This window comes from Vibrio sp. L3-7, from assembly GCF_963898195.1.
Taxonomy (GTDB): Bacteria; Pseudomonadota; Gammaproteobacteria; order Enterobacterales; family Vibrionaceae; genus Vibrio; species Vibrio echinoideorum.
The window spans coordinates 101,636-216,978 of sequence record NZ_CAWQUW010000002.1 but is presented as its reverse complement, the minus strand read 5'-3'; the positions used below and the strand labels follow the sequence as shown (position 1 = coordinate 216,978).

General features: G+C 44.3%; 90 protein-coding genes and 3 tRNA genes (1 of these 93 cut by a window edge). 37 read left to right on the top strand and 56 right to left on the bottom strand.

The annotated features are described in order from the left end of the window. The 16 genes from AACW75_RS03300 to rlmE form a co-directional block, all read right to left on the bottom strand. Positions 1–18: the 5' end (the start) of a MarR family winged helix-turn-helix transcriptional regulator gene (locus tag AACW75_RS03300; protein WP_145572327.1), read on the bottom strand. The gene continues 390 nt to the left of window position 1, outside the view; only the first 18 of its 408 coding nucleotides appear in the window; its start codon is at positions 16–18; its stop codon lies beyond the left edge, outside the window. Positions 19–189: 171 nt separating this feature from the next. Then, positions 190–1,128, bottom strand: coding sequence for a lipoprotein NlpI (gene nlpI / locus AACW75_RS03295; RefSeq protein WP_017072767.1), 939 nt, complete (start codon positions 1,126–1,128; stop codon positions 190–192). A gap of 124 nt (positions 1,129–1,252) precedes the next feature. Further along, positions 1,253–3,373 (bottom strand): polyribonucleotide nucleotidyltransferase, encoded by a 2,121-nt coding sequence (pnp, locus tag AACW75_RS03290; RefSeq protein WP_017072768.1) that lies wholly within the window; start codon positions 3,371–3,373, stop codon positions 1,253–1,255. A 379-nt stretch (positions 3,374–3,752) separates the two neighbouring features. Continuing rightward, a complete protein-coding gene (gene rpsO, locus AACW75_RS03285) occupies positions 3,753–4,022 on the bottom strand; it encodes a 30S ribosomal protein S15 (RefSeq protein WP_004734493.1) in 270 nt (89 codons plus the stop codon). Positions 4,023–4,239: 217 nt separating this feature from the next. After that, complete coding sequence (gene truB, locus AACW75_RS03280; RefSeq protein WP_145564039.1) at positions 4,240–5,193, bottom strand: tRNA pseudouridine(55) synthase TruB; 954 nt, start codon at positions 5,191–5,193, stop codon at positions 4,240–4,242. Continuing rightward, a complete protein-coding gene (gene rbfA, locus AACW75_RS03275; protein ID WP_017072770.1) occupies positions 5,193–5,606 on the bottom strand; it encodes a 30S ribosome-binding factor RbfA in 414 nt (137 codons plus the stop codon). Before rbfA ends, truB begins: the two co-directional genes overlap by 1 nt. Before the next feature lie 134 nt (positions 5,607–5,740). Beyond that, entirely contained in the window at positions 5,741–8,431 is a 2,691-nt protein-coding gene (infB, locus tag AACW75_RS03270; RefSeq protein ID WP_017072771.1) for a translation initiation factor IF-2, read from the bottom strand. 22 nt (positions 8,432–8,453) lie between these two features. Then, positions 8,454–9,941 carry a transcription termination factor NusA gene (gene nusA, locus AACW75_RS03265; RefSeq protein ID WP_017072772.1) on the bottom strand — a complete coding sequence of 496 codons (1,488 nt, stop codon included), beginning with the start codon at positions 9,939–9,941 and terminating at the stop codon, positions 8,454–8,456. 35 nt (positions 9,942–9,976) lie between these two features. Next, a complete protein-coding gene (rimP, locus tag AACW75_RS03260) occupies positions 9,977–10,432 on the bottom strand; it encodes a ribosome maturation factor RimP (protein ID WP_017072773.1) in 456 nt (151 codons plus the stop codon). Positions 10,433–10,666: 234 nt separating this feature from the next. Then, positions 10,667–10,743, bottom strand: a tRNA-Met gene (locus AACW75_RS03255). A 53-nt stretch (positions 10,744–10,796) separates the two neighbouring features. Further along, positions 10,797–10,881, bottom strand: a tRNA-Leu gene (locus tag AACW75_RS03250). A gap of 16 nt (positions 10,882–10,897) precedes the next feature. Further along, positions 10,898–11,230 (bottom strand): preprotein translocase subunit SecG, encoded by a 333-nt coding sequence (secG, locus tag AACW75_RS03245; RefSeq protein ID WP_029224780.1) that lies wholly within the window; start codon positions 11,228–11,230, stop codon positions 10,898–10,900. Between the two features lie 278 nt (positions 11,231–11,508). Beyond that, positions 11,509–12,849 carry a phosphoglucosamine mutase gene (gene glmM / locus AACW75_RS03240; RefSeq protein WP_145570513.1) on the bottom strand — a complete coding sequence of 447 codons (1,341 nt, stop codon included), beginning with the start codon at positions 12,847–12,849 and terminating at the stop codon, positions 11,509–11,511. Between the two features lie 21 nt (positions 12,850–12,870). After that, a complete protein-coding gene (gene folP, locus AACW75_RS03235) occupies positions 12,871–13,701 on the bottom strand; it encodes a dihydropteroate synthase (protein ID WP_145570511.1) in 831 nt (276 codons plus the stop codon). Between the two features lie 93 nt (positions 13,702–13,794). Beyond that, positions 13,795–15,771 (bottom strand): ATP-dependent zinc metalloprotease FtsH, encoded by a 1,977-nt coding sequence (ftsH, locus tag AACW75_RS03230; RefSeq protein WP_029224781.1) that lies wholly within the window; start codon positions 15,769–15,771, stop codon positions 13,795–13,797. A 107-nt stretch (positions 15,772–15,878) separates the two neighbouring features. Then, complete coding sequence (gene rlmE, locus AACW75_RS03225) at positions 15,879–16,508, bottom strand: 23S rRNA (uridine(2552)-2'-O)-methyltransferase RlmE (protein WP_145570509.1); 630 nt, start codon at positions 16,506–16,508, stop codon at positions 15,879–15,881. Between the two features lie 114 nt (positions 16,509–16,622). Between rlmE and yhbY the strand changes: the two genes are divergently transcribed. After that, on the top strand, positions 16,623–16,919 hold the full coding sequence (gene yhbY / locus AACW75_RS03220; protein WP_004734509.1) for a ribosome assembly RNA-binding protein YhbY: 297 nt from the start codon (positions 16,623–16,625) through the stop codon (positions 16,917–16,919). Positions 16,920–17,044: 125 nt separating this feature from the next. On the opposite strand, the gene greA is transcribed toward yhbY, so the two are convergent. Next, positions 17,045–17,518, bottom strand: a complete 474-nt coding sequence (gene greA / locus AACW75_RS03215) for a transcription elongation factor GreA (RefSeq protein WP_017073082.1) — start codon at positions 17,516–17,518, stop codon at positions 17,045–17,047. Between the two features lie 513 nt (positions 17,519–18,031). Between greA and AACW75_RS03210 the strand changes: the two genes are divergently transcribed. Together AACW75_RS03210 and dacB are read left to right on the top strand one after the other, a co-directional pair. Then, complete coding sequence (locus AACW75_RS03210) at positions 18,032–19,060, top strand: porin (RefSeq protein WP_017073083.1); 1,029 nt, start codon at positions 18,032–18,034, stop codon at positions 19,058–19,060. A gap of 112 nt (positions 19,061–19,172) precedes the next feature. Further along, on the top strand, positions 19,173–20,606 hold the full coding sequence (dacB, locus tag AACW75_RS03205) for a serine-type D-Ala-D-Ala carboxypeptidase (protein WP_145570507.1): 1,434 nt from the start codon (positions 19,173–19,175) through the stop codon (positions 20,604–20,606). A gap of 136 nt (positions 20,607–20,742) precedes the next feature. Here the strand turns inward: dacB and AACW75_RS03200 are convergent, their stop codons facing one another. Both AACW75_RS03200 and tyrS read right to left on the bottom strand, forming a co-directional pair. Then, entirely contained in the window at positions 20,743–21,588 is an 846-nt protein-coding gene (locus AACW75_RS03200) for a magnesium transporter (RefSeq protein WP_145570505.1), read from the bottom strand. Positions 21,589–21,972: 384 nt separating this feature from the next. Continuing rightward, positions 21,973–23,160 carry a tyrosine--tRNA ligase gene (tyrS, locus tag AACW75_RS03195; RefSeq protein ID WP_004734518.1) on the bottom strand — a complete coding sequence of 396 codons (1,188 nt, stop codon included), beginning with the start codon at positions 23,158–23,160 and terminating at the stop codon, positions 21,973–21,975. Positions 23,161–23,289: 129 nt separating this feature from the next. Between tyrS and AACW75_RS03190 the strand changes: the two genes are divergently transcribed. Continuing rightward, positions 23,290–24,579, top strand: a complete 1,290-nt coding sequence (locus tag AACW75_RS03190) for a peptidoglycan DD-metalloendopeptidase family protein (RefSeq protein WP_145570503.1) — start codon at positions 23,290–23,292, stop codon at positions 24,577–24,579. Between the two features lie 90 nt (positions 24,580–24,669). On the opposite strand, the gene AACW75_RS03185 is transcribed toward AACW75_RS03190, so the two are convergent. The 3 genes from AACW75_RS03185 to erpA all read right to left on the bottom strand — a co-directional run bounded on the left by AACW75_RS03185 (position 24,670) and on the right by erpA (position 29,598). Then, positions 24,670–27,783: an efflux RND transporter permease subunit gene (locus AACW75_RS03185; RefSeq protein WP_145570501.1), complete on the bottom strand. Its 3,114-nt coding sequence runs from the start codon at positions 27,781–27,783 to the stop codon at positions 24,670–24,672. Positions 27,784–27,793: 10 nt separating this feature from the next. Further along, positions 27,794–28,918: an efflux RND transporter periplasmic adaptor subunit gene (locus AACW75_RS03180; protein WP_145570499.1), complete on the bottom strand. Its 1,125-nt coding sequence runs from the start codon at positions 28,916–28,918 to the stop codon at positions 27,794–27,796. 338 nt (positions 28,919–29,256) lie between these two features. Then, positions 29,257–29,598 carry an iron-sulfur cluster insertion protein ErpA gene (gene erpA / locus AACW75_RS03175; RefSeq protein ID WP_029224783.1) on the bottom strand — a complete coding sequence of 114 codons (342 nt, stop codon included), beginning with the start codon at positions 29,596–29,598 and terminating at the stop codon, positions 29,257–29,259. 296 nt (positions 29,599–29,894) lie between these two features. On the opposite strand from erpA, the gene hemL reads away from it, so the two are divergent. The 14 genes from hemL (at position 29,895) to AACW75_RS03105 (ending at position 52,700) form a co-directional block, all read left to right on the top strand. Then, positions 29,895–31,190, top strand: a complete 1,296-nt coding sequence (gene hemL, locus AACW75_RS03170) for a glutamate-1-semialdehyde 2,1-aminomutase (protein ID WP_017073091.1) — start codon at positions 29,895–29,897, stop codon at positions 31,188–31,190. 331 nt (positions 31,191–31,521) lie between these two features. Next, a complete protein-coding gene (locus tag AACW75_RS03165; RefSeq protein WP_017073093.1) occupies positions 31,522–32,607 on the top strand; it encodes an AI-2E family transporter in 1,086 nt (361 codons plus the stop codon). 110 nt (positions 32,608–32,717) lie between these two features. Next, complete coding sequence (rsmC, locus tag AACW75_RS03160) at positions 32,718–33,740, top strand: 16S rRNA (guanine(1207)-N(2))-methyltransferase RsmC (protein WP_145570498.1); 1,023 nt, start codon at positions 32,718–32,720, stop codon at positions 33,738–33,740. Positions 33,741–33,956: 216 nt separating this feature from the next. Next, positions 33,957–37,346, top strand: coding sequence for a response regulator (locus AACW75_RS03155; RefSeq protein WP_145570496.1), 3,390 nt, complete (start codon positions 33,957–33,959; stop codon positions 37,344–37,346). A 708-nt stretch (positions 37,347–38,054) separates the two neighbouring features. Further along, a complete protein-coding gene (locus tag AACW75_RS03150; protein ID WP_017073096.1) occupies positions 38,055–39,737 on the top strand; it encodes an ABC transporter substrate-binding protein in 1,683 nt (560 codons plus the stop codon). A gap of 169 nt (positions 39,738–39,906) precedes the next feature. Beyond that, positions 39,907–40,893, top strand: a complete 987-nt coding sequence (locus AACW75_RS03145) for an ABC transporter permease (protein WP_017073097.1) — start codon at positions 39,907–39,909, stop codon at positions 40,891–40,893. Between the two features lie 2 nt (positions 40,894–40,895). Beyond that, positions 40,896–41,921 carry an ABC transporter permease gene (locus AACW75_RS03140; RefSeq protein ID WP_145570494.1) on the top strand — a complete coding sequence of 342 codons (1,026 nt, stop codon included), beginning with the start codon at positions 40,896–40,898 and terminating at the stop codon, positions 41,919–41,921. A gap of 2 nt (positions 41,922–41,923) precedes the next feature. Further along, the gene (locus AACW75_RS03135) at positions 41,924–42,907 is read left to right on the top strand and encodes an ABC transporter ATP-binding protein (RefSeq protein ID WP_017073099.1); all 984 of its coding nucleotides are present in this window, start codon (positions 41,924–41,926) and stop codon (positions 42,905–42,907) included. A gap of 87 nt (positions 42,908–42,994) precedes the next feature. Continuing rightward, entirely contained in the window at positions 42,995–43,990 is a 996-nt protein-coding gene (locus AACW75_RS03130) for an ABC transporter ATP-binding protein (protein WP_017073100.1), read from the top strand. A 97-nt stretch (positions 43,991–44,087) separates the two neighbouring features. Further along, positions 44,088–45,809, top strand: coding sequence for a glycoside hydrolase family 9 protein (locus AACW75_RS03125; RefSeq protein ID WP_145570492.1), 1,722 nt, complete (start codon positions 44,088–44,090; stop codon positions 45,807–45,809). A 2-nt stretch (positions 45,810–45,811) separates the two neighbouring features. After that, positions 45,812–46,693 carry an N-acetylglucosamine kinase gene (locus tag AACW75_RS03120; RefSeq protein ID WP_145570490.1) on the top strand — a complete coding sequence of 294 codons (882 nt, stop codon included), beginning with the start codon at positions 45,812–45,814 and terminating at the stop codon, positions 46,691–46,693. Between the two features lie 12 nt (positions 46,694–46,705). Beyond that, positions 46,706–48,664: a beta-N-acetylhexosaminidase gene (locus tag AACW75_RS03115; protein WP_145570488.1), complete on the top strand. Its 1,959-nt coding sequence runs from the start codon at positions 46,706–46,708 to the stop codon at positions 48,662–48,664. Between the two features lie 145 nt (positions 48,665–48,809). Continuing rightward, entirely contained in the window at positions 48,810–51,215 is a 2,406-nt protein-coding gene (locus AACW75_RS03110; RefSeq protein WP_135457130.1) for a GH36-type glycosyl hydrolase domain-containing protein, read from the top strand. Positions 51,216–51,287: 72 nt separating this feature from the next. Further along, on the top strand, positions 51,288–52,700 hold the full coding sequence (locus tag AACW75_RS03105) for a phosphoglucomutase/phosphomannomutase family protein (protein WP_135457132.1): 1,413 nt from the start codon (positions 51,288–51,290) through the stop codon (positions 52,698–52,700). A gap of 155 nt (positions 52,701–52,855) precedes the next feature. Here the strand turns inward: AACW75_RS03105 and AACW75_RS03100 are convergent, their stop codons facing one another. The 10 genes from AACW75_RS03100 to hrpB form a co-directional block, all read right to left on the bottom strand. Then, on the bottom strand, positions 52,856–53,884 hold the full coding sequence (locus AACW75_RS03100; protein WP_017073106.1) for an ABC transporter ATP-binding protein: 1,029 nt from the start codon (positions 53,882–53,884) through the stop codon (positions 52,856–52,858). After that, positions 53,884–55,509: an ABC transporter permease gene (locus AACW75_RS03095; RefSeq protein WP_017073107.1), complete on the bottom strand. Its 1,626-nt coding sequence runs from the start codon at positions 55,507–55,509 to the stop codon at positions 53,884–53,886. Before AACW75_RS03095 ends, AACW75_RS03100 begins: the two co-directional genes overlap by 1 nt. A gap of 246 nt (positions 55,510–55,755) precedes the next feature. After that, positions 55,756–56,769 carry a Fe(3+) ABC transporter substrate-binding protein gene (locus AACW75_RS03090; RefSeq protein ID WP_135457136.1) on the bottom strand — a complete coding sequence of 338 codons (1,014 nt, stop codon included), beginning with the start codon at positions 56,767–56,769 and terminating at the stop codon, positions 55,756–55,758. Positions 56,770–57,064: 295 nt separating this feature from the next. Beyond that, positions 57,065–58,294, bottom strand: coding sequence for an ammonium transporter (locus AACW75_RS03085; protein ID WP_017073110.1), 1,230 nt, complete (start codon positions 58,292–58,294; stop codon positions 57,065–57,067). A 27-nt stretch (positions 58,295–58,321) separates the two neighbouring features. After that, the gene (glnK, locus tag AACW75_RS03080) at positions 58,322–58,660 is read right to left on the bottom strand and encodes a P-II family nitrogen regulator (RefSeq protein ID WP_004738200.1); all 339 of its coding nucleotides are present in this window, start codon (positions 58,658–58,660) and stop codon (positions 58,322–58,324) included. A gap of 259 nt (positions 58,661–58,919) precedes the next feature. Then, positions 58,920–59,288, bottom strand: coding sequence for a YacL family protein (locus AACW75_RS03075; RefSeq protein ID WP_017073111.1), 369 nt, complete (start codon positions 59,286–59,288; stop codon positions 58,920–58,922). Positions 59,289–59,542: 254 nt separating this feature from the next. Next, positions 59,543–62,131 carry a bifunctional aconitate hydratase 2/2-methylisocitrate dehydratase gene (gene acnB, locus AACW75_RS03070; RefSeq protein ID WP_029224784.1) on the bottom strand — a complete coding sequence of 863 codons (2,589 nt, stop codon included), beginning with the start codon at positions 62,129–62,131 and terminating at the stop codon, positions 59,543–59,545. 272 nt (positions 62,132–62,403) lie between these two features. Next, positions 62,404–64,737 (bottom strand): patatin-like phospholipase family protein, encoded by a 2,334-nt coding sequence (locus AACW75_RS03065; protein ID WP_237297596.1) that lies wholly within the window; start codon positions 64,735–64,737, stop codon positions 62,404–62,406. Positions 64,738–64,774: 37 nt separating this feature from the next. Continuing rightward, positions 64,775–67,174 (bottom strand): penicillin-binding protein 1B, encoded by a 2,400-nt coding sequence (gene mrcB, locus AACW75_RS03060; RefSeq protein WP_237297595.1) that lies wholly within the window; start codon positions 67,172–67,174, stop codon positions 64,775–64,777. After that, complete coding sequence (hrpB, locus tag AACW75_RS03055) at positions 67,171–69,669, bottom strand: ATP-dependent helicase HrpB (RefSeq protein ID WP_145570480.1); 2,499 nt, start codon at positions 69,667–69,669, stop codon at positions 67,171–67,173. Before hrpB ends, mrcB begins: the two co-directional genes overlap by 4 nt. A gap of 34 nt (positions 69,670–69,703) precedes the next feature. On the opposite strand from hrpB, the gene sfsA reads away from it, so the two are divergent. From sfsA to panC, 7 genes are all read left to right on the top strand, one after another. Further along, entirely contained in the window at positions 69,704–70,447 is a 744-nt protein-coding gene (gene sfsA, locus AACW75_RS03050; protein WP_145570478.1) for a DNA/RNA nuclease SfsA, read from the top strand. A gap of 135 nt (positions 70,448–70,582) precedes the next feature. Then, the gene (gene dksA, locus AACW75_RS03045; RefSeq protein ID WP_017073117.1) at positions 70,583–71,029 is read left to right on the top strand and encodes an RNA polymerase-binding protein DksA; all 447 of its coding nucleotides are present in this window, start codon (positions 70,583–70,585) and stop codon (positions 71,027–71,029) included. A 169-nt stretch (positions 71,030–71,198) separates the two neighbouring features. Beyond that, positions 71,199–72,074, top strand: a complete 876-nt coding sequence (gluQRS, locus tag AACW75_RS03040; RefSeq protein ID WP_145570475.1) for a tRNA glutamyl-Q(34) synthetase GluQRS — start codon at positions 71,199–71,201, stop codon at positions 72,072–72,074. A gap of 183 nt (positions 72,075–72,257) precedes the next feature. Further along, positions 72,258–73,613: a polynucleotide adenylyltransferase PcnB gene (gene pcnB, locus AACW75_RS03035; RefSeq protein WP_017073118.1), complete on the top strand. Its 1,356-nt coding sequence runs from the start codon at positions 72,258–72,260 to the stop codon at positions 73,611–73,613. After that, entirely contained in the window at positions 73,610–74,095 is a 486-nt protein-coding gene (gene folK, locus AACW75_RS03030; RefSeq protein ID WP_017073119.1) for a 2-amino-4-hydroxy-6-hydroxymethyldihydropteridine diphosphokinase, read from the top strand. Before pcnB ends, folK begins: the two co-directional genes overlap by 4 nt. 22 nt (positions 74,096–74,117) lie before the next feature. Further along, positions 74,118–74,912, top strand: coding sequence for a 3-methyl-2-oxobutanoate hydroxymethyltransferase (panB, locus tag AACW75_RS03025; RefSeq protein ID WP_145564000.1), 795 nt, complete (start codon positions 74,118–74,120; stop codon positions 74,910–74,912). An 8-nt stretch (positions 74,913–74,920) separates the two neighbouring features. Continuing rightward, entirely contained in the window at positions 74,921–75,811 is an 891-nt protein-coding gene (panC, locus tag AACW75_RS03020; protein ID WP_102552091.1) for a pantoate--beta-alanine ligase, read from the top strand. A 92-nt stretch (positions 75,812–75,903) separates the two neighbouring features. Here panC and AACW75_RS03015 read toward each other — a convergent pair whose 3' ends face one another. The 3 genes from AACW75_RS03015 to AACW75_RS03005 all read right to left on the bottom strand — a co-directional run bounded on the left by AACW75_RS03015 (position 75,904) and on the right by AACW75_RS03005 (position 79,555). After that, entirely contained in the window at positions 75,904–76,674 is a 771-nt protein-coding gene (locus AACW75_RS03015; protein WP_029224787.1) for an ABC transporter permease, read from the bottom strand. Between the two features lies 1 nt (position 76,675). Next, the gene (locus AACW75_RS03010) at positions 76,676–77,593 is read right to left on the bottom strand and encodes an ABC transporter ATP-binding protein (RefSeq protein WP_017073123.1); all 918 of its coding nucleotides are present in this window, start codon (positions 77,591–77,593) and stop codon (positions 76,676–76,678) included. Positions 77,594–77,923: 330 nt separating this feature from the next. After that, positions 77,924–79,555 carry a SulP family inorganic anion transporter gene (locus AACW75_RS03005; protein ID WP_237297599.1) on the bottom strand — a complete coding sequence of 544 codons (1,632 nt, stop codon included), beginning with the start codon at positions 79,553–79,555 and terminating at the stop codon, positions 77,924–77,926. Positions 79,556–79,841: 286 nt separating this feature from the next. Between AACW75_RS03005 and can the strand changes: the two genes are divergently transcribed. Beyond that, on the top strand, positions 79,842–80,501 hold the full coding sequence (gene can / locus AACW75_RS03000; protein ID WP_017073125.1) for a carbonate dehydratase: 660 nt from the start codon (positions 79,842–79,844) through the stop codon (positions 80,499–80,501). 108 nt (positions 80,502–80,609) lie between these two features. On the opposite strand, the gene hpt is transcribed toward can, so the two are convergent. Continuing rightward, complete coding sequence (hpt, locus tag AACW75_RS02995; RefSeq protein WP_017073126.1) at positions 80,610–81,140, bottom strand: hypoxanthine phosphoribosyltransferase; 531 nt, start codon at positions 81,138–81,140, stop codon at positions 80,610–80,612. Between the two features lie 336 nt (positions 81,141–81,476). On the opposite strand from hpt, the gene AACW75_RS02990 reads away from it, so the two are divergent. Continuing rightward, positions 81,477–82,082 (top strand): LuxR/HapR/OpaR family quorum-sensing transcriptional regulator, encoded by a 606-nt coding sequence (locus AACW75_RS02990; RefSeq protein ID WP_017073127.1) that lies wholly within the window; start codon positions 81,477–81,479, stop codon positions 82,080–82,082. Positions 82,083–82,282: 200 nt separating this feature from the next. Here AACW75_RS02990 and lpdA read toward each other — a convergent pair whose 3' ends face one another. The 5 genes from lpdA to ampD form a co-directional block, all read right to left on the bottom strand. Next, positions 82,283–83,710 (bottom strand): dihydrolipoyl dehydrogenase, encoded by a 1,428-nt coding sequence (gene lpdA / locus AACW75_RS02985; RefSeq protein ID WP_004735450.1) that lies wholly within the window; start codon positions 83,708–83,710, stop codon positions 82,283–82,285. Between the two features lie 242 nt (positions 83,711–83,952). Next, on the bottom strand, positions 83,953–85,866 hold the full coding sequence (aceF, locus tag AACW75_RS02980; RefSeq protein WP_145570473.1) for a pyruvate dehydrogenase complex dihydrolipoyllysine-residue acetyltransferase: 1,914 nt from the start codon (positions 85,864–85,866) through the stop codon (positions 83,953–83,955). 26 nt (positions 85,867–85,892) lie between these two features. Then, a complete protein-coding gene (gene aceE, locus AACW75_RS02975) occupies positions 85,893–88,556 on the bottom strand; it encodes a pyruvate dehydrogenase (acetyl-transferring), homodimeric type (RefSeq protein WP_102552097.1) in 2,664 nt (887 codons plus the stop codon). 62 nt (positions 88,557–88,618) lie between these two features. Further along, a complete protein-coding gene (gene pdhR, locus AACW75_RS02970; RefSeq protein WP_017629813.1) occupies positions 88,619–89,380 on the bottom strand; it encodes a pyruvate dehydrogenase complex transcriptional repressor PdhR in 762 nt (253 codons plus the stop codon). A gap of 482 nt (positions 89,381–89,862) precedes the next feature. Beyond that, positions 89,863–90,411: a 1,6-anhydro-N-acetylmuramyl-L-alanine amidase AmpD gene (gene ampD / locus AACW75_RS02965; RefSeq protein WP_145570471.1), complete on the bottom strand. Its 549-nt coding sequence runs from the start codon at positions 90,409–90,411 to the stop codon at positions 89,863–89,865. A gap of 134 nt (positions 90,412–90,545) precedes the next feature. On the opposite strand from ampD, the gene nadC reads away from it, so the two are divergent. The 8 genes from nadC (at position 90,546) to yacG (ending at position 97,823) form a co-directional block, all read left to right on the top strand. Beyond that, on the top strand, positions 90,546–91,436 hold the full coding sequence (nadC, locus tag AACW75_RS02960) for a carboxylating nicotinate-nucleotide diphosphorylase (RefSeq protein WP_145563990.1): 891 nt from the start codon (positions 90,546–90,548) through the stop codon (positions 91,434–91,436). Positions 91,437–91,691: 255 nt separating this feature from the next. After that, on the top strand, positions 91,692–92,132 hold the full coding sequence (locus tag AACW75_RS02955; RefSeq protein ID WP_108108572.1) for a pilin: 441 nt from the start codon (positions 91,692–91,694) through the stop codon (positions 92,130–92,132). Further along, positions 92,133–93,818, top strand: coding sequence for a type IV-A pilus assembly ATPase PilB (gene pilB, locus AACW75_RS02950; protein WP_145570468.1), 1,686 nt, complete (start codon positions 92,133–92,135; stop codon positions 93,816–93,818). It begins immediately after the preceding gene. Positions 93,819–93,832: 14 nt separating this feature from the next. Beyond that, complete coding sequence (locus AACW75_RS02945; protein WP_145570466.1) at positions 93,833–95,062, top strand: type II secretion system F family protein; 1,230 nt, start codon at positions 93,833–93,835, stop codon at positions 95,060–95,062. A 67-nt stretch (positions 95,063–95,129) separates the two neighbouring features. Further along, positions 95,130–95,999: a prepilin peptidase gene (locus AACW75_RS02940; RefSeq protein WP_017073294.1), complete on the top strand. Its 870-nt coding sequence runs from the start codon at positions 95,130–95,132 to the stop codon at positions 95,997–95,999. A 2-nt stretch (positions 96,000–96,001) separates the two neighbouring features. Further along, entirely contained in the window at positions 96,002–96,616 is a 615-nt protein-coding gene (gene coaE / locus AACW75_RS02935; RefSeq protein WP_017073295.1) for a dephospho-CoA kinase, read from the top strand. Between the two features lie 26 nt (positions 96,617–96,642). Then, a complete protein-coding gene (gene zapD, locus AACW75_RS02930; protein ID WP_017073296.1) occupies positions 96,643–97,383 on the top strand; it encodes a cell division protein ZapD in 741 nt (246 codons plus the stop codon). 242 nt (positions 97,384–97,625) lie between these two features. Next, on the top strand, positions 97,626–97,823 hold the full coding sequence (gene yacG / locus AACW75_RS02925; RefSeq protein ID WP_017056605.1) for a DNA gyrase inhibitor YacG: 198 nt from the start codon (positions 97,626–97,628) through the stop codon (positions 97,821–97,823). 251 nt (positions 97,824–98,074) lie between these two features. On the opposite strand, the gene rplS is transcribed toward yacG, so the two are convergent. The 5 genes from rplS to ffh all read right to left on the bottom strand — a co-directional run bounded on the left by rplS (position 98,075) and on the right by ffh (position 101,688). Continuing rightward, positions 98,075–98,428 (bottom strand): 50S ribosomal protein L19, encoded by a 354-nt coding sequence (gene rplS, locus AACW75_RS02920; protein ID WP_017072548.1) that lies wholly within the window; start codon positions 98,426–98,428, stop codon positions 98,075–98,077. A 59-nt stretch (positions 98,429–98,487) separates the two neighbouring features. Continuing rightward, the gene (gene trmD, locus AACW75_RS02915) at positions 98,488–99,228 is read right to left on the bottom strand and encodes a tRNA (guanosine(37)-N1)-methyltransferase TrmD (RefSeq protein ID WP_017072549.1); all 741 of its coding nucleotides are present in this window, start codon (positions 99,226–99,228) and stop codon (positions 98,488–98,490) included. A gap of 26 nt (positions 99,229–99,254) precedes the next feature. After that, entirely contained in the window at positions 99,255–99,809 is a 555-nt protein-coding gene (gene rimM, locus AACW75_RS02910; RefSeq protein WP_017072550.1) for a ribosome maturation factor RimM, read from the bottom strand. 24 nt (positions 99,810–99,833) lie between these two features. Further along, positions 99,834–100,082: a 30S ribosomal protein S16 gene (rpsP, locus tag AACW75_RS02905; protein WP_004735508.1), complete on the bottom strand. Its 249-nt coding sequence runs from the start codon at positions 100,080–100,082 to the stop codon at positions 99,834–99,836. A 211-nt stretch (positions 100,083–100,293) separates the two neighbouring features. Continuing rightward, positions 100,294–101,688, bottom strand: a complete 1,395-nt coding sequence (gene ffh / locus AACW75_RS02900) for a signal recognition particle protein (RefSeq protein ID WP_029224697.1) — start codon at positions 101,686–101,688, stop codon at positions 100,294–100,296. 200 nt (positions 101,689–101,888) lie between these two features. Here ffh and AACW75_RS02895 point away from each other — a divergent pair, with 200 nt between their 5' ends. Beyond that, the gene (locus AACW75_RS02895; RefSeq protein ID WP_017072552.1) at positions 101,889–102,683 is read left to right on the top strand and encodes a cytochrome C assembly family protein; all 795 of its coding nucleotides are present in this window, start codon (positions 101,889–101,891) and stop codon (positions 102,681–102,683) included. A 127-nt stretch (positions 102,684–102,810) separates the two neighbouring features. Then, the gene (locus AACW75_RS02890) at positions 102,811–104,082 is read left to right on the top strand and encodes an HlyC/CorC family transporter (RefSeq protein ID WP_017072553.1); all 1,272 of its coding nucleotides are present in this window, start codon (positions 102,811–102,813) and stop codon (positions 104,080–104,082) included. A 168-nt stretch (positions 104,083–104,250) separates the two neighbouring features. Here the strand turns inward: AACW75_RS02890 and luxS are convergent, their stop codons facing one another. From luxS to AACW75_RS02840, 10 genes are all read right to left on the bottom strand, one after another. Continuing rightward, positions 104,251–104,769 (bottom strand): S-ribosylhomocysteine lyase, encoded by a 519-nt coding sequence (gene luxS, locus AACW75_RS02885; RefSeq protein WP_017072554.1) that lies wholly within the window; start codon positions 104,767–104,769, stop codon positions 104,251–104,253. A 24-nt stretch (positions 104,770–104,793) separates the two neighbouring features. Beyond that, positions 104,794–105,444 carry a transglycosylase SLT domain-containing protein gene (locus AACW75_RS02880; RefSeq protein ID WP_029224698.1) on the bottom strand — a complete coding sequence of 217 codons (651 nt, stop codon included), beginning with the start codon at positions 105,442–105,444 and terminating at the stop codon, positions 104,794–104,796. Positions 105,445–105,454: 10 nt separating this feature from the next. After that, on the bottom strand, positions 105,455–107,023 hold the full coding sequence (gene gshA / locus AACW75_RS02875; protein ID WP_145570464.1) for a glutamate--cysteine ligase: 1,569 nt from the start codon (positions 107,021–107,023) through the stop codon (positions 105,455–105,457). A 99-nt stretch (positions 107,024–107,122) separates the two neighbouring features. After that, positions 107,123–109,981, bottom strand: coding sequence for a M16 family metallopeptidase (locus AACW75_RS02870; protein WP_145570462.1), 2,859 nt, complete (start codon positions 109,979–109,981; stop codon positions 107,123–107,125). 9 nt (positions 109,982–109,990) lie between these two features. Further along, positions 109,991–110,452: a YqaA family protein gene (locus AACW75_RS02865; protein ID WP_004735497.1), complete on the bottom strand. Its 462-nt coding sequence runs from the start codon at positions 110,450–110,452 to the stop codon at positions 109,991–109,993. Positions 110,453–110,458: 6 nt separating this feature from the next. Continuing rightward, complete coding sequence (locus AACW75_RS02860) at positions 110,459–111,412, bottom strand: NADP-dependent oxidoreductase (protein ID WP_145570460.1); 954 nt, start codon at positions 111,410–111,412, stop codon at positions 110,459–110,461. A gap of 228 nt (positions 111,413–111,640) precedes the next feature. Next, positions 111,641–112,771 carry a sodium ion-translocating decarboxylase subunit beta gene (locus tag AACW75_RS02855; protein WP_017072559.1) on the bottom strand — a complete coding sequence of 377 codons (1,131 nt, stop codon included), beginning with the start codon at positions 112,769–112,771 and terminating at the stop codon, positions 111,641–111,643. A gap of 9 nt (positions 112,772–112,780) precedes the next feature. Continuing rightward, complete coding sequence (oadA, locus tag AACW75_RS02850) at positions 112,781–114,553, bottom strand: sodium-extruding oxaloacetate decarboxylase subunit alpha (protein ID WP_145570458.1); 1,773 nt, start codon at positions 114,551–114,553, stop codon at positions 112,781–112,783. A gap of 31 nt (positions 114,554–114,584) precedes the next feature. Continuing rightward, a complete protein-coding gene (locus tag AACW75_RS02845) occupies positions 114,585–114,842 on the bottom strand; it encodes an oxaloacetate decarboxylase subunit gamma (RefSeq protein ID WP_004741884.1) in 258 nt (85 codons plus the stop codon). A 375-nt stretch (positions 114,843–115,217) separates the two neighbouring features. Next, positions 115,218–115,294: transfer RNA gene (locus AACW75_RS02840), tRNA-Arg, on the bottom strand. Between the last annotated feature and the right edge of the window lie 49 nt (positions 115,295–115,343).

The following is a 115,343-nucleotide window of genomic DNA, read 5'->3' as shown; positions in this document are numbered from 1 at the left end:
TAGATTTTGGTCCAGCATAGATTTCCAACCACAGAATTTACATTTAGTTAGCAAGGCTAACTATTTTAGTGTTGTTTAAATAAAAAGCAATCAAAAACGAGCTCCCCGTTTATAAAAAAGGAGCATAAAAAAGGGCCATAAAAAAAACCGCTGACAGGCAGCGGCTTTTCGGAATCAAAATGTATCGCTTTACTTAGCGTTAGCTTCTTCTTCAGCTTCTGCCAATTTAGCGGCCGCTAATTTAGATTGCGCCAAATGTTCGGCTTTAAGCGTAGTGAAGATACGGCTTAACTCTAAGAAAGAGTAACGGTGTTCTACGTATTCATACACGTTAAAAGAAACCGCTAACTTGTACAAAGAGATAGCATTCGCGTAATCACCATTCATGTGGTGACGCTTAGCAAGGTAGAAGTACGTTTCCGTCAGACGTTGAGCAAGAAGCGTGTTATCACGAGTACCGGTTAGGATAGCTTTGAAAGCCTGTTCTTCAGTAATGTCGTCAAGCATGATTGCAACTAACACCCAACCCCATTGCTCATCACGACTCTCATAACGGGTTTGCAAATCAATCTTAGCTTGTTCAGGCGTGAGTTCATGCTGGATGATGTAAAGCCAAAGCGCACGAAATGGATCACTTGGATCATCGGCGTAATGTTTCATCATCTCTTCGTTAGCTAAGTCGTAACGCTCACCATAATAGAGTGCGATAGAGCGATTTCTTTCTGCGTACGAGTTTGCAGGATCAAGCTCTAACGTAGAATCAAAAGATTCATAAGCGGCATCAAACTCCCCTACTTGCGTAAAGTAAACACCCAAAAGGTTGAAGATATTAGGTTGAGCGGGGTTCAATGAAAGAGACTGATTGAAATCAAGACGCGCTAAATCACGTAGGCCAACGCTGTCGTAATAGTTACCGCGCTCGAACAACATTTTAGCTCTAACTTCATCGTTCAAATCTGGACGCTGCAGTAACTGACTAAGGCGTGCAATTTGAACTTCTTGTTGAACGCTTGGTTGCAGTGGCACAGCCATTGGTGGATACACCCAACGTGAGGTGTTATCTGATGTTGTCGCACAACCAGTTAGTACAAGCAGTAAACACATACTCGCGGTTTGAAACCATTTCACAAATAATTACTCCTGTTATGACCGCAATAAAAAAGGGGAGCGATATGCTCCCCTTTATAACATGCTTTTTTACCAATGGGTTAGAAATCACTAAAAAGCGATATTCCCATTAATACACTAAGAATTACTCAGCAGCAGGTGCTTCGCCTTCAACAGGCGTTTCAACTGCTTCTTTCATGCTTAGACGTACACGGCCTTGACGGTCAATTTCAAGAACCTTAACAGGAACTTCTTGACCTTCAGTTAGGTAGTCAGACACTTTCTCAACACGCTTGTCAGCGATTTGAGAGATGTGTACTAGACCATCTTTACCTGGAAGGATAGTAACGAATGCACCGAAGTCAGCTAGACGAGCAACTTTACCTTGGTAGATGCGGCCAACTTCAACTTCAGCTGTGATCTCTTCGATACGACGGATAGCTTCTTTAGCAGCTGCGCCTTCAGTAGCAGCAATCTTGATTGTGCCATCGTCTTCGATTTCAATCGTAGTACCCGTTTCTTCACAAAGAGCACGGATAACTGCGCCGCCTTTACCGATAACATCTTTGATCTTATCAGAGCTGATTTTCATTGTGTGGATACGTGGAGCGAATTCAGAGATATCGTCACGAGCACCAGAGATAGCTTCATCCATTACAGAAAGGATGTGCTTACGTGCACCTTGCGCTTGGTTAAGAGCAATTTGCATGATCTCTTTAGTGATACCTTCGATCTTAATGTCCATTTGAAGTGCAGTGATACCAGCGTTAGTACCTGCTACTTTAAAGTCCATGTCACCTAGGTGATCTTCATCGCCAAGGATGTCAGAAAGAACAACGAAGTCGTCGCCTTCTTTAACAAGACCCATTGCGATACCCGCAACAGAAGCTTTGATTGGAACACCAGCATCCATAAGCGCTAGAGATGTACCACATACAGAAGCCATTGAAGAAGAACCGTTAGATTCAGTGATTTCCGATACAACACGAACTGTGTATGGGAATTCATCAACAGAAGGCATTACTGCTTGGATACCACGTTTAGCAAGCTTACCGTGACCAATTTCACGACGCTTAGGAGAACCAACGAAACCAGTCTCACCTACACAGTATGGAGGGAAGTTGTAGTGTAGAAGGAAGTTGTCTTTCTTCTCACCCATTAGGCTATCGATGATTTGTGCATCACGTTGTGTACCAAGCGTTGCAGTAACAAGTGCTTGAGTTTCACCACGAGTAAATAGAGAAGAACCGTGTGTACGAGGAAGAACACCAGTACGTACGTCTAGCGCACGAATCATGTCTTTTTCACGGCCATCGATACGTGGGTTGCCAGCAATGATGCGGCTACGTACTACGTTTTTCTCTAGAGAACCAAGCATGCCGCGGATTTCGCGCTCATCTAGGTTTTCATCTTGTGCAATTAGAGTTTCAACAACGTCGCTCTTGATTGCGCCAACTTGCTCGTAACGAGCCATTTTCTCAGTGATCTGGTACGCGTCAGATAGACGAGTTTCAGCTTGCTCAGCAACTTTAGCTTTAAGCTCAGTGTTAACTGCAGGTGCTTCCCAGTTCCAAGATGGTGTTGCAACTTCAGCTGCAAACTCGTTGATCGCTTTGATTACAACTTGTTGTTGGTCGTGACCGTAAACAACAGCTGCAAGCATTTCTTCTTCAGATAGGTTATCTGCTTCAGATTCAACCATTAGTACTGCGCCTTCTGTACCAGACACAACTAGGTCTAGTTTAGAACTTTCAAGCTCAGTATTTGATGGGTTAAGAACAAGTTCGCCGTCGATGTGACCAACACGTGCAGCACCGATAGGACCATTGAATGGAGCACCAGAGATAGCAAGAGCAGCAGACGTTGCGATCATAGTGATCATGTCTGGGTTTACGTCAGGGTTGATAGAAACAACCGTAGCGATAACTTGAACTTCGTTTTTAAACGCACTTGGGAAAAGTGGACGAATTGGACGGTCAATCAGACGAGCTGTTAGCGTTTCGCCTTCAGAAGGACGACCTTCACGCTTGAAGAAACCACCTGGGATTTTACCCGCAGCGTATGTACGCTCTTGGTAGTTAACTGTTAGAGGGAAGAAATCTTGACCCGCAACAGCTTCTTTCTTAGCAACAACAGAAACGAATACTGATGTATCGTCCATAGTTGCCATTACAGCAGCAGTAGCTTGACGTGCCATTACGCCCGTTTCTAGAGTAACGGTGTGGTTACCGTACTGGAACGATTTTACAACTGGTTTTTCAAACATTGTATATCCTTAGCTCTAAAGTCATGACTTTAGATTAAGTGAATAATGACTCAAGATATTACCAATCGCGACTAGTAAAAAGGGACTCGGGAATGATGCTTCTTTGTATGAGTTCATACGCCGAATTAAGACCAAATCCGCCTTTGAATAGTCGCGACCTATTGGCCGACATCTGTGACTGTAACGTCTTGAGAGGTTGATTGCCCAGCGTTGAAAACGCATAGGCGGGCGTAGTATAAACTATTTTTATTAGGAGAGATATTTCCTATCAGAAAAAGCCAGATGATATTCTGAGCATCCGGCCAAACATTTTCTTACAGGCACAAAAAAAGGAGCATAAATGCTCCTTTTCTTCAAACTGTCTTTGCAGACATCGCTATTAGCGACGTAGGCCTAGACGCTTGATTAGGTCTTGGTAACGAGTAAGGTTTTTGCCTTTCAAGTAATCAAGAAGCTTACGACGGCTAGAAACCATGCGTAATAGACCACGACGGCTGTGGTGATCGTGTTTGTGTGCTTTGAAGTGACCTTGTAGGTGGTTGATAGAAGCAGTAAGTAGTGCTACTTGTACTTCTGGTGAACCTGTGTCGCCTTCAGATTGTGCGTATTCTGCAACGATTGCTGCTTTAGTTTCTGCATTCAGAGACATAAATCTCTCCTGATAAGAGTAAGTTTATATTTGTAGCAGCCAATCTCTGATTCAGCCGCTACGCGAGCCGAGGATTATAGGGAAGTTTATGAATTGGTGCAATAACAATCGAACACCTTAAAAACTAAAAAAGCGAGCCACTTAATTTAAGAGCCCGCTTTCTGAATTATTTGATCGCTTTCAACACGAACAGCTACTATCTGATTCGACTTAAGCGCTAAGCTTGTGGTTCTTCATCTCTGAAAACAACCAAACGCTTAGGTGCGACACGGCCATCATCAGCGATATGAGCAACACCAACAAACAGCTTTTCTTCACCACTTGTCATGCGAACCGTACCTTCAGTTGGAGCACCAGAAACCTGAACTGGCATACCGTGCTGAACTAGGTCAGTCAGTTCCGCATTCAGATTAACTTCCGGTAGATCTTCCACTGCGGTATCCATTGCCATAAGCAGAGGATCAAGCAACTCTTTAGGCGCAATTTCTTGCTCCTGTGCTTGTTCTAAGATCGCATTTAGTTGCTCTAAAGTGACCATACGCTCGTATGGATACTTTGCAACGCCAGTACGACGAAGCATGGTAACGTGAGCACCACAGCCAAGCATTTCACCAAGATCGTCAGTGATTGTGCGAATGTAGGTACCTTTAGAACAATGTACTTCCATCTCAACTTCATCACCTTCAAAGCGAAGTAGCTCAATAGAATACACGGTGATCTTGCGAGACTCACGAGGAACCTCGATACCTGCACGTGCATATTCATACAAAGGTTTACCTTGATACTTCAATGCAGAGAACATTGATGGAATCTGATCCGTTTCACCTTTGAAGCTTGCAATGCAGCGTTCAAGTTGTTCTTGAGTCACATTAATATCACGCGTTTCAACCACTTCACCATCAGAGTCAGAGGTGTTGGTACGCTCACCAAGCTTCGCGATCACAACGTAGCGCTTATCAGAATCCAATAGAAACTGAGAAAACTTCGTTGCTTCACCAAGACAAATTGGCAGCATGCCAGTCGCAAGAGGATCCAGAGCACCGGTGTGCCCAGCCTTCTCTGCAAAGTAAATACGTTTTACTTTTTGCAGTGCATCATTAGATGAAATGCCCGTAGGCTTATCTAATAAAATTACCCCATTTATAGGGCGACCTTTACGACGGCGAGCCATTACTCTTCGTCCTTAGACTGAGTTTCGTCAGTACGGCCTGCTTCTTCTTGCTTACGCTTGTCGTCGCTTAGTACTTCGCTTACTAGGTTAGACATACGCATGCCTTCTACCAAAGTGTTGTCATAAGTAAAACGAACCTCAGGCGTTAGGCGGTGACGAATACGCTTACCAAGAGCCATACGAACTGGCACTTCATGCTCTTTAAGAGCAGCAAGGCATGATTCAGGCGTTTGCTCACCAATACATAGAAAAGTCACGAACACTTTTGCGTATGCAAGATCACGAGACACTTCTACGTCTGAGATAGTTACCATACCAATACGTGAATCACGAACTTCACGTTGTAGGATGAAAGCAAGCTCTTTTTGAAGCTGCTGAGACACACGTTGTGTGCGGCTAAATTCTTTTGACATTTTCTTTTCTCACTTAGAAAGATGGGGGGCTTGGTAATTACCAGCCCCCCATGGTGTATTCAACAACCGATTACTTATTACCTTTACTAGTAATGTTAGTAACCTTAGTCAATATGTCGAGTCGTACAGACTGGTTAGTCTAGAGTACGTTTGATCTCAACGATTTCGAATACTTCGATCTGGTCACCAACGCGAACGTCGTTGTAGTTCTTAACGCCGATACCACACTCGTAACCATTTTTAACTTCTTGAACGTCATCTTTAAAGCGACGAAGTGACTCTAGTTCACCTTCGTAGATAACAACGTTTTCGCGAAGAACGCGGATTGGGTTGCTACGCTTGATGATACCTTCAGTAACCATACAACCAGCGATTGCGCCAATCTTAGGTGACTTGAACACGTCACGAACTTGAGCAAGACCAATGATCTCTTGACGGAATTCAGGAGCAAGCATACCGCCCATCGCCTGTTTAACTTCGTCAATCAGTTGGTAAATGATTGAGTAGTAACGTAGATCTAGGTTTTCGTTTTGAACCGTGTTACGCGCAGTTGCGTCAGCACGAACGTTGAAACCAAGGATGATAGCGTTAGAAGCAGCTGCAAGTGTTGCATCAGTTTCAGTAATACCACCAACACCAGAACCTACGATGTTCACTTTAACTTCGTCAGTTGACAGTTTCAGTAGAGAGTCAGCAATAGCTTCTACAGAACCTTGAACGTCAGCTTTAAGTACAACGTTAAGCTCAGCAACTTCGCCAGCCGTCATGTTCGCGAACATGTTCTCTAGCTTCGCTTTTTGTTGACGAGCTAGTTTAACATCACGGAATTTACCTTGACGGTAGTTCGCAACTTCACGAGCTTTACGCTCATCACGTACAACCGTTGCTTCGTCACCTGAAGCAGGAACGCCAGAAAGACCTAGAATTTCTACAGGAATAGATGGACCTGCAGTTTCAATGTCTTGACCATTTTCATCGCGCATTGCACGAACACGGCCGTACTCTTGACCACAAAGAACGATATCGCCTTTGTTTAGAGTACCAGACTGTACTAGTACTGTTGCAACTGGACCGCGACCTTTATCAAGACGAGATTCAACAACAACACCAGATGCCATGCCTTCTTTAATCGCTGTAAGCTCAAGAACTTCAGACTGAAGAAGGATAGCTTCTAGAAGACCATCGATGTTTGTACCCTGTTTTGCAGAGATGTGAACGAAGATGTTCTCACCGCCCCATTCTTCAGGGATAACGTCGTATTGAGCTAGCTCATTCTTAACGTTGTCTGGGTTTGCACCCTCTTTATCGATCTTGTTCACAGCAACAATCAGAGGAACACCTGCCGCTTTCGCGTGCTGGATTGCTTCGATTGTTTGTGGCATTACGCCATCGTCTGCTGCAACTACAAGTACAACGATATCTGTCGCTTGAGCACCACGAGCACGCATAGCGGTAAACGCCGCGTGTCCAGGAGTATCAAGGAAAGTGATCATACCGTTGTCAGTATCTACGTGGTAAGCACCAATGTGCTGCGTGATACCGCCAGCTTCGCCAGAAGCAACGTGTGCTTTACGAATGTAGTCAAGTGTTGAAGTTTTACCGTGGTCAACGTGACCCATGATAGTAACAACAGGAGCACGACCTTCAGCAACTGCATCGTTATCACGGTCAGCTAGTACTGCTTCTTCAAGTTCGTTTTCTTTACGTAGGATTACCTTGTGACCCATTTCTTCAGCAACAAGTTGTGCTGTTTCTTGGTCAATCACTTGGTTGATAGTCGCCATAGCGCCCATCTTCATCATTACTTTGATAACTTCAGTTGCTTTAACTGACATTTTGTTAGCCAGTTCAGAAACAACAATAGTCTCACCGATAGCAACGTCAGATTTAGCAACAGTCGCTGACTTATCAAAGCCTTGCTGCATTGAAGTTGGTTTAGCAAGCTTACCTTTACCGCCACGACCACGTTGGTTACGACCACCACGGTTATTGCCAGGTTGAGTTGCTGGAGCAGGTTTCTTCTTGCGACGACGAGGAGCTTTCTCATCTTTTTTATCAGCCGCATCTTCTGCTTCACGAGCGTAAGTAGAAGTAGTCACATGGTAATCCGCAGATTTCTCTTGCTCTTTCTTCTTCTTCTCTTCTTCAGACCAACGTTCTTGGTTCTCTTCTGCTAACTTACGAGCCTCTTCAACAAGCTTAGCTGCTTCAGCTTCTGCTTTACGAGTTGCTTCTTGCTCTTGACGAGCTTTTAGTTCATCCGCTTCTTTTTTCGCTTGTGCGTTAGCGTCTGCATTTTTTGAATTCATGTCTTTTTTAGCCTTTTCAGCTTGTGCGCGTTGAGTCTTCTCTTCAGCATCACGTTTTGCATCCGCTTCACGTGTTACTTTTTCTTCGACTTCGCGCTGTGCTTTCTCTGCAGCATCACGTTTCGCTTGCTCTTCAGCATCGCGTTGTGCATTCTCTTCCGCTTCACGATTAGCTACTTCCTCAGCTTCACGTTTCGCTTCATCTTCAATAGTGCTGCGCTTCACGTACGTACGCTTTTTACGTACCTCTACTTGAACATCCTTACTCTTACCGCCTCCTGCAGCAACACTTAACGTGCTGCGGGTTTTGCGCTGAAGAGTTAAACGAGTCGGTTCTGCTTCACCAGAAGTATCGCCATGCTCCTTTTTAAGGTGCGTTAGCAATGATTGCTTCTCTGAATCAGTAACTTGATCCGAATCTGTTTTCTTCATGCCTGCATCAGCAAGTTGTTCAATTAAGCGGTCAACTGGCGTACCAATCTCTTCACTCAGTGCTTTAACTGTTAATTGTGTCATACCGCTCTCTCTCCTTGCTGAGTTATTCTTCGTCGCCGAACCAACAGATGTTACGCGCAGCCATAATTAGCTCGCCCGCACGCTCTGTAGTTAGGTCTTCAATGCCTTCTAGTTCATCAACGCCTTGGTCAGCTAGGTCTTCCAATGTTGCCACGCCTTTTGCCGCTAGTTTGTAAGCCATTTCACGCTCTAGGCCTTCAAGTGCTAGCAAATCTTCAGCAGGTTCAACACCGTCGAAAGCTTCTTCTTTCGCTAGCGCGAGAGTAGTTAGTGCATCTTTTGCACGGCCACGTAATTCTTCAACGATACCTTCATCTAGACCATCTACTTCAAGTAGTTCGTTTACTGGTACGTAAGCGACTTCTTCTAGCGTAGAGAAACCTTCTTCAACAAGCAGTTGAGCAAAGTCTTCTTCGATGTCTAGGTGCTTCATGAAGTTTTCAATAGAAGCAACTGCTTCTTCTTGGTGTTTCTTCTGAAGGTCAGCAACCGTCATTACGTTTAGTTCCCAACCAGTAAGTTGAGATGCTAGACGTACGTTTTGACCACTACGGCCGATCGCTTGTGCTAGGTTGTCCGCTTCAACAGCGATATCCATAGAGTGTGCGTCTTCATCAACGATGATAGAAGCAACATCAGCAGGAGCCATTGCGTTGATTACGAACTGAGCCGGGTTATCGTCCCAAAGAACGATATCAATACGCTCACCGCCAAGATCGTTAGAAACCGCTTGTACACGTGCACCACGCATACCAACACACGCACCAACTGGGTCAATACGTCTGTCGTTTGTTTTAACAGCGATTTTAGCACGAGAACCCGCGTCACGTGCAGCACCTTTAAGTTCGATTAGCTCTTCGCCAATTTCAGGTACTTCAACACGGAATAGCTCAGCTAGCATTTCAGGCTTAGAACGAGTAACGAAAAGCTGGAAACCACGAGCTTCTGGTTTAACTGCGTATAGAAGGCCACGAACACGGTCACCTGGACGGAAGTTTTCACGAGGAAGTTGATCATCACGAAGGATTACTGCTTCAGCGTTGTTACCTAGGTCTAGAATAACGGTATCACGGTTAACTTTCTTAACTGCGCCAGTGACTAACTCGCCTTCGTTATCAATAAACTGTTCAACGATTTGAGCGCGTTCAGCTTCACGTACTTTTTGTACGATAACTTGCTTAGCCGTTTGAGTCGTAATACGGTCAAACGTTACTGATTCGATATCATCTTCGATGAAACCGCCAAGTTCGATCTCTGGATCATCGTACTTTGCAGCTTCAATAGAGATTTCTTTTGTTGGGAATTCAACTTCCTCAACAGCTTCCCAACGGCGGAAAGTTTCGAAATTACCCGTTTTACGGTCAATCTCAACACGAACTTCAATTTCTAGTTCGCTTTTCTTTTTTGTTGCCGTTGCAAGCGCGATTTCAAGCGCTTCAAAAATACGCTCACGAGGAACTGCTTTCTCATTAGAAACAGCTTCTACTACCGCCAAAATTTCTTTGTTCATTAATCTAGCCTCTTAAGCTCATCTCTCTAGGAGAACTAAAATTTAGGGATCAGGTTAGCTTTCGCAATATTGCTAAGGACGAATTCTTCTTCTTGTCCTTCAACCAATACTTTTACTGTCTCGCCTTCAATAGATTGGATATCACCTTTCCATTTACGACGGTTGCCGACAGCCATTTTCAAAACGATGCTTACCTCGTGACCAATAAATTGTTGGTAATGCTCTGCTTTGAACAGTGGTCTCTCTAAACCTGGTGAAGACACTTCAAGGTGATAAGCCACTGAAATTGGATCTTCAACGTCCATTACGGCACTTACTTGGTGACTAACTTCAGAGCAATCATCTACATTGATACCATTTGGTGAATCGATGTAAATACGTAGCGTTGAGTGCTCACCAGCACGAATAAATTCTAATCCAACTAACTCATAACCTGATGCTGCTACTGGAGCGTCAAGCATTTCAGTAAGTTGTCTTTCTAAACCAGTCATTTAACCACTCCAGAAACAAAAAAAGGGCTCAAAGCCCAATTTAAATTCCAAGCAAACATTATCTAAACGCATTTACAAATGCTTAGATAACAAAAAACCCCGTATAAACCGGGGTTTTTGTTGCTGGACCCTTATATGTTAAGTGCCATCACATTGGATATCACACTTAACTCACAGTGAGGTTCACACTGTGCAAACTTGCTACCAATACAAGCTATATAATAGCATTGAAATTGGTTGCGGGAGCCGGATTTGAACCGACGACCTTCGGGTTATGAGCCCGACGAGCTACCAAACTGCTCCATCCCGCGTCCGACTTGCGAGCATTATACGCCCAACAAGATGTTTTACAAGTTTGTAAACATGGTGCCGAGAGAGGGACTCGAACCCTCACACCCTAAGGCACTAGCACCTCATGCTAGCGTGTCTACCAATTTCACCATCTCGGCATCAAATCTTTACAGATTATTGTGGAATTTCGTCGCCTTGCGCCGGAACTTCACTCACTGCATCATCAGCTTGCTGAATTACCTGACCTTGAGTCGGGTCAATCCATTGTGACTCAGTTTTATGTGTAGACATATTACCAAGCACTAAGCTAAGAATAAAAAATGTAGTTGCAAAAACTGCAGTCATTCGGGTAAGGAAATTTCCTGAGCCACCAGCACCAAACACAGTGTTTGAAGCGCCAGCACCGAAAGAGGCTCCCATATCTGCGCCTTTACCTTGTTGAATCAACACTAGGCCAATTACACCAAGCGCTGCCAACAGGTAAATCACAAGTAGAACTGTAAACATTTTTCCACCTATGTTCCTAATTGTTGAGCCAGCGCCGTTCAAAAAACTATTTTTAAGAACAAGGCTAGCGACCTCCTAACTGAAGGCCGAGCAATACTAGCGAATGAGGCGAAGGCTGACAAGGAGAATTTGCTAAAAAATAAGCCTTCACCAAGTGAATGGTCAAAAAAAGGTCAAAAGCGACACAAAACTCATTTGGGCCTCTTTTAACCTTCATATAACTCAACCACTTCTGATAACAGACGCAATTCATTGTGTCCGTTAAAGTTAAGGCTAAATTAACAGTTCGCTTTTACCGCATCTGCAATCTTAAGTGCCGACGCTTGAACAAGTTCTGCATCTTCACCTTCTACCATCACACGCAGTAATGGCTCAGTGCCAGACTTACGTAATAGCACACGGCCTTTATCACCAAGATCAGCTTCTACTTCAACAACGGCAGCTTTAACTGCTTCTGCTTCTAGTGGGTTTGAATCACCACTGAAGCGAACGTTTTCTAGAACTTGAGGGTATAAAGTCATACCTTGAGAAAGTTCGTTTAGTGTCATTTCACTATCAACGACTGAAGCCAACACTTGAAGCGCAGCAACAATTGCATCGCCCGTCGTTACTTTGTCCAATAGAATAACGTGACCAGAGTTTTCAGCACCTATCTTCCAACCTTTAGCCTGCAGTTGTTCCATAACATAACGGTCACCAACAGCGGCACGAACAAATGGAATACCCAATTGCTTAAGCCCGTTTTCCATACCAAGGTTCGTCATTAATGTACCAACAACACCGCCTTTCAACTCACCTCGACGTAATGCATCACGAGCAATGATATAAGCGATTTGGTCGCCATCAACCTTGTTACCTAACTCGTCAACCATGATGATGCGGTCACCGTCACCATCAAAGCCAAGACCTAATGCTGCTTTTTCTTCAACGACTTTCACTTGCAGAGCACGTACATCTGTCGCGCCTACTTCGTGGTTAATGTTAGTACCATTAGGTTCAACGCCCATGGCAATAACTTCTGCACCCAACTCTTTAAATACAGCAGGAGCAATGTGGTAAGTTGCGCCATGTGCACAATCGACAACAATCTTCATTCCCGCTAACGTCATTTTGTGTGGGAATGTGCTTTTACAAAATTCAATATAACGGCCTGCTGCATCATTTAAGCGTACAGCTTTACCCAATGCAGAAGATTCCACGCACTCAATATCTTTGTCTAATTCAGCTTCGATAGCCAACTCAATTTCATCTGACAATTTAGTTCCTTCAGAAGAGAAGAACTTAATGCCGTTGTCATAGAAAGGGTTATGCGATGCTGAGATAACGATCCCGGCTTCCGCACGGAATGTTTGCGTTAGGTAAGCAACAGCAGGTGTTGGCATCGGGCCCGTAAAAGTCGCCTGAAGACCAGCAGCAGCAAGACCGGCTTCTAACGCAGATTCCAGCATGTAGCCTGAGATACGAGTATCCTTGCCAATAATCACTTTCTTCGTGCCTTGTTTCGCAAGAACACGGCCCGCAGCCCAGCCAAGCTTCAGAACAAAATCAGGTGTAATCGGGTACTGGCCTACTTTGCCACGCACACCATCTGTGCCGAAGTAACGTCTTTTATCAGACATATTGATTTTCCTTAATTATTATTAGTGATTGTTATTCATCACTTCGATTATTTTCATCGCTTCCAACGTATCTTCAACATCGTGGACGCGAATAATTTGGGCACCTTTCATTGCGGCGATCGTGGCGCAAGTGACACTTGCTACCATGCAGTCAGTCGGTGCTTTGTCCAACAGCTTAAAGATCATCGATTTTCTCGACATCCCAGCTAAAATTGGCAACCCAAGCTTATGAAATTTATCAAGTTGTGCTAATAGGTGGTAATTGTGTTCAATGGTTTTACCAAAACCAAAACCGGGGTCAAGAATCAGTTGCTCTTTAGAGATACCTACAGTTTCACAAGCTTCAACTCTTTCTTTCAAAAAGCCTTCCACATCTGTTAGCACATCATCGTAACTTGGGTTAGCTTGCATGGTTCTTGGTTGGCCTTTCATGTGCATCAGGCAAACAGGAACATCAGCATTTGCGGCAGCTTCTAAGGCTCCGGGCTCTTGTAAAGCGCGCACATCATTGATCAGATCTGCGCCGACCTCAACAGCTTGGCGCATCACTTCCGCTTTACTGGTATCAATAGAGATCCAGACATCAGACTTAGCACGAATTGCTTTAATCGCAGGAATCACTCGGGATAGCTCTTCTTCTAAGGTAACTTCCGGAGCACCAGGACGGGTCGATTCGCCACCAATGTCAATAATGCTAACGCCAGCTTGAATCATTCGTTCAGCTCGCAGTAAGGCATTATCTAATGAACTGAATTCCCCACCATCAGAAAAAGAATCAGGGGTGACATTGAGGATACCCATTACATGTGGGCGGTCTAAAACGAGCGTTTTATTGTTTGCTTTTAATATCATGAAAGGCAGGTCTTAAAGAGTAAAAAAAAACACCTTGAGCTATAAACAGAAAAACCCTGAGCGTACTCAGGGTTTTAATTTATAGCTTAGCGATTAAGAATCTTTGTTTTGAGTATCATCTGATTCAGATTTAACGTCTTCAACTTTCGACTCTTCAGCTTCTGGTTCGGCTTTAGCTTGTTCTTCAGATTTAACGTCAGCTTCAGGCTTGGCTTCTTCCTTTGCAGGTTCTGCTTTTACTTGTTCACCCCAACCAGCAGGCTCACGGATCTCGGTTTTACGATCCATCAAATCATCAATTTGCCCCGCATCAATCGTTTCATACTTCATTAATGCATCTTTCATTGAGTGCATTAAATCCATATTGTCTTCGAGTATTTGTTTCGCTCGAGCGTAATTACGATCAATTAGGATACGAATCTCTTCATCGATAAGTCGAGTGGTTTCATCCGATACGTGTTTAGCTTTGCTCATTCCTCGACCTAAGAAAACTTCACCTTCTTCTTCTGCATAAAGAAGAGGGCCTAGTTTTTCAGAGAAGCCCCATTGAGTCACCATCTTACGAGCAATATCAGTGGCACGTTCAATATCGTTTGATGCACCTGTCGATACCTTGTCTGAACCGTAAATCAATTCCTCAGCAAGACGACCACCGTATAGGCTAGAAATCATCGATTCTAGGTGTTGACGGTTCATACTTACACGATCTTGTTCTGGTAAATACATAGTAACACCAAGCGCTCGACCACGAGGGATGATAGATACTTTGTACACTGGATCGTGCTCAGGCACTAAACGACCAACAATTGCATGACCAGCTTCATGGTAAGCCGTCGATTCTTTCGTTTCTTCAGTTAGAACCATTGAACGGCGCTCAGCACCCATCATGATTTTGTCTTTCGCTAATTCAAACTCAACCATAGAAACATTGCGCTTGTTACCGCGAGCAGCGAATAGAGCGGCTTCGTTCACAAGGTTCGCAAGGTCTGCACCAGAGAAACCTGGTGTACCACGAGCAATCAGAGATGGTTCAACATCACCTGATAGTGGAACCTTACGCATGTGTACTTTAAGAATCTGTTCACGACCACGTACATCCGGTAGACCAACCACTACTTGACGGTCAAAACGGCCTGGACGAAGCAATGCTGGGTCAAGTACGTCTGGACGGTTAGTCGCAGCGATAACGATAATACCTTCGTTACCTTCGAAACCATCCATCTCAACCAGCATTTGGTTTAGTGTTTGTTCACGCTCATCGTGACCACCACCAACACCAGCGCCACGCTGACGACCAACAGCATCGATTTCATCGATAAAGATAATACAAGGTGCTGCTTTCTTCGCTTGTTCGAACATGTCACGCACACGAGATGCACCGACACCAACAAACATTTCAACAAAGTCAGAACCTGAGATAGTAAAGAACGGTACTTTCGCTTCACCGGCAATCGCTTTTGCAAGCAATGTTTTACCAGTACCAGGAGGACCAACCAACAGGATACCTGTCGGGATCTTACCACCTAGCTTTTGGAAACGACTTGGGTCACGAAGATAATCAACAAGCTCTTTAACGTCTTCTTTTGCTTCGTCACAACCAGCAACATCAGCAAACATCGTTTTGATTTGTTCTTCGCTCATCATTCGAGCTTTACTCTTACCGAAAGACATCGCGCCTTTACCGCCGCCGCCGCCTTGCATTTGACGCATGAAGAAAATCCACACACCAATCAGTAAGATCATTGGGAACCAAGAGATGAAGATAGTGCCAAGCAGGCTCTGCTCTTCAGGTGGTGTACCCTGAACTTTTACGTTTTGATTAATTAAGTCATCAAGTAGCTTTTGATCATAAACAGGCATGTAAGTTACATACTTAGAACCACCGCCACGACGTGTGAAAGTAATTTCGCTGTTATTGAACTGTGCGTCTTGAATCTGGCCTTGGCCAACTTCCTGTACAAACGTGGTGTAATCTACTGCTCTGCCGTTACTTTCCCCAGGGCCAAAGCTCTGGAATACCGACATCAACACAACCGCGATAACAAGCCACAGAATTAAATTTTTTGCCATGTCACTCAAGGTGTAAGCCTCTCGATAACTAATTGTAATTAAAGGTAGGGTACTACAGTTTGTAACCTGTAGCCATGTTGTTAACTCTCACTCTTGGAAGAGAATCGTTAACCTTTGTAACCAGTTGCTACGATAAACACTTCACGAGATCGAGCTCGAGAAGAGTCGGGTTTTCTCACTTTGACTGTTTTAAACATCTCACGGACGTCCTTAACATATTGGTCAAACCCTTCGCCTTGGAATACTTTTACAACAAAACTACCATTGGTAGCTAGAACTTGTCGACACATATCCAAAGCTAATTCAACTAAATACATAGCTCTTGGCTGATCCACAGAATTATTGCCTGCTATATTAGGCGCCATATCAGACATCACTACATCAACCATGTTTGGTTGTATACGTTCCAATAAAGCTTCTAGCACAGCATCTTCACGGAAATCGCCTTGCAGAAAGCTCACTCCTGCAATCGGGTCCATTGGCAACAAATCACAAGCAATGATTTGTCCGTTGTCTCCAATAATCTTAGCAGCATATTGAGACCAACCGCCAGGCGCTGCCCCTAAATCCACAATGGTCATTCCAGGAGTCAGCAATTTATCTTTAGTTTGAATCTCTTCCATTTTGAAATAAGCACGCGAACGATAACCTTTTTTTCTAGCTTCGTTTGCATACTTGTCGTCGAAGTGTTCCTTCAACCAACGGCCTGAACTGGCCGAGTGTTTCTGTTTACTCATTGGATACCTAAATTGGAGGAAAGTACTAATTGCTGAATAAATTATAGTCTTCAGCTTTAGATGGCGTTAAAATAGGTTTTTTCAACCCTAATACTAAATAAAATTGGCCGCGTAATGAACCTAAGTACCAAACAAAAGCAGCATCTAAAGGGCCTAGCTCACAGTTTAAAACCTGTCGTGCTAATGGGCGCAAATGGACTTACTGAAGCTGTTCTAGCGGAAATCGAATTGGCTCTAGACCACCATGAACTGATCAAGATTAAAGTTGCATCAGAAGACCGTGAGACTAAGCAACTGATTATCGATGCAATTGTACGTGAATCTAAAGCTGAGAAAGTACAGACTATCGGTAAAGTTCTAGTACTGTTCCGTCAATCAGAAGCACGTAAAATCGAGATTCCACGCAAATAAGCGAGCTTAATAATAAGCTAACTTCACTTAGAGAAAACCATAGCGTTTATCTTTTAGTGTAGCGTGAGAAACGAAAAAGGTCGCATTAGCGACCTTTTTACTTATCAGAAACAAAGCAAATTCAATTAGATGTATTCAACTTTGTCAATTTCGAAATCTTTATCACCGCCAGGGGTAGAGATGTGAACTTCGTCGCCTTCCATCTTACCGATAAGACCGCGAGCAATGGGTGATTTCACAGAAATACGACCCGTTTTAATCTCGGCTTCATCTTCAGAAACGATTTGGTAACGGAATTCTTCGTCCGTATCCACATCAACCAAAGTCACTGTCGTACCAAAGATAATCTTACCCGTGTTGTCCATCTGGGTTACATCGATGATCTGAGCCAGTGATAGCTTATATTCGATATCTCGAATTTGAGCTTCACAGATACCCTGCTCTTCACGAGCTGCGTGGTATTCAGCATTCTCTTTCAAGTCACCTAGTTCACGTGCTTCACCGATAGCTGCTGAGATAACAGGGCGTAGCTTAAGTAGGCGATCTAATTCGTCACGTAGCTTTTGAGCGCCACGTACTGTCATTGGAACCTTTTCCATTTTTTACCTCTATGCCAAAGCTTTCTTTGGCCAACATAAATCCACCCAACATAGTTATTGGGTGATAGAAACAAAACGATTTGGCTTAGTGTAAACAAACTTTATGGCTAAATCACCTTTATTCCACTTTGCGTTATAAAAGCTTTATCTAGGTCTAAATTACAGACATCACAAAAATGAATAATAACCTCCTCATCAATAAGCTGAGAAATAAATACCTAAAAAAACAAAAAACAAACAAAATAAACACAGATCACACTTTTATAAAAAACATTTAAAAACATACACTTGAGAAACAATAAATATAATAAAACAGTGTTCATTTTTTAGTTTTATATCATTTTACTAACTAACAATGGAACTTTAGAGGTAAAAAGTAACCCATGGATTGCACTGGCATTTTTCAGACTTCTGTTCTAATCATGATTATGAAGCCTGATTAATACAGGCAATACACAAAAGGGTTCAAATCCTTGATAAAACCTCTATGGACAGTAATTAGGAATTAATAACATGAACAAGACTATGATCGCGCTTGCTGTATCGGCTGCAGCTCTTGCTACTAACGCAGTGGCAGCGGACGGCAAACAAGCTGGTGGTATTGACGGTACTTCTGTATACAGCTCAAACGGCACTTCTCTAGAAATCGGTGGTCGTGCGGAAGCTCGTCTATCTCTAAAAGATGGTAAAGCACAAGACAACACACGTGTACGTCTTAACTTCCTAGGTAAAGTTGAAATCCAAGACAGCCTATACGGTGTTGGTTTCTACGAAGCAGAATACAACGCAAACGACTACGAAGGCGACGCTGATTCTATCGATCATCGTTACACTTACGCTGGTATCGGCGGTACATTCGGTGAAGTAACTTACGGTAAAAACGACGGTGCGCTAGGCGTAATCACTGACTTTACCGATATCATGTCTTACCACGGTAACTCAGCAGCATACAAGATTGCAGCGGCAGACCGTACAGACAACATGCTTTCATACAAAGGTGAATTCCAAGACCTAGCAGTTAAAGCAAGCTACCGTTTTGCTGACCGTTCAGAAAACCTAGCTGGTGATTTCGTTGATAACAACGAAGACGGCTACTCTCTATCTGGTATCTACGCAATCGGCGACTCTGGCTTTAAGCTAGGTGCAGGTTACGCTGACCAAGACGAGCAAAACGAATACATGCTAGCAGCATCTTTCCGCACTGAAGCTCTTTACTTTGCTGGTGTATTCACTGATGGTGAACTATCGAAAGACAACGGTGATTACACTGGTTACGAATTCGCAACTGCATACACGCTAGATAAAGCTGCATTCACTCTAACGTACAACAACGCAGAAACAGATGGTGATACATCAGCTGACAACGTTGCTGTAGATGCGACTTACTACTTCAAGCCTAACTTCCGTTCGTACATCTCGTACAACTTCAACCTAATCAGTGAAGGCGACAAGTTCGGTACAGCTGATACTTTAGTAAACCGTGGTGCAACTAAAGCACAAGCTGAAGACGAACTAGCTATCGGTCTACGTTACGACTTCTAATTCTGGTTATCTAATTGATTAATTAGTTAATTGAGAATCAAAACGCCCGCTATCTAGCGGGCGTTTTTTATATCTGTATACTAAAAACATCAGCCATCCAAGAAAATCTTCTATGCGCCTTCTACCCACCCTACTTGTATGTAGTTTTTCGATTAGCCTTTTCTCAATTAACGCTTTCGCATATGCCCCTCTTGATAAACTGCCCGATGGTAGTAGTACAACCTTAATACTGCAGTCATTAAGTGGAGGTTCAAATAAAATGAATACCGACACTGATGGCTTTTATCCACCAGCCAGCACTTTAAAACTGGTTACGGCTTTGGCAGCCAAGTTGGAATTGGGGGATGACTTTCACTACACGACCAACATAGCTCGTTCTAATGAAGATGTTGTGATCTCATTCAGCGGTGACCCAACGCTACAACGAGAACATCTAAAAAGCCTTTTGGCTCAATACGCTAAGTCGCAATCTAAAACCATCAAAGGCAACTTATACCTCGATAACTCGGCTTATACGGGCTATCAACGAGCGGTGGGTTGGCCTTGGGACATTCTAGGCGTTTGTTACAGCGCGCCTTCTAGCGCGATGACCTTAGACAATAACTGTGCACAAGCCTCTATTTATACAAAAGATAACGGCAGCACTCGTGTCTATATTCCCGCTCACTATCCGATAGACGTGACAACCACCGCAGCCACCGTAACTCGCTCAGGGCAGAAAGCCACGCAATGCGACTTAGAGCTAATTACTACTCCAGACAACGCTTACAAGCTGTCAGGTTGCTTAGTAGAGCGTAAGAAGCCACTGCCGCTCAAGTTCGCGATTCAAAACCCAGAGCTTTATACCTATCAAGTCGTGACATCGCTTCTTGAAGAGCTGAAAATCCAAGTTAAAGGCGATGTAATTGTTGGAAAAAAAGCTAAAGCAAACAAAACCACGTTAGTCGCGAGCCATCATTCTGAAAAGCTTCCCGAACTGCTCGATACCATGCTGAAGAAATCAGACAATCTAATAGCAGACAACCTAACCAAAACACTGGGTGCAACGTTTTATGTCCAACCGGGCAGCTTCAATAACGGCACAGAAGCAATAAAGCAGATACTGCTGACGAAGGCCAATATCGACCTCAGCAAAGCACAGCTAGTCGATGGTTCAGGGCTCTCGAGGAATAACCGAATGAAATCGCAAACCATGGCTCAGGTTCTCCGTTATATCTGGGATAACGATCAACAGCTCAACCTGATTGAGGCTATGCCTACATCTGGCACTGATGGAACGCTCAAATACCGTCAAAGCATGAGAAAAGCACCAATCCAAGGTAATATTATTGCGAAAAGTGGGTCTTTGTATGGTAGCTACAATATGGCAGGTTTTGGTTTAGATAAAGCGGGAAAACCAAACTCTCTGTTTGTGCAGTTTGTGCGTGATTACTTCCCCGACAAGCCAGATCCAGACAAACCAGTCGAAGCACCTATCACCCAATTTGAACGTGCTTTCTACACAGATGTAGTTAAATTCAGCCAAACACATAGCAAATCCAGATAACTGCTTACTTGTAAGAGGCTGTTAATTAAACAATAAAAAATGGCGCTGAAGATCTTAAATCTTCAGCGCCATTTTTGTTTCTAAGGTGTTTTTCTTCGGAAGTGCTTTTTGTTTCCAAAGTCTTTATTTGACGGCGTTAAGCGATACCCAAAAATAAATTCACTACCGTGAAGTAAATCCACATCCCCGAAATGTCGACTACTGAAGCCAAAACAGGGCTCACCAGCACCGCCGGATCTAACTTGAATAACCGAGCAACAATCGGTAGCCCAGCACCTAGCACAGTTGATATTGTCACTTGAATAAACAGAGCGACAGCAATCGCATAAGCAATCATATTAATGTCGTAACCGCCTGTAGATTGATTGTCACTGAATAATAAAATACGGCCTATCATCACCAAGGCAATAGCAAGTGCTAAGCAGATAGCGACTCTAAACTCTTTCCAAAGAACCTTAGCCCATTGGCGCTTCTTCAACTCGCCTGTGGCTAAGGCCCTGATGACCAGAGTCGCAGCTTGTGTTCCGGTGTTACCACCAGCAGCAGCAATTACAGGCATGTAAATTGCCAAAAGTACCAACTGACTGAGAATGTCTTCATACTGAGCAATGATAAGCCCAGAGACAATACCCAGCAGTGCTAATGCAATAATCCAACCGATACGCTGCCTAACATGACTAAGCACTCCAGTTGAAAGGTAACCCTGTTGAGGTTCAACCTCTGAGTAGATCAGCCCTAGTTGGTGAGCTAGATGTCGAGAGCGCTTCTCAAAACCCTGCACCTCTAACTCACTAAGTAAAGTCTGAATCGTACTAAGAGAACATTGCCCAAGTACTAGCACCGCATCTTCAAGTGGCATTCGGTTTAAAAGGTTAATTTGTTGCTCACGCCCATACTGTTGAAATGCATTAGATACAGCTTGGATGTCTTGCTCTGTGTACAAAGCTTCGATAGATAAAAAAGTGTTGTTCATTACCGTCATGGCGAATCTCCCGATTGGCAAAGGTAACGACCATCAAAACAAATAGCATAAGTTTATAGATTTATAGATTTATAGATTTATGCGCACCAAGAGCTGAAAGCTACTGGTGTGTCTACTTGTTAGAATCTAGTGTGTGGAAAAGAATGAGGGGGAAAAACAAAGATACCCTACCCGAACGGCAGGACAATAGATCAATACCGAGACGGGTTATTCTTCTCCATTCAAACTAGGAGGATGGTCGGTATTGTTCATAAAAATCTCCAGAATTACTGTCAATATGACAGCGCGCATAGTATAGCAACAGGCGTTTAAATACTTCGTCAACTTTGTGTCAATAAAAAAGGCATCCGTGGATGCCTTTTGTTCAATTATTGATGTGCGTTATTACTTAATAGTAATACGAGCAAACTTACGCTTACCTACTTGGTAAACTGCAGTACCTGCTTCAGGTACGAATTTGCTGTCTTCAATCTTCTCGCCTTCAAGCTTAGCCGCGCCTTGCTTGATCATACGCATCGCATCAGAAGTAGAGTTTACAAGACCCGCTTCTTTTAGAACGTTAGCAATCGGTAAACCTGCTTCGAATTCGAATTCAGGCATTTCGTCTGGTACTTGATTCTTAGCAAAACGGTTAACGAACTCTTGCTCAGCCGCTTCAGCATCCGCTTCACTGTGGAAACGAGCAATGATCTCTTTCGCTAGAAGTACTTTAACGTCACGAGGGTTTTTGCCCGCCTCAACGCCAGCTTTCAGTTCCGCAACTTCTTCAAGTGGACGGAAAGACAGTAGCTCGTAGTAGCTCCACATTAGATCGTCAGAGATAGACATGATCTTACCAAACATCTCGCTTGGTGCTTCGCTAATACCGATGTAGTTGTGCGCAGACTTAGACATCTTCTTAACGCCGTCTAGACCTACAAGTAATGGCATCATCAGTACCGCTTGTGGTTTTTGACCTGCTGCTTTTTGCAGTTCACGACCCATTAGAAGGTTAAACTTCTGGTCAGTACCACCAAGCTCAACATCACTCTCTAGTGCAACAGAGTCGTGACCTTGTAGAAGTGGGTACATGAATTCATGGATTGCGATCGGTTGACCACCAGCGTAACGCTTTTTAAAGTCATCACGCTCAAGCATACGAGCAACAGTTTGGTTAGAAGCAAGACGAATCATGCCTTCAGCGCCAAGCTCAGATAGCCACTCAGAGTTGAAACGAATTTGTGTTTTCGCAGGGTCTAAAATTTTGAATACTTGCTCTTTGTAAGTTTCAGCATTCTTCAATACGTCTTCACGGCTTAGCGGCGGGCGTGTTGAGTTCTTACCTGATGGATCACCAACCATTGCAGTGAAATCACCAATAAGGAATGTCACTTCATGACCAAGCTCTTGGAAAGCACGAAGCTTGTTAAAGATAACCGTATGGCCTAGGTGGATATCTGGAGCAGTTGGATCGGCACCCAGCTTAATGCGTAAAGGACGACCTTCTTTTAATTTAGCAATCAGTTCGTCTTCTGGAATCAGTTCTTCTACGCCACGTTTGATCTCGGCTAGTGCAGCTTCAATACTCGCCATTCTTGTTCACTCCCACAGATTTGGCAAAAATATAATAATTAGACATCTTACTTGAATAGCGATGTATTTTGAAACCAGTTACACTATTCCGTCGTCGATTTTCATAATATTTACAGAACGAACCGGAACATGTTGTCTATTTTTGCACGCCTTCCTATTTTGCACCGGGCTTTTATCGCATTTTTTAGTGCCGTAATTTTCGTCGCGATCTTCTTACTCCCCGATGTCAGCAGTTTACGTGACGATACGGGCGCTTTAGTGGTGGGGAAACATTACCCACTGACTATCAATGCATCTGCACTTGTTAGCTCGAGTGACGCGCCGCCGACGGCTGTGCTTAATTGGGAGAAATACACCGTTCGTTCTGGCGAAAGCACCTCTGTCTTATTTGAACGTATTGGCCTCTCATACCGCTTGCTGATCACGCTACTCAATACCAATAATGATATTAAGAAGCAGCTGTCTAACCTAAGACCTGGCGATGTATTGCAGTTTGGTTTTGATGAAAACAATGACCTTATTCAGTTAAAACGACAACTTAGTGCGTTTGAAAGCTTCAAGATCACTAAGTCTGGCGATTCTTTCTCATCAAGTTTCGACAAAAAAGAAGTGGCTTACCAGTACAACTATGCCGAAGCCAACATCACTTCTAACTTCTGGAATGCAGGCGTCAATGCAGGCCTAACTGCAAACCAAATCATGGAACTGGCGGGTATATTCGGTTGGGATATCGACTTTGCGTTAGATATTCGCAACAACGACAGCTTCAAAATCTTGTACCAAGAGAAAGTGGTTGAAGGCGAAGTTGTTGGTCGCGGTAAGATTATGGCGGCCGTATTCAAAAACCAAGGTGATTCATTTACCGCGGTATTGGATGATAAGAGTGGCAACTATTTCGATGAGAACGGTCGCGCAATGAAGAAAGCCTTCCTGCGCTCACCGATTGATTTCCGTCGTGTGACATCGAACTTTAACCCTAACAGAAAACACCCAGTAACAGGCAAGGTTCGAGCTCACCGAGGCACCGACTATGCAGCTCCTGTTGGCACGCCGATATGGGCAGCCGGTGACGGTATTGTCCAGAAGTCGGGTTACAACCAATTCAACGGTAACTATGTGTTCATCCGACACAGCAACACCTACATCACCAAATACCTGCACATGAAGCGACGTATGGTGAAAACAGGCCAGCGTGTAAAACAAGGCCAAACCATTGGTACTTTGGGTGGCACAGGTCGTGTTACTGGTCCGCACTTACACTATGAATTCTTGGTCAATGGCGTACATAAGAATGCGCGTACCGTGAAATTACCGCAATCTAAGTCGTTAACGGGTAAAGCAAAAGCAACATTTATTGCGAACTCAGAAATTCGATTGAGTAACCTTGAGCGATACGGCCAGTTAATAGCAACTAATTAGGCTACTAGTGACTAATTAGATTAATAGCCATATAAACCAACGAAAAGAGCGCCCATCAAGGCGCTCTTTTTATTTCCATCGAACCAGGAATTATCTTTCACTATCGTTGCTTGGGAACACATCGGGCTTCTTATTTCGACCTAGCATTAATAGACAAGGAGTAAGCACCAAGGTCAATACTGTCGCAAAAGCCAAACCTCCCGCAATTGCCGTAGCGAGTTGCGACCACCATTGCGTGCTCGGTGCGCCAAACTCAATCTTTTGATTAATCAAATCGATGTTCATCTCTAACACCATCGGCATCAAGCCTAAAATGGTGGTAACCGTAGTGAGCATTACTGGTCTTAAACGCTGAACACCTGTCCTGAGAATCGCATCTCGCTTGTCCAAGCCGCGTTTTATCAGTTGGTTATAGGTATCAATCAGCACAATATTGTTGTTTACCACAATTCCTGCCAGCGCTATCACTCCAATACCGGACATCACAATGCCAAACGGACGCTGGAAGATAAGCAAACCAACAAACACACCAACCGTTGAGAACAGCACCGCACTAAGAATCAAAAACGCTTGATAGAAGCTATTGAACTGAGTAATCAGAATCAGCGCCATCACCGCCAGTGCAACCAAAAACGCACTTTGCAAAAAAGCTGACGAGTTCTCTTGCTCTTCATTTTGACCTCGGATACGGAACTCCACGCTACTTGGTAAGCCCAACTCACTTAACGCTTGCTCAATCTTTGGCAGTTCGAGCGCAAGGTTATAGCCCTCTTCCATATCTGCCATTATGTTCACCACACGCTTGCCATCAAGGCGCTTAATCGTGTCTTGCTTATGGTCAGGAACAATCTGCGCAAAGTTGGTAATCGGCACTAAGCCAGCCGGTGTTTTGACTCTTAACTGGTCAAAGCGGCCAATGTCTCTCTTATCATTCGGGTAACGCACTAAGATATCGACCTCTTCTGATGAGTCATCAGGGAGGTAGTCACCAATCTTTAACCCGTTAGTCACGAATTGGACGGTATTACCCACCAAAGTCGCGTCTGCTGCAAAACGCGCGGCATCGTCTCGGCGAATATCCACCTTCCAATCAATACCATCTTTGCTCGCAGTATCGCTGATGTTAGTCAGTGCCTGATTACCATCCGCCCAGTTTCTGACGATCTTGGCCGCTTGACTAAGTTGCTCTGGCGTTCTTGCTGACAGTTCAATAACTAGGTCATTCTCAACCGGAGGCCCTGCATCTGGAAACTTATATTCAATCTCAACCCCAGCATATTGATCGGTTTGCACCTTTAACTCTTCAATGATCGCCTTAACACTGCGGCGATATTGCCAATCAACGGGAGTAATTGATATCAAACCAATTTGGTCGTCACCACCTGTTCGCGTGTAAACCGTATCGAACTCATCATGATTGAGCATCGTTAGTTCAATATCACGCATGATCAGGTCTTTTTCTTGGATAGATAAATCACCATGAGAGCGAACTTTGACATTGAAAAATGGAGGATCAACCTCAGGGAAGAACTCTGCACCGAGCCCTGCCTTTGAGTAGGTAAAACCAACTGCGATAGACAATACAATCGCACTGATCAGAATTTTAAATGGATGCTTAATCGCAATCGACAGTGTCTGGTAATACGCTTTCGTTAAACCTGTTGCTTGTGAGAAGTCACCATTGTGCAGTGCCACCATTCGAGCTTGGTTTTTAGGCGAAACGTATTGAGGTTTACCGATCAAGCCACCCAAAACTGGAACAAACAGCAACGCCATGATCAATGAAGCAGTTAACGTGGCAATCAGTGTTAATGGCAGGAATTTCATGAACTCCCCTGTCACATCAGGCCAAAACAGTAACGGAGCAAACGCAGCTAATGTCGTTGCCGTTGATGCCGTTATCGGCCATGCCATACGCTTGGCGGCATCTCGGTAAGCGGCTTTTCGATTTTCCCCTTCTTGCATTCTCCGGTCGGCAAATTCGGTCACCACAATCGCACCATCGACCAACATACCCACAGCCATGATCAAAGAGAACAAGACCACGATGTTGACGGTTAAGCCAAATACCGACAGCACCAGCAGCCCTGTCAGGAATGAGCCGGGAATTGAAATGCCCACCAACAAGGCGGTGCGAACACCAAGAATCGCGATGATAACAATCACCACCAAAATAATGGCTGATAAGATATTGTTTTGCAGATCATTGAGCATGATCTTCACATCTTTAGATTCATCCCAAGTATATTTGACCAAGAGATTGTTTGGCCACTCGGCTTGCTGCTGAGCACCAGCCATTACCGCTTTGACTAGCTCAACGGTTTCAATGATGTTTTCACCTGCACGTTTCTTGATATCCAAGACAACCGCGGATTTGCCATCTAAACGGGCAAAGCTTTCAGGATCTCGAAACGCTCGGCGAACCGTAGCCACATCGCCAAAGGTTACTACCTGTTTACCATCCACTTTGATTGGCAACTCAAGTACGTCTTTTAAGGAGTTAAACACAGAAGGGACTTTGACAGAAAAACGCCCGTAGCCTGTATCAACAAAGCCTGCGGCCACCACTCGGTTATTCAAAGCAATCAGATTATAGATGTCCGCTTGATCTAGGCTGTAACTCTCCATCAATAATGGGTCAACGATGATTTCCACGATGTCATCGCGATCGCCTGCAATATCGACCTCTAAAATTTGGCGATAACTTTCTAGTTCATCGCCAAGATCCCGTGCAATCTGCACAATGGTACGTTCAGGGACAGTTCCGAATAAAACCACCGAAAGTACCGGTTGTTCCGATGCTAGAGTCACCTCATTTACAGTCGGCTCATCGCTGTCTTCTGGCAACTTGGGCTTAGCCAGATCAACGGCATCGCGAACATCAGCCATTGCTTTGGTGAGGTCAACACCGACATTAAATTCCAACACAACAGAGGCATGGCCTTCTGCTGCCGTTGCCGTCATTTCTTTTACGCCTTCAATAGACCTAAGCTCTTGTTCTATTGGTCGAACTAATAAACGTTCGGCATCAGTAGGAGAGATACCTTGATGCCCTACAGAAACATAGATAATAGGAATCGTGATGTCAGGGCTCGACTCCTTAGGGATCGTAATATAAGTCACAGCACCCGCGACAAGGATCAACGCTAGAAGGGAAAGCATTGTTCGAGCGCGAGACAAGGCTGCATCAATAATTGAATACATCGGCTATCTCCTACTCTGCTTTCGCTTTAGAAAGTTCAGTATTTTGCTCAACAGCAATCACCGCATCACCATCTCGTACAAAACCTTGCCCGACGGTGATGATATCGACTTGTTGACCTAATCCAGTAAGCCATACTCCGTCTTGCTCAGCTTTGACTAATTGAATACCGACAAACTTCACGATTGGAGAGTCATCAATAGATATTAAGGTTTTGACCCCAAGATTACCGGCCTCATCTAATGCCAGCATTGCAGGTGTAATCTTGATTGCATCGCTTGTTTCTAGGTTGAGTGTTACTTCTGCACTGACCCCCGCAGGTAAGAAACCTTCGGAGTTATCAATTTCAATCTCTATTGGGAAGGTGTTCGTAGAAGTAGAAGAAATTCGAGATACATAACGCAAACGACCTTGAGCTTCTTCTCTCCCTAGCAGGCGAACCGACGCAGATTGATCAACTAATAAATGTTGAATATGGCGCTCGCTAACATCGGCTTCGATGACTAAAGGATCGAGATCGATAACTCCCGCAACTGGGTCTCCAACGCCAACAAAATCTCCGAGTTCAACCATCAAGTCTTGAACCACACCAGAAAAAGGCGATGTAATAACTGTATTTTTTAAGGCCAGTTCAGCATTGCGCTTCATGGCTTTGGCTTCGGTTAGTGAAGCCTCTGCGGTGGTATAAGCGATTTCTCCTTGAAGCCCTCTTTTCTTCAATGATTGCGCAGCCTTAAATTCTTTTTGTTTTAATCGATATAAAGCAGAGGCTCGTTCCAGTTGAATCTCTAAGTCGCCTTTGTCGATTTGAGCAATGGCCTGTCCTGCTTTGACCATATCGCCTTTAACCACGTTTAATTTGACCACTTTACCAGCCACTTCAGCCCCCAAACGAGCATGCCTATCTGGCGCCGTTCGTCCGTAGAGATCAATCGTTTTAAAGGTCGGTGAAGACGTGAATGCTTGAAAGGAGACTTTTGCCATCGGGATTTCTGTCGACTTTTTTACAGGCGACTCTTCAGCTTGCCCTACACCTAAGCCAAGCCAGATCGACAATAAAATGACGAGAACGAGTGAAACTAACCAAGGCTGCTTAAATTTCTGAGAAAGCGATGAGCCAGAAAATTGAGTAGGCATAACAAATCCTTTTGTGCAGTGTGGTTGAAGCGTGCGATTTTATTGCACAACGTAATGTACAACATCCTGATGCACAAAGAGTTACCTTAACAGAGCAACACCGATCGAAGTTGGACGCTCTCGACAATTTAAAAAATATGGCGTCTACTATAATTAAAGTAAATAAAACAAACGCAATACATCACAATTCAACATAACCCATAAGATACGCGAATAGAAGAAATGAACTTACCCTTTGTTTTATATGATGTATTCATTAAAAAAAAACGCCGAACATAAGTTCGGCGTTTACAGTATTTCTAAGATAGCTTTCAACTCAAGCTATCTTTCGGTCCAAGCTATACGCTAAATGATGCGCCACAACCACATGTTGTCGTTGCATTCGGGTTATTTACAAAGAAACGTGCGCCTTCTAGGCCTTCTGTGTAATCAACCATGCCGCCCATTAAGTATTGCAGGCTCATTGGGTCAACAACCAGCGTTACGCCGCTGTTGATAATAGTAGTGTCGCCATCATTTACTTTTTCATCAAATGTGAAGCCGTATTGGAAACCACTACAACCACCACCTGTAATGTATACACGTAGTTTTAGTTCTGGATTTTCTTCTTCTGCAATCAACGTTTTTACACGGATGGCAGCAGCATCAGAAAATGACAATGGGATATTTACTTCGCTCACAACAACCTCTCTTACCTGTGTCAAAAACAACATGATACAAACCTAATTCGAGACCATAGTTGTTGAGTATTTTCTTATATTCTGATGATTATCTAATACCTGACTGAAACGTTCAAGTATTCACCACAGGATCATTACTTTTACTGCCGTAAACTCGTCAATATCTGATCATTAAAACGTGTAACCACACAAAACAACCAGATTCGGGGGATTATATCAGCGAAAGCATTCCTAGTTGGATTGTGGATAGGTACAATGCGTGCCAATTGGTCCGACAGTCAAAAGAGGATATATCAATGACCAAATCAGCAGAACTGTATCAAAAGGCACAGCAAACTATTCCGGGTGGCGTTAACTCTCCAGTGCGCGCTTTTAACGGTGTAGGTGGCTCTCCAATCTTCGTTGAGCGAGCTGACGGCCCACTTATTTTTGATGCTGATGGTAAAGCATATATCGATTACGTTGGCTCTTGGGGCCCAATGATCCTAGGTCATAACCACGGAGTTATCCGTGAGGCTGTGATTGATGCAGCACAACGTGGCCTAAGTTTCGGTGCACCAACAGAAACTGAAATCAAAATGGCTGAACTTGTCTCTGAAATGGTTCCTTCTATGGAACAACTTCGTATGGTGAGCTCAGGTACAGAAGCGACAATGAGTGCAATTCGCTTAGCTCGTGGCTTCACTGGTCGTGACAAAATTCTTAAGTTTGAAGGTTGTTACCATGGCCACGCAGACAGCCTACTAGTAAAAGCAGGTTCTGGTGCATTGACTCTAGGTCAACCAAGCTCTCCAGGTGTTCCTGCTGATTTTGCTAAGCTGACGCTAACAGCAACGTTCAACAATCTAGACTCAGTACGTGAAATCTTCGCTGCAAACAAAGGTGAAATCGCATGTATCATCGTTGAGCCAGTAGCAGGCAACATGAACTGTATCCCACCAGTAGAAGGCTTCCACGAAGGCCTACGTGAAATCTGTGACCAAGAAGGTGCATTGCTAATCTTTGATGAAGTAATGACCGGCTTCCGCGTTGCAGAAGGTTGCGCTCAGGCTTATTACAACATCAAACCCGATCTAACGTGTCTTGGTAAAGTTATCGGTGGTGGTATGCCAGTGGGTGCTTTTGGTGGCCGTAAAGACGTGATGCAATACATCGCACCAACAGGTCCAGTTTATCAAGCAGGTACGCTTTCAGGTAACCCGGTAGCAATGGCTGCAGGTTACGCGTGTCTGAGCCTTTTAAGAGAAGAAGGCAACGAGAAGCGTCTTGCTGCGAAAACCAAACAGCTCGCAAGCGGTTTCAAATACCTAGCTGAAAAGCACGGCATCCCGATGCTTGTACACCAAGTTGGTGGCATGTTCGGTTTCTTCTTTACTGATCAAGAGTCAGTAACGTGCTACGAAGATGTAACTAAGTGTGATGTAGAACGCTTCAAGCGCTTCTTCCACCTAATGCTTAAGCATGGTGTTTACCTTGCACCATCAGCATTCGAAGCAAGCTTTACTTCTCTTGCTCATGGTTCAAAAGAAATTGATGCAACATTAGAAGCCGCTGACCGTTGTTTCGCTATCATTGCTTCTGAAAGCAACTAATCAAACCACGAGCATTTAAGCTAAGCGTTTGAATTTAGGGCTGCATTACTGCAGCCCTTTTTAATACATCGCACTCATCAATCACGCATATTGTCGCTTGGGTTCTCCTGCCTTTCGACTCAGAAACGCTTAACGTTCCCAAAAAAGAAAAACCAACAACATGATTGTACCGAGGAACATTCTGAACCAAGGGATCTCTTTTTTTGTTTGCTGTTCTTCGTCTTGGCATTTCTTATCTTTATTACAGCATCCCATAATCAAAACTCCTCATTGCTAACTCTCTGTTTTGCAGCCATTATAAACTCAGAATGCCAATATAGAGACCATTACCGTGTCAGAAAAACTTAAAATTAATTCCAGTCACTGGGTGATCATCATTGCCCTGCTCGCGGCGGCTTATGCTTGTTATTTACTTATCGAGCCGTACGTTAACTCAATCGTGATGGCATTTATCATTTCACTATTGATGTTCCCGATCCATGAGTGGCTTGAAAAAAAACTCCCTAATAAAGAAAACATCGTCTCCCTACTATCGTGTGTGATCCTGACCTTTATTATTGTTATTCCTTTATTAGCCGTATTTGCAGCCATTGTTCAACAAGGGTCTCTATTCTCTCAAAACACCTATCAATGGGTGACACATGGCGGTATTCAAACTCTATTTGCGCATCCTCTGGTTGTTAAAGCCCTGTCGTTTGTAAATAACTACCTACCTTTTGACAACATTGAACCACAAGCTATCGCACAGAAAGTGGGCGAGTTCGCGACGAGCTTCGGTTCGAAACTTGTCGGTATCAGTGCAAAAATTCTTGGTGATGCGACCAATTTCTTAATGGACTTCTTCTTGATGTTGTTTGTTCTGTTCTTCTTATTAAGAGATCACGACAAAATCATCAGCGCAGCTCGTCACATTCTTCCACTATCTCGAAGCCAAGAAGACAAGCTTCTAACTGAAATTGAGCAGGTATCGAAGTCAGCCGTAATGGGGTCATTCTTAACGGCAATCGCGCAAGGTTTTGCTGGCGGTTTAGGTATGTGGATAGCAGGCTTCCCTGGTCTATTCTGGGGCACAATGATGGGCTTCGCCTCTTTCATTCCTGTAGTGGGTACCGCATTAATCTGGATTCCAGCGGCAACGTACTTGTTCCTAACAGGTGATACAACGTGGGCGATTTTCCTAACGGTTTACTGTGTAGCGATTGTAGGTTCAATTGACAACCTTCTACGTCCACTGCTGATGCAAGGCAGCGCTGGCATGAATACCCTAATGATTTTCTTCTCGCTATTAGGTGGTATTCAACTGTTTGGCTTAATTGGTCTTATCTACGGTCCATTGATTTTTGCTATTACCATTGTCCTATTCAACATCTACGATGAAGAGTTTAAGGACTTTTTGAACCAGCAAGACAAGAGTTAAGCAACTCTTCAGCAACTTGGTTGCCGAACGAGTATTAAACACTTCAAGCTTTGGGCGGATTGTGCGAAAATCCGCCCTCATTTTTTGCTAACGATTCAATAGAGTGTCCTATGTCAGCTTATATTGCACCAAGCCAGATTGCTCAACGTCAACTCGCCTACTTTGAAGGCAAACATGTTTTAGTTGCTGGTGAGGCAGAAGACTTATTCCCTGTTGAATTAGCGAAACATTGTGAATCAGTCACAGTGTTTACTTCTAATTACAGCTACTACCGTCAATTAGAAGGCTGCAACACAATTCAACGTTTTTATGGTGCTGAATTTACAGACGAAACGAAAGCAGACCTAGTGATGCTTTACTGGCCAAAAGCAAAAGCTGAAGCTGAGTTTCTGTTGGCGATGTTATTTGCCAAGCTAGGCAAGGATATAGAGATCGTCGTTGTTGGTGAGAACCGTTCAGGTGTGAAAAGCATCGAAAAGATGTTCGCTCCTTACGGCAAAGTCGTGAAATACGATTCGGCGCGTCGTTGTTCTTTCTACTGGGGTCAATGTTTCGAACAACCAGAAGCTTTCAACCTGCAAGACTGGTTTAAAACCTACACGGTTAATATTGATGAGCAATCACTTACCGTGAAAAGCCTTCCTGGCGTGTTCAGCCATGGCGCATTCGATGTGGGTAGCCAACTTCTGCTTGATACTTTACCGAAACTAAAAGGTAAGGTGCTGGACTTTGGTTGTGGAGCCGGTGTTTTAGGTGCTGTTATGGCGTCTCGCAACCCTGATATCGACCTGGAGATGTGTGATATTAGTGCCTTCGCAGTAGCGTCAAGCCAAGCCACTTTAGAAGCGAACGGTTTGACAGGTAATGTGTTCGCCTCTGACGTCTATTCTGACACCTCAAAAGACTATCAGTTTATCATTAGCAACCCACCATTCCACTCAGGGTTAGATACCAGCTATAGCGCCACTGAGACCTTGCTTACACAAGCGCCTAAGCATTTAAAGCGAGCGGGTGAGATGATTATTGTCGCAAACAGTTTCTTAAAATACGTTCCAATTATTGAACAAGCTTTTGGAAAATGCGCGACTCTAAATAAGACCACTAAATTCGCGATATACCACACAAGTAAATAGCCTATCTAGCACAGCGCAGGGTCATTATCTGCGCTGTCTGTTCATATTTTTATCAAAAGCCTATAAAAGTGAGCTTTTGCACACGCTTTAAATACCACTTACTTGTCAAAGTAAAAAAACTCGTTAATTTCGTTAAATTGGAACCCGTTAATTCTATTCTCTGTACTTGTTTTCGCCCCTTTTATCAGTACATCAAAGGAAAGTAGTACCCAATTTATGTTTAGATTCTATCGTAAGCAGAAGTTTAAGCGCCTTCAAAATACCCTAATGCTGGCATTTCTTGTCCTCAGTATTACCCCAGTGACACTTATCGCGATATTTTTCCTCCAATCGCACAGTCAGGACCTTCAGGAACAAAGTACCTCACACCTTGTTTCCGTTCGTGATACTAAGCAACAGCAAATTGTCGATTATCTACAAGCTCAAGAGTCTCAAGTGATGGGCTTTGTGCGTTCAGAACTCGCCAATGCCAGTGGTGGGCGATTTTACGGCTTAATCAATGCCTTCCAACGACTTGGTTTAGATATTGACGAAGCACGCAATAATGCGCAGCAGCGCTACATTCAAGGTTCTGGCGATCAAATAAAAACATCGATTCTTCCAGAGTCCACCAGTTTTATTGGCAGCGAGCGTTATCGTCTACTGCACAAGCGCTACCATAATGCCTACTTAGAGCTGCTTAAACGCTCCGATTTTGACGATATTTTATTAGTCGATATCAATGGCAATATCGCTTACTCAGTCTTTAAGCATGATGACTACGGCACCAACTTATTAACCGGCAAATACAAAGATTCAAACCTAGGCCTGACGTTTCAACGACTAGCAAAAGACGTGACCGATAGACGTAGATCTAACGAAGATTACACGCCCGTTATTGTCTCTGACTTCAAAGACGAAGACGGAAAACAAACCGCATGGCTTGGTGCGCCAATCGTACAACAAGGTTACTTACACAGTTATGCGATGTTTAGACTTCCGATTAACGGCATTACTAAGCTGATTGCCGACGTAAATAAGCGTTCAAACATTCAGACGTTATTGGTCGGTGACGATCACTTGCCCCGTAGCCTCGCGCATTCACAAGAGTCGATCAATTTAAGCTTAGATGTTGTTAATAAAGCACTTGCAGGTGAAACAGCCGTTGGGACGTTCAACAACACTCAAGATCAAGCGATCATCGCGGCATACACTCCTATTGAACTAAAATATGCGACATGGGCTTTGGTCGTGGAGCTTCCAGAGAAAGAAGCTTTTGCTCGTATTCATCAGCTAGAAAAGATCTTCGTGATCGTAATGCTAACAGCGATCATTCTTGTGTTTGTCGCATCACATTATCTGTCCAATTTCATCACTTCCCCTCTCCTCAAGCTCACGTGGGCTGCCGAGAAAGTCTCTGCAGGTGATCTTGACGAAACCATGATTAATACCGAACGCAAAGACGAAATAGGCCGCTTAGCCGTCAGCTTTGAACGGATGCAGCGTTCGATTCGCGAAAAAATGCAGCTAATTAGAAGCCAAAATGATGAGCTTGAGGACAACCTAAAGACCATTCAAAAGCAAAACGAAGAGCTGCAGTTGGCCAACAAGCTTAAAGATGAGTTCTTAGCAACGACCTCACATGAACTAAGAACACCGCTACATGGCATGGTTGGTATTGCTGAAGCGCTAATATCCGGCGCAAATGGCCCTATTCCTGCTAATCAGAAATACCAACTGGATATCATCATCAATAGTGGACAGAGATTGGCAACACTGGTTGATGACCTGCTTGATTACCATAAAATGCGTTATGGCAGCTTGGACATTAAAAAGTCTGCCGTTGATTTGTCTGCCGCCACCAGCTTGGTTCTTGAGCTTTCTCATCACCTATTAGGTAACAAGCCAATCCGCATCATTAACCAAGTGCCAAGTGATTTAGGCCTAGTTTCATCGGACCCTCAACGACTTGAGCAAGTGATGTATAACTTGGTTGGTAATGCCATCAAGTACACATCCGAAGGTAAGATTGTTATCTCAGCAAGCGTTATCGACGACAACATTCGTGTACAAGTTGTCGATACAGGCCAAGGAATACCGGCAGAGTACCTTGAACATATCTTTGAACCACTGATTCAAGCTGGCCAAGATGCCAGTAACTACCGCCAAGGTGCAGGGCTTGGGTTATCTATTAGCCGTCAGCTGATTGAGCTAATGGGAGGTTCACTGTACGTGAGTAGCCAGCCAATGCTAGGCACGACTTTCAGCTTTACTCTGCCTCTAGCTACCCAACAAGAACTGGATAGCTATAACGAGTCTGGAAACTACTCACACTTCCAAGCGCCAGATTTGATAGATAATAGCCAACAAGAAAACAGCATTATCAGTGAAGACCCTAATGGTCCATTATTAGTTATCGCTGATGATGAGCCAGTCAACCTGCGCGTGTTAGACAGCTTCTTGAAATTAGAAGGTTATCGAGTTCGTACCGCATGTGATGGCCCAGAAACCATTGAACTGATTGAAAAAGAGAAACCAGAATTACTGTTACTCGACATCATGATGCCAGGTATGAGTGGTTATCAGGTTTGTGAAGCGCTACGTAAGCAATATGATCACGCTCAATTGCCAATCATCATGCTTACGGCATTGAACCAAGCAGAAGACCGAGTACGAGGCTTCGAAGCGGGTGCCAATGACTACTTATCCAAGCCATTTAATAAACAAGAACTGGCTGCTCGAATCACAGCGCACTTATCGGCAAGTAAAGCCGAGCAAAGGCGTCTTGAGAATGACCAACTGCAATTAGAGCTCAAACATAGAGCCATGGTTGAGGCCAACCTGTTAGAAACTCAAGGACGCTTGCTAGAACAGTTGGAGTCAGCTCCAGAGGCGATCATCTGTATTCGAGATGACCAACGTATTCGATTTGCAAACGAAGCGGCTGCTAAGCTATTTAGACGCGGACAAGAACAACTTAAGCGTTCAATGGCCGACGAGATCATCGCACCTAAATACCTCAAAGTGGAACAAGCCCACTACTGTGGTGATATTGATATCTACATAGATGACACACGTCAGCGCATTCCAAGTGACATCCTCAAGCTACCTGAAGGCTCAGGGCTCGATACCATGTATATCTTCAATGTGGGTGGTGGCGTTAACTCAAACCGAGTTAATAACCTTGAAACGGCGGTTGAGGCACTTTCAAGCTACGCCTTTGAAGGTGACAAAGATAAGCTGCAACAACTGAAGGAGCTTGGTGGTGAATTTACTCGTCTTGCTGATAAGGCAACCGGTGAAGGTAAAAACAAACAAGAGCTGATGCGTGAAGCATTAGTCGATGTCATGACCAATGCCATTATCTACTGGGAGTCTGTTACAGGGGAAACCAAGTTTGCTTTCGCAGAGAAAAGTGGCTTGTGGCGAGTCTATTTAGACCGCAGCACACTTCAAACTCGAACCTTAGATAAGTACCTTCGTGTAGAAACACTACCAAGAACGCCTCGCTGGAGAACGGTATTGAGCTCTATTGAGTTTATTCTCGAACATTGTAAAGAGCAGACCCCCGAAAGAACTCATATCGAGATGCTAAGGGATAAACTGCAGAAATTACTGACCAGCTAACCCCGAAGAAATATCACGATACAGTGAGTAATGAAGCCCACCTTGAGTGGGCTTTTTCATGCCTAATCGTTCAATAAAAGCACAACATTTAGTCTACGTTATTACTTTTTTTTTCTAGTTAAACAAGCCAAATCATACGTCACGCAAGCTTAAACAATCACCTATTCAATCGATACTTAAGAGCTTATTCTTGGCTGAATTTCACATTCCTCCGACTCTTTGTTGCAGTTTGAGAAGCGAGTCACAACAGAACGGCAGATTTAATTTTCTAGGGAAATTTAACGTAGAACCAGTAAGTGATAGAGATCTACAATTACATTAAAATGGAATAACCCATTATAATAAAAAGCTAGGAAAGTAAGTGATCACTAACTTACCAGTACTACTACAAAATCAATTGCGAGTCACATCACCTTAACAACTGCGCGCAAAAAACCATCAAAGCACCATATTTTGACGTTAATGACGTGTCGATGTGTGTTTTTAACGTTTTTGACGGGAAACGAGTTTGATTAATTCATCGATAAGGTGTTTTCTTACTCCTGCCAAAGGCCTACAGGCCACTCTTACCACTTCTCAGAAGAAGCAACAAATCTGGAGCAATGAAGAAGAGGTAGGCCTTTAACTAGAGTGTGTATCTACTAAACAATTAGCGACAGATAACATTCAATCCATTAGTGAAATGAAAGCAAATAGTAAGGAACAGCTATGCTTGCCAATATAAAAAAAACAGCAATAGCAACAGCAATTATTGCAACTGCTACAACAGGTTTTGCATCAGTAGCAACAGCTGCAGAACGCAGTGAGTTGACTATTCACCCGAAAGAGTACACTACATTCGTACGTAACTTTAACCCGTACCTTGGTGCTACTAACTTACATACTACAACCGACTTCCTTTATGAGCCGCTAGTAGTATTTAACGAAATGCACGGTAACACTCCAGTGTTCCGTCTAGCTGAAAACTTCACAATGTCAGATGACCTGATGAGCGTAGTTTTCGACATTCGTAAGGGTGTTAAATGGTCTGACGGAGAAACTTTCTCTGCTGATGATGTTGTTTTTTCTTTCAACCTTGTAAAAGAGAAGCCAGAACTTGACCAATCTGGTATCAACTCTTGGGTAACTTCTGTAGAAAAACTGAACGACAACCAAGTTAAGTTTACCCTAACAGAAGCTAACTCAAACGTACCTTATGAGATTGCTAAAGTACCAGTAGTACCTAAGCACATCTGGAAAGACGTAAAAAATCCATCTACGTTCACCAATGAGAACCCTGTAGGTTCAGGTCCGTTTACAGAAATCGATACGTTTACAGCGCAACTATACATCCAGTGTGCAAACCCGAACTACTGGGATGCAGACAACCTAGATGTTGACTGTCTGCGCGTTCCACAAATTGCTAACAACGACCAGTTCCTAGGTAAAGTTGTAAACAGTGAAATGGATTGGACGTCTTCTTTCGTTCCTGATATCGACCGTACCTACGCAGCAGCGAGCCCGAAACACCACTACTGGTACCCGCCAGCAGGTACGCAAGCATTCATCGTTAACTTCAAGCACCCTGATGCTGCGAAGCATGAAGCATTGAGCAACGTTGAATTCCGTCGTGCTTTCTCAATGGCTCTTGATCGTCAAACTATCATCGACATCGCATTCTACGGCGGTGGCACTGTGAACGATTTCGCATCAGGTCTTGGCTACGCGTTTGAAGCTTGGTCTGATGAAAAGACTCACAACAAGTACAAAGGCTTCAACACATACAATGCTGAAGGTGCTAAAAAGCTTCTTGCTGACGCAGGCTTCAAAGATGTAAACAAAGATGGTTTTGTTGATACTCCCTCAGGCAAGTCTTTCGAACTAATGATTCAATCGCCAAATGGCTGGACTGACTTTAACAACACAGTTCAACTTGCGGTAGAACAGCTAAACGAGATCGGTATTAAAGCGAAAGCTCGTACACCTGATTTCTCAGTGTACAACCAAGCAATGCTTGAAGGTACATACGACGTAGCATACACAAACTACTTCCACGGTGCAGATCCATACACATACTGGAACAGTGCTTACAACTCGTCACTACAATCTGGTGATGGTATGCCTCGTTTCGCAATGCACTACTACCAAAACGATAAGCTAGATGGTCTTCTAAACAGCTTCTACAAAACAGCTGATAAGAACGAACAACTAGATATTGCACATGGTATCCAGCAAATCATCGCTGCGGACCAAGTGACAATTCCGGTGATGTCTGGTGCTTACATGTACCAATACAACACAACTCGCTTCACTGGTTGGTGGAACGAAGAAAATCCAAAAGGCCGTCCAAACATTTGGGCTGGTATTCCAGAGCGTCTACTTCATGTACTGGACCTAAAACCAGTTAAATAAGTAATCGTTCAATTTTTGCGGCGTAACTTCTTACGCCGCTTATAAAAATCCCCACACTATCAATTGAAAGTATGGCGCTAGTCGTCAGGGGATTTTTCGTTCCAAATTTCGCTAGGAGCGACCTGAATCCAGAAACAGGGAAACAATCTGGGTGAGTAAGGTGTGAGTTATGGGTTATTTTTTTAGACGTTTGTCATTCTATTTTGTCGCGCTATTAGTTGCTGCGACGTTAAACTTTATTATTCCAAGAGCAATGCCTGGTGACCCAGTTACCATGATGTTTGCGAACGCTTCTGTACAAGTTACTCCAGAGCGTATAGCTGCAATGAAAGAACTATTAGGCTTCGTTGATGGTGGCTTACTCGTTCAATATGTAGCGTATATGAAAAACATTCTTAGCTGGGAGCTTGGTACATCAATCCAATTCTACCCACTTTCAGTAAATACATTGTTGGGCGGAGCATTTGGCTGGTCGCTTTTCTTAGCTGGGACCGCAGTTGTTCTTTCTTTCTCTATTGGTTCAATCCTAGGTATTTTTGCAGCATGGAAACGTGGCAGCAAATACGATGCATTTGTTACACCGGGGATGCTTATTCTGCAAGCCGTTCCTCAGGTAGTTATTGCGATGATTGCACTATTCACCTTCGCCATTGGCTTAAAGTGGTTCCCGACAGGCTACGCCTATACTGCAGGTACGATACCTGACTGGACAAGTTGGGCATTCATAAAAGACGTTGCGTACCACGCTTTCTTACCCTTGGTGTGTGCATCCATAGTTCAAATTGGTGGCTTCCTAGTAAACATGCGTAACAACATGATCAACCTGCTAGCAGAAGACTACATAACTATGGCTAAAGGCAAAGGCCTTAGCGAGAACCGAGTGGTATTCAACTACGCAGCTCGTAACGCGATGCTACCAAGTGTTACAGCCCTTTCAATGTCTTTAGGCATGGCAATCGGTGGTCAATTAATCATCGAAATTATCTTTAACTACCCAGGTCTTGGTAGCGTACTTTTCAACGCAATTAACGCTCGTGACTACCAAGTACTGCAAGGCCAACTGCTTATTATGACGCTATTCATGCTGTTCTTTAACCTAGTTGCCGACATGCTTTACGTTGTTCTTGACCCTCGTCTTCGTAAGGGTGGTAAATAATCATGAAAGACATTCTAAAACTCATTTGGCGTAACCCGATGGCTCTAACTGGCGTCATCATCCTAAGTATTTTTATTCTTGGCGCTATAGCTGCCCCTTTGATTACCAAACATGTACCAGACAAACGTACAGGTAACCCGCACGAATACCCAAGTTTCATCGTGAAATCTGCACAAACTAACCCTGACGGCTGGGTTGCTCAAAACTTAGCAGACGACCGTCGTACATTGATTATGTCTAAGAAGGCAGACCACGTACTAGGTACAACTCGTATGGGGCGTGATGTTTGGTCACAAGTGGTATACGGCGCACGTGTATCTCTTGCGGTAGGTTTTGGGGCTGGTCTAACCGTATGTTTATTAGCAACTGTTATCGGTGTTTCGGCTGGTTACTTTGGTGGCCGTGTGGATGACATACTGACCGCAGCGATGAACATCATGCTGGTTATTCCTCAATACCCATTATTGTTCGTAGTCGCGGCCTTTATCGGTGAGGCAGGGCCACTCACCATCACCTTAGTTATCGGCTTTATGTCCTGGGCTTGGGGTGCCCGTGTTGTTCGCTCCCAAACTTTAGCACTGCGTGAAAAAGAGTTTGTAAAAGCAGCTGAAGTTTTGGGTGAATCTTCATTCCGCATCATCTTCGTAGAGATTCTGCCAAACCTTATCTCTATTGTCGGCGCAAGCTTCATCGGTTCAGTTATGTACGCAATCATGATGGAAGCAACAATTTCATTCCTAGGTCTTGGTGACTCAAACACAATCAGTTGGGGCATCATGCTTTACAACGTTCAAACGTCTTCATCTATGCTGATTGGCGCTTGGTGGGAACTGTTGGCTCCTTGTATCGCACTGACACTACTAGTAACAGGCCTTGCTTTGCTTAACTTTGCTGTCGATGAAATTGCTAACCCTCAATTGCGTTCTCACAAAGGTATGAAACGTTGGAAGAAACTAGCGGCTCAAGACAAAGAAGAACGTGAACCAGAACTACCACCACAAAATGCACTTTGGAGCGGAGATAAATAATCATGTCTGAACCACTAATTTCTATCCGCAACTTATGCGTGGATTACATCACAGAGTCAGGCGATGTTCGTGCTTGTAACAATGTAAGTTTCGATATCGCTCCGGGTGAAGTATTCGGCCTAGCTGGAGAATCTGGCTGTGGTAAATCAACGGTCGCTTTCTCTCTTATGCGTCTTCACAAGCCGCCAGCTTATATCAGTGGTGGGGAGGTTATCTTCAACGGTGAAAACATCCTTGAATACAGTGATGAACGCATGCAATCGTTCCGTTGGAGCGAGATGTCCATGGTATTCCAGAGTGCGATGAACGCACTCAACCCAGTGCTACCAATGGAAGAGCAGTTCTGTGACGTAATTATGCGTCACACTAATATGACCCGTGAGCAAGCTAAACAACGAGCTGAAGGTCTACTTGAAATCGTAGATATTCATCCAAGTCGATTAACTGACTACCCTCACCAATTCTCTGGTGGCATGCGTCAACGTTTGGTTATTGCTATCGCACTAGCGCTGAATCCAAAGCTGATCATTATGGATGAGCCAACGACAGCACTGGATGTGGTCGTTCAACGTGAAATCCTACAAAAGATTTATGCATTAAAAGAAGAGTTTGGCTTCTCGATTTTGTTCATCACCCACGACTTATCATTGATGGTCGAGTTCTCTGACCGAATCGGCATCATGTACTCAGGTGAGCTTATTGAAGTTGCTAACTCTCAAGATATTCTAGAAAACCCTTACCACCCTTACACCAAAGGGTTGGGTAGTTCTTTCCCTCCACTGACAGGGCCAAAGACAAAGCTAGCAGGAATTCCAGGCAACCCCTTAAATCTATTAGAAATACCTGAAGGATGTCGTTTCCAAGCTCGTTGTGACCGTGTACATGAAACCTGTACAAAAGTACCAACCAAGTTGCGTTCTATCGAACCGGGACACTTGTCTAACTGCCACCTGTACGGTGACCCAATAGTACAAAGGAAGCTATAGCTTGCACGTTGACACAGCGTGAATAACTAACAAGGCGGTTCGACTGCCCAAAAGCAAGCAAAGCGAACAAGGATTCTGGAGACAATTATGAGCAAAGATTTCGGTCAATTATTGGTAGAAGGTAAGAATGTCGTAAAAGACTTCCCGATAAGCAGTACCACTATTCAAACCCCAATGATGCGTGCGATTAACGACGTGTCATTCAAAATGTACAAGAGCCGTGGCCTAGCGGTGGTTGGTGAATCAGGTTCAGGTAAATCAACGACAGCAAAAATGATCGCAAAAATGTATGCGCCTTCGGGCGGTAGCATTGAATACAAAGGCCGTGATATCCAAGAGATTTCAAGCCGAAAAGATCTTATGCATTACCGTGAAGGTGTGCAGATGGTATGGCAAGACCCGTTTGGTTCGCTAAACCCTACTCACAATATCTTCCACCATATTGCTCGACCATTGTTGATCCATAAAAAGGTCGCTCCGGGCAACAAGAAAGAGCTTGAAGAACGAGTTTATGATCTATTGGAACAAGTAGGCTTAGTTCCACCGAAAGAGACTTCGCAAAAGTATCCTCACCAACTTTCTGGTGGCCAACGTCAACGTGTCAATCTAGCACGCAATATCGCGGTAGGTGCTGAAGTCGTTTTAGCGGACGAACCAACCTCAATGCTAGACGTTTCGATTCGTGCTGGTGTTTTAAACCTGATGGAAGAGATGAAGTTTGAGAAACAAATGTCTCTGCTATATATCACCCACGACATCGCAACCGCTCGCTACATAGCTGAAGATCTTTCAGTGATGTACGTGGGACACATGGTCGAATGGGGCGATACCGATGATGTAATTGCTAACCCTCAACACCCTTACACGCAACTTCTTGTTTCTGCGGTTCCAGACCCTAAGAAATCGATCCACGAAAAACTAGCAGGTAACAAAGGCGAGATCCCGCTCTGGACTCCGGCATCAGTAGGTTGTCCATTTGCGGGGCGTTGCACTCAAGCGATGGACAAGTGTAAAGAGCAACTGCCAGGAGTGACTCAATTAGCTGATAACCACTTTGTTCGTTGTTACCTACACGAAAGCTAAACCTTAAGTCTGAGTTAGGGTCTGCGGACCCTAACGATTCTATCCAAAACAATTCAGGTATCTAGCCACAAGAAACTAGGACCTTTGGAGAACATTGATGTTGTTATTGACCAACCATATTGGCTACGAATCCACCGCTCCAAAGCAGGCGATCTTACAAACAAACAAAGCGCGCTTATCGAGCACAACGGCACTGTTGGTGTGTGCTGACAATCATATTACCGTGGGCAACTTTGATGTTGTAAAGCAGGGTCGCGTAGCAAATTGGCATCAAGGACAATTTTTCACTATCGATTTCAGTTCATTTACAGAAATTGGCCGTTATTACTTACGTTTTGACAACTTACGTTCAGAAGTATTTGAGATTGGTAACAACCTACTGATGAACCAAACTTTTTCTGATGTGCTTCATTACTTTAAGTCACAACGTTGCGGCGGGATTTTTGACAAGAAAGATCGACAAGCAAAAATCTTGGGATCAGACCGATACGTTGATGTTCATGGTGGTTGGTACGATGCATCAGGTGACGTAAGTAAGTATTTTAGCCATTTATCATATGGTAATTATCTCAATCCCCAACAAATTCCAATGGTCGTTTGGAACATGCTAAAAAGCGTGCGCTTAATCTGCAATAACCCAGACTTCCCAAAATTCTCGATGACTCGCTTAACCGAAGAAGCCTTGTTCGGCGCTGATTTTCTAGTACGTATGCAAGACGCGGCTGGCTACTTCTACATGACGGTATTCGATAAATGGAGCAAAGATATCGAACAGCGCGATATCTGTGCCTACGCCACTCAAGAAGGTCATAAGTCAACAGATTTGCAAGCCGCTTTCCGACAAGGTGCTGGCGTTGCGATTGCAGCATTGGCGGCGGCTTCTGAGCTTGAAAGCTCTGGCAGTTACTCAAGCAAAACTTATCTTGATACTGCCGCAAAAGGCTATTGGCACCTTAAAGAACACAACCTTCAATACTTAAACGATGGTGAGGAAAACATTATTGATGAGTATTGCGCCCTACTCGCAGCCAATGAACTTTACCGAGTAACGCAAGACGAACAATATCTTTTAGAAGCAAGAATTTGGACTGCTCGTTTAACCTCTCGTCAGCAGTCCGATGAATCTTTCGAAAACTTTTGGTCAGCGAACTCTGACGGCTCTCGCCCATACTTTCATGCAGCGGAAGCTGGCCTTCCCGTGATTGCGCTATGCGAATACATCGACAACGAAACCGATACTGAATTAAGAGAACAAGCACGTCTTGTTGTTGAGCAAGCTTGTCAGTTCGAAACCAATATTACCGACAAAGTCACCAACCCATTTGGCTACCCAAGACAGTACGTTAAGTCTGTCGACGGTGATAAGCGTGATGCCTTTTTTGTCGCTCAACAGAACGAAACTGGTTACTGGTGGCAAGGTGAAAATGCACGCCTCGGCTCATTGGCTACTATGGCTTACTTAGTTCAACCTCACATTAAAAATGTAGACCTTCAAAAACGCCTAATTCAACTTTCACAAAACAGCCTTGATTGGATTTTGGGTCTCAACCCATACCATATGTGCATGCTCGATGGCCACGGCCATAACAACCCAGACTACCTGCCACAGCTTGGTTTCTTTAATGCGAAAGGCGGAGTTTGTAACGGCATCACAGCGGGCTTTGACGATGAGCAAGACATCGCGTTCAACCCACCAGCACAAAAAGATGACATGCTTCAAAATTGGCGCTGGGGCGAACAATGGATCCCTCATGGCGCATGGTACTTACTGGCCACAGCTGCGCAGTTCAACTTCCTAACACAACGTAAGGAGCAATAACGATGGCTCTTTACTACGTAGGTATTGATGGCGGCGGTACATCTTGCCGAGCTCGAATTCGAGATGACCAAGGCAAACTCATTGGCGAAGCAAAGAGTGGCAGCGCCAACATTCTGCTCGGTGTTGATGTTGCGATGGTATCCATTGTTGATGCGATTACGTCAGCAGCAAGACAAGGTAATCTCGACTCAAATCACTTTTCTGATATGCATATTGGATTGGCATTAGCTGGTGCTGAGCAAAAGTCGGCATGGCTCGAATTCATGGCACAAACCCATCCTTTTGCAAGCATGACGCTAAACACAGACGCTTATGGGGCATGTGTTGGTGCCCACAATGGCCAAGACGGCGCAATCATGATTGGTGGTACAGGCTCATGTGGCATCTACTTAAACAACGGCGAGCAACATGTTGTTGGCGGTCGTGAATTCCCAATTTCAGATCAAGGCGGCGCAGTGATGGGCCTTCGTTTAATTCAGCAAGTTCTACTCGCTGAAGATGGCATTCGTAACAAAACACCACTGACTCAACATGTAATGGCGCATTTTAATCACAATGTTGATGCGATCGTGGCGTGGTCGAAAGTCGCAATCCCAAAAGATTACGGTCAATTTTCCCCTGTCATTTTTCAACTGGCTAATGAAGGTGACGAACTGGCTATCGAAATGCTCAAACTAACCGCAGCAGATATCGAAATGTTTGTCTTAGCTCTTCATCGAAAAGGCGCTGACAAGGTGTGCTTAATGGGCAGTATTGCAGAACGTATTCTCAATTGGTTGTCACCACCAGTACAGCAATGGATCGTTAAACCTCAATTTGATGCTATCGAAGGTGCATTGATGTTTGCTGGTCAATCACAACACAACCTGTACCAACAGGCTTAGCAGGGAAGTTATATGAATTATCGCATCGACTTAGCCGTTCTTTCCGAACAAAAAAATAACTGCCGATTTGGCCTTACGGTACATAACTTAAGTGACCTCGACGTACAAGATTGGTCACTGCATTTTGCCTTTGACCGATTCATTCTTCCAGAGAGTTTATCGCAAGGTGAATTGGCTCAAGTTGGGAGCTATTGTTCGTTCAAACCAAGCTCGCCTGTATTAATGGCGAACAACCACTACTACCTTGAGTTCAGTATTCAAAGCGCCCCGTTCCGCTTCTATTCGGATGGCCTTAATGATGCCTTTATCCAATCGCATCACGAGGGCGAAACATCGGTACTGCCAGTGGCGATATCTCCGATAGTTTTGGCTTCGCCATATCGTGAACGTAATCAAATACCACAAGTAAGTGCGGCTGAAGTGGCTTTGATCCCTCAAGCGAATAAGATCGAACTGACACAAGATAGCTTCGAGCTAGGCAGCGCATGCAAGATTGAGGTTCAATCTCACCTTGCAGATAAAGCCGTATCTTGGCTGCAACAAGAATTACTTTCTTCCTTTGAAATATCTCTTTCGAATGAGCTTTCAACTAAACGTTCACCAGGACTTCCAACAGAAGAGAACAGCGACATTCTATTTCGCAGTAATCCGACGTTAGACGAAGCCGAGTACAAGCTCACCGTCACGTTACAACAGATAATGGTTGAATCAGGCAGCCAGTCTGGCTTCACACACGCCGTGGCAAGCTTGATTCAGTTGGTACAGCAACTGGATGCAGAGAACTTCTCTGTTCCATGTTGCAAAATCGCTGATCAGCCTCGCTTCAAATACCGCGGCATGATGTTGGACTGCGCTCGCCATTTCCACTCAGTGGAGCAAGTTAAGCGTTTAATCAACCAGTTGGCGCACTACAAATTCAACGTTTTTCATTGGCATCTAACCGATGATGAAGGCTGGAGAATTGAGATAAAAAGCCTCCCTCAACTGACTAAAATCGGTGCTTGGCGTGGACCTGACCATCCGTTAGAACCACAATACACACACCTTGCTGAGAACTATGGTGGCTTCTACACGCAGCAACAGATTCGCGAAGTGATTGAATATGCGGAGCAGCGCAGCATCACAGTCATCCCTGAGATCGATATCCCGGGACACTGCCGCGCTGCAATAAAGTCACTGCCTGACCTGCTGGTAGAGCAAGCAGACACCACACAATACAAGAGTATTCAGCACTACAACGACAACGTGCTAAATCCAGGTTTACCGGGTACTTACCAATTCCTAGATGCCGTTATTGAAGAAGTGGCAGAGCTGTTCCCTAGCGAATTGATCCACATGGGCGCAGATGAAGTACCACCAGGAGTGTGGAGCAACAGCCCTGCCGCTCAAGCACTGATGAAAGAGCACCAGTACCAAGACAGCAAAGACTTGCAAGGTCACCTATTCCGCTATGCCGAAAACAAACTCAAGCAGTTAGGCAAGCGCATGGTGGGCTGGGAAGAAGCGCAACATGGCGACAAAGTCAGTAAAGAGACCATCATCTACTCGTGGCTAAGTGAAGAAGCTGCTATCAATTGCGCTCGCCAAGGCTTTGATGTGGTGCTGCAACCTGCACAGTTTACTTATCTTGACATGACCCAAGATTATGCACCGGAAGAACCGGGCGTAGATTGGGCTGCCGTTATCCCATTAGAACAAGCTTATACCTACGAAGCGCTTGCTGAGATATCCGACACCGACCCAATTCGTAAGCGGATTCGCGGAATTCAGTGTGCTCTCTGGTGTGAGATCGTCACCAATCAAAAGCGTATGGATTACATGGTATTTCCAAGAATTAGCGCTTTAGCTGAAGGATGTTGGACACATAAAAACAACCGAAACTGGCTAGATTACCTATCTCGCCTAAAGGGCCACCTGCCATTACTCGACAGACTCAATGTTGATTATCGCAACCCTTGGAAAGCTCAATAAAACAAAACCAAAGCAACACTCATATAGAGCGGTTACTGCTCAAATTAAGTTGCTGACTCAAATTAAGGTGCTCAGTTAGATAAGACTCAGCATCACTATTTAAAAATTAGCTGCATAGATGCAGTTTGTTAAAAAGGAAATGACAATGAAATACGGCTATTTCGATAACGACAATCGCGAATACGTCATCACTCGCCCTGATGTACCAGCACCTTGGACCAACTACCTAGGTACTGAAAAGTTTTGTACCGTAATTTCGCACAATGCGGGCGGTTACTCGTTCTACAATTCTCCGGAATACAACCGTGTTACTAAGTTCCGTCCAAACGGCACATTCGATCGTCCAGGGCACTATGTTTACCTACGTGATGATGAGACGGGTGATTACTGGTCTATCTCTTGGCAGCCAGTGGCAAAAAGTCTAGATGAAGCGAACTACGAAGTTCGTCATGGCTTGTCATACTCAAAGTTCAAATGTGAATACAGCGGTATTACGGCAACTAAAACACTATTCGTTCCTAAGGGTGAAGATGCGGAAGTTTGGGATGTCGTACTGAAGAACAACACAGATAAGCCAAGAACCATCAGCACTTTCTCATTTGTTGAGTTCTCTTTCAGTCACATTCAATCAGATAACCAAAACCATCAGATGTCTTTGTACTCTGCGGGCACGTCTTACCAAGAAGGTGTTCTGGAATACGACCTGTACTACAACACCAACGACTTTGAAGGCTTCTACTACCTAGCATCCACCTTCTCGCCAGACAGCTACGACGGACAACGTGACAACTTCCTTGGCATGTACCGTGACGAAGCCAACCCAATTGCGGTTGAAAATGGCAAGTGTTCTAACAGTGCGCAAACTTGTTACAACCACTGTGGTTCTCTGCATAAGCAATTTACGATTCAGCCGGGTGAAGAGGCTCGCTTTGCGTACGTACTAGGTATCGGCAAAGGCAACGGCGAGCGTCTACGTGAGAAATACCAAGACACAGCCAACGTAGACGCAGCATTCCAAGGAATCAAAGATCACTGGGACGAACGCTGCAACAAGTTCCAAGTTAAGTCTCCAAACGAAGGCTTAGACACCATGATCAACACGTGGACGCTTTACCAAGCGGAAACCTGTGTGGTTTGGTCACGCTTTGCTTCATTCATCGAAGTTGGTGGTCGTACTGGCCTTGGTTACCGTGATACGGCGCAAGATGCTATCTCAGTACCTCATGCCAACCCACAAATGACCAAGAAACGTATTATCGACCTGCTTCGCGGCCAAGTTAAAGCGGGCTACGGTCTACACTTGTTCGATCCTGACTGGTTCGATCCAGAGAAAGCTGACGTTGAACCTTCAAAATCGCCAACGGTTGTTCCAACACCGTCAGACGACGACAAGATCCACGGCATTGACGATACCTGTTCTGATGATCACTTGTGGATCGTACCAACCATCATCAAGTACGTGATGGAAACGGGTGAACACGATTTCTTTGACGAAGTGATTCCATACGCAGATGGTGGCGAAGCAACGGTTTACGAACACATGAAAGCGGCACTGAACTTCTCTGCAGAATACGTAGGTCAAACGGGTATCTGTAAGGGTCTTCGCGCAGACTGGAATGACTGTTTAAACCTAGGTGGTGGTGAATCTTCAATGGTTTCATTCCTACACTTCTGGGCGCTACAAGAATTCTTAGACCTAGCTAAGTTCCGTAATAACGATGCTGACGTTACTAAATACACTGAAATGGCAGCGAACGTTCGCGAAGCGTGTGAAACGCACCTTTGGGATGACGAGGGTGGCTGGTACATCCGTGGTCTGACTAAAAATGGCGACAAGATCGGTACCGCTCAACAAGCTGAAGGTCGAGTTCACCTTGAGTCAAACACGCTAGCGGTTCTATCTGGCGCGGTATCTCAAGAGCGTGGCGAGAAAGCGATGGACGCAGTTGATGAGAACTTATTCTCTGAGTACGGCTTACACCTAAACTCTCCATCATTTGCTACACCAAACGACGATATCGGCTTTGTGACTCGTGTTTACCAAGGCGTTAAAGAGAACGGCGCTATCTTCTCTCACCCGAATCCATGGGCTTGGGTAGCAGAAGCGAAGCTAGGTCGTGGTGACCGTGCTATGAAGTTCTACGACGCACTTAACCCGTACAACCAAAACGACATGATTGAAACGCGTTACGCAGAACCATACTCGTACGTGCAGTTCATCATGGGTAAAGATCACAAAGACCATGGTCGTGCAAACCACCCTTGGTTAACAGGTACCTCTGGTTGGGCTTACTTCGCGGTAACCAACTTCATTCTTGGTGTTCGTACAGGCTTTGAAGGCTTAACAGTTGATCCATGTATCCCGACTGATTGGCCAGAGTTCGAGGTTACTCGTCAATGGCGTGGCGCGACTTACAACATCACAGTGCAGAACCCGAATGCAGTAAGCAAAGGCGTTGCCTCTATCACTATCAATGGTGAACAGGTTGAAGGTGCAATTCCAGTGCAAGCAGAAGGCAGCGTGAACGATGTTGTCGTTGTTCTAGGCTAGTCACTCAATTTGACGAACAGCTCCTGTCTCAAGCCTTCCGGTTTGAGACAATGAGACTAAAAGGATTTTCTAATGATTAAATTTGGTACAGGTGGCTGGCGCGCGTTTATTGGTGAAGAGTTCACTAGAGAAAACGTGCGCTTAGTAGCGCAAGCACTAGCAAACATCATCAACAATGAAGGAGCGGCAAAGAACGGATTTGTGATCGGCTATGACCGCCGCTTCCTTTCAGATAAAGCCGCGTGTTGGTTTGCTGAAGTGTTGGCCGCTAACAATATCAAAGTAAGCTTTATCGACAAATTCGTTCCTACTCCTATCGTGATGTTCCAAGCGAAAGAGATGGGGTGTGTCTACTCAGCCTGTATTACCGCTTCTCACAACCCTGCTGATTACAACGGAATCAAGGTTTTCATTGAAGGTGGCCGTGATGCTGATGAGATCATCACAGAGAAGATTGAACAGCAAATCGCATCACTGACCAGCGAAGACGTTATCCGAGTCGACTTCGAACAAGCATTAAACGACAAAGAAATCGAGATCATCAATCCGATGAACGCCTTTGTTGACTCGATTATCAACGCCATTGATATCGAATCGATTAAGAAAGCGAACCTACGTGTACTGATTGACCCGATGTTTGGTGTGGCGAAAAACGCACTTCAAACCGTTCTAATCAGTGCCCGCTGTGATGTCGACGTAATCAACGATGGTAAGAACCCAGATTTCGGGGGCCTAATGCCATCTCCTAATGCAGCTACGCTCTACCGATTGAAGCATTTGGTAGCAGCAGAAGGCTATGACATTGGTATTGGTACCGATGGCGATGCCGACCGTTTAGGCATCATCGATGAGAAAGGTCACTTCATTCACCCTAACGAAGTGTTACTGCTTCTTTACTACTACTTATTGGAATACAAAGGCTGGAAAGGCTCTGTAGTGCGTAACATCGCCACCACACATCTGCTCGACAAAGTAGCGGCAGATCATGGTGAAAAGAGCTTTGAGGTTCCTGTAGGCTTTAAGCATATCAGCTCTCAAATGGAAGCCGATGATTCACTGATTGGTGGTGAAAGCTCGGGCGGTTTAACCATTCGAGGTCACATCAAAGGTAAGGATGGCGTGTTCGCATCGAGCTTACTGGTTGAGATGATCAGTGTGACAGGCAAGAAGCTGTCTGAGCTGCTTGATGAGATTTACTCTAAGTATGGCTATGCGTATACGGCGGAAGGCGATTGCAAGTTTAAACCTTCAGAGAAGGAAGCGCTCTACACCAAGATCTACGTCGAAAAACAACTGCCTGAATTTGAATACGAAATTGAAAAAGTCAGCTATGAAGATGGTGCCAAGGTGTACTTCAAGAATGGCGGCTGGGTGATTGCTCGTTTCTCAGGAACTGAGCCATTGCTACGAATCTTCGCTGAAATGGAAGATAAAGACACTGCAGAACATGTTCTTCAAAAAGTGAAAGACTTCCTCTCTCTATAGGCTTATAGAGTGCAGCAGTCTTGTATGGGATTTAATAAATCACTGCCTTGTTAAACCTATAGATGAAGAGCTTTTGCCCAGTACTTTCGATTAAGTGCTGGGCTTTTTTATGACTGCGTTTTATTTTTTGGAAAAACTGTTTTGGCGGCTCGTCGTTAAAACGCTAATACGCCTTTAGTATCCACTTTTACGGTTACCGGCATGCCCACTTCAAGAGCTTCTGAAGAAGTCGCTAATAACTTCTGACCATTAGCTTCAATTACATAGCGACAATGGTCACCCATGAACTGCTGCTCCAATACAGATAGGTTACTATCCACATCATGAGTGGCTACGATATGTTGAGGCCTTAACAACAACGCACATTGAGCACCAACTTCTATTTCAGTTTGCGCCTTCGCTTCGATCGAACCTAAGCTTGTTTCAAATTCATTATCTGAAATACGTTGTGCATTCAAGTAGCTACCGCCACCCAAGAAGTCAGCCACAAACTTGCTTGATGGGTGGAAGTACAATTCTGATGCCGAGCCATATTGCTCAATCACACCGTGATTCATTACTGCCATTTTATCAGCAAAGGCAAAAGCCTCTTCACGGCTGTGAGTAACAAAAATAGCCGTCACACCCTGCTTCTTGAAGATTTTACGAATCTGAGAAATCAGTTCGTGACGTACTTGGGTATCAATGTTGGAAAACGGTTCATCCAATAGCAGTAGGTCTGGCTTATAAGCTAAAGAACGCGCAATCGCGACACGTTGCTGTTGTCCACCAGAGAGCTGATGAGGATAACGATCACCAAATTGATCAAGATGAACAAGCTCAAGCATCTCTTGAACTTTCTCTGCCTTATCTTGCTCAGACATATCACGCAGACCAAATGCCACGTTCTGATTCACCGTAAGGTGTGGAAACAAAGCATAGTCTTGAAAGATCATACCAATGTTACGCTGCTCTGGCGGCAACCAATTTGCAGCATCATCAATGACTTGGCAATTCAAGCTCATAACGCCACTGCTCAATGGAAGCAGGCCGGCAATCGCTTTAAGCAGCGTTGTCTTACCACAACCACTGGCACCAAGCAGACAAACAATTTCACCATGCTCGACTTCTAAAGAAAGAGATTCCAAAATAGTTTGGGACTCATACTTACAAGTCAGATCTTTAATTGATAATGCACAACTCATTAGTGTTTCTGCTCCAAGGAACGGTTTACGATGATCAGCGGAATTAAACCCACCAAAACTAACAACACAGCAGGCATGGCTGCTAATTCAAGATGCTCATCTGACGCATAGTTATAAACATAAGTCGCGAGCGTTTCGAAATTAAAAGGACGCAGCAGCAATGCCGCGTTTAACTCTTTCATTGATTCAATAAACACCAATAAGCCTGCAATCAGTGCACCACGCTTAATCAAAGGTAAGTGTACCCGACGCAACATCTGGTTGGCATTGCAACCCATGGTTTTAGAAGCCATATCCAATGAAGGTGATACCTTACTTAAGCTACTTTCGATACTACCAATAGCAACAGCTGAAAAACGCACGACCATGGCAAATATGAGCGCAAACATAGAACCAGAGAAAATTAAACCTGGTCGTCCCCACTCCATCGCTTTCGCTATGTCATTAACTAAATGGTCCATAAACAGCACAGGTACCATCACGCCAATCGCTAACACGGTTCCAGGAACGGCGTAGCCCATTGAAGCGAACCTCATGTAAGCCAAGTTTTTCTTACCAGGACTAACACGTTGATTAAAATTGACAATCAACGCAACAATCACACCAATAATCGCAGCGACAACAGAGACGTAAAGACTATTAAGTGCATACTCTCTGAACTCTGGGGTCCAGCTTTGAGCAAAATACTTGTAGGCATAAATGATCAACTGCGCGAGAGGGAATAAGAACGCAATACACACTAATCCCCAACACCAAAAGAGTGCCAACCACTTTTTCCAGCCGATGAGTTCATAACGAAAGTCTTCACGGCTACTGAATTGATTCTGAAACAATTTCTGTTTACGACGGCTGTATCGCTCGGTACTCAATAATAGAATGACGATCACCAGCATTATTGCCGATATTTTTGCTGCGGCCGTTAAGCTTGAATAGCCCAACCAAGTATCGTATACCGCTGTCGTCAACGTGCTTACGGCAAAATAACTTACCGTACCAAAGTCACCAATAGTTTCCATCGCAACAAGAGACAAACCTACCGCCATCGAGGGGCGAACAAGTGGTAATGAAATACGACGAAAGCTTTCCCAAGGAGAGCACTTTAATAAGCGAGCAGATTGTAATAGAGATACGTTTTGCTCCATGAACGCCGCACGGCAGAGCAAATAAATATAAGGGTAAAGAACGAGAGACAGAACAATAATAGCGCCCGATAAGGTTCTAATATCGGGGAACCAATACTCACCAGGTCCCCAGCCAGTTAGATCTCGTAACAGGATTTGAACAGGGCCAGCGAAGTCAAACCAGTCGGTAAAAATATAGCCCACGATATAACCAGGCATTGCCAATGGCAGCACCAAAGCCCATTGCAAAACGCGTTCTCCAGGGACACGACACATTGCCATGATCCATGCAGATGGAATACCAAAAATCAAAGACAGGAACATAGTTCCTATGACTAAAACCACCGTATTGTAGGCATAGGTGGGCATTACTGTGGACATAAGATGAGAAAAGAGCTCATCTGTTTCTCCAACAGCAGTCGTAAAAATCGCCAAGATTGGTAAAACAAGCAGTACAGCGATTATTCCGCTACTGGTGTTCCATAAATAATTCTTTTCTTTCATCAACTAACTACAACGAGGCTTAATGAAACACAAATACATTTGCAAATACATCTCATATCCTTTTAATGGTGGGGGTATTTATACCCATATACCGTAATGACTTCAAGGTGAGATGCGAATAACTCAATGGTTCAAGAGAGAGCTTTGTATCAAAAAGTGATTTATCCAAAAACAAACAACCCCAAGAAGCCTAAAATAGCTACTTGGGGTTGTAATTTTATGTGGGCCGAAGCCTACAATAATAAATTAAAGATCAAATTTAACTTCGTCTAATAGCTTGATTGCAGCAGCATGGTGATCTGCAATTTCATCTAGAGAAATCGTATCCGCTTTGAACTCACCCCAAGATGCAACAAGCTCTGAAGGCTTAACGTCTGCTTTAACTGGGTATTCGTAGTTCACTTCTGCATACATGCCTTGTGCAGTATTGCCTGATAGGAACTCCATTAGCTTAACCGCGTTCTCTTTGTTTGGAGAGAATTTAGCCATAGCCATACCAGAGATGTTTACGTGAGTACCCGTTGTTTCTTGGTTCGGGAAGTTAATGTAAACAGAGTCAGCCCAAGCTTTTTGCTCTTTATCATTAATCATCTTACCTAGGTAGTAGCTGTTACCTAGAGCAACATCACATAGACCTTCTTTAATCGCTTTAACTTGTGCACGATCGTTGCCTTGAGGCTTACGCGCTAGGTTTGCTTTTACGCCTTCTAGCCACTCTTTCGTTTCAGCTTCACCTTTGTGAGCAATCATCGAAGATACTAGAGAAACATTGTATGGGTGCTTACCGCTACGAGTACAGATTTTGCCTTTGAATTCTGGTTTAGTTAGATCGGCATAAGTGAACTCTTCACCTAGACGACCAACACGGTCACGTGAAGAATAAACACTACGTGTACGAGTTGTTAGAGCAAACCACTCATTAGCGGAATCTTGGTACTGAGCTGGAATGTTCTTTTCAAGTACATCACTCTCGACAGATTGAACTAGATCTTGTTTTGTTAGCTCAGATAAACGACTGATATCTACAGTTAAGACAACATCCGCAGGGCTGTATTCACCCTCTTGAGCTAATTTTTCTGCTAAACCTTTTTTAGCAAACTTAACGTTTACTTTAATGCCAGTCTCTTTCGTGAATTCCTTGAACATTGGCTCAACTAGGAAAGGTTGACGGTAAGAGTATACGTTGACTTCTTCCGCAGCCATTGCTGTCGGGGCAATTACACCACACGCTAGAGCTGAAAGTGTTAGCAGTTTCTTCATTGTAAAATCCTTTATATCGAAATGATAATGTCTATCAGTTGCGTTATTATATTCATCATTAACATAATTACAATGACGAGCGACAAAAAATCCGTCTACTCAGACCATTAAAACCCTCACATTTGTAACAAAGCATTTCCAAACAAACACCTTGTCTTCGCTTTAAATGAAACCTGTTTACCCCTTATTCCCTCTTGCAATGTTCGACCATAAATACAACAAAACCCCACAACCATGAGCTGTAGGGTTTTGTTTTTATGGCCTGATTTTTATCAGGTCAAAAGATTACTGCTGATTATTTTACTGATACAAACTCAGGGTAAGCGCCTACACCACAATCGTGCATGTCCATACCTTCAAGTTCTTCATCTTCAGTTACACGAATACCGATTGTCGCTTTAAGCACAGCCCATACAACTAAGCTAGCACCGAATACCCATGCGAAGATTACCGCAGCACCCAATAGTTGAGCACCAAATGTTGCATCAGCGTTACTTAGTGGCACAGCCATTAGACCAAAGAAGCCACATACACCGTGTACCGAGATAGCACCTACTGGATCATCAATCTTAGCTTTGTCTAGAGCAATGATACTGAACACAACAAGTGCACCAGATACCGAACCAATTGCAACAGCAAATAGAGGTGATGGTGATAGAGGATCTGCAGTGATTGCTACTAGACCAGCTAACGCGCCGTTAAGGATCATTGTTAAGTCAGCTTTACCCCACGTTGTTTTACATACTAGTAGTGCTGCAATCGCACCTGCTGCTGCTGCTGCGTTAGTGTTCAGGAAAATTTGGCCCACCGCTGTTGCGTTCTCAAAATCTGAAACCATAAGTTGAGAACCACCGTTGAAACCGAACCAACCGAACCAAAGGATAAATGTACCTAACGTTGCAAGTGGCATGTTTGAACCAGGAATCGGGTAAATTTCACCGTTCTTACCATATTTACCTTTACGAGCACCCAGTAATAGAACACCCGCTAATGCTGCTGAAGCGCCTGCCATGTGTACAATACCAGAACCGGCAAAGTCACTGAAACCAGCTTCTGATAGGAAACCACCACCCCAAGTCCAGTAACCTTCCATTGGGTAAATAAACGCTGTTAGTACCACAGAGAAGATAAGGAATGACCAAAGCTTCATACGCTCAGCAACTGCGCCAGAAACGACCGACATTGCTGTTGCAACAAATACTACTTGGAAAAAGAAATCTGATTCTAATGAGTGGTCTGCACCTTCACCTTGAGTACCAATTAGGGCACCAAATGATGGTAGCCATCCACCTTCACCGTTATCGACATACATGATGTTGTAGCCAACCACTAAGAAAGTCGTACAAGCAATCGCGTACAAACAGATGTTCTTAGTTAAAATTTCTGTGGTGTTCTTTGAGCGAACTAAACCCGCTTCTAACATTGCGAAGCCTGCTGCCATCCACATGACCAACGCACCTGAAATGAGGAAGAAAAAAGTGTCTAGTGCGTAACGTAGTTCCATTACTGTTGTTGTAAGTTCCATATTAAAGTCTCCAGTCCTTGTAATTCTTTAAAGTGCTTCAGCATCCATTTCACCGGTACGAATTCGTACGGCTTGGCTTAGGTCATACACAAAAATTTTGCCATCGCCGATTTTTCCGGTGTGTGCCGCTTGGCTAATCGCTTCAACAACTCGGTCAACATTTTCAGCTTGGGTAGCAATCTCTAGCTTCACTTTTGGTAGGAAATCAACTTGATACTCCGCACCACGATACAACTCCGTGTGTCCCTTCTGACGACCAAAACCTTTCACTTCAGAAACTGTCATACCTTCAATACCCACATCAGAGAGCGCTTCGCGTACATCGTCTAATTTGAATGGCTTAACAATAGCATTTATTAATTTCATATTCGTTCCTTAAATTCTTCACTTAATCCGTTAATTCTCTTAATACAATCCAAGTAGCGTGCCAAAAAGTTAAGGTGTTGATTTTAAACGATATACCATTCAATCGGCCGTAAAAACAAAAAAGGCCGCACCAATGTGGTGCGGCCTTTTCACTATCTTAATGCGTTGCGCTATTGTTGCTCCAGTTTTGGGCAACCGAGCATTCAAGGCTCTAGAGTACTCAAGAATAGGGGCTAACTAAAGATTAGAAAGTTAGACTTTAATAGCCTAAAAAATCCATCCAGCGTTCGATGAGTCGCTCGAAGTCATCGATTCCACAGCTTGCTTGGCTCTCACAGTTATAGAAGTCGAACTCGCTGCCCTCTTCCATCTCTTGCTCATGCGCTAGCACGTTTTCTTGAATCGTTACGTCATCTTCATTGATAGCAAGACTGATCTCTTTGCCAAGTAGCGTCACTTCATTGCTCAGATCTTGTCGAGATTGATCAATCAACGCCATCACATGATCCAGCTTCTGCTTATCTTTCCCGATCTCTTCTTGAAGCCAGCGGCCAACAATCTCATGGCCCATGCTACATTTCACATAGTATTCACCCATTAGAGTGTTTCTAGTAAATTCGAATTCCATAAGGCTCCAAAGCTCTAATAAAAAGAAGGTTCAATAAATAGGTAGTAGCAAAAATGAGGCGAGAGTATATAGCTAAGTCTACGAGAGATCGAGTGTGTTGAATGCTGCACTAAACCACCAATAACAAATCACCAAGAACAAACCACCAGCAACACGCATAAACAAAAACGCCCTCTCGTATAGAGAAGGCGTTGTATTAACAGTGAGTACGGTACCGCAATGCAGTAAGTACTGACTTACTATCTATAAAGTGCTTATGCGGGCTCTTGGAAGATAACAGTGTCTGCTTTTTCCGTGTACTGACCCATTTTATGGAAATTCAGGTAACGGTATGTATCTGCAGCTGTTGCATTAATCTTCTCAGCGTACGCTAAGTACTCTTCTTTAGTTGGGATACGACCAAGAATCGCACCAACAGCAGAAAGCTCAGCAGAAGCTAGATAAACGTTCGCACCATTACCCAAACGGTTCGGGAAGTTACGAGTAGACGTAGACATAACCGTCGAAGCATCAGCAACACGAGCTTGGTTACCCATACATAATGAACAACCCGGAGTTTCAATACGAACCCCAGCACGACCGAAGATGCCGTAGTAGCCTTCTTCTGTCAGTTGGTCTTTATCCATCTTAGTTGGCGGAGCAACCCATAGGCGAGTATTCAAAGAGCCATTAAACTCTTCAAGCATCTTACCTGCAGCACGGAAGTGACCGATGTTCGTCATACAAGAACCGATGAACACTTCTTGAATCTCAGTACCTTGAACGTCAGAAAGAAGACGAGCATCATCTGGATCATTTGGTGCGCATAGGATTGGTTGGTCAATGTCAGCAAGATCAATCTCGATAACATGAGCGTATTCAGCATCTGAATCAGCAGCAAGCAACTCAGGGTTCGCTAGCCACTCTTCCATTGCCGTAATACGACGCTCGATAGTACGAACATCACCGTAACCTTCCGCGATCATCCACTTAAGCATAACGACATTCGAGTTCAGATACTCTTCGATAGACTCTTGAGAAAGCTTAACGGTACAACCCGCAGCAGAACGCTCAGCAGATGCATCTGAAAGTTCAAATGCTTGCTCAACAGAAAGGTGGTCAACACCTTCAATCTCTAGTACACGACCAGAGAATTCATTGATCTTACCGGCTTTTTCAACGGTCAGTAGACCTTGCTTGATACCGTAAAGAGGAATTGCATGTACAAGGTCACGTAGCGTGATACCCGGCTGCATTTCACCTTTAAAGCGAACCAAGATTGATTCAGGCATATCAAGAGGCATAACACCTGTTGCTGCAGCAAATGCTACTAAGCCAGAACCTGCTGGGAACGAAATACCTAGAGGGAAACGAGTATGCGAATCACCACCTGTACCAACAGTATCAGGCAGAAGCATACGGTTTAGCCATGAGTGAATAACACCATCACCCGGGCGAAGTGAAACACCTGCACGGTTCATGATGAAATCAGGCAGCGTATGGTGAGTGTTTACATCAACTGGTTTAGGGTATGCAGATGTGTGACAGAAAGACTGCATAACAAGGTCAGCAGAGAAACCAAGACAAGCCAGATCTTTCAGCTCATCACGCGTCATAGGACCCGTAGTATCTTGAGAGCCTACTGTTGTCATTTTAGGTTCACAGTACTGACCAGCACGTACGCCTTCAACGCCACATGCTTTACCTACCATTTTCTGAGCTAGCGTGTAGCCTTTATCAGAAGCTGAAGGGTCGATTGGTTTAGCAAACAAATCAGTTTCAGCTAGACCTAGAGCGTCACGAGCACGACCCGTTAAGCCACGACCAATGATCAGTGGAATACGACCACCAGCACGAACTTCATCTAGCAATACTTTGCTTAGTTCAAAGTTTGAAATCACAGAACCGTTTTTATGCACAACACCTTCATATGGGTAGATATCAATGATATCGCCCATGTTCATGTCTTGAACGTTTAGTTCAATTGGTAGTGCGCCAGAATCTTCCATTGTGTTGTAGAAGATTGGGGCAATTTTACCACCTAGGCAAACACCACCCGTACGCTTGTTTGGTACGAATGGGATATCTTCACCCATAAACCAAAGCACTGAGTTAGTTGCCGACTTACGTGAAGACCCGGTACCAACAACATCACCAACGTATGCCAGTGGAATGCCGTCTTTTTGCATTTCTTCAATTTGATTGATTGGACCAACGTTGCCCTGCTCATCAGGATTGATACCTTCACGTTCCATCTTCAGCATCGCTTTTGCGTGTACAGGGATATCTGGGCGTGACCATGCATCAGGAGCTGGAGATAGGTCATCGGTGTTCGTTTCACCCGTGACTTTAAATACTTTAACGGTGATTTTTTCAGCTACTTTGTTTTTCGCTGTAAACCATTCCGCATCAGCCCAAGATTGAAGTACTTGTTGTGCTGAAGCGTTACCTGCTTTCGCTTTCTCTTCTACATCGTAGAAAGCATCGAACATAAGCAGAGTATGAGAAAGAGCTTTAACAGCAATTGGAGCAAGCTCTGCATCTTCTAGTAGAGATACTAGAGATTCGATGTTGTAGCCACCTTGCATAGTACCAAGCAGCTGAGCCGCTTTTGCTTTGCTCACTAGTGGAGAGGCTACTTCACCTTTCGTAATCGCCGTCAAGAAGCCAGCTTTTACATAAGCAGCTTCATCAACGCCAGGTGGAATTCGGTTTTCTAGTAGGTCAAGAAGGTATTCTTCTTCACCTTGAGGTGGGTTCTTTAGAAGTTCAACTAGGCCAGCGACTTGCTCAGCATCTAGTGGTCTTGGAACAACTCCCTCGGCAGCACGTTCTTCGACGTGTTTACGGTAGGCTTCAAGCACGACTTTTTTCCTCTCATTGCGGTTCACTTCTTATCTTCATAATTATTAGTAAAATAAAGAAGTGAACATCCTTGGAAACTTGGCTCTCCATTGCCATTTTTGTCATTCAATTTGTATTGATGAGCGGCATCATAGAGGCCAAACTGTGGGCGGTAGAATAGCAAATTTAACGTTAAATTAAAATCTTATCATTTTGACCAACATAGCAAGTTAAGACGAAAGTCCTACGATTTTTGCCTATTTAGTCGGAAAAAGAGCTATCCCACGCATGTTTATTTGTAAGATGTTCCGATAATTAAGTAAACCGAGTCGTAGTTATCTTCGGTTCTACCATAAGCCAAAATAATTGGTCCTACAGGGGAGTCGACTCCGGCAAAGACCGAGCCAGCGGTGAACATTGGCGCTTCGTCAATGCTCAGATCATTGTTCGACCATACACCACCATGCTCAATGGACGCACCCACGTAGAATGGCGACTTAAAGAGGCCAAAGTCATTTTCAAACCACTTATAACGATAGATCAAACTCGTATAGGCTAAGTTCTGGCCTATCATGCTGTTTCTTGGGATACCGGACAAGTTAAGGAAACCACCGAGCTCTTTAGGGTCGATTGGAAAGATAGAGTTCTTACTTTCAACAATACCGTAATCCAACTTTGCGACTAAAGTATGCTTCTCAATACTTTGTGCCGCCATAAAATTAGCTGAAAACTCATAGACAGTATCGCTTTCTGTCGTCAACGCCGTATCAGAGATCGTTGTATCTGAATCAAATTCATCATGGGTAATCAGGTATTCCAGGTCAACAAAGTAACCTTCCGTCGGCAAGCTAAAGTTATCGAGGGTATCTAATCGATAACTCATAAAAGCACCGGTACGTTTATAAGAACCACCGCCAAGTGACGGCAAAGATGCAACTTCAATATCACCATCCGTATATCGAAGACCTACTTTCAACTCTTGCCATAGCGTTGGTTGATAACCCAAAGCTAACTCGCTAATAAACTCTTTATACGTCATCGGCAAATAATCTTGAGTTACTTCAAGACCCGGCTCTTCGATATCGTCAATATTGGCAGGCAGGTTTCGTTTTTGATTGCTATAGACCAGTGATGCCGAAGTAAATAGCTTATGACTTGAGAAAAAAGGAGAAAACAGCTCTGCCTCGATGAGCTTATCTGTGCCCATTTCTACATTCGTTCTTAGCTCCGCACCATGTGAATTAATATCAGTAAAGTTCGCAGACATCCCTATTGAATACTGGCTCTCGGTAGCAAAATCATCTTCAAGATAAAATCGAAAGTTAAGGTAATTAGGGCCCCATGATTTTTCATTCACATCAACCTGCAGTTGATCTTCACCATCGACATTTTCAAACTCATAAGTAATCAATTCAAAACGATCTAATGCATAAAGATCTTTAACCTGAGATTCAATTTCACTGGTTTTAAGGATCTTTCCGGAGTCGAGGTGCAAACGATTTTCAATCAATTTATCGGAATAGTGGCTGTTATTGTTGATAACTACCTTATCGACGACGGTTTGATCACCGTGTTTTAATTGTTTTCGAGCTTGTTGTTTATGCTCGATATACTTCTGATAATCCGCGTTAGAGAGTGATAGCTTAGAAAGCTCAGAGCTGTACTCGCGCGCTGCATCATAACCCGCTTGATAGGCACCCGGCATTTTATCAAATTCCGTGGTGTCCATTTGCCCAACATCAGGGCGTAAGAACACATCGTCGTCTGTTAATGTCTCAGCTTGCTCTTGAGTACTACGACGAACTAGGTAGTTGGAGAGTTGGTCAGCCGCAGATAGGAAGGTCGTGAAGTCTTCTTTGTCTTTGTAGTTCGAACTGATATCGACCGCAATAACGATATCGGCTCCCATTGCTCTGGCAACATCAACCGGCATGTTGTTGGTTACACCACCATCGACCAGCATTCGTCCATCGACTTCATAAGGCGGCAAAGCACCTGGCACAGACATACTTGCCATCATCGCATCAACTAGATGGCCATGGTCGATAACGACTTCTTCGAGTTTGATAATGTCGGTGGCAACCGAACGGTAAGGAATTGCAAGTTGATCAAAGGAATCAAATGGAGATAAGTTACCTGTAGTTTCACGTAGAATACGCAACATATTCTGACCTTGAACCACACCTTTCCTTGCTTTGATTTCTCCCCAACCTAAACCAAGGTCGGTATTCAGTTGATAGCGGTCTTCATATTCTTTGTCACGCACACGACGATCACTACGGTTAACACGGTCACGGTAGCCGCGATTCCAATCAACCGTATAAATAAAGCTCTCAATCTCGTCTGCGCTCATACCTGTCGCATAAAGCCCACCAACATAGGAGCCCATACTAGTACCAGTAATGTAATCGACCGGGATTTGCATCTCTTCTAGGGCTTTAAGCACGCCAATATGAGCAGCACCTTTTGCTCCGCCACCGGCAAGAACAACGGCAACCGTTAGTCTTTTATGAGCTTGTTCAGCCTGTTGAGATTGATCAACTTTTGTCACGGTAGATGCAAACAGCTGGAAACTGATCACCGTACCGACAATACCTAAGCCGCTCACTAACCAACGAGAAATCATTATTTAACTATCCTTGTCATTCTTTTCTATTATGACTTTACCACTGAAAAAGCTTTTTTAGCCACTGTTTTGGTTGACTTTCACAACCCTTTTTAATATTTCCACTCTCATCCCACACCGGCAATTTAACGGCGCCATCGCAGTCTAATTCTAAAGCGCCTTCCGACGTTCGAGTAAAGCGGGCTGTCGCGATTCCGGTCGGCCAAGGCAATAGTAGTTGCTCTGGCGTTCTCTGTTTCAAGTAATCAGCATAAACACGTAATGCACCACTAGAGCCTGTCAATTTGGTCGGTTTATTGTCATCACGTCCTAACCAAATTGTGGTTACTTCACGTCCATCCACACCAACAAACCAACTGTCTCGGCTATCGTTACTGGTTCCCGTTTTACCGGCTAATCCAGCCCATGCAAACTGACCTTGTAAGAAACGACCAGTACCTTCCGACACACCACGCTTCATCGCGTAGGTCGTTAGCCAAGCGGCTTGCTGATCAACGCTTTGTGACACGCGAGGAATCGACTGATACAAAACCTCACCTTCATTATCAACCACAGAACGAAGCGCAGACAAAGGCGCAATACGGCCAGAATTGGTAATCGTCTGATACATCTGTGCTACCTGAAACGGTGTTAGTGAAAATGAACCCAAAAACATCGATGGCACCGGACGAATCTCGTTTTTATCTACGCCCAATTTTCCGATCGTTTCTGAAACACTATCAATGCCTAACTGCATCCCTAAGCGAACGGTTGGCACGTTATAAGACTTAGAAAGCGCCACATATAATGGTACTTCGCCACGGAACTTACGGTCGAAGTTCCTAGGGCTCCATACACTGCCTTTACTGCCTTTTAAACTCAGTGGCGTATCCATCAAGGTTGTCGCCAATGTGTACTTCTGTGGTTGTTCTAATGCTGTCAGGTAGATTGCAGGCTTAACTAATGAACCAATAGGACGACTTGCATTTAAAGCGCGATTAAAGCCATCGTAACCGGTACGTTTACCGCCTACCATAGCTCGGATTTCACCGGTATTTCGATCAACTGCAATCGCAGCTGCTTCAAGCTTATTACCCGCCGTTTTCGACAAGTCAGGCACTTTACGCGCTATCGATTTCTCTAGCTTGTCTTGGGAGACCGGATCGAGAGAAGTAAAGACTCTGATACCTTTTTGAGCCTCAAATCGATCGCCAACATATTTCTTAAGTTCAATATTAACTTGTTGGAAGTAAGCTGGCTGACGGCTGGCAATACGAGGGTTGTCTTGAATGTCCAAATCGCGACTTGCCGCTTCTTCATACTGTTTAGATGTCAGTATGTCTTGTTGCATCAACAGACGCAGAACCAAATCACGTCGTGTTTTTGCGCGCTCAGGGTAACGAACTGGGTTGTAATACGAAGGTCCTTTCACCATACCGACAAGCAGTGCTAGTTGGTCGATTCGGAGTTCTTGAATGGGTTGTCCGAAGTACAAGCGAGATGCTAAACCAAAACCATGAATCGCTTGTCCACCATTTTGCCCAAGATAAACCTCGTTTAAGTAGGCTTCTAAGATGCGATCTTTGCTGTAACGATGATCCAAGATAAGTGCAATATAGGCTTCGCGAACCTTACGCCACAGTGTGCGCTCACTGGATAAGAACAGGTTTTTTGCCAACTGTTGAGTCAGCGTACTGCCACCTTGCACCGTTCTCCCTGCTTTAACGTTAACCACCATCGCACGTGCTATCGCGAGCGGTGATACGCCATCATGTTGATAGAAGTTTCGGTCTTCGGTGGCCAATAATGCATCGACCATCACTTCAGGGAACTGGTTACGTTTTAAGAACAAACGCTGCTCATCATTACTTTTTTCAAGCATTCCAAGCATTTTCGGTTCAACACGCAGGTAACCCATGTCGCCTGTTTTCTCTAGCGACTGAATACGAGTTAATTCGTTGCCATTGAAATGCAGCATCACATGGCGATCCGCTTCTGGCCCATCAACAAACTCGAACGGTCGACGAATCATTTCAATCTTGGTTGAGGATGAAGAGTACTCTCCTGGGTGACGAGGAGAATTCACCTTCCGGTAGTTAAGTACATCCAGCTCATTCTTCACTTGTATCAAGTTAACTTGAGTACCCGGAGATAGATCCAACACACGAGCATACACAATGGTTGGCAGGTCAAACAACTGGCCTTCAAAGCGTTGCTTGACCACAGAATCAAGATAAATACCGACGAACAACAGCAATGCAGCAAGTGCCAAGCCTGCTTTCCAAGAAATGCCCCACAGGATCTTCAACCAACCTCTCTTGCCAGACGGCTTAGCTTTAGGTTTAGTCTTTTTCGCTGCTGCTCTTGGCTTTCTAGGTTTGGCTTTGGTCGCTGGTGACTTCTTTGCTGGCGCTTTTTTAGGTGGTGCCTTTTTTGGCGTTAACATTTTGGTCATCATCGATTCAACTGTCGTTTGGTTTTAGTGGTTGCTACATGATTAGCAGGGTCATCTGGCCAAGGATGTTTTGGGTAACGGCCTTTCATTTCTTTTTGTACTTCTTTGTACGCGCCAGCCCAAAAGCCAGCTAAATCCTGAGTAATTTGCAGTGGTCGTTGTGCTGGAGAAAGTAACTCAAGCACCACCTTTTTACGCCCTTGAGCTATCAATGGTGAGTCTTGTTCACCAAAGACTTCCTGCATTCGAACTGAGATCACAGGCTCAGATTGATACTGGTAGCGAATCGCCTTTTTACTGCCTGTTGGCATCAGGTGGTTCGTTGGCAACCATTGGTCGATTTCTTGATTCAAAGGCCATCCAAGGTACGCCGACAAAGCTTGCTCAGTCGACACATTCGATAGCCCTTTAGCTGATTTAATGCCATTCAAATACGGCGAAAGCCACTCATCAATATGTTCAATTAAGCTCGCATCATCCATCGCTGGCCAATCATGTTCAGGCATCCAAAGCTCGGCACAGCGTACACGCTCCACAAGCTGCCTAGCCGAAGGTGTCCAATGTAAGCGATCCAGTCCGCATCGAGCGATATAATTGAGTAGCGCTTTGCTCGCCTGATTAGCATCTGGCTCTGGTAAAGCTTTGGTGCTGATAATCAACTTACCCAAAGACACTCGCTGCTCTGCCACTAAGCGGCCACGTTTCTCATCCCAATCGGCGTAATCTGAACGCACAAACAGTTTTGGGAATTCAGCTTCTAGCTGCGAAATATCAACGGCAGTGGCTAAGAAAATCTGGCTGGCTCGCCCTGTGTTACGCATCAAATCAATCACTACGATATAGTCATTGTTCGCCAATGGGTCATCATCACGAACCTCAGCACCGTGGCCGTTAGCAAGAAGAAAAGCATTACCAGTTACACTTCTTGATTGAGCTATACGATCTGGAAATGCAAAACAAAGCACTAATGGTAGCAATGATTCGTCAAGTTGTGACAAATCTAAGTGATGTTTGAGTTTGCTGGCGAGACTTTTCGCTCGCTGCATCACAACGCTATTTTTTGAGTGTTTTCTTTGCTTCAGTCGGTGCAAAGAATGCTGAATATTCGTCACATTGCGTTCTGGCTCTTCAAGTAAAGCGGCAGCAACAATCGCGACATTCAATAGTTCTTGGCTGCTTTGCTGCGCTTTAACCAACATACTGGCGATGCGAGGTTCAAGCCCTAAGCGTTGAGCCTGTTTTCCTAATGCCGTAAATTGACCATTACCGTCTAACAGTTCCAGGTTTTGTAAGAGTTGCTTGGCTTGTTCTGTTGAGGCTTTCGGTGGGATGTCTAACCATTGTAATTCATCAGCACTTGCGGCTCCCCATTGCGTCAATTCAGACACCAACGAAGACAAATCAGAATGAAGAATCTCAGGTTCTGGCACAGCAGGTTGCTGCATCAGCTGTGTTTCGCTGTACAAACGTACACACAGCCCCTCTTCAATTCGTCCCGCTCGCCCTGCTCTTTGTTCAGCAGAAGACTGCGAGATTTTCACTTGTTCAAGCTTAGTAATACCCGTTTTCAAATCAAACTTTGCAACTCGTTCTAACCCTGAATCGACGACTAATCGAATGCCTTCAATCGTCAAAGAGGTTTCGGCAATGTTAGTGGCCAACACCACTTTTCGACGCCCTGGTTCCGATGGCGCGATCGCTTTTTGTTGTTGAGGAAAGCTGAGTTGCCCATACAGAGGGCACACATCGATATCGCTGGCGAGTTGTTCTAGTTGAGATTCGACCTGTTTAATCGCCGAGACACCCGGCAAGAAAGCCAAAAGTGAGCCGGACTGTTTCTCCATCAGAGAGCGAATCACGTTGGCCATCTTAGGGGCCAAGTAATCATTTGAGTTAAGAGGTTGATAGCGAAAATCAACAGGAAAGGTGCGTCCTTGAGATTCAACGTATTTGGCGTTGGGTAACAATGATTGCAAAGCTTGTTGATCTAACGTCGCCGACATCACCACCACTTTTAGATCATCACGCAGTGCTTCTTGGATCTCGAGACTAAAGGCCAGCGCGGTATCTGCATGGATACTGCGCTCATGAAACTCATCAAAGATCACCATATCAACCCCAGTCAATTCAGGGTCGGTTTGGATCATTCTCGTCATGATTCCTTCGGTAACGATTTCCAAGCGCGTCGAGCTGCTGGTTTTAGATTCACCACGAACTCTAAAACCAATGCTTTCCCCCACCTTCTCTCCCAATTGGCTCGCTAAGTAAGTCGCAATATTCCTTGCGGCTAAACGCCTTGGTTCAAGCATGATAATTTTGCCTTGAACGGCATTGGTCTTAACAAGCAGTAAGGGAAAGAATGTTGACTTACCTGCACCGGGAGCGGCCTTTAGAATAAGTTGAGTGTGTGTTTTTATACCAGCGAGCAGATCTGGTATCACAGCTTCAATGGGCAGTTGTGGCAATGGGAGAACCTTGTGGTGTAATGTTGGCAACATTGTACATAAAAACCTACCTGTCTAAATAAGTAATATGCACTTCAATCCTCCATTAGAGCCAGCGACTCTTATCAAACGCTATAAACGTTTTCTCACTGACATCAAACTTCCAGACGACAGCGAGCGTACTATTCACTGTGCTAACACCGGAGCGATGACGGGATGCGCTACCCCAGGCAACACGGTGTGGTACTCAACATCAGATAACGCAAAAAGAAAATACCCAAACAGCTGGGAGATCTCAGAAACAGACAAAGGTCACCGTATTTGTGTAAATACTGCGCGAGCAAACCAGCTTGCAGTGGAAGCAATTGAAAATGGGACTATAGTTGAACTCTTAGGATACAACGCGTTACGGACTGAAGTTAAGTATGGCAGTGAGAATAGTCGAATTGATATTCTGCTTGAAGATAACGAAAAGCCGCCTTGTTATATTGAAGTAAAAAGCGTCACTTTGCTCGACGAGCAACAAACGTCAACTAAACAAGAAACGTCTACGAAGGGACAAGGTTTTTTCCCTGATGCAGTGACAACCAGAGGCCAAAAACATCTGCGTGAACTCACAGAAATGGTCGAATCTGGAAATAGAGCCGTACTTTTATTCACTGTTTTGCATTCAGGCATTGAAAAAGTGTCCGCGGCACACCATATAGACGCCAAATATTCGTTATTACTAAAACAAGCACAAGACGCTGGAGTTGAAGTGCTTTGCTATAAAGCAGAGCTCAGCAGTACTCAAATACAACTAAAACAAGCCGTTGAATTTATCAATAGCTAAGCAAAGATGCTGAACTAATCACATTGATTGCAAGTTTGTATAAGAGTATTTGCCACCATTCGTTCTTTCTGCTATAGATACCCGCCTTAAAATTAGCTGCTTTGCAGTTGACTAGGTGTAAATAGGAGATGCTGTATGCCAGAATCTAAGAAAAAAGCGCTAGGCATCCTAGCCATCGCAGGTGTTGAACCGTACCAAGCAAAGCCAGGTGAAGAGTACATGTCACCTGAGCAAACGGAACATTTTACAAAAATTTTAGCAGCTTGGCGCAACCAGCTCAGGGAAGAAGTTGATCGTACTGTGCACCATATGCAGGACGAAGCAGCGAATTTCCCAGACCCAGTTGACCGTGCTTCTCAAGAAGAAGAATTCAGCCTAGAGTTACGTAACCGTGACCGTGAGCGTCGTCTTATCAAGAAAATTGAGAAGACACTAGACAAGATCGAAGAAGACGATTTCGGCTTCTGTGACTCTTGCGGTGTCGAGATTGGCATTCGTCGTCTTGAAGCTCGTCCAACTGCTGATCTTTGTATTGACTGTAAAACACTTGCAGAGATCAAAGAGAAACAGATGCAAGGTTAATTCTTGCGGATGTAAAGAAAGGGAGCTTTGGCTCCCTTTTTTGTTTGCTATCTAAGCGAAAGATTTCACGCTACTGATAACAAATAAACGATAGCTAAACGTATCACCCAATAGTTAAACGTCTTAAGAATCGGCTACTGCGGTACCCTCTAGATTAGGTTGTTCACTCATGAATTATATCGGGCGCTTTGCACCATCACCGTCAGGTCCTCTTCATTTTGGTTCACTTGTTGCTGCTCTTGGTAGCTACTTTCAAGCGAAATCTAACCAAGGACAATGGTTCGTTCGTATGGAGGATCTAGATCCTCCAAGAGAAATGGCCGGAGCTGCAGACCTTATTCTTAAGACGCTTGAGGCTTACCACCTATTTTGGGATGGCGCAGTCGTTTATCAAAGCCAGCGTCATGAATTTTATCAGGCGCAAATCGACCAATGGGTCGCGGACAGCCAGGCTTATTACTGCCAATGCACCCGCAAACAGATAAAGTCCTTAGGAGGATTTTATACTGGCCGTTGTCGACATGCCGGTTTGATTGATTCAGGCGAACAAGCCGTGCGCTTGTGCATGGACTTTCCAGTCGAGTCTTTTGACGATGTTCGTCACGGCAAGATTGAAATCCCTAAAGCGTTGGCTGAAGAAGATTTCATTATTAAACGCAGAGATGGATTGTTTGCCTATAACTTGGCCGTGGTTCTTGATGACGTCGAACAAGGCATAACTGAGGTAGTGAGAGGCGCAGACTTAATAGAACCAACAGGTCGACAAATTAGTTTGTATAAAACACTCAAACAAAAAACCGTGAGTTACTTGCACTTACCATTGGCAACCGATGACTTGGGGAATAAACTGTCAAAACAGAACCATGCCACCGCGATAGACCTCGACAATCCAAAACCAACGTTAATCAACGCCATGCGATTCTTGGGTTTTGATATACCGGAAGCCCTAAATGAGGCCTCAATGGATGATGTTTTATCGTGGGGCAGTCAACAATGGAACGTCAGTCAATTACCTGATAGTTTACAAAAAGAGCACTGTAATTAGCTCGAAATGAACGGCAAATAGTAAAAACGACACATAAAAATGCCATAACCAACAGCAGCGGTTAAGCAGACGATGTTCTCAAATGGCTCGCGCTAAGTTATTATTAGCCGCAATTACACCCTGCACTACCACTTTGGACTAAGAGAAAAACAGAGTTGGCGATACCTACTTTGTTCTAAACTAATGAATACAAACGACAATACCCCAAGCGAACAACGCGGATTCCACGAATTAGCACTGAATATTTATACTCGTCAAGAGCACAGTATTTCACGCAAGCAGATCAGTGATAACGCACTAAAAGTGTTATATCGCTTAAATGGTGCGGGTTTTGACGCGTTTTTAGTCGGTGGTGGTGTACGCGATATCTTATTAGGCTCTCAGCCAAAAGATTTTGATATAGCGACCAACGCAACGCCAGAACAAATCAAGCACCTCTTCAGAAACTGCCGCCTCATCGGCCGCCGTTTCCGCTTGGCGCATATCATGTTTGGTCGTGACATCATTGAAGTAGCCACTTTCCGTGGTCACCATCAAGAGCCATCAAAAAACGAGTCTGCGCAATCTAAAGAAGGCATGCTGTTACGCGATAATGTGTACGGCAGTGTTGATGAAGATGCAGAGCGTCGTGATTTCACGATCAATGCGATGTACTACAACATTGCAGACTACAGCATTCACGATTACGCGGGTGGTGTTGAAGATTTAGAAGATAAACTGATCCGCTTAATTGGCGATCCAGAAACTCGCTACCGCGAAGACCCTGTACGTATGTTACGTGCGATGCGCTTTGCCGCTAAACTGGATTTCGATATTGAAGAAGACACAGCTGATCCTATCGAAGAGCTTGCGCACCTGCTAAAAGATATCCCAGCAGCGCGCCTTTACGAAGAATCTCTGAAATTACTTCAATCAGGTCATGGTTTAGAAACCTACCACCTGATGCGTGAATACAACCTGTTCCAACAGATGTTCCCATCTATCGCTGAGCACTTCACTGAAAGTTACGATTCTCATACCGAACAGATGCTTGATTTGGTCCTCGACTCAACCGATCTTCGTATTGAAGAGGGTAAGCGAGTAAATCCAGCATTTATGTTTGCAGCAATTCTTTGGTACCCAATGAATAAGCTCGCAGACAAACTTGTTGATGAACAAGGTATGGCTCATTACGATGCGATCATGGAAGCGAGCAACATCATCCTTGATCAACAAGTAAAATCGATTGCGATTCCTCGTCGTCACACTGCAACCATTCGTGAAATTTGGCAACTGCAACTGAGACTGCCTCGCCGTAACGGTAAACGTGCCGTTCGCCTGATGGAACTCAACAAGTTCCGTGCTGGCTACGATTTCCTAGAAATGCGTGGCGAGATAGAGGGTGGCGAAACCAAAGAGCTAGCAAAATGGTGGGAGCGTTATCAAACCGCAGGTCGCAACATGCGTCAAGCGATGGCTAACGACGTTGCTGCACCATCAAAATCAGGTCATCGTCGCCGTAAGACTTACCGAAATAAAAAAAGTAAGCCATCCGAATGATAACGGCTTATATTGCGGTCGGCAGCAACCTTGCCGACCCTGTTAGCCAAGCGAATTTGGCTATCGAAACGCTAAAAAGCCTACCGCGATCAACGTTTATTGCGACCTCTCAGCTATATAGTAGCACTCCAATGGGACCGCAAAACCAACCTGACTACATCAACGCGGTAGTCGCAATCCAAACCGAATTAACGCCAATTGAACTACTTGATTGCACTCAAACAATCGAATTAGAGCAAGGGCGCGTCCGTAAAGACGAACGTTGGGGACCAAGAACCTTGGATCTCGACATTGTGTTGTACGGCAATGAGGTGATCGATTCAGAGCGCTTAACCGTTCCTCATTACGGAATGAAAGAACGAGAGTTTGTACTCTACCCGCTTGCTGAAATCGCACCAAGTTTACAACTCCCTGATGGGACTGAGCTGTCGGACTTACTCAAGTTAGTTGATAAGAACGGGCTCAATGTTTGGCAACAATAGCCAAACGCATTAAGGAAAACCAATGAAAAAAGTAACCATTAACGACCTTATCAAATGTAAACGAGAAGGCCGTAAATTCGCGACTTCGACAGCTTATGATGCGAGCTTTGCTCAATTATTCGAAAGCCAAGAAATGCCAGTACTGCTTGTCGGTGACTCACTTGGTATGGTTCTACAAGGCCATAACGACACACTGCCAGTAACCGTTGAAGAGATTGCTTACCATACGCGCTCAGTGCGTGCGGGTAGCCCAAACTGTCTTCTTATGGCTGACATGCCTTTCATGAGCTATGCAACGCCAGAGCAAGCCTGTGAGAGCGCAGCAACCTTGATGCGTGCTGGTGCGAACATGGTAAAAATCGAAGGCGGAAGCTGGTTGGTTGATACTGTGAAGATGCTAACAGAACGCGCAGTACCAGTATGTGCACACTTAGGCTTAACGCCTCAATCTGTGAACATTTTTGGTGGTTACAAAGTACAAGGTCGTGACGACGAGCAAGCCGACAAAATGGTTGCTGACGCTCTAGCACTGCAAAACGCAGGTGCTCAAATCGTTCTCCTTGAATGTGTGCCGGCTTCATTGGCAAAAAGAATTACAGAAGCTTGTGACGTACCGGTTATCGGTATCGGCGCAGGTAATGTTACCGATGGTCAGATCTTGGTTATGCATGACATGTTCGGTATTTCTGCGAACTACATGCCGAAATTCTCTAAGAATTTCCTAGCAGAAACAGGTGATATGCGTAAAGCCGTCGCTCTATACAAAGAAGAAGTAGAGAGCGCACGTTTCCCTGATGATGCTCATACAATCGCTTAGGAGTAACTATGCAAACTTTTGCTGAAATAGCGGCTCTTCGTGAGCAGATTAAACAGTTTAAGCGTGATGGACGTACGGTTGCTTTTGTCCCAACAATGGGAAACCTGCATGAAGGTCACCTGACTCTGGTCAAAAAAGCTCGTGAACTGGCTGATATTGTTGTGGTAAGCATCTTTGTTAACCCAATGCAGTTCGAGCGTGCCGATGACCTAAACAACTACCCTCGAACGTTAGAAGCTGACCTAAACAAACTCACAGGTGAAGGCGTTGAGCTAGTGTTTACACCGACGCCAGAAGTCATGTACCCAGATGGGTTAGACAAACAGACGTTTGTTGAAGTCCCTGGTATATCTCACATGCTTGAAGGCGCGTCTCGTCCGGGTCACTTCCGCGGCGTATCAACGATTGTCACTAAGCTGTTTAATATCGTTCAGCCAAACTTTGCATGCTTCGGTGAGAAAGACTTCCAGCAACTTGCTGTTATTCGCCAGATGACAACAGATTTAGCGTTAGACATTGAAGTTATCGGCGTAGCGACCGTTCGTGAAATGGATGGCTTGGCAATGAGCTCTCGCAATAGCAATTTGACAATTGATGAGCGTCAACGAGCACCTGTTCTAGCGCGTACTATGCGTTGGGTCAGCAGCGCAATTCGTGGCGGTCGTGATGACTACGCATCTGTTATTGAAGATGCGACAGACCAGCTTCGTGCAGCCGATCTTCAACCCGATGAAATCTTCATTTGCGATGCTAAAACGTTGCAAGCTATCACTTCAGAATCCACGCAAGCCGTGATTCTGATGTCAGCTTTCCTAGGTAAGACGCGTCTTATCGACAACCAAGTTCTCGATTTGGTAACGGAAACTAAAGAAGAAGTGAAAGAAGAAACGGCGGAGTAATCAGCCTCTAGCTTGAACGCAAGACATAAAAAAGGTCGATGTAATATCGACCTTTTTCTTTGTCTGTCATTCAGAGCTTAATCCGCTATTTATTAACTACGCAAGCCGATACCTTTTGTCACCAAGTAGTGTGCAATGCCATACAGCAAGACGATAAACACACCCAGTACACCAAACGACGTGGCAATACCGACATCAGACACGCCTAAGAAGCCATATCTGAACGCGTTTACCATATAAACGATAGGGTTCAACTTCGATACACTCTGCCAAACTTCAGGCAGCAGACTGATTGAGTAAAACACACCACCAAGATACGTCAACGGCGTTAAAATAAAGGTCGGGATAATAGAGATATCATCAAACGTACGTGCAAATACCGCGTTAATTAGACCACCCAATGAGAACACAACTGAAGTCAGGAACACAGTGGCAATAATCACACCCCAGTGATCAACTTGTAGATCGACAAAAAACAGTGATACAAACGTTACGATCGTACCGACCAACAAGCCACGCACCACACCACCCATTACGAAACCAGCGATAATCACATAGTTAGGAACTGGCGCTACAAGTAGCTCTTCAATATTCTTTTGGAACTTGGCACTAAAGAACGATGAGGCCACGTTGGAATAAGAGTTGGTGATAACCGACATCATAATCAGGCCTGGAACAATATATTCCATGTAGCTAAAGCCGTTCATTTCACCAATACGAGCACCAATAAGATTGCCGAAGATAATGAAGTAAAGCGTCATGGTAATCGCTGGCGGGACAAGCGTTTGCACCCAGATACGAGTAAAGCGATTGATCTCTTTGGTCAACAAGCTACAGAAAGCGGTCCAATATAGGCTGTACATATTATTTACTCCCCTCACGGACAATACTCACAAATAGCTCTTCTAAACGGTTTGCTTTGTTACGCATAGAGAGGACTTTCACCTGCTGTTCACTCAATTGAGCAAAAATCGTGTTCAAACCTAGGTTCTTGTCGATTTCGATTTCCAAAGAGCCATTCACCATCACTTGGCTATTTACACCTTCAAGCTTGGGCTCAGGCGTACCCTCTTCAAGATCAAGAATAAAGGTCTCTGCACTCAACTTACCCAGCAACGACTTCATTGTCGTATTCTCAATCAGCTCACCGCGGTTGATGATACCAATGTTGCGACACAGCATTTCCGCTTCTTCTAGGTAATGCGTAGTCAAGATAATGGTAATGCCCTGCTCCTCATTGATCTCTTTAAGAAACCCCCACATTGAGCGGCGCAGTTCTATATCAACACCAGCAGTTGGTTCATCAAGAATCAACAACTGTGGTTCATGCATCAGTGCACGAGCGATCATCAAACGACGCTTCATACCACCAGACAAGTTACGTGCACGTTCGCCACGTTTTTCCCACAAATCGAGTTGAGATAAGTATTTTTTCGCTCGCTCTTTCGCAAGTGATTTTGACACACCGTAGTAGCCAGCTTGTTGCAATACGATCTGCTCAACCGTTTCGAACGGATTAAAGTTAAACTCTTGAGGTACTAAGCCTAAATTCTGTTTTGCCAACTCCAAATCGGTATCAATGTCGAAACCGAACACTTTAACCTTGCCTGAAGTTTTGTTAACCAGTGAAGAGATAACACCAATGGTGGTTGATTTACCTGCACCATTTGGACCAAGCAGTGCGTAAAAATCGCCTTTTTCTACTTGTAAACTAACGCCTTTAAGAGCCTCAAAGCCCCCAGCATAAGTTTTTCTTAATTGCTCAATTTCTAATGCATACATAGAGATAGACTGCCATTGCTATAGATAGGTGTTGTTAGCCGCGCATGAGGAAGGGTGTGAAGCTTTAAGCGAACAGGTTGAAAGCACCAACCCATACTTATCTGCACGGCCATTTTGCAAACAAGTCTATCGTTGAATTGCGATTGATACAAATAGCGATTACCAGTTTATTTTGATGGAACATCATCATTTAAACTCTCTAATAACAAAAAATGCCGTCAAGTCATTAACTTAACGGCATTATTTACCTATTAATAGAATCGGTTCAACAACTTAAATCTATTGCGCGACCAATTCAGTTAAAGCGAATAGGTCAATTTAAGCTAAAGGTTAGACCGAGCCAAACTGATGCTCATCTCTATCCACATAACTTGTTGCCGCGGTCAGCGCTTCATATCTAAATCGATAGGTATTGGACTCAGGTACGAGATCAAGCACGTGGAATTTCTCTAATTGTTGACGAGTATTCTCATTAGGGCACAACAGGTACACTTCGCACTCTGCATCTAAAGCATCTTTAATGGCATTTTCTAATGCAAGCCCAACCGTCACATCAATCATCGGCACATCAGTCAGATCCAAGATCATGGCTTCATAGTCAGAGATACTTGAGTGCTGGCGTGAAATCGCCTTTGAAACACTGAAAATCATCGGGCCAGAAAGATAGAAGAACAACACCTTGCCATTGGCACTATCTAACAATTGACGTTCACTATCGGTCAAAGGGATATCGTCTTCATCATCACCATCACTAATCGCTTTAACTTGTCTGGCTTGTTCTCTGCTTAATCGTTCAATAATCAGAATGTTAGAAATAAAAACACCCAGTCCGACAGCTATAATCAAATCAACAAATACGGTCAGCAGCATCACGCCATACATAACGCCCATGCCTGCATAGCTCACCTTATGCGCACGTTGGATGAAACTCCAATCAAGAATATTGAAACCAACATACATCGCTATGCCAGCCAAAACCGCCATAGGAATTTGTTCGGTTAAGCCACCAGCAACCAATACTACTAATGCCAGAACCAAGGCTCGAATGACACCAGAAAGCGGAGAGCGAGCACCCACCTGAATATTGGTCACGGTGCCCATAGTCGCACCAGCACCGGGGAGCGCACCAAACAAACCGGAAATCATATTCGCGATACCCTGCCCGCGAAGTTCTTTGTCCGAGTCGTGTTCCTTACGAGTTAATGAGTCTCCGATAACCGCAGTCAGAAGCGTATCAATACAACCAAGCGTACCAAGCACCAAAGCGTCGATAACCATGGTAGTAAATTGCTCAGAGCTAATAGTAGGAATAACAAGAGAAGGTAAACCCGCTGGGATTTCCCCAATACGGCGAATAGAATCGGTATCAAAAATGATGACTGATAACAGAGTAACGGTAACCAAAGCAACGAGCTGAGCTGGCACATACTTGCGGTATTTAGCTGGAAAACCGAAAAGAATGCCTAACGTTAATACTCCTAAGAACAACTCACTTATTTTCAAGTTGGCCAACGTATTAGGTAGCGCAGAAAGCGTGCCCATCACCCCGCCAGCTGGAGCTGCATGACCTAATAATGGAGACAATTGCAAGATAATAAGAATAACGCCGATACCGGACATAAATCCGGAGATCACGCTATATGGCATCAAAGTGACGTACTTTCCGAGCTTCAATGTACCGAGTAATATCTGAAAAGCACCCGCCATCATTACCACGGTAAAGGTCATTGCCATTCCGGTTTCAGGGTACTTAGCCACCATGCTCGTCATCACTGCCGTCATGATCACCGTCATTGGCCCGGTAGGTTCTGATATCAGACTGCTCGAACCGCCAAACAACGCCGCAAATAGACCGACCATGATAGCGCCCCATAAGCCAGCTTCAGCACCCGCCCCAGAAGCGACACCAAATGCCAACGCTAAAGGCAATGAAATGATGGCTGTAGTCACACCGCCAAACATGTCACCTTTGAGATTGATATCCGCAAAACGACTTCCAAACAAAACACACCTTCCTGATGATGAAATGACAAACCGTATAACTTTAACAAATGAGTTGGTCAGACAGAAAGTGTTAATTCAATCACATTATTCATGACTTATAACCAGATAGTAGCTTCTGTGCTAAGTTAATGATTTTAACGACTAGAACACGTCAGATGAGTGCGTGTTGACGCAGTTTTTACGGGATTGAATTTGTAACATTGTGTATAGTTACAGTTCTTAATAAAGGGATGTAAGACGCAAAATGCCAGAGATTAAACAGCTTTTTGAAAACAACTCTAAATGGTCTGAAGAAATTCGCTCTCAAAGACCTGAGTATTTTACAACGCTTGAAGAGGGTCAAAGCCCTGGTTTTTTATGGATAGGCTGCTCAGATAGCCGTGTACCGGCCGAGCGTCTCACTGGTTTATATTCTGGAGAATTGTTTGTTCACCGAAATGTGGCTAACCAAGTAGTTCATACCGACCTCAACTGCTTATCGGTTGTGCAATACGCGGTTGACGTCCTCAAAGTTAAACACATCATTGTGTGCGGCCACTATGGTTGTGGTGGTGTGAATGCAGCCATTGATAATCCTAAGCTAGGCCTAATCAATAACTGGCTGCTCCACATTCGTGATAACTACCTTAAGTACCGTAAACAGATCGAATCTCTACCTCGTGAACAATGGGGTGACAAGCTGTGCGAAATTAACGTTGCGGAGCAAGTCTACAACCTCGGTAACTCAACCATCATGCAAACCGCATGGGAACGTGGACAAGATATTGAAATCCACGGTGTTGTTTATGGTATTGGCAATGGAAAACTACAAGACCTTGGCGTTCGTTGCTCAAGCAATGACACGTTAGAAAACAGTCATTTAGAAGCGCTGCATAAAATCCTATCATCCCCAATTCTTGGTTAGCTCTTAGATCCAATATATAATGCTAAATCGCAGATAACGCTTAACCACAGATATAGAAAGGCTCGCATGATGCGAGCCTTTTTTTGTTCGTGTTCAACAGAGCGATAATTACTCTTGAGGCACAACTTTACCGATGTATGGTAGGTGACGATATTTTTGTGCGTAGTCGATACCCACACCAACAACGAATTCGTCAGGAATTGCAAAACCAATCCACTTAGTATCAACAATCACTTCACGGCGAGAAGGCTTGTCGAGTAGCGTACAAATTTCGATAGATTTAGGACCACGTAGGCTCAGAATTTCTTTCACTTTAGTCAGAGTATTACCTGTATCGATAATGTCTTCTACAAGTAGAACGTCTTTGCCTTGAATATCATCATCAAGATCTTTCAGAATACGTACATCACGCGAGCTTTCCATGCCATTGCCGTAGCTAGACGCGGTCATGAAATCAACTTGGTGAGTTAAATCGATAGCACGAGCAAGATCTGCCATAAAGACAAAAGATCCACGTAATAAGCCAACTAAAACAAGATCTTCACTACCTTTGTAGTGCTCCGTGATCTGTTTACCTAGTTCGTTCACTCGATCCTGAACTTCTTGCTCAGAGATCATGACTTCAACTGTATGCTTCATACTGCTCTCATTTTATTTGGTGATTGCGACAAGTTTAGACAGTTCTGCCATTGGTGCCGCTCATTTCGTGCGTAAGTCTAGCATTGCTCAAATACCCACACCACCTTATGGTTCGAATTTACTGTTAGATTCTCAGTGAAATGTGCACAGATGCCTTATCCAATACTCACTTTCTTTCTCATCCATACTGATCACGCTTTATGTATCAAGTTTGACGTAACTGTCTATAAAAGAAGCTCAAAGGATTGACCATTTGCATATGCACCATTACACTCATCTTGGCTTAAATAATAATAAAATCATTAATATAAAAAATTCGTTGGCAAGGAAAACAAAATGGACTCAATATCTAAGAGACCTAGAACTAGGCTTTCACCCTTAAAAAGAAAACTTCAATTGATGGAAATCGCACTTGAGGTGTTCTCTCGTCGTGGCATTGGCCGCGGTGGACATGCTGATATAGCAGACATTGCTCAGGTATCAGTGGCAACCGTATTTAACTACTTCCCAACTCGTGAAGATCTTGTTGATGAAGTGCTTAATCACGTGGTTCGCCAATTCTCGAACTTCCTTTCAGACAATATCGACCTCGATATTCACGCAAAAGAGAACTTGCATAATATTGCGACTGAAATGGTGACTTTGGTGGCTCACGATTGCCATTGGCTCAATGTGTGGTTCGAATGGAGTGCGTCTACTCGTGATGAAGTATGGCCTCTATTCGTAACAACCAACCGTACTAACCAAATGTTAGTACAAAACATGTTTAGTAAAGCGATTGAGCGTGGCGAAGTTTGTGACGATCACGATCCTAAGCATCTTGCGAATCTGTTCCACGGCATTTGCTACTCACTATTCATTCAAGCGAAACGTGTAGAAACAAATGAAGAGCTGTCTAACCTGACAGACAGCTACCTGAACATGTTGTGTATTTATAAGTAGATTCGAAATTCGAATAAAACTAAAGGATTGACGTACTGCGTCAATCCTTTTTTATTTCCGTCCACCTTGATGTGTTGTCCTTTCGTATCCCGATGCGAGCACACTCTAATCTCAGAGCGTAGCGTCCTTCCCAACAGATACAAAAAAGCCGCTGACGAATCAACGGCTTTTAGAAACATTAGCGAGTGGCTAAAAAAGAATTACTTCTTCTTTTTCACTGCTTTTTTGTTTGGAAGGTCAGTGATTGAACCTTCGAATACTTCCGCAGCTAGACCAACAGACTCATGTAGAGTTGGGTGAGCGTGGATAGTCAGTGCGATATCTTCTGCATCACAACCCATTTCGATTGCTAGGCCGATTTCGCCAAGAAGTTCACCACCGTTAGTACCAACAACAGCACCACCGATTACGCGATGAGTATCTTTATCGAAGATCATCTTAGTCATACCGTCTGCACAGTCAGAAGCGATTGCACGACCAGAAGCAGCCCAAGGGAAAGTAGCAACTTCGTAGTTCAGGCCTTCCGCTTTCGCTTCTTTCTCAGTCTTACCTACCCAAGCAACTTCTGGCTCAGTGTACGCAATTGATGGGATTACTTTAGGATCGAAGTAGTGCTTCTTACCAGAGATAACTTCAGCAGCTACGTGACCTTCATGCACACCTTTGTGAGCAAGCATTGGTTGACCAACAACGTCACCGATCGCGTGGATGTGAGGAACGTTAGTACGCATTTGCTTATCAACATTAATGAAACCACGCTCATCAACTTCGATACCCGCTTTTTCAGCGTCGATAAGTGCACCGTTTGGAACACGACCGATAGCAACAAGAACAGCATCGTAGCGCTCAGCTTCAGCTGGTGCTTTCTTGCCTTCCATTGAAACGTAGATGCCGTCTTCTTTCGCTTCAACAGCAGTCACTTTAGTTTCAAGCATTAGCTTGAACTTGTTCTTGATGCGTTTAGTGAAGACTTTAACGATGTCTTTATCCGCAGCTGGGATAACTTGATCGAACATCTCAACAACTTCAACTTTAGAACCTAGAGAGTGGTAAACCGTACCCATCTCAAGACCGATGATACCGCCGCCCATGATAAGCAGTTTTTCTGGTACTTCGTTTAGTTCTAGTGCATCCGTAGAATCCCAAATACGTGGGTCTTCATGTGGAATGAACGGAAGTTTGATTGGGCGAGAACCCGCTGCAATGATTGCATTATCAAAGTTAATTGTTGTCGTTTCTTCGCCAACAACTTCGATGCTGTTAGGACCAGTAAACTTACCGAAACCGTTAACAACAGTAACATTACGCATCTTAGCCATACCGCCAAGACCGCCAGTCAGTTGATCAACTACTTTGTCTTTCCAGATACGAACTTTGTTGATGTCCGTTTGTGGCTCGCCGAATACAACGCCGTGCTCTGCCATCGCTTTTGCTTCTTCAATTACTTTAGAAACGTGAAGAAGTGCTTTTGATGGAATACAACCAACGTTTAGACATACACCACCAAGAGTGCTGTAACGTTCAACTAGTACTGTTTCTAGACCTAAATCCGCACAACGGAATGCCGCTGAGTAGCCAGCAGGACCTGAACCAAGTACAACAACTTGGGCTTTAATTTCTTTGCTCATTGTGACCTCTTGTAGTCATTATCCCTAACAGGCTGAGTAGATGTTCTTAAAATTATTGGGCTTTCAAACAGGAAACATTTTACAGAGATGTTAACAGTGTGAAAGTAGCTTTAAGTTAGCCTGTGAGCTAGACAACAATTCCCCCGCAGTTTATGAGAAATGCCGGAAACTGTTCTCTAAAAATAGTCTTTATATAAAGAATTAAGGTGACCCGAAAGTCACCTTAATAATTACTTTCTCAATTACAGTACTAGACGACGAATGTCAGATAGTGCGCTGTTTAGGAAAGTAATGAAGCGTGCACCTTCAGCACCATCGATCACGCGGTGATCGTATGATAGAGAAAGTGGAAGCTGTAGACGTGGTTGGAACTCTTTACCATTCCAAACTGGCTTAATCTCAGACTTAGATACACCTAGGATACCTACTTCTGGAGCATTTACGATTGGAGTAAATGCAGTACCGCCAATACCACCAAGGCTAGAGATTGTGAAACAACCGCCTTGCATGTCTGCCGCTGTCAGCTTGCCTGAACGCGCTTTCTTAGAAATAACCATTAGTTCTTCAGATAGCTCGTAAATGCCTTTCTTGTTCACGTCTTTGAAGACAGGAACAACTAGACCATTTGGTGTATCAACAGCGATACCCACGTTTACGTACTTCTTAAGAATGATGCTTTCGCCATCGTCAGAAAGAGAAGAGTTAAATGCTGGGAATGCTTCTAGTGCTTTCGCAACAGCTTTCATGATGAACACAAGTGGAGTGATCTTCATGCCAGTGTCTTTCTTCGCTTCGATTGCATTCTGTTCTTTACGGAATGCTTCTAGCTCAGTGATGTCTGCGTTATCCCACTGTGTAACGTGCGGGATCATTACCCAGTTACGGTGTAGGTTAGCACCAGAAATTTTCTTAATTTTAGAAAGCTTCTTAATTTCAGTTTCGCCGAACTTACTGAAGTCAACTTTTGGCCATGGTAGTAGACCAAGAGCAGAACCGTCGCCGCCTTTGCCAGATGCTGCAGCACCAGACTCTAAACGCTTAAGTGCATCTTTAACGTAAGACTGAACGTCTTCTTTAAGGATACGGCTCTTACGACCAGTACCTTTAATCTTAGAAAGGTTAACGCCAAATTCACGAGCAAGACGACGAACAACTGGAGATGCGTGCGCGTAGTCACCGTTCTCTTGGAAGTCGCCAGCTGCTGGAGCTACTGCTTCAGCTTTAGGAGCCGATGCCGCCGCTGGAGCTGCTGCTTGCGCTGGAGCTGGAGCTGAAACAGCTACCGCTACAGGCGCTGCGCCTTCAACAACGAAAGTCATGATTAGAGAGCCAGTTGACACTGTATCACCAGCTGCAATCTTGATTTCTTTCACTGTACCAGCGAAGGGTGCAGGAACTTCCATTGAAGCTTTGTCGCCTTCAACAGTAATTAGAGATTGCTCTTCTTCTACTGTATCGCCAACCGCTACCATGATTTCAGTAACTTCTACTTCGTCGCCGCCGATATCAGGAACGTTCACTTCTTTCTCAGCAGATGCTGCTGGAGCCGCTGCAACTGGTGCCGCCGCTGGAGCAGGAGCTGCTGCAACTGGTGCGCCAGAACCTACCACTTCAAATACCATTACTAGAGAACCAGTAGATACTGAATCACCAGAAGCGATCTTGATTTCTTTAACGATACCAGCGAAGGGTGCAGGAACTTCCATTGAAGCCTTGTCACCTTCAACAGTAAGAAGAGATTGCTCTTCTTCTACTGCGTCACCGATAGCTACCATGATTTCAGTTACTTCAACTTCATCACCGCCGATGTCTGGTACGTGAACTTCTTTCAGTTCGTTCGCAACAGAAGGGGCCGCCGCTGCAGGAGCAGCTGCAACTGGTGCCGCCGCTTCAACTGCTGGAGCAGCCGGTGCAGCTGCAGCACCTTCCGCTTCGAAGATCATGATAAGAGAACCAGTAGAAACAGAATCACCTTCTGAAATCTTGATTTCTTTAACGATACCCGCTTGAGACGCAGGAACTTCCATTGAAGCTTTGTCGCCTTCAACAGTGATCAGTGACTGCTCTTCTTCAACCTTGTCGCCAACGTTTACAAGAATCTCAGTTACTTCAACCTCGTCAGCACCGATGTCTGGTACATTAATTTCGATTGTCATTGTATTTACCTACCTTAATGCCAGTCTTATGCGTATTGCGGGTTAGTTTTTTCAGTGTCGATATCGAACTTAGCAATTGCTTGTGCAACTACAGACTTCTCGATATCACCACGTTTAGCCAGTTCAGTTAGAGCTGCAACTACGATGTAGCCAGCGTTAACTTCGAAGTGACGACGTAGGTTTGCACGGCTGTCAGAACGGCCGAAACCATCTGTACCAAGTACTTTGTAAGACTCAGTTGGCATGTACGCACGTACTTGCTCAGCGTAGTTCTTCATGTAGTCAGTCACTGCGATTGCAGGTTCTTTACCAAGAACAGTCGTGATGTACGGTACTTTCTCTTCAGCTTCTGGGTGAAGCATGTTGTCACGCTCTACCGCTTGGCCGTCACGAGTCAGTTCGTTGAACGACGTTACAGAGAATACGTCAGAGGCTACGCCGTACTCTTCGCTTAGAATTTCAGCGGCTTTACGCGCTTCGTTCATGATAGTACCAGAGCTCATTAGTTGAACTTTGCCCTTAGCACCAGCGTGAGATTCAAGCTTGTAGATACCCTTACGAATGCCTTCTTCAGCGCCTTCTGGCATTGCTGGCATTGCGTAGTTCTCGTTCATTACTGTTAGGTAGTAGTAAACATTCTCTTGGTTCTCACCGTACATGCGACGGATACCATCTTGCATGATAACCGCTAGCTCGTAAGCAAACGTTGGGTCGTAAGAGATACAGTTAGGGATCGTGTTCGCTTGAATGTGCGAGTGACCATCTTCGTGCTGTAGACCTTCACCATTCAGTGTTGTACGACCTGCAGTAGCACCTAGTAGGAAGCCACGAGCTTGTTGGTCGCCTGCTAACCAAGCCATGTCGCCAATACGTTGGAAACCGAACATTGAGTAGTAGATGTAGAACGGGATCATCGGTAGATCGTTTGTGCTGTATGAAGTTGCAGCAGCAACCCATGAAGCCATAGAACCTAGTTCGTTGATACCTTCTTGAAGAACTTGACCAGACGTTGCTTCTTTGTAGTAAGAAACGATGCCTTTATCTTCAGGTGTGTATTCTTGACCGTGTGGGTTGTAGATACCAACCTGACGGAATAGACCTTCCATACCGAATGTACGAGCTTCATCACAGATGATAGGAACGATGTTCTTACCAATGTTCTTATCTTTAAGAAGGATGTTTAGCGTACGTACATAAGCCATAGTTGTAGAGATATCACGCTTCTGCTCACCTAGTAGAGGTGCGAATGCGTCTAGCTCTGGAACCTTGAACTCTTGAGTAAACTTAGGAAGACGCTTAGGCGTGTAGCCGTGTAGCGCGTTACGACGAGCATGCATGTATTCATACTCAGGCGTACCTTCTTCCAGTTTCAGATAAGGAAGCTCAACGATCTTCTCATCTGAAAGGATGTCTTCTAGGCCTAGGCGATCACGTAGGTGTTGAACATGAGTCATGTCCATTTTCTTAACACCGTGTGCAATGTTCTTACCTTCAGCTGCATCACCCATGCCGTAACCTTTAACAGTCTTAGCTAGGATTACAGTTGGCTTACCGTTTGTCTCTTGTGCATTGTTGAATGCAGCAAACAGTTTAGAAGAATCGTGACCACCACGCTTAAGAGCGAAGATTTCGTCATCAGTCATGTCTGCAACTAGTGCAGCTGTTTCTGGGTACTTACCAAAGAAGTGCTCACGTACGTATGCGCCATCTTTAGATTTAAATGTCTGGTAGTCACCATCGATAGTTTCGTTCATTAGTTGAAGAAGCTTACCAGTCGTGTCTTTAGCCAGTAGTGAATCCCAGTTGCTACCCCAGATAACTTTAACAACGTTCCAACCTGCGCCTTTGAATAGGCCTTCAAGTTCTTGAATGATGCTACCGTTACCCATTACAGGGCCGTCTAGACGCTGTAGGTTACAGTTGATTAGGAAACATAGGTTATCTAGCTTCTCACGCGCAGCGAAAGAGATAGCACCGCGTGATTCTGGCTCATCCATCTCACCGTCACCTAGGAACGCGTATACGCGTTGCGCTGAAGTTTCTTTCAGGCCACGGCCGTCAAGATACTTAAGGAAGCGCGCTTGATAGATAGCAGATATAGGGCCAAGACCCATAGATACTGTCGGGAACTGCCAGAACTCAGGCATCAGTTTCGGGTGCGGGTAAGAAGGGATACCTTTACCATCAACTTCTTGACGGAAGTTATCTAGCTGTTCTTCAGTTAGACGACCTTCAACGAATGCACGAGAGTAGATACCTGGAGAGATGTGACCTTGGTAATAAACTAGATCGCCACCGTCCGTCTCATTTGGAGCTCGGAAGAAGTGGTTGAAACATACTTCGTAGAACGCAGCAGCTGACTGGTAAGAAGCCATGTGACCACCAAGGTCTAGGTCTTTCTTAGAAGCACGCAATACAATCATGATTGCGTTCCAGCGAATAATCGAACGAATACGACGCTCAAGAGTTACGTCACCAGGGTAAGCTGGCTCTTGTGCTGCTGGAATTGTGTTGATGTAGTTTGTGTTGATGCCTGTAGCCATATCAACACCATCTAAACGCGCTTTATCTAGAACTTGTTCTAGTAAATACTGTGCACGCTCTACACCTTCTTCACGTACTACTGACTCAAGAGCTTCTAACCAATCTTGAGTTTCCAGAGCATCAACGTCATGCTTCATGTCAGACATGGCGATCTATCCTTTTTGTTAGTTGGATTCTACTAAACACGTAAAAAGCCGAAGTATTACGGCTATTTACCCTGTTGAATTCGACGTAAAGAACGTTCGCGACGCGATTCTTCTTTGGTCAAATCCAGCAATGTTTCTTCGATGTAAGCTAAATGAGAATGTGACATTTCACGTGCCTGTTCTGGCTGCCCTGAAACGATCGCATCTACAATGTTAGCTCGATGTATACTCACTTTCTCCACAACGTCTTTACGACGATGCAACAGCTTTAAATTTTCTAAGACGTTTTGTTCGAGTAACGGAGCCAAACTACGAACAATGTGCAATAACACCACATTGTGCGCTGCCTCTGTTAAAGCAATAAGAAAAGCCATCACCGCTGCAGATTCGGCTTCAATATCACCTTTATCTTGCGCACCATGAATCTTATCTTGGCATGCTTGAATTCGAGCAAAGTCTTCATCAGTACCACGCAATGCCGCGAAGTAAGCCGAAATCCCTTCCATCGCATGACGCGATTCCAACAAGTCTAGTTGGGTTTCAGAATGGGATGACAACAAATTAAGCAAAGGATCTGAAAAGCTTTTCCAGATATTTTCGCTAACAAACGTACCTCCACCTTGACGGCGAGTAAGCAAGCGTTTTGCTTCTAAACGTTGTATCGCTTCTCGGATTGAAGGACGAGACACATCGAACTGTTTCGCTAGTTCGCGCTCAGGCGGCAACTGCTGCCCTGGAGCCAGTGTTCCTTCCACTATCAACCTTTCTAACTCTTGTTCGATAACGTCCGAGAGTTTTGGCTGACGAATCCTTTGATAAGCCATAGTTTGTTGTTCTTCTTTTTCTTCGCTGACAATTGGTAATACCAATTTTAAGTTGGGCAGAAATTAACATAATTAAAACGCCACTGTCCAGTGCAAAATTGACCTGCATCATAGAACACAGCATGAATTAACCATGATTTAACAAATGAAATTTAAAACAGCAACTAAATTGGTCTTACCATTTACAGGGGTAATACTTTTGGGGAGGTTTCGTGCTAGAAAGTTTCAGGATAAAAATGAATTGTTTCAGAAAGATTAGTGCCACTTGTTTAAAAATCAAACCAAGCGCACATTTAGGATGGAAATTCTGTTCATAAGTTTTAATAAATTAGCGTTTGATAAGCTCGTCACACTCTCGATTTATTGATGCTCTCCTCTCCACCACTTTCTTTACATAGCAACAACAAAAATTCACAAGTCGTTATGCCAAGCGTTGACTATTTGGGCTCTGCAACAAGCAAAGCCATATTCAAATTTCAGTTCTAGGCGTTGAGTTTTTCTTTAAACTTGCGCCAATCGAAAACTAAACCGGGATCCGTTTTTCGTAAAGGGGCTATATATTGATGTCCAGTGATGCGTTGGCTTGTAATCTCTGGGAAGTTCAACATTAGAGCCTCCGTCAGTTGCGACAAAGATTGATACTGCTGCTCGGTGTAAGCCACAAAGTCACTGCCTTCCAGTTCAATACCGATCGAGTAATCATTGCACCTTTCACGCCCAGCAAAACTCGACTGGCCAGCATGCCAAGCTCGATCAAAAAACGAAACAAACTGCACCACCTCACCATCGCGCCGAATCAAGCAATGTGCTGAAACACCCATTTGATGTATCACCTTGAAAAAGGGATGCTCAGCAGCATTCAATTTTCCAGTAAAAAATTGTTCGATATACGGCCCTCCAAATTCACCGGGAGGCAAACTGATGTTATGAACCACCAGCAAAGAGACATCTGCGGCATCCGGTCTAGTATCAAAATACGGGGAAGGTACATGCCGAGCGTTGTCATACCATCCGTTGGAGCTGATCGTCATCTTAATCTCACTTTATTTTCCGCTAGCACAATAGATTGTGACTTTGCCCATAGAGCAGTCACGCTAGCCTCTTTAATTTGAAGTTAAGCAAGAGTATCATTCCATTCCCACTCCCTTTCAAGATTAGATTTGCGATGAAAAACACACATAACAGCCACCAACGCCTTGATTACTTAAAAGAGCAGTTGCCTCTAGAGATCACTCGTGCAGTCGCTGAGACCATCCGAGAAGATCTAGGTGGAACGTTAGATCCAGCGGCTGATATTACGGCAAGTCTAATCCCAGTAGATGCAATCAATAGCGCGACCATCATTACTCGTGAGCACGGCGTATTCTGTGGTAAAGCTTGGGCCGATGAAGTGTTTAAGCAACTGGGCGGTGAAGTCACTATTGAGTGGAACGTAGAAGACGGTGACAAGGTTGAACCAAATCAAACGCTTTGTAGCTTAACTGGCCCTGCACGTGCGCTATTAACCGGTGAGCGTAACGCAATGAACTTCATTCAAACACTATCTGGCTGCGCGACGGCGACAGCAATCTACGCTGACAAAATCAAACACACCGAATGCCGCCTGTTAGACACTCGCAAAACGATTCCAGGCCTACGTAGCGCACTAAAATATGCTGTGGCTTGTGGCGGTGGCTTCAACCACCGTATTGGCGTTTTCGACGCGTACCTAATCAAAGAAAACCACATCATCGCTTGTGGTGGTATTGAGAAAGCGATCTCGACAGCAAAAGAGCTTAACCCGGGTAAACCTGTGGAAGTTGAAACTGAAAGCCTAGCAGAGCTAGAGCAAGCGATCAGCGCTGGCGCAGACATCATCATGCTAGACAACTTCACCACAGACATGATGCGTGAAGCCGTGAAAATCAACGCTGGCCGCGCAGCATTAGAGAACTCAGGTAATGTCACTTTAGACACTATCGCAGAGTTCGCTGAAACGGGTGTTGATTACATCTCTGTTGGTGCACTGACTAAGCATCTAAAAGCGATGGACCTATCCATGAGATTTAAAGCGTAATTAACTGAATAGTAAATATATTTCCGTCAAAGGCATTGTTGATAACAGTGCCTTTTTTATTACCTAAATTATCAGTATTTCAATCACTTATTTAAGTTGGTCGCATAATTTTGTGTGCCATATGAAACATCACACTAATAAACACGAAACCACTCGCGCCCAAACCTGAACACCATTCCACTTCCCCATCTCGACTTCTATTCTTTCCATCAACCAGTGCTTGCGCTGAAACAAACTAAACAATGGAATAGAACAATGAATAACAAAAATAAAAGAACAACTCAGAAAGGTTTTACGCTGATTGAATTGATGATTGTCGTGGCGATTATTGGTGTTTTATCTGCAGTGGCAATACCTGCTTATAAAAACTATGTTCAAAAAACAGAAGTAGCATCTGCTACTGCTACTGTAAGAGGTTTACTTACAAATATTGATATGTACCAACAAGAAAATGGGAATACATTTCCAACAGATATTACTAAAGTTGGCGGAACAGCAGCAATGAATGCTCTGGGCTCTATTACATTAGCTACAGCAGTCAGTGGAGGGACCGCTACATTTGGTTTTAGTGAAGGCTCATTAAAAGGTAGTACTGCTAGCGTTCAGTTTAAAAAGAATAATGATTCAGGTTGGGTATGTGCATCCAAAAATGTCCCTTCAGAATCAAGACCGAACAGCTGCACTGCTACCTATTAAATGCTAACCAACCTCCCCACGATTCTACGTCAGGCTAACCTTCTTAGCCTGACTCAAGAACAAGAAGTTGCGGAACATGTACAAGCTTCAGGAATTTCAACACCTGAAACTTTGCTCGTTCTTGGTTTCTTCACCGGCGATTCCTTAGCAAACAATATCAAAACCATCTTCGGCTTACCGTTGGTGCAACTAGCCAGTACTGACTACGAAACCTTGTGTGAGCAATTGGGGCTTCGTGAGTTGATCACCAAGTATCGCGCCATTCCAATTTCAGTTTCTAGCTCAACTCTCACACTCGCTTCTGCCGACCCTACGGACTTACAAGCTGAAGACGACTTTCGATTCGCGACAGGATTGCAGATTGAGTTAGTTGTCGCTAACTACTCTGAACTAGAAGGTGCAATACGAAAGCTGTATGGCCGTTCTATTTCCGGGCAAGATTCGAAACGTAAAGAGATCACCCAAGATGAGCTAGCCAACCTTGTTGAGATATCTGACGACGAGATAACGTCCATTGAAGACCTTAGCCAAGATGACTCCCCTGTCAGTCGCTTTATCAATCAGATTCTAGTCGATGCAGCACGTAAAGGCGCATCGGATATCCACTTCGAACCTTATGAAGAAAACTACCGCGTACGTCTACGTTGCGATGGCATCCTTGTCGAAATTCAACAGCCCGCTTCTCACTTAAGTCGTCGTCTATCGGCGCGCTTGAAGATTCTCGCCAAACTCGATATCGCCGAACGTCGTTTGCCTCAAGATGGTCGTATCAAACTGCGCTTAAATGACGAACTGGCGATTGATATGCGTGTATCGACGCTGCCAACATTATGGGGAGAAAAGATCGTTCTTCGTCTTCTAGACAGCAGCGCTGCCAATCTCGATATCGATAAGCTCGGTTACAGCGAGGATCAAAAAGCACTCTACCTTAATGCATTGAAACGCCCGCAAGGAATGATCTTAATGACAGGGCCAACCGGCAGCGGTAAAACGGTTTCTCTTTATACTGGCCTTCGAATTCTTAACACCACTGAACGCAACATCTCAACAGCCGAAGATCCGGTGGAGATTAACCTGTGTGGCATCAATCAGGTACAAGTGACGCCTAAGATCGGCTTTGGTTTCGCTGAAGCGTTGCGATCATTTTTACGACAAGATCCTGATGTGGTGATGGTCGGAGAGATCCGTGATTTGGAAACCGCAGAGATCGCGATCAAAGCCTCGCAAACAGGCCACTTAGTGCTTTCGACACTGCACACCAATTCGGCAGCAGAAACTGTGACTCGCCTATCTCATATGGGGATAGAACCTTTTAACCTCGCTTCATCATTAAGTCTGATTATCGCCCAACGACTGGCAAGACGACTGTGCGACCACTGTAAAGCAGCTGATGACTCACCTGATATATTTCTACGCCACTCCATTCCCAATAGCCAAATCATCTACAAAGCCAACTCACAAGGGTGTAATGAGTGCAATCAGGGATACTCGGGGCGAGTAGGTATCTATGAAGTCATGCCTTTTAGCGACCAATTGAAAAATAGCCTGATCGACAAACCGAACGCGTTAGCCATTGAAAACTTGGCACGCCGAGAAGGCATGAGAACTTTACAAGAATCAGGGCTAGATAAATTGCTTGAAGGCACCACCAGCTATCAAGAGCTACAACGTGTTCTATACCTATAATTCACGGAGCGAAAATGAGTAGTAAAAGCAAACAATCACAACTAAAAAACTACCATTGGAAGGGAATCAATAGTTCTGGCAAGAAAGTATCAGGGCAGAGCTTAGCGCTCACCGAATTAGAAGTACGAGAGAAGCTCAAAGAGCAGCACATTCAGATTAAGAAAATCAAAAAGAAAAGCATCTCAGCAATCACTCGTTTAACCCATCGGGTCAAAGCCAAAGACATCACTATTTTGACTCGCCAACTGGCTACCATGTTGGCGACTGGTGTGCCCATAGTGCAGGCCATCAAGTTAGTGTCAGACAATCACCGCAAAGCAGAAATGAAATCGATTTTATCGCACATCTGCAAAGGTGTAGAAGCCGGCACTCCTATTTCAAAAGCGATGCGAACCGCAAGCCGCCACTTTGATGATCTGTATACCGACTTGGTCGCGACAGGCGAACTCTCCGGCAACCTTGCACAAGTATTTGAACGCTTGGCGACCTATCGTGAAAAGAGTGAGCAACTAAAATCCAAGGTTATAAAAGCTCTCATCTACCCAGCAATGGTTGTAGCAGTCGCCCTTACCGTTTCCTATTTAATGCTGACCATGGTCATCCCTGAATTTGAATCGATGTTTTCTGGTTTCGGAGCAGACTTACCTTGGTTCACCCAACAGGTACTCTACCTATCCCATTGGATGCAAGCTTACAGTTTTTATACCGCCATAGGCATCGGGGCTATCGCTCTATTTATCCATCAACTCTGTCAACGTTCTTACTCGATTCGCCTGTCAGCCAGTCGTTTAGGGTTACGCTTTCCAATACTTGGTGGCGTTATGGCAAAGGCCTCTATCGCCAAATTTAGCCGGACTCTGTCGACAAGTTTCAGTTCTGGCATTCCAATATTAATGAGCCTAAAAACAACGGCTAGAACTGCAGGCAACCTGCATTATGAATCTGCCATCATCGAGGTTCACCGTGAAACAGCCGCTGGTATGCCGATGTATATCGCGATGCGTAATACCAACGCCTTCCCTGAAATGGTTTTACAAATGGTTATGATCGGGGAAGAGTCAGGCAATCTTGATGACATGCTCAATAAAGTGGCCTCTATTTACGAATTTGAAGTAGACAATACCGTCGATAACTTAGGCAAGATTTTAGAGCCACTGATCATCGTCTTTCTAGGCACCGTTGTAGGGGGGCTAGTTGTCGCGATGTACTTACCGATCTTTAACCTTATGAGTGTGTTAGGATAGCAAAAGCAACTAAACACCCCTGAGTAGCAAACCTCTGCTCATATTGATCAAGTGGTAAAAAAACACTATGGAAGTATTTCACTACTATCCTTGGCTATTCCCTGTATTAGCTTTCATTTTTAGCCTTCTTATTGGCAGCTTTCTCAACGTTGTGATTCATCGACTGCCTATTATGATGGAACGCGAATGGCAACAAGAGTGCTCGGAATATTTTTCTCAATATAAAATCCCAGCACCTGAAGGTACATTCAATCTCAGTGTTCCGCGATCTACCTGCCCGAAGTGCAAAACTCAATTAAGAGTCATCGACAACATCCCGGTATTAAGCTGGTTACTATTAAAAGGTAAGTGCCACAGTTGTACCAATCCGATCAGTGCTCGCTACCCTTTAGTCGAACTGCTTACCGCAACACTTTGCACCGTCGTCGCTAGTCACTTTGGTTTCAGCTATTACGCTATTGCTCTGATATTTTTCACATTCGCATTGATCACTGCTACCTTTATCGATCTCGATACTATGCTGCTGCCGGATCAAATTACTTTACCTTTGGTTTGGTCTGGTATCGCATTAGCTCTGTTTAATATCAGCCCGATATCCCTTCAAGACTCCGTAGTAGGTGCAATGGCAGGCTACCTAGCTCTTTGGTCTGTTTACTGGCTATTCAAGCTACTCACGGGCAAAGAGGGGATGGGTTACGGTGACTTTAAATTATTAGCAGCACTTGGTGCTTGGCTTGGTTGGCAGCATCTGCCTATGATCATTCTCTTGTCTTCGCTTGTCGGCCTTGTTTTTGGGTTGATTCAGCTTCGATTGAAACAACAAGGCATTGATAAAGCGTTCCCATTTGGGCCGTACCTCGCCATTGCTGGTTGGGTAAGCCTGATGTGGGGCAACGACATCATGGGTTGGTATTTCACTTCTGTACTAGGAATTTAACCATGGCAACGATTATCGGATTAAGTGGTGGTATCGCAAGTGGCAAAACCACAGTGGCTAACCTCTTCAATGAACATTTTAATATTGATATTGTAGATGCTGATATCGTGGCACGTGAAGTTGTGGCACTAGGCAGCGAAGGCTTGAAACAAATTGCGGCTCATTTTGGGGACGCTATCTTACTTGAAAATGGGACTCTAAATCGAAGTCAGTTACGTGAACTAATCTTCTCTAATCCCAAAGAGAAACAGTGGCTCAATGATCTTCTTCACCCAATGATCCGCGACAAAATTGACAGTGACCTGTCTAAAGTCACATCTCCTTATGCTTTATTAGTAGCGCCTCTATTGGTTGAAAACCAGATGCAAGGCATGGCCGATCGCGTATTAATCGTTGATGTGCCAGCCGAAGTGCAAATAGAACGCACAATGAGTCGCGACAATGTCTCTAGAGAACAAGTTACATCAATTTTAAAATCACAAGCATCAAGAGAACAACGCTTAGCAGTTGCAGATGACGTGATTAAAAACCATACTAAAAACCAAGAACTTTTGCTTCAAATCACAGATTTACATCAAAAGTATCTGGCAATCAGTACAGTAGATAGGTCAGAATAGAACTATGTTGAATGAAGGTTTGCTCGATGATCACCCACAAATTTGAACATCCTCTAAATGAGAAAACACGAATCTACTTAAGAGTTGAGTCACTCTTGAGGCAGTTACACTTGTCTTCTACATTTTCTGATGCTCAACAGTATCAACTCTTTTTCCGTTCGATCTTCGATCTGATTGAAATCTTTGAGCAGATCCAACTCAAAAGCGAACTCGCAAAAGACATTGAGAAGCAACGTGTAACCTACAAAAGCTGGTTAGATGTTGAAGGTGTCGATCAAGAGATGCTTACATCACTGCTCAACGATATTGGTAATATCTATCGTGAATTGATGCAGGCAGAGCGTTTTGGTCAGTCACTTAAGGAAGACCGTTTCCTAAGTGCTATTCGTCAACGTTTTAATCTACCAGGCGGTTCATGCTGCTTTGATTTACCCGCACTGCATTATTGGCTACACCTTCCTCTAGACAAGAGAATGAGAGATGCCAAAGCGTGGATGGATAGCCTACAGCCTTTGTATGAAGCGCTAACGCTATGGTTAAAGCTAACCAGAGAGACTGGGCACTTTAAAGAGCAAATTGCTCGGGCTGGCTTCTTCCAGAGCGATGCTGATGAAGCGAATATCCTTCGCCTATCTATTCCAATGCAATACGGTGCCTACCCGATGATCTCGGGACATAAAAACCGTTTTGCCGTCAAATTCATGAGCTTTGAAACAGGGCAAGCCTGTACTCAAGATATCGAATTTGAATTGGCTATCTGCACCTAAAATTTCCTTTTATAGTTTGGCTTGAGTACCCACTCGAGCCTAAACGAACTCTTATGCCAATCACAGTAAGTAAGTGTTCATAAATAGCGTAGGAAAAAGGTTTGAGAACAAGACAGAAATTTTCGATAAGTAGTTATTCTACAATCAAAATTTCTAACGAAGTTATCGAGCGTTTTAACAAGCTAGGATGACCAGTTATTTACTACGATTGGTATTATTACACCTTCAAATTAAGAATCACTATGTCGAAAAAAATCACCATCGTTAAATGCCCTCAATGTAATACTGACGTTGAATGGGGTGAACAAAGCCCACATCGCCCGTTTTGCAGCAAACAATGTCAGATGATTGACTTTGGTGAATGGGCAGATGAAGAAAACAGCATCGCTGGCGCACCAGATATGTCTGATAGCGATGGTTGGTCAGAAGACCCACACTAAGTGGTTCTAGATTCGAGATTCGAGATTCGAGTAAAATGAAAGGGTTGGCGTTTAACGTCAATCCTTTTTTATTGGATTAAGGATCTTAAAGGTTTAACAACCCCGAGGTCAGAGGTTCCGATTCCTTACTCCGTCATCCTCAAGAATGATGAACGAGCGAGTTGAGGAGCTATTGTCTGCGAAACTCTAAATAACAGGCACAAAAAAGCGGAGCCAATGGCTCCGCTTTTATCGATAGAATGCAAAAAGAATTACTTTCTAGTAAGTTTCTCTTTAATACGAGCTGACTTACCAGAACGCTCACGTAGGTAGTACAACTTGGCACGACGTACTGCACCACGGCGTTTAACTTCGATGCTATCAACCATTGGAGAGTGAGTTTGGAACGCACGCTCTACACCTTCACCGTTCGAGATCTTACGAACTGTGAATGCAGAGTGAAGACCACGGTTACGAATAGCGATTACTACGCCTTCGAAAGCCTGTAGACGCTCACGGTCACCTTCTTTTACCTTAACCTGAACTACAACAGTGTCACCTGGTGCGAATTTAGGAAGGTCTGATTTTAGTTGCTCTTCTTCAAGAGCCTTGATGATGTTGCTCATTTGTATAAATTCCTAGAATAAACTGATACTAAATTTAATAGGTTACTGCTTGCTTTTCGTTAAGAGCGATGCTCTTTAATGAATTCAGCCAGTAATTGTTCCTGTTCGTCAGTCAGAGCTAGGTTTTCCAGGAGTTCTGGTCTTCTTAGCCAAGTTCGGCCCAACGATTGTTTCAATCGCCAGAGACGAATATCCTTGTGGTTTCCAGATTTCAGTACACTAGGTACATCTTTTCCATCTAACACTTCAGGACGCGTATAATGAGGGCAATCCAACAAGCCATTAGCAAAAGAATCTTCTTCTGCTGACGCGAAATCGCCAAGTACACCCGGAACAAACCGAGAGACTGAATCAATCAACGTCATGGCTGGCAGTTCACCACCCGTCATCACAAAATCCCCAATTGACCATTCTTCGTCAACTTCAGATTGAATGATACGCTCATCTACCCCTTCATAGCGCCCACAAATTAGAACGATGTTCTCGTTTGTAGCCAGCTCTTCAACACCTTTCTGGTCGAGTTTACGACCTTGAGGTGAAAGATAGATAACTTTCGTCTTACCCGGTGCTGCTTGCTTGGCTGTTTTGATAGCATCGCGCAAAGGCTGAACCATCATTAACATGCCAGGACCACCACCGTAAGGTCTGTCATCAACAGTGCGATGTTTATCATGAGTGAAATCGCGAGGATTCCATGTCTCAATAGATAAAAGACCCTTCTTAACCGCTTGACCTGTTACTCCAAAATCAGTAACAGAACGGAACATTTCAGGAAACAGGCTAATTACGCCAACCCACATGTGTTCTCTCGCTCTGTAATTTGGAGTTAGAATCCAGGATCCCAGTCAACTTCGATCCGGCGAGCTTCGCGATCAACTTTCTTGATCACTTGCTCTTCAAGGTACGGTACTAACCGTTCCTTTTGGCCAAAAGCATCTTTAAGATTTGCTTTGATTACTAGAACATCGTTCGAGCCAGTTTCTAATAGGTCAGTGACCTCACCAAGGTCGTAACCTTTAGTGGTAAAAACTTGCATACCGAACAATTCGCGCCAGTAGAATTCATCTTCTGACAATTCAGGTAACGAAGCAGGGTCAATAGCAATTTCAAAGTTAGTCATCAGTTGCGCGTCTTCACGAACATCTAATCCCGCTAGCTTACATACATAACCTTGGCCATGACGTTTCCAGCTTTCAACTTTGTACTCAACCCACTTGCCCTTTTGGTTTAAATACCAAGGGCTGTAATCAAATATGCTTTCAGCATTGTCTGTGTAGGAGAACACTTTAAGCCAGCCACGAATACCATAGGTAGACCCAAGTTTACCCATGACAATTCTATTGTTTTGCTCGCTCATAGTTTCTGTACCCTTCATCGACATAAGCTATTTCTCTTTAAAAAAGAATTAAGCCGCTTTTTGAGCGTCTTTAACTAGCTTAGCTACACGATCAGATAGAGATGCGCCTTGACCAACCCAGTGGTTAACACGATCTAGGTCTAGACGTAGACCTTCTTCTTGACCTTGAGCAGTAGGGTTAAAGAAACCTACTTTCTCGATGAAACGGCCAGTTACAGAGTTACGGCTATCCGCAACTACGATTTGATAAAATGGGCGCTTCTTTGCACCGTGACGTGCCAAACGAATGGTTACCATGTCGTCCTCTTTGCTTTCTTAATAAAATAATTAACCCCAAGTATAGTAAATAGCTTGGGGTCTCGTGCCAAATTAAAGCCCCGGAATTTTACTCTTATTCCAGTGCAATGCAAGGGCTTTAGCTATTTTTTCACCAACATAGCAACCGTACACTTTCTGTGACACGGCTAACACTATGAAAAGTAACGTAGCTAAAGCTTACATTTGTAGATTATCGACCAAACGGGTTAAAACCACCACCCATTCCGCCCATACCTCCACCGCCGCCCATCATGCCTTGCATGTTGCGCATCATGCCTTTCATTCCACCTTTCTGCATTTTCTTCATCATCTTCTGCATTTGGGTGAACTGCTTAAGCATGCGGTTTACATCTTGTACCTGCGTACCAGAACCTGCAGCAATACGCTTTTTGCGTGAGCCTTTGATTAGGTCTGGGCGCTGACGCTCTTTCATTGTCATAGAGTTGATGATCGCTTCCATTTGCTTGAACATCTTGTCATCAACTTTATCTTTAACGTTGTCTGGTAGCTGAGACATGCCAGGAAGCTTATCCATCATGCCCATCATGCCACCCATGTTTTGCATCTGACCAAGCTGTTCACGGAAGTCTTCAAGGTCAAAGCCTTTCTTCTCTTTAAACTTCTTAGCCAGCTTCTCTGCTTTTTCGGTATCAACGTTTTTCTGTAGGTCTTCAATAAGAGACAGTACGTCGCCCATACCTAGAATACGAGAAGCAACACGATCTGGGTGGAATGGTTCTAGTGCGTCAGTCTTTTCACCAACACCTAAGAATTTAATCGGCTTGCCTGTGATATGACGAACAGATAGTGCAGCACCACCTCGCGCATCACCATCAACTTTCGTCAAGATAACACCGGTTAGTGGTAGCGTATCACCAAAGGCTTTAGCCGTATTCGCGGCATCTTGACCAGTCATTGCATCAACAACGAACAGAGTCTCTACTGGTTTAATGGCAGTATGAAGCTCTTTGATCTCGCCCATCATCTCTTCGTCGATAGCCAAGCGACCGGCAGTATCGACAATTAGCACGTCGTAGAATTTCTTCTTCGCGTGGTCGATTGCAGCGTTGGCAATATCAAGAGGCTTTTGGTCAGCTGAAGATGGGAAGAAATCAACGCCAACATCACTAGCTAACATTTCAAGCTGTTTAATCGCGGCTGGACGGTAAACATCGGCAGACACAACCAAAACTTTTTTCTTGTCACGCTCAGTCAGGAGCTTAGATAGCTTACCTACTGATGTGGTTTTACCCGCACCTTGTAGACCGGCCATTAAGATGACTGCTGGCGGCTGTGCTGCTAGGTCAAGAGCCTCGTTAGACTCACCCATCACCGCTTCAAGTTCAGCTTGAACGATCTTAATGAATTCTTGGCCAGGTGTTAGAGATTTAGACACCTCAACACCCACAGCGCCTTCTTTTACGCGCTTAACAAAATCGCGGACAACTGGCAGTGCAACGTCGGCTTCAAGTAGCGCCATACGTACTTCACGCAGCGTCTCTTTAATATTGTCTTCGGTCAGGCGACCTTTACCGCTGATATTCTTCAGCGTTTTGGATAGACGATCCGTTAAATTATCAAACATAGTTTTCTCTTCGCTCAATCCTGCGACTATTACTGTGAGTATACATTAGCGTGGATTAGAGTCATACCCGTTGTAGAGCGTTAATCATCCGCGCTTGTGATGTGAGACATTGTTCACTTGGAATTGAGTGAGGTTCACCATAGCCCCAAAGAGCGATGCGAGGTATAATTCGTCAATTAGTAATCATTTAAATGGATACCATGGACAGTCTTATTGCGATCGCAGCAGCCTTTCTTTATTCAATGGCGATTTCCACGATCATTCCAGGTCTCGTGCACCAAACAGGAATCCGTGTAAAAACGGTGTTTATCAGCGCATTACTTGCTTTAGCTTTCCATGCTTGGTTGCTAGGCGATTTAATCTTTAATGCCAGTGGTCAAAACCTCAGTATTTTGAACGTTGCTTCATTAATCAGTTTAATCATATCTCTGGTGATGAGCGGTGCTATGCTCAAAACCCGACTATGGTTCATTTTACCCGTCGTTTACAGCTTCGCTGCCCTGAATTTAATGGCTGCCACATTTCTTTCAAGCACCTTCATCAAGCACCTAGAAAACGATCCAAAACTGCTAGTGCACATCTCTTTGGCGTTGTTCTCATACGCGACGTTGACTATCGGCGCACTATACGCGCTGCAACTTGCGTGGCTAGATCACAAACTTAAAAAGAAGAAAGCGTTAGTAATCAACCCTAACCTACCTCCATTAATGATGGTGGAAAGACAGCTTTTCAAGATCATTCTTATTGGTAATGGCTTATTAACCGGCACCTTGTTGACTGGCCTTATCTTCGTGCAAGATATGTTTGCTCAAGGGAAGGCACACAAAGCTGTGCTATCTTTTATTGCTTGGGTTATCTACTCCATCCTTCTATGGGGTCACTATCAAAAAGGTTGGCGTGGACAAAAAGTCACTTGGTTTGCCCTTGCTGGCGCCAGCATGCTCACATTAGCCTACTTCGGTAGTCGCTTCGTTCAGGAAATCATCCTGAGCTAATCGGTAAAATAAAGGCAAGGTCTCACATACCTTGCCTTTAAAATATTGAGTGCGATACATTCAATTGACATCTCGACCATGTTCGGTCATAAATTAATCAAGATACACAAATAGGAAAAGAATAGTTTTGGACGACATATCAACGGGTATCTTATTTGCGCTACTCGCGTGTCTCATTGTAATTTCTGGTTATTTCTCGGGTTCAGAAACGGGCATGATGTCCCTGAACCGCTACCGTTTAAAGCACTTGGCCCAAACGGGTCATAAAGGTGCCAAACGCGTAGAAAAACTTCTGAACCGCCCAGACAGATTGATTGGCCTCATTCTAATCGGCAATAATCTTGTCAACATTCTTGCATCTGCGATCGCGACCATTCTTGGTATGCGCATTTACGGGGATATCGGTGTAGCTATCGCTACCGGTGTCCTAACTCTCGTGATCCTCGTGTTTGCCGAAGTAACGCCAAAAACCATCGCCTCTCTATTTCCAGAACGCGTCTCCTACGCCAGCAGTATTTTATTAATAATACTGATGAAGGTATTGTCGCCATTAGTGATTTTGGTTAACTTTATTACCAACGGTTTCATTCGGATATTAGGTGTCAAAGCCAGCCATAATGCGACTGACCATTTAAGCTCAGAAGAACTCAGAACGGTGGTAAATGAAGCAGGAAGCCTGATACCGCAGCGTCACCAAGATATGTTGGTATCTATTTTAGATTTAGAACATGTCACCGTGAATGACATCATGGTCCCACGTAATGAAATCACCGGCATCGACATCAATGATGACTGGAAATCTATCGTCCGCCAGCTCACCCACTCACCTCATGGCCGTATCGTATTATACCGAGACCAAATAGATGAAGTGGTTGGTATGCTTAGGCTACGAGAAGCTTACCGTTTGATGCTTGAAAAAAATGAGTTCAATAAAGAGACACTTTTACGTGCGGCAGATGAGATCTACTTTATCCCTGAAGCGACACCACTCAACATTCAACTGCTTAAATTCCAGCGCAATAAACAACGAATCGGTTTAATTGTCGATGAGTACGGCGATATCAATGGTTTGGTTACACTCGAAGATATTTTGGAAGAGATTGTCGGTGAATTTACGACCTCAATCACACCAAGTTTATCTGAAGAGATCACACCTCAAAGTGATGGCAGCTTCTTAATTGAAGGCAGCGCCAACATCCGAGATATTAACAAAGGCCTGCAGTGGGCACTGCCTACCGATGGCCCAAGAACACTTAACGGCTTGATATTAGAGTACCTTGAGGAAATCCCCGAGAGTCACCTTAGTGTTCAAGTAGCCAGCCATCCGATGGAAATCGTTGAACTAGAAGAAAACCGTATCAAGTTGGTACGCGTATTTCCGCAGGTTGCTAACGGTTAATCGCGAATGGTTAAGTGATTATTGACTAAATGAGTCATACAACCGACTCACTTAACGACTAAAGAAAAGGCCCGGTTCATTGAACCGGGCCTTTTAGTATCTAAAGCGCTCTGTCTCTAGAGTGATATGTATCTAGAGTGAAGCGTATTCAAGGTGAACTAACAATGGTTAGTCGATTTTAAGCTCTTGAAGCATCGACTCTGGCAGTGCCAGTTCATCATTTTTGTTTACAGAGATACCTGCAGCGATGATCGCTTTGGCGATATCTTTCGCTTCATCCAAAGAGTGCATTGCCGCAGTACCACATTGGTATTCGTTCAGTTCAGGGATCTTATTTTGATTCTCAACTTTCAGCACATCTTGCATTGCAGCCAACCAACCCTCTGCCACTTGTTGCTCTGAAGGCGTACCAATCAAGCTCATGTAGAAACCAGTACGACAGCCCATCGGTGAAATATCGATGATCTCTACATCGGAACCGTTCAGTTGATTACGCATAAACCCTGCGTATAGGTGCTCTAGAGTATGGATACCTTTCTCAGATAGGATATCTTTGTTTGGCGCAGTAAAACGCAGGTCAAACACAGTGATGGTATCCCCTTTAGGGGTTTGCATTGTTTTAGCAACACGAACTGCAGGTGCGTTCATGCGCGTGTGATCAACAGTGAAACTATCTAATAAAGGCATTGCTATTCTCCATGACGGTCGGCTTTAAAAAAACCAACTTCGATTGTCTTCTAGTTCTTTGCGGCACTGTTTAAGTTGCCAGCCATAATCTTTTGCTTGTTGTTCGACTTTGCGTGCCACCTTAATCAAAGATGGTTTGCTATTGTATGATTTGCGCTTATAGCCACCACGACCTTCGTGATAAGCCAAGTATTGGTTATACGGGTCCCATAAAGAGACCCCAAGCTGACGACGCGTCTCACTGGTGTACCAACCGATAAACATCAATGCATCATCAAAGTTGGTTCTTGAACCACCGTTATTCGTCGCCTTTTGGAAATCTTCCCAAGCAGGGTCTTGAGCTTGTGCATAGCCGTAGGCACTACTGACACGTCCCCACGGAATAAAGCCCAGAATGTAATCTTTAGGTGGGCGGGCATCATGACGAAAGCTACTCTCTTGCTTAACAAAAGCCATCGCTACGTTGATCGGAGTGCCCCACTTTTCTTGCATATCTAATGCATCGTCATACCACGACGGGTGTTCTCTGAAGATGCTACACAGATTATCTTGCTGTTTAGGCGGTGGCGTTGCACATCCAACCAAAAGGCTAGAGACAACACCAACAGTCACTACAGGTAACCACTTACCACTCGTATGAGTAGGTTGACCTAATAAGGCTTGCTTCCTTTCCACCAAAGTCTCGCTATGCTTTTAGATACGAAAAATAATCCGCTAAGAAACCATCAAAATCTTGAGTGCTGGCTTCTTCACTTTGTTGCTGAGCGATCATAGAACGTTGGACTTCTGCTTCCATCAACTCAGCTGAATAAACTTTATATTGGTGCGCTTTATGCTGTTGAGCGTAAGTTGTTCCTAACGCACAGCCTACTTTACCCAAACCACCTAATTTTTTGGTCTCTTCAAGCAACTGGCCTGAAATAGTCAGCTCTGGGTTGTCGATCCAAGTTTCAAGCGTATCGCAAGTCTCTTGGTAAGCTCGGCCACCTTGCTCATCATCCATCATTTCAGCAATAGAGCGAAGGTCTTTAAATACTCGCTTAGCCCAATTTTGTAATGATAATCTCTCGCCGTCACAACCAATTTTTAGCTCTAAACCAACCTGGCGACCTTCTAAGATTACCTTGTTCCAGTTATCACGCCAGCATTCCAGCTCACAATTATCCATCTCAGCAGAGTCAGTTAACACACTCCACGTTAGGAAGAGATCAAGGAAACGAACTTGCTGTTCATTGATACCAACTGAACTGAATGGGTTTACATCTAAAGAACGAACTTCAATGTACTCGACGCCACTGCGAGCTAATGCTTCAGACGGTTTCTCACCGTTTTTAGCTACACGCTTAGGGCGGATTGGCGCGTAAAGTTCGTTCTCGATTTGAAGAACGTTAGTATTAAGCTGACGGTATTCGCCATCAACCTTAGTACCAATCTCAGCAAACTCTTCTGATGGCGTGCGAATCGCCTCGTTCAAGCCTTCAAGGTACTGTTCGAGACTGTTAAAGCCAATTTTCAATACACTTTGAGCGCTGTTGGTGTAGCCAAGATCGCTCAGACGGAGTGCTGTTGCTTTTGGTAGGTATAAAGTTTCACCAATCTTTTCAAAAGGTAGGTTTGTTTCTCTTCCTTTAATGAAAGAAGGGCACAACGCCGGTGATGCACCGAAGAAGTATGGGATTAGCCAACCAAAACGGTAATAGTTACGAATCAAACCAAAATAAGCATCGGATTTAGCTTCACAACGCGCATCTTCTGCTTGCTCACCAAACAGGCTATCCCAAAAACTTTCAGGGAAAGAGAAATTGAAGTGAACACCTGAAATAATCTGCATCAGACTACCGTAGCGGCGCTTTAGGCCTTCACGATATAGAGTCTTCATCTTGCCATTATTAGAGGTACCGTATTGCGCTAGCTGAATGTAATCTTCACTGCCTACGTAGCAAGGCATAGAAAGCGGCCACATTTTTTCGCCATCTAACTTGGTTTGAGTGAAATGATGGATATCAGACAACTGATTCAAAAGAGTCGGGACATCGTTAGAAACCGGTGTGATAAATTCCAGTAACGACTCAGAGAAATCGGTCGTTACCCATCCGTTCATTAACGCCGATCCCAAAGCCTTAGGGTGCGGCCCAGTAGCAAGGTGCCCATCTTCCGTGTAGCGTAACGTTTCCCTTTCAACACCACGACCAAATTGAGAGAAGGTCTTAGGGTTGGTTGCAACTTGCTTTAGTCGCGCAGCAAAATCAGTCAAAATTCAGTTCACTTATCTTATATCGTTCTGATTAGAACTATCATAAATTAGGTTGGAGGAGAAAAGTAGAGTCTCTTCCCTCCCCCTTTAATGTGTACTCTAACGAATGATTTCAAGCTCTTCTATTGGAATATCTAACTTTTCTAATTGAGGACGAAGCGAAGTCGCATCGCCAACAACGATTATTTGATAATCATTCGGGTCAAACCATTTCTTCGATAGCTCGTTTAACGTCTCTTTCGAGACGGTTTCAACTATCTGATTACGTTGTTGTAGGTAATCTTCATCAAGGCTCAATGCGACAATGTTACTCAACAAACCAGCCTTTTGACTTGGCGTTTCGTATTTGAGCGCATCTTGTTGACCGACCGCAAGGCGCATAAATTTCACCTCTTCGTCAGTTAATCCACTCTGACTAAACTCATTCAGTTCATGAATAAACTCTTGAATCGATGGAACCGTCGCATTTGCCCTTACTTGGGCGCTAAATACCACGGCACCGGTTTCTCGAGTACTCGCAAAATAACCGCTAGCACCGTAAGTGTACGCCTTGTCTTCACGTAGGTTCTGGTTTATACGACTATTGAAGTTGCCCGCTAAGTTAAAGTTAGCAAGCTGACTCAAATACAATTCACCAGTAGCATCAAAAGGTAAACCTTTACGAACTAAACGAACAATACTTTGTGGCGCACCTGGCTTGTCCACTAGATACAAGCGCTGCTCAGAAAGCTCTTTGATGATCTGAGGACGCGTTAATGGTGCTGCGTCGCCTTGCCATTGCTCAAAGAACTGGAGCTGTTTGCTAACCTCTTTCTTCGAGATATCCCCTACAGTAACAATATTAGCCCCCTCAGGAGTATAGTGCTGACTGTAAAACAGTTTTACATCGTCTAGGGTCAATGACTCCAGGGAGGCCTTAGTACCATCACTCGCTCGACCAAAGATGCTGTTACCGAACAACACTTCGCGAGTTGCTTGAGAGGCCATCCAGCTTGGTTGTTGATGTTGGTAAACAATGCCTTCTAGCATTTGTTTCTTAACACGTTCGAAATCTTGACTATCAAACTTAGGCTTAAACAGAACCTCTTGCACTATCGCTAAGGTTTGAGGCAGGTTTTTCTCTAATGTTGATATAGAAATATCCGTGGTATAGCTACCCGCGCTAATGCTAACGCTACTGCCAAGCTTATCTAAGGTAGCCTGCAACTCTTCCACTGTTCGTTGAGTGGAGCCTTCTTCCATCATCGCTGCGGTTAAGTTTGCTAAGCCTTCTTGACCTTGACGAACATAACGCTCACCTGCAGGAAGTTGAATCTGTAACTGCACTGTCGGCGTTTCGTTGGTCACAGTACCAATCAAGTCGATGCCATTTGCATAATGCATGCGATACAACTCAGGCATAGTCGCTTCAACACCAAAGCTCACCTCTGGCATCACGCTTCGATCAAAGGTGTTCGGTGCTTTTCTGAAATTCAGTTGGTCTTCCGTCACCTTACTGTACTCAGGAAGCGTGCGAGCAGGCGTGCTGAAAGTAGCTTCACGTACCGCTAAATCTAACTGTTTTTTAGGAACAACACTCAAAGTAACCTTATTCTTGCCTTCAATAAAATCTTGATAGGCCTTGCTCACACTTTCAGGTGTTACCGCTCTAATTTGATCCAGTTGTGATTCAATGCGATCCGGTTGACCATAGAAGGTTTGGTTAGACGCAAGTTGGGAAACCTTACCCTTTACGCTTTGCAGTGCAAACACCGCATTTGCTTCCGCCATACCGGTAATCTGATCTAAACGTTCTTGCTCAACGCCCTCTTTCGAGAATTGCTCTAAGGTATCCATTAGCTCTTTGTTCAGAACCGTTAAATCGCCTTTTTCACCCGAGTTACCCATCGCATAAACATACATGGTACAAGCCAGTTCAGCACAATCATGGAAAGATCCTGCACTCACCGCTTTTTGAGTTTTGACTAGGTTTTGATACAAGTAACTGTTGGTACCTGAGCCTAGAACATTGGACAGCGCATTTAATGAAGCTTGTGTCTCTTCACCGCGATACGTTGTTGGCCAACCAACTAGCACCATTGGTTGACGAATATTATCTTCTAAGGTGATGTACTTATCTTCAGTCAGTACCGCTGGCTGTTTCTCAGCAGCATCAACTTCCGGGCCTTTAGGGATAGGGCCAAAGTACTTGTTAATCCACTCTAGCGTGTCATCAACATCGATATCACCACCGATAGTTAATACCGCATTATTTGGGCCATACCAACGCAAGAAGAACGCCTTAAGATCATTAACGTCAACACGATCAAGATCTTCAATATAACCAATTGGCTGCCATGAGTACGGATGACCTTCTGGATACAGTGCTTCACCCATGCGTTCCCACATCAAGCCGTAAGGGCGGTTTTCATAACTTTGAGCTCGTTCGTTTTTAACCGTGCCTCTTTGAACCTCAAACTTCTTCTGAGATACAGCGTCCAATAGAAAGCCCATTCGGTCTGATTCTAGCCACAACATTTTCTCGAGTTGGTTAGAAGGGACGGTTTCAAAGTAGTTAGTACGGTCGCGGTTAGTGGTGCCATTTAACGAACCACCCGCTTCAGTAATGATCTTAAAGTGTTGCTGGTCTCCGACATTCTCAGAACCTTGGAACATCATGTGTTCAAAGAAGTGAGCAAAGCCTGATTTGCCAATCTGTTCACGAGCAGAACCGACGTGATAGGTCACATCAACATGAACAAGTGGATCAGAATCATCAGGAGAAAGAATAACGGTCAAGCCGTTTTCAAGCTGATATTTCGCATAAGGAATCACGACTTTATCTTTAGAAGGCTTAACCTCTTCTAACAGAGTGACGCCTTCCGGTAACGAGGAAAAGAAGGGTGTTGAGCTAGGTACATTGTAAGAACAGCCAGCAATGGCGATAAGAGAAAATGTACCAAGTAAAACCTTTTTCATAGGTTCTCCTTAGAAAAAACCGAAGTAAATAGCAGCAAGTAAGCTGTAGCGAGCGGCTTTGCCAATCGCTATCAAAATAACGCTAGGGATAAATTTCATTCTTAACCACCCCGCAGCTAGACACAAAGGATCACCGATGATCGGTAACCAACTAAATAACAGTGTCCAATAGCCATAGCGACTCAGCCAAGCCATAGCCTTATGACCATGCTTTTCAGATTGAGTTCGATTAGGCAACCATAAACCAATCCAATAGTTGGTCAGCCCGCCTAAAGTATTACCGAGTGTCGCGAGAAGAATGATCGATGATGTTGAAAACTGATCTAAGCTCAAGGCTGCCACAAGGCTCGCTTCTGATCCCCCGGGCAATAATGTGGCACTCAAGAAGCCACTGATGAAGAGTACCCACAGCGCCGAGTCAGAGAACCACAGCGCTATATTTTCGAAAAGAGAATTAAAAAACTCTAGCACTGCATATCAACCTTCTTGCATTTTAAGTAGTACCTTGCCTCTGGTGTGTCCGGTTTCAACCTGTAGGTGAGCCGACTGCGCTTCATCTAATTGGTAGATACCTTGAATTTCGGTCTTGAGCAATCCGACACTAACCATGTAAAGCATGGTGTCCATTTGTTCTGGGTTTGGCGCAACCAACATACCTGATGCAGTAAAACCCAGTAGTGTGGCTTTTTCACAGATCAGTTCTGCAGACAAGGTTGGGACTGTCACGACTCTCGCGCCATCTTTCAGGCACTTCAATGCATCAAGTGCCGTATCGCCACCGACCAAATCAATCAGTACATCAACATCGGATACTCTTTCTGATGCTGGAGCAAACCTATAGTTAATCGCATGAGCGCCTAACGTTGCTAAGTAATCAAGATTGGCTTCGCTACACGTAGTGTAAACCTCGGCTTTCGCTGCCACGGCAATTTGAACCGCTAGATGACCAACGCCGCCTGCGCCCGCCAAGATGAGTACGCGATCGCCCTCTTTCACTTCAGCTTTGTTGAGCGCTTGCGCTGCCGTTTGGCTGGCTAGTGGTAATGCAGCTGCCGCTTCTAGAGTCACTGAATCAGGAACCATACTTAATGCCGTTTCTGGGACACACACATATTGGCTGTAACCGCCGCCTTGCAATGGAAAGCCAATAAAGCCGGCAACGTTATCACCAACAGTAAAACGCTTTGCCTGTTCACCTAGGGTGACAATTTGCCCTGAAATGTCATAACCAGGTACCCAAGGCAGGTTATCTTTGTTCTGTGCTGCAGCCCAACCAAGGCCAGCACGGGTTTTGACATCAATCGGATTAATGCCTGAAAAAGAAACTTTAACCACGACCTCCCCGGCTTTAGGCTCAGGAATAGCACTGGTTTGAATACTTAGGTTTTCGACGCCGCCGAATTGAGTAATCGCTATCTGTTTGTTTTCCATTTCCACATTTCCTTGATTGATAAAAGCCCTAGTGAGCAAACACCCTAATTGATAAAAAGAAAGGGATACGAAAGCATCCCTTTGACTATAAACCATTTAATAAGGCGAAGTTAACCGCTCATTCGTAAATTGACGACCAATTAACGTAACGGCTAATTAACGTAACGAGTAACGAGCTAAAACCTAAAATAAACAATAAGTCCATTTGGCCATTAACTCGTTATCCTGTTAACCCACTAAGGCTAAAAGGATACCCGCCGCAACGGCACTACCAAGTACACCAGCCACGTTCGGGCCCATCGCATGCATCAACAAGAAGTTCTGAGGGTTTGCCTCTAGGCCAACCTTGTTCACAACACGAGCCGCCATCGGAACCGCTGATACACCAGCAGCGCCAATAAGTGGGTTAATGTCTTCTTCCGAGAAGCGATTCAGTACTTTCGCCATCAATACACCACCCGCAGTACCAATACTGAACGCTACCGCACCTAAACCTAAGATACCTAGGGTTTCTAAGTTCAAGAATTGTTCAGCCTGCAACTTAGAACCAACACCGAGGCCTAAGAAGATAGTCACAATATTAATCAGCTCGTTTTGCGCTGTTTTCGACAGTCGATCAACCACACCAGCTTCACGCATTAAGTTACCCAGACAGAACATACCTACTAGGGGTGTCGCTGAAGGTAGGAACAAAATCGTCATCAATAGTACAGCCAGCGGGAAAAGAATCTTCTCCGCTTTGCTAACATGACGAAGTTGAGCCATCTTAATTTTGCGTTCTTCCGGAGTCGTCAGCGCTTTCATGATTGGTGGCTGAATAATAGGAACCAAAGCCATGTAGCTATATGCCGCTACTGCAATTGCACCTAATAAATCAGGAGATAACTTACTCGCCAAGAAGATCGCGGTTGGGCCATCGGCACCACCAATAATCGCAATTGACGAAGCATCTGCCATTGAGAATTCCATTCCTGGAACATAATTCAGCAATATCGCACCAAACAGCGTTGCGAAAATACCAAATTGAGCCGCAGCCCCTAACCATAATGTTTTAGGGTTAGCAATCAACGCACCAAAGTCCGTCATTGCACCAACACCCATAAAGATCAGTAGCGGGAAAACACCTGTCTCAATACCTATGTAATACACGTAGTAAAGCAATCCACCTGGATCGGTAAATCCTGCATTTGGAATATTCGCCAACACAGCACCGAAACCAATCGGTAATAGCAGTAATGGTTCAAATCCTTTGCGAATTGCCAAAAATAACAATAAGCAACCAACCAACATCATACAGATCTGGCCGAACTCAAAGTTCGCAATCCCTGTTTCAGACCATAAGGTCATCAATCCTTCCATGGTACTCCCTTACGCTAAGCTTAGTAGTGGAGCGCCTACAGTAACTGCATCGCCTTCTTTAACATTCAGTTCTTGCACAATGCCACTGCGAGCAGCACGAACTTCCGTTTCCATCTTCATCGCTTCCAAGATAAGTAGCACATCGCCTTCAGCAACTTCAGAGCCTGCTTGAACGATTACTTTGAAGATATTACCTGCCAACGGCGCTGGAACGGTTTCTGCGTCAGACGCAGCTTGAGTTGCTTGAGCAGGCTTTGCCGATGGTGTTACAGATGTGAGTTCACCTTGAGGACCAACTTCGACATCATAAACTTGCCCGTCAACCTTCACGCTGTAGCTTTCAATGCTACCAGAAGCTTGTACCGGAGCTGCTGCAACTGGAACCGCTGTTTCTAACGTTGGTGCAGGCTCAAATGCTTCAGGGTTACGGCGATTCTTAAGGAACTTAAGACCGACCTGTGGGAACAGCGCGTAAGTCAGTATGTCATCAACGGTGTCTTCAGCTAAAGAAATGCCATCTGATTTCGCTTTTTCTAAGAGATCTGTCGTTAACGTATCCATCTCTGATTTAAGTAAATCAGCAGGACGACAAGTAATTGGCTCGGCACCATTTAGAACTTTTGCTTGTAGTTCAGCATCAACCTCAGCAGGAGCTTGACCGTATTCGCCTTTCAGTAGACCCGCCGTCTCTTTAGTGATGCTCTTGTAGCGCTCACCCGTTAGAACGTTGATAACCGCTTGAGTACCGACAATCTGAGAAGTTGGCGTTACCAAAGGGATGTAACCGAGCTCTTTACGTACGCGAGGGATCTCTTCCAGAACTTCGTCCATACGATCCGCTGCGCCTTGCTCTTTGAGCTGGCCTTCCATGTTCGTCAACATGCCACCAGGAACTTGAGCAATCAAGATACGTGAATCCACACCTTTAAGTTGGCCTTCCCACTTCGCATACTTTTTACGTACATTACGGAAGTAAGCGGCGATCGGTTCGATCTGATCAAGCTTAAGATTAGTGTCACGCTCTGTACCTTCTAACATCGCTACAACCGTTTCGGTTGGCGTGTGCCCGTAAGTACAGCTCATTGAAGAAATTGCGGTGTCTAAAATATCGATCCCGGCTTCAACTGCTTTAACCGCAGTCGCTGTCGATAGACCCGTTGTTGCGTGGCTATGTAGCGCTAGAGGCACGTCACACGATGCTTTGATACGTGTAATCAACTCTTCCGCTTCATAGGGCTTTAATAAACCAGACATATCTTTGATACATAGAGAATGACAACCTAAATCCTCTAGGCGCTTAGCCAAATCAACCCACGTATCTGAGTTGTGTACCGGACTGGTTGTGTAAGACAACGTACCTTGAGCGTGGCCACCAACGTCAATCGTTGCTTTCACTGCTGTTTCAAAGTTACGTACGTCATTCATCGCATCAAAAATACGGAAGACGTCCATACCATTCTTGTGGGCACGTTCAACAAACTTTTCTACTACATCATCCGCGTAGTGACGGTAACCTAACAGGTTTTGACCACGCAGTAGCATCTGCATTGGTGTATTTGGCATCGCTTTTTTCAGTTCACGCAAACGCTCCCAAGGATCTTCTCCAAGAAAGCGGATACACGAATCAAACGTCGCGCCGCCCCAAGTCTCTAATGACCAGTAACCGACTTTATCCAGTTCTGCCGCAATAGGCAGCATATCTTCGATACGCATACGAGTAGCAAATAGTGACTGGTGCGCGTCACGAAGTACCACATCTGTGATAGCTAGTGGTTTAGACATGCTCATAAACTCCTTTTTAATCCTTTAAATGCTACTTAGCAGTAGACGCACGGTATTGATGAACCGCGGCCGAAATTGCTGCCACAACTTGTGGACTAACAGCAGAAGGGTTTGATTGTGATTTTTGAATTTTTTTAGGTGCTGCGATCGGTTCAGGTACTTCTTCTGGTACCAGTTTTGACATCAACCGAACGAGGTAAACTAGAATAGTTAGGAAAATAAAGACAACGGACATTCCCGTTATCATTAGAGTTGCTGCATCTCCTAGCAGGCTTCCAATATTAGTCATGTTGCTTCCTTTCTTCGTCATCCTGACATAAGTGCAGGATTTCAGCGAATAGTGATCCCGACCCATGGATTATCTCGATTGGTAAAAGTTTGTCAATTTTGTTTAAGGTTCTGTTACGGATAACGCACACATAAGGTTAATTATTCGCCTATCAGATCACATAAATCTGTCAAATACGTCATTTTTAGATATTTAAACTGTGACTTAAACGGAGCTTTTCTTGGAAATGATATGAGAAAGGTGGAATAACAAAGAAGCAATCAAGAATCACTTTAAATACAACAAGTTAAACAACGATAAAATTTAACATTATCGCAACAAATTTACAGCAGACATAAAAAAAGCCTCGTATAAACGAGGCTTTCTTTAATAAGGTGGTGCGCCCTGGAGGATTCGAACCTCCGACCGCCTGGTTCGTAGCCAGGTACTCTATCCAGCTGAGCTAAGGGCGCAACGGTTTCGATATTAAGCTGTTAATTAAAGCAATAAAGCAGTTAAGAC

Excerpts from the sequence above, each read along its gene's own strand:
- pnp (WP_017072768.1), bottom strand. The coding sequence starts at position 3,373 with ATGTTTGAAAAACCAGTTGTAAAATCGTTCCAGTACGGTAACCACACC.
- rpsO (WP_004734493.1), bottom strand. The coding sequence starts at position 4,022 with ATGTCTCTGAATGCAGAAACTAAAGCAGCAATCGTTGCAGAATACGCA.
- truB (WP_145564039.1), bottom strand. The coding sequence starts at position 5,193 with ATGGCTCGCCGTCGTAAAGGTCGCCCTATAAATGGGGTAATTTTATTA.
- rbfA (WP_017072770.1), bottom strand. The coding sequence starts at position 5,606 with ATGTCAAAAGAATTTAGCCGCACACAACGTGTGTCTCAGCAGCTTCAA.
- infB (WP_017072771.1), bottom strand. The coding sequence starts at position 8,431 with ATGACACAATTAACAGTTAAAGCACTGAGTGAAGAGATTGGTACGCCA.
- nusA (WP_017072772.1), bottom strand. The coding sequence starts at position 9,941 with ATGAACAAAGAAATTTTGGCGGTAGTAGAAGCTGTTTCTAATGAGAAA.
- rimP (WP_017072773.1), bottom strand. The coding sequence starts at position 10,432 with ATGACTGGTTTAGAAAGACAACTTACTGAAATGCTTGACGCTCCAGTA.
- secG (WP_029224780.1), bottom strand. The coding sequence starts at position 11,230 with ATGTTTACAGTTCTACTTGTGATTTACCTGTTGGCAGCGCTTGGTGTA.
- glmM (WP_145570513.1), bottom strand. The coding sequence starts at position 12,849 with ATGTCTGATAAAAGACGTTACTTCGGCACAGATGGTGTGCGTGGCAAA.
- folP (WP_145570511.1), bottom strand. The coding sequence starts at position 13,701 with ATGATATTAAAAGCAAACAATAAAACGCTCGTTTTAGACCGCCCACAT.
- ftsH (WP_029224781.1), bottom strand. The coding sequence starts at position 15,771 with ATGGCAAAAAATTTAATTCTGTGGCTTGTTATCGCGGTTGTGTTGATG.
- rlmE (WP_145570509.1), bottom strand. The coding sequence starts at position 16,508 with ATGAGTAAACAGAAACACTCGGCCAGTTCAGGCCGTTGGTTGAAGGAA.
- yhbY (WP_004734509.1), top strand. The coding sequence starts at position 16,623 with ATGAACCTAAGTACCAAACAAAAGCAGCATCTAAAGGGCCTAGCTCAC.
- greA (WP_017073082.1), bottom strand. The coding sequence starts at position 17,518 with ATGGAAAAGGTTCCAATGACAGTACGTGGCGCTCAAAAGCTACGTGAC.
- AACW75_RS03210 (WP_017073083.1), top strand. The coding sequence starts at position 18,032 with ATGAACAAGACTATGATCGCGCTTGCTGTATCGGCTGCAGCTCTTGCT.
- dacB (WP_145570507.1), top strand. The coding sequence starts at position 19,173 with ATGCGCCTTCTACCCACCCTACTTGTATGTAGTTTTTCGATTAGCCTT.
- AACW75_RS03200 (WP_145570505.1), bottom strand. The coding sequence starts at position 21,588 with ATGACGGTAATGAACAACACTTTTTTATCTATCGAAGCTTTGTACACA.
- tyrS (WP_004734518.1), bottom strand. The coding sequence starts at position 23,160 with ATGGCGAGTATTGAAGCTGCACTAGCCGAGATCAAACGTGGCGTAGAA.
- AACW75_RS03190 (WP_145570503.1), top strand. The coding sequence starts at position 23,290 with ATGTTGTCTATTTTTGCACGCCTTCCTATTTTGCACCGGGCTTTTATC.
- AACW75_RS03185 (WP_145570501.1), bottom strand. The coding sequence starts at position 27,783 with ATGTATTCAATTATTGATGCAGCCTTGTCTCGCGCTCGAACAATGCTT.
- AACW75_RS03180 (WP_145570499.1), bottom strand. The coding sequence starts at position 28,918 with ATGCCTACTCAATTTTCTGGCTCATCGCTTTCTCAGAAATTTAAGCAG.
- hemL (WP_017073091.1), top strand. The coding sequence starts at position 29,895 with ATGACCAAATCAGCAGAACTGTATCAAAAGGCACAGCAAACTATTCCG.
- rsmC (WP_145570498.1), top strand. The coding sequence starts at position 32,718 with ATGTCAGCTTATATTGCACCAAGCCAGATTGCTCAACGTCAACTCGCC.
- AACW75_RS03155 (WP_145570496.1), top strand. The coding sequence starts at position 33,957 with ATGTTTAGATTCTATCGTAAGCAGAAGTTTAAGCGCCTTCAAAATACC.
- AACW75_RS03150 (WP_017073096.1), top strand. The coding sequence starts at position 38,055 with ATGCTTGCCAATATAAAAAAAACAGCAATAGCAACAGCAATTATTGCA.
- AACW75_RS03145 (WP_017073097.1), top strand. The coding sequence starts at position 39,907 with ATGGGTTATTTTTTTAGACGTTTGTCATTCTATTTTGTCGCGCTATTA.
- AACW75_RS03140 (WP_145570494.1), top strand. The coding sequence starts at position 40,896 with ATGAAAGACATTCTAAAACTCATTTGGCGTAACCCGATGGCTCTAACT.
- AACW75_RS03135 (WP_017073099.1), top strand. The coding sequence starts at position 41,924 with ATGTCTGAACCACTAATTTCTATCCGCAACTTATGCGTGGATTACATC.
- AACW75_RS03130 (WP_017073100.1), top strand. The coding sequence starts at position 42,995 with ATGAGCAAAGATTTCGGTCAATTATTGGTAGAAGGTAAGAATGTCGTA.
- AACW75_RS03125 (WP_145570492.1), top strand. The coding sequence starts at position 44,088 with ATGTTGTTATTGACCAACCATATTGGCTACGAATCCACCGCTCCAAAG.
- AACW75_RS03120 (WP_145570490.1), top strand. The coding sequence starts at position 45,812 with ATGGCTCTTTACTACGTAGGTATTGATGGCGGCGGTACATCTTGCCGA.
- AACW75_RS03115 (WP_145570488.1), top strand. The coding sequence starts at position 46,706 with ATGAATTATCGCATCGACTTAGCCGTTCTTTCCGAACAAAAAAATAAC.
- AACW75_RS03110 (WP_135457130.1), top strand. The coding sequence starts at position 48,810 with ATGAAATACGGCTATTTCGATAACGACAATCGCGAATACGTCATCACT.
- AACW75_RS03105 (WP_135457132.1), top strand. The coding sequence starts at position 51,288 with ATGATTAAATTTGGTACAGGTGGCTGGCGCGCGTTTATTGGTGAAGAG.
- AACW75_RS03100 (WP_017073106.1), bottom strand. The coding sequence starts at position 53,884 with ATGAGTTGTGCATTATCAATTAAAGATCTGACTTGTAAGTATGAGTCC.
- AACW75_RS03095 (WP_017073107.1), bottom strand. The coding sequence starts at position 55,509 with ATGAAAGAAAAGAATTATTTATGGAACACCAGTAGCGGAATAATCGCT.
- AACW75_RS03090 (WP_135457136.1), bottom strand. The coding sequence starts at position 56,769 with ATGAAGAAACTGCTAACACTTTCAGCTCTAGCGTGTGGTGTAATTGCC.
- AACW75_RS03085 (WP_017073110.1), bottom strand. The coding sequence starts at position 58,294 with ATGGAACTTACAACAACAGTAATGGAACTACGTTACGCACTAGACACT.
- glnK (WP_004738200.1), bottom strand. The coding sequence starts at position 58,660 with ATGAAATTAATAAATGCTATTGTTAAGCCATTCAAATTAGACGATGTA.
- AACW75_RS03075 (WP_017073111.1), bottom strand. The coding sequence starts at position 59,288 with ATGGAATTCGAATTTACTAGAAACACTCTAATGGGTGAATACTATGTG.
- AACW75_RS03065 (WP_237297596.1), bottom strand. The coding sequence starts at position 64,737 with ATGATTTCTCGTTGGTTAGTGAGCGGCTTAGGTATTGTCGGTACGGTG.
- mrcB (WP_237297595.1), bottom strand. The coding sequence starts at position 67,174 with ATGATGACCAAAATGTTAACGCCAAAAAAGGCACCACCTAAAAAAGCG.
- hrpB (WP_145570480.1), bottom strand. The coding sequence starts at position 69,669 with ATGTTGCCAACATTACACCACAAGGTTCTCCCATTGCCACAACTGCCC.
- sfsA (WP_145570478.1), top strand. The coding sequence starts at position 69,704 with ATGCACTTCAATCCTCCATTAGAGCCAGCGACTCTTATCAAACGCTAT.
- dksA (WP_017073117.1), top strand. The coding sequence starts at position 70,583 with ATGCCAGAATCTAAGAAAAAAGCGCTAGGCATCCTAGCCATCGCAGGT.
- gluQRS (WP_145570475.1), top strand. The coding sequence starts at position 71,199 with ATGAATTATATCGGGCGCTTTGCACCATCACCGTCAGGTCCTCTTCAT.
- pcnB (WP_017073118.1), top strand. The coding sequence starts at position 72,258 with ATGAATACAAACGACAATACCCCAAGCGAACAACGCGGATTCCACGAA.
- folK (WP_017073119.1), top strand. The coding sequence starts at position 73,610 with ATGATAACGGCTTATATTGCGGTCGGCAGCAACCTTGCCGACCCTGTT.
- panB (WP_145564000.1), top strand. The coding sequence starts at position 74,118 with ATGAAAAAAGTAACCATTAACGACCTTATCAAATGTAAACGAGAAGGC.
- panC (WP_102552091.1), top strand. The coding sequence starts at position 74,921 with ATGCAAACTTTTGCTGAAATAGCGGCTCTTCGTGAGCAGATTAAACAG.
- AACW75_RS03015 (WP_029224787.1), bottom strand. The coding sequence starts at position 76,674 with ATGTACAGCCTATATTGGACCGCTTTCTGTAGCTTGTTGACCAAAGAG.
- AACW75_RS03010 (WP_017073123.1), bottom strand. The coding sequence starts at position 77,593 with ATGTATGCATTAGAAATTGAGCAATTAAGAAAAACTTATGCTGGGGGC.
- AACW75_RS03005 (WP_237297599.1), bottom strand. The coding sequence starts at position 79,555 with ATGTTTGGCGGTGTGACTACAGCCATCATTTCATTGCCTTTAGCGTTG.
- can (WP_017073125.1), top strand. The coding sequence starts at position 79,842 with ATGCCAGAGATTAAACAGCTTTTTGAAAACAACTCTAAATGGTCTGAA.
- hpt (WP_017073126.1), bottom strand. The coding sequence starts at position 81,140 with ATGAAGCATACAGTTGAAGTCATGATCTCTGAGCAAGAAGTTCAGGAT.
- AACW75_RS02990 (WP_017073127.1), top strand. The coding sequence starts at position 81,477 with ATGGACTCAATATCTAAGAGACCTAGAACTAGGCTTTCACCCTTAAAA.
- lpdA (WP_004735450.1), bottom strand. The coding sequence starts at position 83,710 with ATGAGCAAAGAAATTAAAGCCCAAGTTGTTGTACTTGGTTCAGGTCCT.
- aceF (WP_145570473.1), bottom strand. The coding sequence starts at position 85,866 with ATGACAATCGAAATTAATGTACCAGACATCGGTGCTGACGAGGTTGAA.
- aceE (WP_102552097.1), bottom strand. The coding sequence starts at position 88,556 with ATGTCTGACATGAAGCATGACGTTGATGCTCTGGAAACTCAAGATTGG.
- pdhR (WP_017629813.1), bottom strand. The coding sequence starts at position 89,380 with ATGGCTTATCAAAGGATTCGTCAGCCAAAACTCTCGGACGTTATCGAA.
- ampD (WP_145570471.1), bottom strand. The coding sequence starts at position 90,411 with ATGACGATCAGCTCCAACGGATGGTATGACAACGCTCGGCATGTACCT.
- nadC (WP_145563990.1), top strand. The coding sequence starts at position 90,546 with ATGAAAAACACACATAACAGCCACCAACGCCTTGATTACTTAAAAGAG.
- AACW75_RS02955 (WP_108108572.1), top strand. The coding sequence starts at position 91,692 with ATGAATAACAAAAATAAAAGAACAACTCAGAAAGGTTTTACGCTGATT.
- pilB (WP_145570468.1), top strand. The coding sequence starts at position 92,133 with ATGCTAACCAACCTCCCCACGATTCTACGTCAGGCTAACCTTCTTAGC.
- AACW75_RS02945 (WP_145570466.1), top strand. The coding sequence starts at position 93,833 with ATGAGTAGTAAAAGCAAACAATCACAACTAAAAAACTACCATTGGAAG.
- AACW75_RS02940 (WP_017073294.1), top strand. The coding sequence starts at position 95,130 with ATGGAAGTATTTCACTACTATCCTTGGCTATTCCCTGTATTAGCTTTC.
- coaE (WP_017073295.1), top strand. The coding sequence starts at position 96,002 with ATGGCAACGATTATCGGATTAAGTGGTGGTATCGCAAGTGGCAAAACC.
- zapD (WP_017073296.1), top strand. The coding sequence starts at position 96,643 with ATGATCACCCACAAATTTGAACATCCTCTAAATGAGAAAACACGAATC.
- yacG (WP_017056605.1), top strand. The coding sequence starts at position 97,626 with ATGTCGAAAAAAATCACCATCGTTAAATGCCCTCAATGTAATACTGAC.
- rplS (WP_017072548.1), bottom strand. The coding sequence starts at position 98,428 with ATGAGCAACATCATCAAGGCTCTTGAAGAAGAGCAACTAAAATCAGAC.
- trmD (WP_017072549.1), bottom strand. The coding sequence starts at position 99,228 with ATGTGGGTTGGCGTAATTAGCCTGTTTCCTGAAATGTTCCGTTCTGTT.
- rimM (WP_017072550.1), bottom strand. The coding sequence starts at position 99,809 with ATGTCGATGAAGGGTACAGAAACTATGAGCGAGCAAAACAATAGAATT.
- rpsP (WP_004735508.1), bottom strand. The coding sequence starts at position 100,082 with ATGGTAACCATTCGTTTGGCACGTCACGGTGCAAAGAAGCGCCCATTT.
- ffh (WP_029224697.1), bottom strand. The coding sequence starts at position 101,688 with ATGTTTGATAATTTAACGGATCGTCTATCCAAAACGCTGAAGAATATC.
- AACW75_RS02895 (WP_017072552.1), top strand. The coding sequence starts at position 101,889 with ATGGACAGTCTTATTGCGATCGCAGCAGCCTTTCTTTATTCAATGGCG.
- luxS (WP_017072554.1), bottom strand. The coding sequence starts at position 104,769 with ATGCCTTTATTAGATAGTTTCACTGTTGATCACACGCGCATGAACGCA.
- AACW75_RS02870 (WP_145570462.1), bottom strand. The coding sequence starts at position 109,981 with ATGAAAAAGGTTTTACTTGGTACATTTTCTCTTATCGCCATTGCTGGC.
- AACW75_RS02860 (WP_145570460.1), bottom strand. The coding sequence starts at position 111,412 with ATGGAAAACAAACAGATAGCGATTACTCAATTCGGCGGCGTCGAAAAC.
- AACW75_RS02855 (WP_017072559.1), bottom strand. The coding sequence starts at position 112,771 with ATGGAAGGATTGATGACCTTATGGTCTGAAACAGGGATTGCGAACTTT.
- oadA (WP_145570458.1), bottom strand. The coding sequence starts at position 114,553 with ATGTCTAAACCACTAGCTATCACAGATGTGGTACTTCGTGACGCGCAC.
- AACW75_RS02845 (WP_004741884.1), bottom strand. The coding sequence starts at position 114,842 with ATGACTAATATTGGAAGCCTGCTAGGAGATGCAGCAACTCTAATGATA.